Raw genomic sequence first — 95032 nt, forward strand, 5'->3', positions numbered from 1 at the left:
CCCGTCACGTTGGCGGCGTTGGTGGTGGCCATCACGGTGCTGGATTACTTTTTGCCCAACGCCCGGGTCAAGTTTTGGACGATTCTGCCCGGCGCGAGCTTTACCATCGTCGGGTGGTTGCTGTTAGCGCAGGCCTTTAGTTGGTACATGCGCTACTTCGGCACCCGGTTCAACTCCTACGGCACCATCGGCACCTTCATGATCTTGTTGTTGTGGCTGAACTTCATGGCCATGCTGCTGTTGATCGGGGCGGTGATCAACGCCCTGGTGGCCGAATACTTCACCGGTCACGTGCACCATTCGCGCGGCAAGGTGCACGACTTCGTCAAGAAACGGGCCAAGGCGCTGAACCTGCCGGCACCAAAAAATCCAGCCAAGTGATGGCTGGATTTTTGCGTTACAGGCTTTGTTGTTTCTCGACGATGGCCTTGGTGAAGGCCTCCAAGGCGGCGATGTCGTCGTCTTCTGGCGCCAGGTCGATTTTCACGCTCGGCGCGCCCTTGGTGGCTCCGGTGGCGGCAAAGGCGTGGTCGAAGTCATCCACGGAGGTGGCGAAGTCGTCGTAAAACTTATCGCCGCTGCCGCAGCAACCGTAGACCTTGCCGGTTAAGTCGAGCTCCTGCAGATCTTCATAGAAATCGACGGCTTCATCCGGCAGCACACCGTCGCCGACATCTGAGTAGGTGTAGGTGGCCACGATGCAGATGTCGACGGTTTGGAAGTCTTCGGCCATGGCCTGCGACACTTCGGTGGTCGTGACCGTCACGCCATATTTTTCTAGTTCTTCCTCGACGATGCCGGCGATTTCTTCGTTGTTGCCGGTCATGCTTGCATAGACGATGCGGGCAGTAGCCACGATAATCCCTCCAATTAGTCTGACTGTGGTAAAACATCCGAGTCATTATAGCAGAGTCCACCCAAAACTGCCACGGCAGGCGAGTTGTGCTACACTAAACAAAGACTAATGAGGGAGATCCTAGTTGTGATTACGATTAAATCAGCACGTGAAATTGAAGGCATGGCCGAGTCTGGCGCGATTCTCGCCGGCATGCACAAGGCCGTCGCCGACATCATCCGGCCCGGGGTATCGAGTTGGGAAATTGAAAAAGTGGGCCGCGAATACATCGAAAGCCACGGCGCGATTCCTGCCGAGCTGGGGTTTGAAGGCTATAAGTACGCCACTTGTGTTTCCATCAACGACGAAGTGGCCCATGCGGTGCCGCGCAAGGGGCTTGACCTCAAGGCCGGCGACATCGTGGCGGTGGATACCGTCGTCGACTACCACGGCTACTTCAGCGATTCCTGCTGGACCTATGCCGTTGGTGAAATCAGCGAAAAAAAGCAAAAGCTGATGGACATCACCAAGCAGGCGTTGTACCTCGGCATCGATGCCGCGCAGGTCGGCAATCGCATCGGGGACATTGGCTACGCGATTCAGCACTTTACCGAAGACGAACACGGCTATGGTGACGTGCGTGAGCTCATCGGGCACGGCATTCAGCCGACGATGCACGAAAGCCCGAACGTGCCGCATTATGGCGAGCCGGGGCACGGCTTACGCCTCAAGGCTGGCATGACCATCACCATCGAGCCGATGATTACCACCGGCACGTGGAAGATCAAGGCCAAGCAGGTGCCCAACGACGACTGGGAATACTACGTCACGGCCGATGGCTCCGATTGTGCCCAGTACGAGCACACCATCGTCATCACCGACGACGGGCCGAAGATTTTAACCAGTCAAGACCCAGTGGCCGATGCCAAGTACCTGTTGAAGTAACCCGAACGTGTGGCGATGAGCTGCACGTTTTTTGTGGCGTTTGCGGTTTGGCGGCGGGTCCAGTACAATGGGGCATTGTGCGAATCTTGAGAAATCGTTACGGTTGCGGGTGAGCCCGTCACCCACAGCGAAAAACCGTATAATAAATTGAGACCAAGAATTGATGGTCATTTGATGGGAAGGGTTATGATGGCGTGGTAACAGCACAGGCACCGGGCAAACTTTATATCGCAGGAGAATATGCGGTGGTGGAAACGGGATATCCCGCTATTATCGTCGCGTTAAACCAGTTCGTGACCGTGACGGTGACGCCGGCCAAGCGAATCGGCAGTATTCAAAGCAAACAATATCAAGAAAACTCGCTGATGTGGTCGCGCCAAGGCGACGAGATGGTGTTTGATAACCGGGACAACCCGTTTCACTACATCCTCTCGGCCATTAAGCTCACCGAGACTTACGCCCGGGAGCTGGGCAAGCCGCTGGCGGTGTACAACATGAGTATCGACTCCGATCTGGATTCCACCGATGGCAAAAAGTTCGGGCTGGGCTCCAGCGCGGCGGTGACCGTCGCCACGGTCAAGGCGCTTAACGCGTTTTACGCGCTGGGCATGACGCCGGATCAGGTGTACAAACTCGCCGCCATTGCGCATTTGGACATTCAAGGCAACGGCAGCCTCGGCGACATCGCCGCGTCGGTGTACGGCGGCTGGATCGCCTACCGCTCGTTTGACAAGGCGTGGTTGGCGGCGCAGCGGCGTGACCATTCGCTGCGCGAGTTGCTGGCCATGAGCTGGCCGGGGTTAAGCATTGAATTACTGCAGGCCCCGGCGGCGATGCAGCTGGTGATTGGGTGGACCGGTTCGCCGGCATCGACTTCGCAGCTCGTCGATAAAATCGCCATCGCCCAGGCGCGCGAGCGCGCAGAGTACAAGCAGTTTCTCGCCGCCAGCAAGGCGACCATCGAGCACATCATCGACGGGTTTCACGCCGGTGCCTTGGCCACGATTCAAGCCGGCGTGCGGCGCAACCGCGAATTGTTGGCGCACCTGGCCGCGTTTTCCGGGGTCGAAATCGAAACTGCCAAGCTACACACCTTGTGCGAGCTCGCCGAAGCCGCCGGTGGCGCCGCGAAGTCCTCTGGTGCCGGGGGCGGGGATTGTGGCATCGTCTTGATCGATCAAACCAAGGCAGTGGCGCAGCTCGCCGCCGACTGGGCCGAGCATGGCATCGATACCTTGGCCCTCAGCGTCCACGAAATTCCGACTCAAGCCTAATTCTGCGCCTGGCCCATTGTGGTCGGGCGTTTTTTTCGCGGAATGGCCGCCCAACTAGACCAATTTTGCGCAAATTTACCACCGTACCCCTACTATTTGGCACCGGTTTCCGGTATGATGTGAGGGTAGTCAAAAGCGAAAGGGGTACTGATTGTGAAAGTACGCAAAGCTGTGATTCCCGCCGCGGGGCTGGGCACGCGATTCCTGCCCGCCACCAAGGCGCTGGCCAAGGAAATGTTGCCGATTGTCGACAAGCCGACGATTCAATTCATCGTCGAAGAAGCCAAAGCCAGCGGGATTGAGGACATCTTAATCATCGAAGGTAAAAACAAGCGCTCCATCGAGGACCACTTCGATTCTGCGCCGGAGTTGGAACAAAACTTGGAGGCCAAGCACAAGGACAAACTGTTGGCGATGGTGCACAACACCACCGACATCGGCGTCAACTTGTTCTTCGCCCGCCAGCCGTACCCGAATGGCCTCGGCGACGCCGTGCGCATCGCGCGGTCGTTTGTCGGCGACGAGCCGTTTGTCGTGATGCTGGGCGACGACTTGATGGAAGACAAGGTGCCGCTCACCAAGCAACTCATCGACGCCTACAACCAGACGCATGCCTCGATTCTCGCGGTGAAAAAGGTGCCGCACGACGAGGTGTCCGCCTATGGGGTGATCGATCCGGAATCCGAGGTCGAACCGGGCCTGTTCAACGTGCGCAAGTTCGTTGAAAAACCAGCGGTGGCCGATGCACCATCCGACTTGGCCATCATCGGGCGCTACCTGTTGACGCCGGAGATTTTTGGCATCCTCGAGCACCAAAAGCCGGGGAAGGGCAACGAGATTCAGCTCACCGATGCGATCGACACGCTGAATCAGACCCAGCGCGTGTTCGCCCATGAATTCACCGGCGACCGTTACGATGTCGGCAACAAGTTCGGCTTCGTGCAAACCACCATCGAATACGGCCTGACCCATCCCGAAGTCAAAGACGAGTTGCGCGCCTACATCCTGAAGTTGGCCGCCCAGCTTCAGGCGCAAGACGCCAAGGCCAAGAAGTAACGCCAACCAGCCGCAGCCGCGGCTGGTTTTTTTGGCAAACGAAAAGCCTCGCCCAAGGGCGAGGCTAGTCGGTTAAATCAAGTGCCATTTCCCGGTGGCGAATGCCGGCATCGAGAAACTCTGGGCGCGCGGTGAGGTGATAGCCCAGCCGCTCGTAAAACCCGACGGCGTGCACCTGCGCGCCGAGGCGCAAGGTCTGGGCGTGGTGGGCCTTGGCGTAATCCGCCAAGGCTTGTAGCAAGGCGCTGCCGACGCCGGTGCCGCGGGCGGCTTTGACCACGGCGACGCGTTGCACGTGAAAGCCGGTGGCTTCCGGCAAGAGCCGAGCGGTGCCGACGGGCTGGTCGTTGGCGTAGGCGACAAAGTGAATGGTGCGGGCTTCGTCGGCGTCGACTTCCCGGGCCACGGGGACGTGTTGCTCGGCGACGAACACCGTCTTGCGAATCGCCAAGGCGGCTTGGTAAATGGGGCTGGTTAAATCGGTGGTGTGACGGATCTGCATTGTGGTCATGCTCCTTGATTGGTGAATATTTGGTATTATAGCACTAGAAATTCTCAGGAGGCGCGCGATGTTTGAGAAACTCCGCCATTCGCGGTTGATGTTTTGGTCGTTAGAGGCCTTGATTATAGTGGCCTTAATCATTGGCCTACAGTCGTTGTCCTTCCTGTTTGCGCCGGTGGCGACGTTTTTCTCCACGTTGCTGGTGCCAATTCTGGCTGCCGGGTTCTTGTATTATCTCTTTAACCCGCTGATCAACTTGCTGCAGCGCTGGCACATCAAGCGCGGTTGGGGGATCGGGCTGGTGTTTCTGATTGTCATCGGCTTGGTGGCGTTCATCATCGCCACCATCATTCCCAACCTGGTCAGCCAAATCACGCAGCTGGTCACCAGCCTGCCGGGGTTTTATGAGCAGCTCAAGGACCTGGTGCAGCACCTGTCGAGCTATGGGTGGTACCAGCAGTTCCACGTCGCCAAGCTCCTCGATAGCTTCGGCAGCAGCATTCAACCGGCGAAGATCTTGGCCAACGTGTTTGACGGTTTTTCCACCGGGTTGCCAAGCTTGATTGGGTCGGTGGCGGGCTTCTTCATCAACCTGATCACGATTCCGGTGTTGCTGTTTTACATGCTCAAAGACGGCGGTAAGCTGGTGCCAAGCGTGCGGCGCTTTTTCCCTGAGCGCTATGGTGAGGAAATCAGCACCGTGTTTTCGCGCATGAGCGCCACGTTGTCGCATTACATCGCCGGGCAGGCCATCGAGTGCCTGTTCGTCGGCACCTTCACTTTCATCGGCTACCTGATCATCGGCATGCCTTACGCGTTTTTGCTCGGGTTCATCGCCGGGGTGACGACAATTATTCCTTACCTCGGCCCGTACCTGGGCATCACGCCGGCGCTTTTGGTGGCCTTACCTGACGGGTGGGGCAAGCTGGCGCTGGTGGTCATCGTCGTGGTGATTGTTCAGCAAGTCGACGGCAACCTGATTTATCCCAATGTCATCGGGCGCTCTTTGGACATCCACCCGCTGACCATCATCGTGTTGTTGCTAGTGGCGGGGAACTTGTTTGGCCTCCTAGGGACGATTTTGGCAGTGCCGACTTATGCCGTGGTGAAAACGGTGGTGACCTATGCTATCGAGTTGTACCGCTTCCACCGCAATGCGCGGCGCGATGCGGCCTTGATGGCCCCTAAAGAATAGCGTCGGGCCACGGATACTGCTATACTACGATTACGACACGAAAGGTTGTGAGGAAACATGGATGGTGACGGGAATCTCCCGGCTCAGCTCATTTTGATTGTGGTGTTGACGGTGATCAACGCCTTGTTTGCCGCCGCGGAGATTTCTGTGGTGTCGCTATCGCGCACGCGCATGGAGACGCAGGCCGCGGCCGGCGACAAGAAGGCGGGCAAGCTGGTGGCCATCATGGCCAACTCCAGCAACTTCCTCGCCACCATTCAAGTGGGCATTACCTTCGCCGGGTTCTTCGCGTCGGCGTCTGCGGCCACCTCGTTGGCGGATTGCGTGGCGCCGTGGTTCGGGCAGTTCGCCTGGGCGCACGAGGCCGCCGTCGTGGTCGTGACCATCATCTTGTCCTACTTTTCCCTGGTGTTCGGCGAGCTGTACCCGAAGCAACTGGCCTTGCAACAAACCGAGGCGGTGGCCAAGGCCAGCGTCACGCCGATCACGGTGGTTGGCACGCTATTGCGGCCGTTCGTCTGGTTATTATCAGCGTCCACGCACGTGTTGATGAAGCTCACGCCAATGCACTTCACGCAGGACACCGTGCCGGTGACCCGTGACGAAATGGTCGCCATGATGCAAAAAGGGCGGCAGTCCGGGGCCATCGAAGCCGACGAATACGAAATGTTTGAAGGCGTCATTTCCCTGGATCAAAAGCTCGCCAGCTCGGTGATGGTGCCGCGCATCGATGCGTTTATGATCGATGCGGCGCAGCCGGATTCAGAGGCCATCGACGCCATTTTAAGCACCGTCTACTCGCGGATTCCCGTGTATAGCGGCGACAAGGATCACGTCATCGGCATCGTCCACATCAAGAACTTGCTGCAACGTGCCCGCGCCGTCGGGTTCGAGCGCGTGCATTTGGAAACGGTGATGACGCCGCCGCTGTTCGTGCCAGAGACCATTGCCGTCGACGACTTGTTGACGCAAATGCGCCAGCGCAAGCAGCAAATGGCCATCTTGCTGGATGAATACGGCGGGGTGGTGGGGCTGGTCACCATCGAAGACTTAATCGAAGAAATCGTCGGGGACATCAACGACGAATCCGACCAAACCACCACGGATTACACCAAGCTCAGCGACTTGGAATACCTGGTGTCCGGGCGCATGCCGCTGCACGACTTCAACGCGTTGTTCGACACGACCCTCGAGGCGCCAGACGTCGACACGCTGGCGGGTTACATCATCGCCCAACTCGGCGACATTCCCACGCGCTACAAGCAAGAGCGGCTGACGCTGGCGCCAGGCATCACCGCCGTGACCGGGCAGATTGCCGGCGCGCGGCTGGTGAACGTGCATGTGCACCTCGAAAAGCCGCTGACCGCCGGCGACTCGGCGGGTTAAGCTGGTACTCCGCGGCCGAGTTGATTATAATAATTAAGATACCGACGCCGACGGAATCCGTTCGGCGTCTTTTACCAACGGAGGGCTTATGCACAAGTATTAACGGTTCAGTGATTGGCCGTCGCAGACAAGAAAGGACAATCATGATGAACGCACAAGAATTAAAGCAAGCCGTGGCCAAACGCCGCACGTTTGCCATTATCTCGCACCCGGATGCCGGGAAAACCACGATCACCGAGCAACTGTTGCTGTACGGTGGGGTGATTCGCGAAGCCGGCACCGTCAAGGCCAAGAAGTCGGGGCATTTTGCCAAGTCCGACTGGATGGCCATCGAAAAACAACGCGGCATCTCGGTGACCAGTTCCGTGATGCAGTTCGACTACGCCGGCAAGCGCATCAACATTCTCGATACGCCTGGGCATGAGGATTTTTCCGAAGACACCTACCGCACGCTGATGGCCGTCGATGCCGCGGTGATGGTCATCGACTCGGCCAAGGGGATCGAGGCGCAAACCAAGAAGCTGTTCAAGGTCGTCAAGCAGCGTGGAATTCCCATTTTTACCTTTATGAACAAGCTCGACCGCGATGGCCGCGAGCCCCTGGACCTGATCGCCGAGTTGGAAGATTTGCTGGGCATCGAAGGCTACGCCATGAACTGGCCGATTGGCATGGGCAAGGGGCTGGTTGGCCTGTACGACCGGGTTGGCCAACAGCTCGAGTTGTACCGCGAAAACGAAGCCGGCCAAAAGCACCTGCCGCTGGTCTCGGGGAAACTCGCCGCCAGCGAGCCCTTGAGCCACGACCCGCAATACCTCGCGGCGCTGGATGATATCGACCTGCTCAACGACGCCGGCAATCAATATAACCTCAAAAAAATCATGGCCGGGGACCAGACCCCCGTCTTCTTCGGCAGTGCGTTGACGAACTTCGGCGTCGAAACCTTTCTCAAGCACTTCGTCGACATGGCGCCGGCGCCTGGGCCCCACCAGTTGGCCAACCGAGACGAAGAGTTGATGCCCACCGCGCCGGAATTTGCCGGGTTCGTCTTCAAGATTCAAGCCAACATGAATCCGAATCACCGCGATCGCATCGCCTTTGTCCGCATCGGCTCCGGTGAATTCGACCGCGGCATGGACGTGACGCTTGAGCGCACGGGTAAAACCATGCGGCTGAATAATTCCACCGAGTTCATGGCCGACAGCCGCGAGCAGGTGACCACCGCCGTGGCCGGCGACATCGTCGGGTTGTATGATACCGGGAACTTCCAAATCGGCGACACGATTTACGCCGGCAAGGACCCGGTGCGCTTTGAGCCGTTGCCACAATTTACCCCGGAGCTGTTCATGCGCGTCACGGCCAAAAACGTGATGAAGCAAAAGAGTTTCCACAAGGGGATGCAGCAGCTGGTGCAAGAAGGCGCGGTGCAGCTGTATCGCACCTATGCCACCGGCGACTACATCCTCGGTGCCGTGGGGCAGCTGCAGTTTGAAGTCTTCAAGTTTCGGATGCAAAACGAATACAACTCCGAGGTCGTGATGACCCCAATCGGCAACCGCACGGCGCGCTGGATCGAGCCGGACCAGCTCGATGAAAAAATGAGCAGTTCGCGTAATTTGCTCGTCAAAGACGTGCACGGCGACCCCTTGTTTTTATTCGAGAATCAATACGCCGAGCGCTGGTTTGCCGATAAGTATCCAAATGTCCGCCTCACCGCCAAGCTGTAAGGGAGAAATATCATGGGACTATTTGATAAGTTTAAGAAAAACTCGGATGACGACGAAACGCCAAAGACGCCGGCTACCGGCGATAATCAAAAGCAGACTAAAGCCGACGCCGATACCAACGCCCAAGACTTCGAGCAACCGGACTTCAACCCGGCCGTGATGCAGTTGACCAACGATGATTTGTTGATCAGCTGGCGGCAACACCAAAACGAGCAAACCGATGAGACGCTAAGCGCGTTTCTCGACGAGCTAATCGAACGAGCCAAGCTGATTCTCGTCGTATTCGGCGCTAAGGACCTGCCGACGGACGATGCCGGGTATCCACAGATTCCGGAAGGCACCGAGTTGCAGTTCCCGTTGTTGCAGACGCAAGACGACAATAGTTTTCAGCCGGTGTTCACCGACTGGCAAGCCGTCAACGAGCTCTTCGACCAGTGGAATGATTCGGGCAATCACGATGCCGTCATGAACAGTCAGGTCATTCCGGTGGATTTTGCCACCTTGGCCGCCATGATTGCCGACAACCAAGACGTCACCGGCGCGGTGATCAACCCGTTCAGCGACAATATCAGCCTAGACCGCGACTCGTTGGCCGACTTGAAGCGCCAAATGGACGAACGCCACCAGGCCACGGATGCGGCAAGCGGCGATGACCAAGAACAGGTGACTTTCCAAATCAGCATGCCGGAACACGTGCCGGCGGAATTGGTGGCTAGCCTGCAAGATAAGCTCGCCACGGATAGCCGCGTGCACCGCGCGTGGTTGCGCACGATGACCTACCAGGACCAAAGCAATCTGTTCCTGATTGTCGATCTCACCGAGCCGGAGGAAAGCAAGCAAGACGAATTGTTCGACGCGTTGCGGGCCATTGGGGCGGAGTTCCTCGCCGGTCCCGATGCCGAGCAGCTGATCGTTGGGCCGTATGCCCCGGAAATGGCCGACGCCTTGGACGGAACCGAAACGATTTATCCAAATTAACCCTCAAGCAGGCGCAAGCCTGCTTTTTTGTTGGGCCCAGCCGTAAGAAAAGCTTAACCCAGGTTTTATCGTTTATCGATATGGTTCGTGGTACACTACCCTTAAACGTAATGGAGGACGAGCCAATGAAGGGTCGAACGATTTTCTTACAACTGGTACTGGCCGTGGTGGGGGTGGCGACCATTGTCATCGCCGCGATTCCCGTGCCAATCATGCTGCACCGCCTGGTGACCACCGCGCCGCCGGTGGCTGTTGGGCCTACCTGGAGTTTTGTGGTGGGGATGATAATTTTGATTCTGGCGTTTTTGGTGGCAGTGGGGTTGGCGGAAGGCTTGCTGCGGGTGATTGCTCGGGGGCAGGCGTTTTCTCCTCAGGCGTTGCGCTTATTGATTGAGCTGAAGTGGGCGGTCGGCGTCATGGCGGTCGGGGCAATCTGCTGGTTGCCCTTGGTGTACTGCTTTGCGCAACTCGACGACGCGCCTGGCGTGGTGTTGATTGGTAGCGCCATCGTGGCAATTCCCGTGGTGATCAGCGTCTTCTTGGCGATTTTGCAGCAGCTGTGGGCGGCGGCCTTGGCCTACAAAACCGACAGCGACTTTACGATTTAGGAGGGGTGCCATGATCATCATTAAGCTCGATGAACTATTGGCGCGCCGCCACATGACGCTGACGGCCTTGGCAGACGCCGTTGACATCACCGTGGCCAACTTGTCGATTCTCAAAACCGGCAAGGGCAAGGCGATTCGCTTTTCCACGTTGGGGCGGTTGTGTGCGGTGTTGCAGTGTCAGCCGGGAGAATTATTGGCCTATGTGCCTGGCGACGAAAAAAGCGGCAAGCCTTAAGGCTTGCCGCTTGGTTGTTTTATAGCTCAACGTATTGGGCCATGACATAGTCGCCGCTTTTGAGTTGGTACCAGCTCGAGCCGTCATCGAGATCGGCCTTGCTGGTAATCTTGAGCCGGCTGCCGCTGCCAAGGCGCGTGCCGTTGATGTGGCCGTACGGGGCTGACCACAACGTGACGCCGTCGCTGCCGCCGGTGGCAATACCCACCGCGCGCATCGGCGTGTTGGTTTGGGCAAAATGCAGGCTCGGCAGCGCCAGTTGGTCCGGGCCGTGCAGAAACGCCATGGTGTGCCGACGCTGGGTTTGATCGGCGGTGATCCACTGGCTGCCGCCGAGGTTGAGCCAGACCTGATTGGTGACCGTTTCGCGCATCAGCGTGTATACGCGCCAAAACGTGTGCGCCGGGAGCACGTCGGCCAAGGGGCTCGTGGCGGTCGGATCCAGGTAAACGGACTTCGGCACGAGCACTTCGATGTATTCGGTTTGATCGGGTGGGGTGCCGGCTTCCAGCGCATTGAGCTGATAAGTGAAGCGAATCGTCTGACTGTGGCCGGTGAACTGACCGGTTTGCACGGCGTCGCCGACGACTTGGTCGACGTTATCGGCTAAGGCATAGGCCTCAAAGTCGGCGTTGATGTCGCCGGTGAGTACTTCCGGTGGCTCCAGCAGTCGGCCTTGCGTGTCGCGGTGGTAGACGATCACCGGGCCGGCGATTTGCGGGCTGTACTCACAATACACCGGCCCGCTTTCGGCAGGAAAAAACGCGGTGAAGCCGGTGATTTCCGTCAGCACATAGCCGGGAATCACCACCCACGGAATCGTCACGTGGTCGCCAACGGCCCCGGCGAGCACGGTGGGCTCACGCAGTTCGATGGTGCTGCCGACTTGGCGGTAGTGAATCGTCAGGTGCACCTGACTAGCCATAGTCACGGGGCGAGTCGCTGAGTCGTTGGCCGGCGTTTTGGCACCGGCATGATTTTTCGGATCGAGTAAGTTTTCAAAATGATTCAACAGACTCATGAGCACTCTCCAGCATCAGTTTATTCCGCAGCGCGCCGTTGGGTCGTGGTTAACGACACCTCGGCCAGCTTATCCCCGTGAATGACGGTGACGTCTTTAATGTTAACGCCGCTGAGTTTTTCCAACGCAAAAGCGATTTCGACGTTTTTGACATTGCGGGTTTCGTTGGTAAATAACAACTCGTCATGGGTTGGCGCTTGGGTGTAGACGACGGTGGTGCTCCCGAGCGAGTAGACCTTCACATAAGCAGTATCGGTATGGGCAAGTTGTTGTGAAACGAGGTGGGGATAACTATTGGTGACATCAATTAGCCGCATCCGGGGTCATCTCCTTCATATCCTTCTAGCTTCATTATAGGTGAACATGGCAGAAAACAAAAGAAAGCGTGAGCGGTTTCTTAAAGAATCACGGTCCATGCTGGTGGGGATAAAAAAACTGGCACGCTGCTGCGTGTCAGTTTTTAGATTATTCGGCCTTGCTTTCGGCAATTTGAATCTCGCCGTTGCTGATGCGGGCCTCCAGGTTCTTGGCGGCCGGGTGGTCGAGGTAGAAATCGGCGACGCGGTCCTCAATTTGCTCCTGAATGACGCGGCGCAGCGGCCGAGCGCCCATCGCCGGGTTGTAGCCCAAGGTGACGAGCTTCTCCTTGACCGGATCCGTGACGTGAATGGTCAGGCCTTGATCTTGGATGTTGGCGTTGGTTTGGGCAATCATCAGGCTGACGATCTTCAGCAGGGTGGCCTTGCTCAACGGCTGGAACTCGATGATGTCGTCGAAGCGATTCAGGAATTCCGGCTTGAAGTAGTTGCCCAACTGGTCGATGACGCTGTGTTGCGTGCCCTTGATCGAGGCGCCGAAGCCCACGTTGGCCTCGGCATCGGTGGAGCCGGCGTTAGAGGTCATGATGATGATCGTGTCCTTGAACGAGACGGTGCGGCCTTGACTGTCCGTTAAGCGGCCGTCGTCGAGAATCTGCAAGAACATGTTCATGACGTCGGGGTGCGCTTTTTCCATTTCGTCGAGGAGAATCAGGCTGTACGGATTGCGCCGGACTTGCTCGGTGAGCTGGCCGGCTTCTTCATAGCCGACATAGCCAGGAGGCGACCCGATGAGCTTGGACACGCTGAATTTTTCCATGTACTCCGACATGTCAAAGCGAATCATCGCCTCTTCGGAGCCAAAGAGTTGCTTGGCCAGTTGCTTGGCCAGCTCGGTTTTGCCGACGCCGGTGGGGCCGACGAACAGGAAGCTGCCGATTGGGCGACCGGTTTTGTTGAAGCCGATGCGATTGCGCCGGATAGCTCGGGCCACCTTGTCCACGGCTTCGTCTTGGCCGATGACGTGCGCCTCCAAGGCAGGGGCGAGGTTCTTCAATTGCTGCTGCTCTTGTTGCTTGAGTTCACCGACTGGAATGTTGGTTTTTTGCTCGACGATGTTTTCCATGTCTTGCTCGGTGACCGTCGGCATGTCTTTGCTGTCGACTTTTTCCGAGTTGGCCTTCATCTTTTCGAGCTTGGCCACCTGGTCGCGGTAAAAGGCGGCCTTTTCGTAGTCTTCTTGCTTCAGCGCCGCCTGCTTTTGCTGCTCGGCGTCGTCGATCTTGGTTTGGACGGTTTGCGGATCGACCACGGTAATGGTCAAATTCTTCCGCGACCCGGCCTCATCCAGCAGGTCGATGGCCTTATCGGGCAGGTAGCGGTCTTGGATGTAGCGATTCGACAAGTTCACCGCCGCGGTGATGGCGTCATCCGTGTAGTGCACGTGGTGGAAGTCCTCGTAGCGCGGCTGAATCCCCTTGAGAATCTTAATGGTTTCCTCCGGAGTTGGCTCGTCGACTTGCACGGGCTGCAGGCGCCGGGCGAGGGCGGAGTCCTTTTCGATTTGCCGGTATTCGTTGTTGGTCGTGGCGCCGACGAGTTGCATCTCGCCGCGGGCCAAGGCCGGCTTGATGACGTTGCCGGCGTCCATGCCACCTTCGGCATTACCGGCGCCGACGATTTCGTGAATTTCATCAATAAATAGGATGGTATTCGGGCTCTTCTTCAATTCGTCCAGCAATTGTTGCATGCGCTGTTCGAACTGACCGCGAATCCCGGTGCCTTGCACCAGGGAGACGACGTCGAGTTGGATGACTTGGCGATCTTGCAGCTTGGTCGGCACGTCGCCGTTGGCAATCTTTAAGGCTAAGCCTTCGACCACCGCGGTTTTGCCGACACCGGCCTCGCCGATGAGCACGGGATTGTTCTTCGTCCGGCGGTTCAAGATCTCAATCACCCGCGCGATTTCGGCATCGCGGCCGATGACGGGATCGATTTCGCCGCGCTTAGCCTTATCGGTTAAGTTCACACCGAATTGGCCGAGCACGGAATTCCCGTCGTTGCCGCGGCCACCGTTGTTGCCATTGCCACCGCGGCCACTTTGGGTCGGCGGGGTTTGGGCCTCGGGTTGACCTTGCGGCATGCCGTTGCTCATCGCCCGGAAGATGTCATCCAATGAGTTGAAGCCGAATGGGTCATTGGCGTTCATTGGGTTTTGCATATTTCCTCCTGCTTGTTGCTTGAGTTGCTGGTAACAGTTCTGGCAGAGGTTAATCTCTTGCTTTGAACCGTTCACGCTCGTGTACAGATGAATTGTGGCTGGATTCTTATGGCAGTTTTCACATAACACCGTTTGGTCACAACCTTTCTAGAATCAGCTGGGTCGCGAAAAGTTCTGACCTTTCTTGACCTATGAGGCTAGTATACACCGGGAACAGAATAATTCAAGCACTCTAGGCATGAGAGTGCTAAAAAAATCGCAATGAGGCCCATGTCATGCGTTTTGTTTGCCGTCATTGGGCTATAATGTTATCGTAATCCCATGTCGAGGAAGGAGGCAAGAATTTGACCCCGGATTATGCCAAATTAATTGCCGAGCTGAAGGCCGGCACGCGGGCGGAAATCAAGATCACACCAGCCGAGTTTGGGGCGTTTCGGGCCGTTTGGACGAATTACCCTGAGCGCAAGGAAATTGTCGGCACCGCCGGCCGCGGTGGCGAGATCATTTATCACTATCAGCCGGTCCAGTGAACCGGCGCTCGCTGTTGCGCAAACAGCCGGTAGCAGTGAACTTAGCACTTGTTCACGTCGCCGAATAATGTTAAGGTTTACACGGAGTAGAATGCCAAGTTCTACGTACCAAACATTTTATTTATGTGAAGGAGCAGATCTTATGGAAAAACGCGAATTTAATGTGATTGCAGAAACAGGCATCCACGCCCGTCCAGCGACATTGCTGGTTCAGGCCGCAAGCAAGTTCAATTCTGACATCAACTTGGAATACAAAGGTAAGAGCGTTAACTTGAAGTCCATCATGGGCGTCATGAGTCTTGGTGTTGGCCAAGGCGCGGACGTGACCATTTCTGCTGAAGGCGCCGACGAAGCCGAGGCAATCGCCGCAATTGAAGACACCATGAAAAAGGAAGGACTGTCTGACTAATATGACAAAGCAACTGAAGGGGATCGCCGCTAGTGATGGCGTCGCAACCGCGAAAGCCTACATGTTAGTGCAACCCGATTTGTCATTTTCTCAGTCCAAGATCCAAGATCCTGACCAGGAAATTCAACGTCTGCACACTGCATTAGACCAAAGTAACAGCGAACTCAAGCTCATCCGCGACAAAGCGGTTGAGACCTTGGGTGAGGATGAGGCCCAAGTTTTTGACGCCCACATGATGATCTTGTCCGACCCGGAGTTTACCGGCGCCATCGAGACCAAAATTAAAGACGACAAAGACAACGCCGAAGCGGCTTTGAAGTCGGTTTCCGACATGTTCATCGCCACCTTCGAGGCCATGACCGACAACCCGTACATGCAAGAACGGGCCGCCGATGTGCGCGACGTGTCCACGCGGGTGTTGGCTCACTTGCTGGGTCGCCCGCTGCCTAATCCAGCGCTGATCGACGAAGAGGTCATCGTGATCGCCCACGACTTGACGCCTTCCGACACGGCGCAGCTGAATAAGAAGTACGTCAAGGCGTTCGTCACTGACATCGGCGGCCGGACTGCGCATAGCGCAATCATGGCTCGCTCGCTGGAAATTCCAGCCGTCGTCGGCACGCAAACGATCACCCAAGACGTCAAAGCAGATGAGATGTTGACGGTTTCGGGTCTGACTGGTGAAGTGACCGTCGATCCAACGCCTGAACAAATCGAGCAGGCAAAAGCTGAAGAAAAGGCTTATACCGAGCAAAAAGCCGAGTGGGCCACCTTAAAGACGGCCGCCTCGGTCACCGCCGATGGCAAGCACTTTGAAGTGTCCGCCAACATCGGCACGCCTAAGGACCTGGATGGCGTCTTAGCCAACGGGGCCGAAGGGGTGGGCTTGTACCGCACCGAGTTCTTGTACATGGACTCCGCGGAACTGCCGACGGAAGACGATCAATTCAAGGCCTACAAGCAGGTCTTGGAGACGATGAATCCAAAGCCGGTTGTTGTGCGCACCATGGACATCGGTGGCGACAAGCATCTGCCGTATCTGCCACTGCCAGAAGAGCAGAATCCGTTCCTGGGTTACCGGGCGATTCGGATTTCGCTTGACCGGCAAGACATTTTCCGCACGCAATTGCGCGCGTTGCTGCGGGCCTCGGCCTTCGGTAACCTGCGCATCATGTTCCCGATGATTGCGACGATCCAAGAATTCGAGCAGGCCAAGCAGGTCTTCCTCGAAGAAAAGGACAAGCTGATCAAGGATGGCGTGAAGGTGTCCGATTCGATCCAGTTGGGGATCATGATCGAGATCCCAGCCGCAGCCGTCTTGGCGGATCAATTCGCTAAGCGCGTCGACTTCTTCTCGATTGGGACCAACGACTTGATCCAGTACTCGATGGCCGCTGACCGCGGCAACGAGCACGTGTCCTATCTGTACCAACCGTATAACCCATCCATCCTGCGCCTGGTCAAGCACGTCATTGACTCCGCGCATAAGGAAGGCAAGTGGGCTGGCATGTGTGGGGAAGCCGCTGGCGACCCGATCATGGTGCCACTGTTGGTCGGCATGGGCTTGGACGAATTCTCCATGTCCGCAACGAGTGTCTTGAAGGTGCGCAGCCTCATGAAGAAGCTGTCGACAACTGAAATGGCGAAGCTCAGCGAACGCGCCATCACCGAAAGCATCAGTAACGACGATAACAAAAAACTGGTTGAAGCCTTGAACCTGTAGGCACCAGTTGGGCCGCGCTTGCGCGGCCTTTTTTAGTGGCTAGATTTAGTAGGGAATCTCGCCAATGCCCACGACATCTAGTAGGCGGCGTGGTAAAATGGAGGCACGACGAAGTTGACGGAGGCCCAACATGACAAAGCTGCATTTATCCATTGATGACATTCACGGCGCGGCGGTGCGCCTGCCGAATAATCCCGCACCCAAGGAATGGCTGGCTAGCGACTTGTCGCTGGGCTATGTGGCCAGCTACAAGCCCTTTAACTTTGTGGATGGCGAAGGGGTGCGCTGCAGCTTGTATGTGTCGGGCTGTAAGTTTAACTGCCCGGGGTGCTACAACAAGGTGGCGCAGAATTTTCACTACGGTCAACCCTACACCCAGGAGCTGGAAGAGCGCATTATCAAGGACCTTGCCCAGCCTTACGTGCAAGGCCTGACGCTGCTGGGCGGCGAGCCGTTTTTGAACACGCAGGTATGCTTGAAGCTGTGCCGGCGCGTGCGGGCGGAGTTCGGCCACGATAAGGACATCTGGAGCTGGACGGGGTACAAGTGGGACGAGTTGATGCAGGAGTCGGCTGACAAGCTTGAGTTGCTGGACCTGCTGGATATTCTCATCGACGGCCGCTTCTTGGAGGCAGAAAAAGACCTGACCCTGCAGTTTCGCGGCAGCGCCAATCAACGGATCATTGACGTGCCGGCGTCGCTGGCTGCGGGTCAGGTGAAGATTTGGTCGAAGCTGGTGCGTTAGTCACCATTTTTCGACGCGGTGGACCGTTTCGCTGGTCCAGTTAATGCCACCGGTTTGAAGTTGGTAGACCTTGGTTTGAATCTGTAAATCATAGGTCTGCTTTTTTTGTGCCTTGGGGATGACCAGCGCCACGGTGGAATAGGCACTGGGATTGATGAAGCCCAGTGCGGCATAGCGCCGGTCGTTGAGCGTGTAGCGGTAACCCTTGAGGTAGGCGTGCGCGGTGTTGGTGTATTCGACGCGGCCGGTGTAGGCGTACAACCGGTTGTAGCGCGGAATGACGAAGTACTGGGTGCCGCTGCCTTTACCCTTGTAGGTCACCGGCCAAGTCACGGTACTGCGATCATACATCGGCAGCTTGTCGAGGTCGGGGTAATCGTTGTAGGCGGCCATGTTGCTGATTTCGCTGCCGCTTTCGGCCACCAAGCCGGAAAACTCAGCGCGTTTGACGCGCACCCGCGGCGTCACCAGCTTGTTCAAGCGCAGGTAAGGTTGAATGTACCAATACATCGCCCCGCCGGCGCCGGCCACCAGCAACAGGCTGCCGGTGAGGCCAATCAGCCCCCAACGCCGAATCCGCGGATTTTGCACGGCGGTGGCGACCATGGCCAACACGATGAGCAAAAACGCCCCGAGCACAAAGACGATGCTCATCCAGCGCGCGCTCATGGTTTCCATGCGCGCCCACAGGGGATAGGTCATGGTGAAACTAGTCATGGGTTGCCTCCAAAATATCGTGTCCAAAGTAAGTGAGTTGTGGAAAGTGGATGGTGACGGTCGTGCCTTGCCCCACCGTCGAGGCGATGGTCAAGTCGTGGCCGAGCTTGGCGGCGAGCTGCTTGGCCAAGTAGAGCCCGAGCCCAGTCGCTTGGTGGTTGGCGTTGCGGCCATTTTCCCCGGTGAAGCCCTTGTCGAAAACGCGGTGTAAGTCACCGGCGGGGATGCCGATGCCGGTGTCGGTCACACTGAGTTGGGTTTCGGTAACCGTCTCGGCGAGGGTCACGGTGATTGCGCCGCCGCTTGCCGTGTACTTCAGGGCGTTGCTGAGTAGCTGGCTCAGGATGAAGCGCAGCCACTTGGCGTCGGTCACCACGGTGTGGTCCGCACCGGTGAGGTGAAACTGCAGGCGCTTGGCGATAAACAGGTTGCGCAAGCCGACAACGGTGTCGTTCACCACGGTGGTCAACGCGGTGGGCTGCAGCAGATAATCCTTGCTGAAGCTATCCAGCCGCGAATAATACAGCACCTGGTCGACGTAGCCGCCGATTTGGTCCAAGGCTAGCGTCAAATCGTCGAGCTGCTGCGGGTCGGCGGTGTCTTCCAGCCGCTCTGCTAACAGCGTGGCCGCGGCCAGCGGCACCTTGATTTCGTGCACCCAGGTGTCGATAAACTCTCGCTGGTCTTGACTAGTGGCCACGAAGCTCGTGGCACTTTGGCGATGGGCCGTCACCAATTGGTTATAGGCGGTGGCGTACAGCGCCTGCTCGCGATTTTGGCTGGCCGGTAGGGGCCAGTCGAGCGCGGCATCGCCAGCTTTAACCCGGTCGGCGAGTTGGGTGAGCCAGCGCTTGTGGTCGAGGTATTGCCACCAGGTGAATCCCGCGGCAATCAACAGCACCAAGCTGGCCATGTACGCCACTGTCGCCATGGCGAGGCGATGCTCAGGGTCAAGCCACAACCCGAGGCAAAACAACACTAAGCCGCCGAGGAACACGCCGATGCCGCGCCGGCGGTCAAACAGATAATCGCGTAGTCGCATGCGTGCCTCCTAGGGAACGAGATAGCCTTGGCCGATTTTGGTTTGAATGTAATCCGGCAACCCGGCGGCTTCGATTTTCTTGCGCAGGCGGTTGATGTTTACCGTGAGGGTGTTGTCATCGACGAACCGCGCGTCGGTCCACAGCTCGCGCAACAGGTGATTGCGCGACACCACCGCCCCGTGATGGCGCATGAGGATCTGCAGGAGCTGATATTCGTTCTTGGATAAATCGATGGTGGTCGTGCCCACCGCGCCTTGCCCGGTGCGCAGATCCAGCGTCAAGCCGTTGTGGCTCAGCGTGGCGCTGGCCGGTTCGGCATAATGGTAGGTGCGACGCAACAAGGCGTTGATCTTGGCCAGCAACACCTCCATGGCGAAGGGCTTGCTGACGAAGTCGTCGCCGCCCATGTTCATGGCCATCACCATGTCCATGTTCGTGTTGCGACTCGAGATGAAAATCACCGGGACTTTGCTGGTGGCGCGAATCTGTTGCATCCAATAATAGCCGTCATACACCGGCAGGTTGATGTCCATTAACACCAGCTGGGGCGCGGCGGCTTCGAACTCCTGGAAGACCTGAGAAAAATTCTGGACCAGCACGGGCTGGTGTTGCCAGCGGGTCAATTCGCTGGCAATCAGGTGACTAATGGTTTGATCGTCTTCAATAATCATAATGGTGGCCATCACGCCCACCTGCCTTTCTATGTGTTAATGTAACGGTTTTAATCAAGTAGGGCAAGCTTGGTGACGGGATTGTCACCCCGCAGGCGCGTGGTTTTTGGTATGATGAAGCCAGCAAGGAGGGCCAGTCATGCGGATGGTTTCAGTGAATCACTTGACGAAAATCTACGGGCATCGCTTCAATCGCGTCGCCGCCTTAACGGATCTCAGCTTCGCTGTCGATGCCGGCGAGTTCGTCGGCATCATGGGCCCCAGCGGCGCCGGGAAGTCGACGTTGTTGAACATCTTGGCGACCATCGACCAGCCGACCACCGGTACCGTGACCGTGAACGGCACGGCCATTGGCGCGCTTAGCGACAGCGCAACGGCCAAGTTTCGCCGCGAACAATTGGGGTTTATTTTCCAAGACTTCAACTTAATCGGCGATCTCACCGTTGCCGATAACATCACCACGCCACTGACCTTGGTGCCGCCGGTGCCGGCCAACTTGGCGTCGCGGCTGGCCGCCGTGGCCAAGTTGCTGCACCTGACGGCCTTGTTGCAGCGCTACCCCGCCGAGCTATCGCGCGGGCAACAGCAGCGCGTCGCCGCCGCTCGGGCGTTGATCGCCGAGCCCAGCCTCATTCTCGCCGACGAGCCCACCGGCAGTCTGGATTCGCTGGCCGCCAGCGAACTGCTGGGCTACCTCACCCAGATCAACCTCCAGGAGGACCGCACGATTCTCATGGTGACGCATGACGCGTATACGGCCAGCTACTGCAATCGAATCATCTTTATTAAGGATGGCACGTTTTTTGCCGAGGTCACGCGCAATGGCTCGCGGGCACGGTTCCACCAGCAAATCATCGACATGGCCGCCACGCTTAGCGGGGGGATTGCCCATGCGCCGCGCCGTTAAGCAGCTGTGGCGCCACCGTCGCGGCAACACGCTGGCGGTGGTGCTGGGCGCGTTGTTGATCGCGGTCCTTTACGCGTTAGGCGCCTTAAGCGAAAATCACGCCTTGGCTGATGCCGCGGCCACGGCCATGCAGGTGACGGCGGTGGTGCCAGCGGGGCTGACGCTGGTCATGTTGTTGCTGCTAGCCTTTACCGTGACCTTTCAGTTTTACCTCGAACGGGCGTTGTGGCAGCGCCGGCGCCAAGAATTCGGCGTCGCCAGACTGCTGGGCCTCAGCGCCAACCGGCTGGGCGGGCGCTTGGTGCTGGAGGCGTTGGTGCGCCAAGCGGTGACGCTAGTGCTGGGGTTGAGCCTCGGGGTGGTGGTGTCAAAATTGATCGCCATGGCGATGGTGCGGCTGATGGGGCTACACGTCACCACCGGGCTGTTATGGTCGCCGTTGACCATGTTAGAGCTCAGCGTGACGCTCATGGTCGTCGCGGCGCTACAAGGATTACTCGATGCCTTGGCCGTGCGTGGGCGCGACTTGACGCCTTGGCTGCGCCCGCTGCCGGTCACGGCGTTGCCAACGCGGCGCGGCGGACGCTGGCGCGGGCTGCTCGGCGCCGGTTTGATGATCGCGGGCTGGGTGGTCATGTTGGGCTGGCGGCCGCTCTTAAGTCGGCTGCCGCAGCAGAATCGCCAATGGGGCGGGCTCGGTTTGCTCGTCGTCATCTTGAGCGCCTGGCTGATTGGCACGTATTGGGTGATTCGCGACGGCTTACCGTTGTGGCTGACTGCCTTGCAGCGCCGGCATCAAGGCCGCTGGTTGATCAGCACCACGATGACTTTGACGACCATTGCCTCGCGGCTGCGCGCGCATGCGCACTCGCTGTGGTTAACGACGATTCTAGCCAGTGTGACCATGACCGTGCTGGGCAGTGCCAGCATGGTGTATGGCGTGGCCACTGCAGAGATGAACCGCGCGGTGGTGGCCCCGGTCGTGGTCACGGCGCAAACCAAGCGCAGTGTTCTTGCCGCACTGCCGCAAGCGCCCACCCGTGAACTCACCACCAAGCTGGTGGTGGGGCGCCTGACCGGCGGCGCTGCCTCGCACCTGGGGTTGTATCAGGTCATGGCGGCCAGCGACTATCTGCGGTTGCGGCGCGGCCAACCAAGCCTGCCCGCCTTGCAGTTAACCGGGCGGCAGGCCATGGTCATAACCACGCGCATCGGCCAGGTGCAACGGCACTTTGGTGAGCGGCACCGACCGCACGTCATCGCATTGGCGCGCGGCCCCCAAGTGCAAGTCGCGCAGGTGACCAATCAATTTCCGCTGGGGCAGGATGTGTTTTTTGACCGCGGACTGGTCGTAACAGATGCCGCGTTTGCGCAAGTCGTGGGGACCACGGACCGGTTGTGGGGCCTGTACCCGGCGGCCACCGCAGCCACCCGGCGCGCGGTGAATCGCCTGGCGCGCGGGGATGCGCAATTGAGTTTTGTCGCCAATACGGCCGCGGTGCGCGCCGGGCGCCAGCTGCCACGGCTGGCCACCGTGGCCGGCGGGCGGACTTGGTCGCGGGCTGCGGCGGCGTATCGCGCGCCGGTGCGGGCTGCGGGCCAGACGTTGTTCGGCTTCGGGTTATTTCTTGCCTTGCTGGCGGGCACGGTGGTTGTGGTGGCCACGGCCAGCATCTTGCTGTTAAAACTAGTCATCGCGGCAGACGGCAGTCAAGCGGAACTCGCGGTGTTGCAACAGCTGGGCCTGCCGGCTACTAGCGCGCGTCGCATCACCTGGCAAACGGTGGGCGGGGTGTTCGCCTTGCCGTTAGTGATTGGCGTCGCCGATGCCGTGGTGACCTTGGTGACGCTACACAGCCAGGTGGCAGAGCCCAGCGGCGGGCTAGCCGCCGTCGTGATCACGGTGTACATCGTCGTCTTTCTGGGGTTTGCGTGGATGACCGGGCGGCTGATCGATCAGCTTTCGCTGGTGGGTCGCGCGGGGCCTGAAGACTAAATCAGCGGGGCGACGTGGTCGTCCCGCTGATTGTTAGTCCTTTTCTTCGTCGTCGTCATCGTTGTCGGTATTCGGCGCGACGGCGGTATAAATGGCTTCGTGATAGCCACCGGCGGCCGCGGCGCGGTCCATGTAGGCCATGACTGGGGTGACCAGCGGCATGTGGCGTGAGGCAAAGACGTCGAGCTTTTTCTCCCAGCTGGTCAGTAACAGATATTCAATCTCTTTTGTGTTGGCCTTGAACAAGGTGATGCTGGTGCAGCCGCGCAGCTGGGCGTGGTGGTCGATGAGCCGGCGCACCTTGGCGACGAACACCGGCTCGTCGGCGTCGGAGACCCCGAAGTACATCAGGTTAAAAAAGCCGCTGGTCGGAATCGGCTGGGCCCCGGCCACTTGGGTGTAAGCCATCGGCGCGACAAACGGAATGGCCGCGGCTAAATCCAACAACGCGTAGTTGCGGCCCTTCTCCAGTGACTTTAACAGCACCAGTGGCGTATCATAGTCCGTGAAATAGTGCCGGAGAAAATGTTTACTACCAAGTATCATTTGAAATTGTGTCAATCCTCACACCTCCAGCTCTAGTATACCGCTTACAAAACGCGGTGCGAAAGGAAGTTTACCATGAAAGTCACGATTATTGGGTATTTAGGCGGCTATCCAGCCGCCGGCGTCGCCACCAGTGCGTATCTGGTCGAAAGTGCCGGCTACCGGTTGTTGATGGATTGCGGCAGCGGGGCGTTGTTGGCCTTGGAACAAGTCGCCGATCCCTTCAGCTTGTCGGCGGTGTTGTTGACGCATTACCATCACGACCACATAGCCGATATCGGCGTCTTGCAGTATTATTATCAGCTGCATTCCGGAACCAAGCAGGTGTCGCCGCTGCCGATCTACGGCCACACCAAGGATCCGTTGAATTTTGCCAGCCTGACCTTTGGGGCCTTTACCCAAGGCGTCGGGTACACGGCCGACAGCGTGCTCGATCTCGGGCCGTTTCAGTTGACCTTTTTAGAAACGCAGCACCCGGTGCCGGCCTTTGCCGTGCGGATTCTGGAGCGCGCTTCCGGCAAGGTGTTGGTGAACACCAGCGACACCCGGGCCTTTGCGGGGTTGGCGCCGTTTGCCGCCGGCGCCGACTGGCTAATGGCGGATACGAACTTTTTGGCCGACGCCCAACCGCCGCTGTGGCACTTGACTGCGCCACAAGCCGGCGAGTTGGCCCAGGCCGCCGGCGTCAAGCACCTGTTGCTGACCCACTTGCCGCAAGAGGTGAGTCTCGCCGAGTTAAAGGCGCAGGCGCAAGCCGCCGCTGGGCCGGCCATTCCGGTGCAGTTGGCCAGCGATGTGCGTGAGATTGAATTTTAATTATCAATTATTAAACTATTAATTTTTACGGTTTCAGTTAGGCTAAGCCGGGAAACCCTTGGCATTCCCGGTCAAGCCCCGAACATTACGATCGATGCATTCCCGATAATAGTTAGGTGAACGGCAAACACAAAAATAATTTTACGAATGTGATTGTATTCGCCTGGGCCAATCCTCTATACTGGTAAAGTAGGATGACGTCGTTACCACCCAAGAAAAGGGGAGGGTGTGCTAATGGTTGTATTGATGATGTATACCGCACCAAGTTGTACGTCTTGCCGTAAGGCGCGAGAATGGCTGGTCGACCATGGCATTGCGTTTACTGAGCGCAATATCACGGCGGACCCGTTATCCGTTGATGAGATGAAGGCCATTTTACGCATGACCGAGGAAGGCACCTCCGAGTTGATTTCGACGCGGTCGCGCTCGTTTCTCGATTTAAAACTTGACCTGGAGACCATCAGCATGAGCGAGTTGATCGAGTTGATGGTTGAGAAACCGGCAATTCTGCGGCGGCCAATCATCATGGATGATAAGCGATTGCAGGTTGGCTTTAATGAAGATGAAATGCGCCGCTTCCTGCCGCGCTCGGTGCGCACGTTGGAGCTCCAGCGGGCGCAGCTGCTCGCCGGGTTTTAACCGGCACCGCCGGCAGGGAGGTGGCATCACGTGGTAATTGTTGTAGGGCGCCGATTGCGTCCTTTTTTGGTGGGCTGAGAGTTGCATTTCTTGTGGACTTAGCGTAGAATGCCGTTCGAATGAGAGTCTGGTATAATGGACTTGAGAAAAGGCGAGCGTGACTCGTCGGGAAGAGGTGCGGTCAACATGGAAATGGAACGGCTGAATGCAGATACGATTCGCGTCACGTTGGGCAATGATGACTTGGCAGAGCGCGGCATCACCGTGTTGGACTTGCTCGGCAACCATAAACAAATCGAACAGTTTTTCTATAGCATCCTCGATGAAGTCGATACCGATCACAGCTTCGCGGATAACTCGGCGGTGACGTTTCAGGTCATGCCGAGCCAAAGCGGGTTGGAACTGTTGATCAGCAAGAATATGCGCAACGACGGCGACAGCACTGACGAGCCTGCGATCACGGCGGCCAGCGACGCCTCGGAGCCAGATAGCGTGCCGGACTTCATCCGCCGGCAGCTCACGGCGTTGGATACGGATCACAATGAACCCATCGACGAAGGTGGTTACATCGATGATCACGGCGTGCCGGTGAACAAGGTGGTCGTGAAGTTTGCGGACTTTGAAGACTTCGTGCAATTGGCCCACAGCCTGCACCTCGAAGGCGCGGCCAGCGACTTGTACCGCTACCAAGACACCTACTATCTGGTGTTGACGTTTTATCCGAACCAGCTCTCCGTCGAAGAAGCGAAGGACCAGTTGGCGGTGGCGTTGGAATATGGGGACCAGGTGGCGTTGTCGGCTGACGTGTTAGCCGAATATGGCCAGTCGTTGATGGCCACCAGCGCCATCGAAACGGCGCGGTATTACTTCAAATAAGGACAAGCAAAAAAGGGCATTTTGATGTGAACCCCCAGGATTGGACAACAATCTTGGGGGTTCACATCAATTGCCTTTTTTTTCGTGCCTATTTGGCGGTGAGCCGCACCTGCGTCGTCACCGTCAGCGGCGCACCGGGGGTCACCAGGAGTGGTTCGGTACCGGCCGGCAGTGGCTGGATGATCAGGCCGACGTGCGGTTGGCCGAGAATACCGTTAAAGTTGTTGGCCTCGCCAACGGTGGCCAGCGGATCCAGCCGCAGTTGCGGCGCGTCCGTCGAGTAGGTCAGCGCCCAGTGTTGATCCGCCAGCGTGAGGCGGTTGGCGGCAAGCGTCGTGGCGGTGGTCGGCAGCTGGTGCGCAACGCCATCGACGGTGAGGGCTTCAGCGAGAATCGTCTGCGCCGGGTCGCCGGTGAGCTGCCAAGCCAGCTGATAGGCGAGACTAACCGGCACTGGATGGGTCGTTTCGACGGTGGTGGTCGTGGTCCACAAGTTGTCGGCGCTTAACGTGTGCACCACGGTGATGGTGCGCGCGCCCGGTGCGCCGTCTTGATCCGGCCCCAGCGCCAGGCGCAAGGTGAGGCGGTCAAACCCGGGGCCTTCTGCGGTGGTGGCCCGCCAGTTCCAGTTGGCCCAGCCCGCGCGGTTGGGGTGGTGACAATCCGGGCCGACCAAGGCGCCAAACGCGCCGGGCTGGGTGAGATAGTCCTGTAAGGTGATGAAGCCGAGTAACAAGTTTGGGTCCATGCCGGCGCTGGGCAGGCGGACTTGTTGCACCCGGGCGCCAAAGGTCAAGAAGCGAATGGTCATACCGGATGGATTTTGCAAGGTGTACTGGGTGATGACGTCGCCGCCAACATGGGCGAAGATTTTTGCGCTTAAGGTCAAGACAATTTTCCTCCTCAGCGGTTGTAACCGCTCTCAACCCTTAGCCTAGCCGAAAAAGTATGAAGATTCAATCAAAATCCATCATTCCCGACCCGCACCGGGGCAATGTTTGGTACGCTAGGGCTATCAATCACGGAGGCGTTGGGCACATGCGGGGATTACGGAGACGATTATATGGCTTGCTGACTGTCGGCTTTCTCGCCGCGCTGGTGTATTCATTTTGGGCGCGCGGCGTGGTACCTTTGGTGTGGAAGCCGCGGCTGGACCCCACCGCGTTTGGCGTGATCAGTTTGTGGGTGGTGGTCAACGCCATCTTGGTATACCGGCACCATTTTCGCTACCGCGACTTGCAAATGGAAAACGTTGACATCATGGACGGCGCCGAGTTCGAGGCGTTTTGCGCCTACTTGTTACGGCGCAACAGTTTCAAGCACATCGAGGTGACCCAGGCGTCGGGGGACCAAGGCATCGACGTCATCGGCACGAAAAAAGGCGAGCGCGTTGGCTTTCAGTGCAAGCGGTATACCGGGTTCGTTGGCAACAAGGCGGTGCAAGAAGTCTGGGCCGGGCAAAACTACTACAAGCTCGACGCCGCCGCGGTGATCACCAACAGCGAATTTTCCGATTCGGCCAAGGAGCTGGCGGAGCAGCTGGGGGTCATGTTGATCGACCGCACGCGGCTGCGCCGAATGATGAAGCGCCTGCCCAGCTAGTTCAACACGATGCCCCCGGCCACGGTTTGAAAGCCGAACAGCGGCCGCAAGTCTGCCGGCTCGGCCACGTAGACATAGGCCTGACGGTAGGCCGGCCGGTCCAGCAACGCCATGACCTCCCAAAGCTTCAGCGGATGGCCGCTAGTTTTAGGGTGAATCACCAACTGCGGCTGGTCGTTGGCGGTTTGCAGGGTTAGCTCGCCAATCAAGACGTTTTCGCCCGCACAACGCACGCGGACGGGGACGTTTTTTTTGTAGTCGTGCATTAATAACAATAAGTCGATCACTCGCATGCGCTTGCCTCCTCTATGAGTGTAGCACGTCGCTTGCGCACAATTAAGGTTTGGTTAGGTCGGCTGAAAAACCGCGGCGATTCCCGTATACTAGATTTCAGCGATTCATAAAGGAGGGCCAACATGGCTGGAGTAGTCATTCTCAGTGCCAAGCGCACGCCGATTGGAAAATTCGGGGGCGGCTTGGCGACACAATCCGCGGTGAGCCTAGGCACCGTGGCGGCAACCGCGGCGATCACCGCCGCGCAGGTGGCGCCGGCCACGGTGGATCAGGCCATCATCGGCAACGTCTTGCAGGCCAACAGTGGCCAAAACGTGGCGCGGCAAATCGCGCTGGGCGCCGGGCTGGCGACCAGCAGCACGGCCATGACCATCAACCAGGTGTGTGGCTCCGGCTTAAAGGCGGTGCGCCTCGGGGAAACCGCCATCGCGATGGGCGATGCCACCACGGTGCTGGTCGGCGGCACCGAAAGCATGAGCACCACGCCGTTTTACGCGCCGAATATGCGCAACGGCCACCGGCTCGGCGATGTGAGTTTTGTCGATGGCATGATGAAAGACGGGCTAGCCGACGCCTTTAGTGGCGAGCCGATGGGCACCACTGCCGAAAACGTGGCGCGGGAATACCAAGTCGACCGCGCCGCCCAAGACGCCTTTGCCTTGCGCTCCCACCAACGCGCCGTGGCCGCGCAGGCCCGCGACGCCTTTGCCGCCGAGCTGGCCCCGGTGACCATTGGCGACACGGTGATTCGGCGCGACGAGGCGCCACGGCCGGACACCGATGCGGCGAAGCTGGCGCGCCTCAAGCCCGCGTTTCGCCATGGCGGCACCGTGACGGCAGGCAACAGCAGCGGCATCAACGACGGCGCCGCGGCCTTGGTGCTGACCAGCAAGGCCCACGCCGAAGCGACCCACGCGGAATATTTAGCCGAGCTCACCGGTTACGCGGAAGGCGGCATCGATCCGGCCATCATGGGGTACGCGCCAAAGCAGGTGATTGAAAACCTGCTGGCCAAAACCGGCAGCACGGTGGCCGACATCGATTTATTTGAGCTCAACGAGGCCTTTGCCGCGCAAAGCGTCGCGGTGGCCCGGGACCTCGGGATTCCTGACGCGAAGCTCAACGTGAACGGTGGGGCATTGGCGCTGGGGCACCCGCTTGGCGCATCCGGGGCGCGAATCTTGGTCACGTTGATCCACGCCTTGCGCGCTCGCGGCTTGCATCGCGGCATCGCCGCCTTGTGTGTCGGCGGCGGCATGAGCGTGGCCGTTGCGGTGACGATTCCCGATTAAGGAGCAAGCCATGAAATTTTATCAAATGACCCCGGCAGCGCGCCGCGCGGCGTTAGTGGCAGAAGGCGCCTTGACGCCGGCAGCTGCCGCGCAGTTGGCGACCAGCGGTGCCCTGCCGGCGGCGGTGGCTGATGCGTTAAGCGAAAATCAAATTGGTCAGTTCACCTTGCCGTTTGGCGTGTGCCGAAACCTCGTGATTAATGGGCAGCTCACGCAGGTGCCCATGGTCACCGAGGAGCCTTCCGTGGTCGCGGCCGCCAGCAACGGCGCGCGCATGGTGCGCGCCAGCGGCGGCGTCCACGTCACCACCGCGCCGCACCTGGTGACCGGGGAAATCGTGTTTGACCACCTGGCTGACCTGCCGGCGGCGGCACAGTTGGTGGCCGCCCGCCAAGCCGAGCTCACGGCGGTGGCCGCGGCGGCCCACCCGTCATTAGTGGCCCGCGGCGGCGGGTTGCGCGGGATTACGCCGAGCATCGTGGCCGCCCGGTGGTTGAAACTCCAGGTCACCATCGATCCGCAGGCGGCCATGGGGGCCAACTTGGTCAACACGCTGCTTGAAGCGATGGCGGCCGTGGTGGGCGAATGGTTACACGCCGAGCCCTTGGTGGCGATTTTAAGCAACCAGGTGCCGGAGCAAACCGTGGCCACGGTGACCCTGGCGCCAGCCGCCTTGGCCACGCGCGACCACAGCGGCCAAGCCATTGCAACGCGGGTGGTGGCGTTAAGCGAGTTGGCGCAAGTCGATTCTGACCGCGCGGTGACCCACAACAAGGGCATCATGAATGGCGTCAACGCCGTGGTCTTGGCCAGTGGCAACGACACACGAGCCGTGGCCGCCGCAGTGTTTGCCTCAGCCACCAGCGCAACAGGCATGCGGCCGCTGTCGCGCTGGTGGTTGGCGGCCAATCAACTCCATGGCGAACTGCGGCTGCCGTTGCCGGTGGGCGTCGTCGGCGGGGCAATCAGTGCGCTGCCGTTGGCCCAAGTGGCCAGTGCCCTCGGCCGGTGGCACACCGTGGCCCAACTACAAGCCGGGATTGCTGCCGTCGGCTTAGTGCAAAATTTGGCGGCGTTGCGCGCCTTGGTGGGCCCGGGGATTCAAGCCGGGCACATGGCGTTGCAGGCGCATGCCTTGGCCATCGCCGCTGGCGCTACCGGATCGGAGATTCAAGCGTTGGCCGCGCGCTTACATACCAAGGATTTAGCTGCGGCGCGGCGGGCACTGGCCGCGCTGCGAAAGGAAGGACAACATGACAACCATCGGCATTGACGCACTCGGCCTGGCGACGCCGGCATTTGACTTAGATTTAACCGAATTAGCCCAGGCGCGCGGCGTGGCTCCGGCCAAGTTCACGATTGGCATTGGCCAAGACGTGCAGGCAGTGGCCCCAAGTAGCCAAGACGCCGTCACCTTAGGCGCCGCGGCGGCGCTAGAGGTGTTGACGCCGGCGAATCGCGCGGCGATCGGCTTGGTGGTGTTGGCGACGGAAACCGGCGTCGACGCCAGCAAGGCGGGGGCGTTGTATATTCAGGCCTTATTAGACCTGCCGGCTAATTTGCGGGCGGTCGAACTCAAGGAGGCCTGTTACGGCGGCACTGCAGGGCTCATGTTGGCCCGCGATTACGTCGCGGCCCACCAGCAGCGCACGGCCCTGGTGATTGCTAGCGACATTGCCCGCTACGGCTTGGCAACGCCTGGCGAGGTGACTCAAGGCGCCGGGGCCATCGCCATGTTGGTGACGGCCGCGCCGCGCCTGTTGGCCTTGGCGGATGACAGTGCCTACCGCTCGCAGTCGATCATGGACTTTTGGCGGCCGGTGTACACCGATACCGCGTTGGCGCGTGGCAAGTATTCCACCGAGCAGTATCTCAAGTTTTTTGCCGACTGCTGGGCGGATTACCAAGCCGCCACCGGCCGCACGCTGGCCGATTTTGCGGCGCTGACCTTTCATCTGCCTTACACCAAAATGGGGCTTAAGGCCTTGCGCAGCGTGTTGCCGCAAGCCGCCGCGGCGGATCAGGAACGCCTGCAGCAACGCTTTGACCTGAGCGCACGGTACAGTCGCCAAATCGGCAACTTGTACACCGGCTCGCTTTACTTGAGCCTCGTGTCGCTGTTAGAGCACGACGCGACGCTGCAAGCCGGTGATCGCATCGGGTTGTTCTCCTATGGCTCCGGGGCGGTGGGCGAGTTCTTTAGCGCCACGCTGGTGCCTGGGTTTGCCAGTCAGCTGCACCGCGCCGATCACGAGGCGCTGCTGGCGGCGCGGCGGCAATTGAGTGTTGCGGAATACGAGCGGGTCTTCACCGATAAGGTCCCTTATGCCGCCGCTGACTACCAGGCGGATCCAGCGTATTTTGCCGGGCCGTTTGTGCTCACCGGCGTCACCAATCAGGAACGCCAATATCAGGTGCGCTAAGCCACCAAAAAAACGGCCAAGTGGCCGTTTTTTTGATGGGTTAACGATGTTCGGCCATGAAGGCCAGCAGCTTGGTGTGGGTGCGCTCGGCCGCGCGGCGCAGCGCCCGCGGTTGCTCTGCCGTTGGGGCTTTCAGTAAGGCGTGAAAAGCGGTAGTTTCCAGCGGCGAGAGTTGGCCGAGAAAAGTGGAAAATTCCAGCCGCAACACCAGGCCGCTTTCCACCTGGCGGGCCACGAGGTGGGGCATCACGGCGTCGAGGTTCTCGGTGGCCGTCGCGTCGCTGGTGACATCGGCGGTGCGTTTTTGTGCGAGGTAGCGCCGCAGCAGCGAGCGCAGGTGAGAGTTCAACACCATCTTGTAATAGGGGCCGAACTGGGAGCCGCGGCTGCCATCATAGCGCTCGACGGCTTTGAGTAACGCGATGCGGGCTTCTTGGAGCCAATCGTCATACGAGTAGTCGCGCATGTGGTAGTTTTTGATGGTGTTGTTGACTAAGGGCCGGTAGCGGTCGAATAAAGTGGTAAAGGCGTCCGAATCTGTTCGCGCATTGGCGATTAATGCTAGGTCTGCAGGTGACATGACAGTTCCCCCTTAGTGGTCCTGACGCAACCGAAACGTTTTTGGTATGGGTCATTGTAACGCGGGGGAATCGGTGTGAATAGAGAACCTTGGTGCGTTGAGTTTGTGTAGTGGTACACCATATTTTTCGCGTTTTTGGCGAAAGGCTGATATGCTGGAAATAGCCGGAGAAAAAATGGCCATTTCACTTGTTTATAGTTAGCAATGTGGTAAACTACCCATAGAAACTTATTTTTTGTAACTAATGGAGGGCTCTCATGACGAAAATCAATGCAGCAGACGCAATGTTAAAGGTGATTGAAAGCTGGGGCGTGGAAAACGTCTACGGTTTACCGGGTGGCTCCTTTGATTCGACGATGAACGCGCTGTACAACCGGCGCCACACGTTGAACTACATTCAGGTGCGCCACGAAGAAGTCGGCGCGCTTGCCGCGGTCGGCGAAGCTAAGGTCAGCGGCCAAATCGGGGTCACCTTTGGCTCCGCCGGCCCCGGCGCCGTGCATTTGTTGAACGGGTTATACGATGCCCAATACGATCACGTGCCGATTTTGGCGCTGATCGGCCAAGTGCCAACTAGCAACATGAATACCAGCTACTTCCAAGAAATGAATGAGAATCCGATGTTCGCCGACGTGTCGGTGTACAACCGGACCGTGATGACCGCCGAGCAGCTGCCCGGGGTCGTCGATGAGGCGATTCGCCAGGCCTACGCGCACCAAGGCGTCGCGGTCGTCACCATTCCTAAGGACCTCGGCTGGCAAGAAATTGACGATAACTATGAATCCAGTGCCGACTTGTACCAGCCGCTGGCCTTGCCGGCGGCGCCACAGTCGCAAATCGACGCGGCGTTGAAGCTGTTGCTTGCCGCCAAGCGCCCGTTGCTTTATCTGGGCAAAGGGGCGGCCGGTGTGCGGGCAGACCTGATTGCGTTGTCCGAGCGGCTGCACCTGCCGATTTTGACCAGCGCGTTGGGCAAGGGCATCGTGCCGGATTCCTATCCGGCCAACATGGGCTCCGCCGGCCGCGTCGCCACCAAACCCGGGGTCGAAGTAGCGCGGGCCGCAGACACCGTCTTGTTCCTCGGTTCCGACATGCCGTTTCAGGCATACTTCATTAACCCGCAGGCCAAATACATTCAAGTTGACATCGACCCGACCAAGTTTGGCCGGCGGCATCACGTCGACTTGGCGATTCGCGCCGACGCCAAGCAAGTTGTCGCGCAGCTGCTCGCCGCGGCCCCGCAGGACCACGCCGAAACCGGCTGGTACCGCGCGGCGCTGAAGAACAAGGCCAACTGGGAGGACTGGAAGGCCAGCTTTGCCGCAGACGCCGAGACGCCGCTGCGCGTTGAGCCCGTGTTCAAGGCAATCAACGACATGGCGACGCCAGACGCGATTTTCCAAACCGATGTCGGCAACGTCACCATCAACGGCATGCGTTACCTCAAGGTCGACGAGCAGCAGCAGTTCACCACCTCTGGCTGGTACGCCACGATGGGCTACGCCTTGCCGGCCGCAATCGGCGCCAAGGCGAAGTACCCGAACCGCCAGGTGTGGTCGATTTCCGGTGACGGCGGGTTTGCGATGGTGATGCAAGACATCCTCACGCAGGTGAAGTACCAACAACACATCATCAACGTCGTCTTGACCAACCAGAGCCTCGGCTTCATCGAAGCGGAGCAAGACGACACCCAGCAGCCGCATTCCGGCGTCGATTTAATCGATGCCGACTACGGCACCGCGGCCGCCGCGCTTGGCGCCGTGGGCTTCGAGGTGCGGACGTTGCCAGAGCTGAAGGCCGCCTTTGCCGCGGCTGCCCAGGCCACCGGGCCGGTCGTCATCGACGTGAAGATTTCCGACTTGCGGCCACTGCCGGTGGAACAGCTAGTCTTGGATCAAGAGACGCAGGATCCCGCTGCGGTGGCGGCGTTTGTCGCCAAGTACCACGCCGAAAGCCTCGTCCCGTTCCGGGCCATGCTGGCAGCGGAAAACGCGTAAACCAACAAAGCCCGACTCACGTGAGTCGGGCTTTTTGCTTGGTCTGTTTCAGGGCAAAAAAAAACTGGTCGAATCGACGGATTCGGCCAGTTAGGTTACTTGGTTTTCTTGGTCTTGGTGGTGGCTAAGGCCGGCTGGTTGTTCAAGTCGGTGCGGACCACCAACACGTCGCATTGGGCATTGCGCGTCACGTATTCGGTGACGCTCCCAATCAACAGGCGCTCGACGGCGTTCAACCCGGTGGCGCCGATCATGATCAGGTCGATGTCTTTGGCCTTCGGGACGTCGCGGGCGATGATGGTCTTCGGGGCGCCATACTCGATGGAATAGCTGACGGCGTCGAGGCCGGCCTTGTGGGCCTGGTCGATGTAGCCGTCCATGGTTTCCTTGGCGGTGGTGGTCACTTGCTCCACCATGGCGGAATCAAAGCTTGAGACGTTTTGGAACGCTCGGGTATCAACGATGTGAATGAGGAACAGTTCAGCGTGATTGCGCTTGGAAACGGCGACGGCTTTTTGAAAAGCGAGTTCGGATTCATAAGAGCCATCGACCGCCACCAGAATGTGTTTGTACTGTTGTAACATGTTCATCACCCCTTTACTTCATTGTACCAAATCGTCACCGAAATACCACTACGCCAAGAAGTGGGGCAGCCGCGTGCCGAGCCACCCGGCGATGACGGCGCCCAGTAACAAGGCGCTGATTTGTAGCCACTGAATGGCAATGATGGCGGCTGCAACCGAGACGATTGCGGCCAGGCCAAACGCCCAGGCAAAGCCCATCAACTGGTGGGCCTGCGCCGCGGTGGTCGCGCGGCCTAAAAACTGGCGGCGGTGCGCGGCGAGGTACCAGGCCAAGGCGGCGAGAATAATGGCATAGGCAACGAATAATGCTGTAATCATAGGCTCCTCCAATATGAAAGGACGCCACATCGCTGCGACGTCCCTGGTGAAAGGCTAGTGGTGCCGTTTTCTTCCCGGTTCGTTGAAACCCGCTGTTAAGCAAGTGGGACCTGCCGACCGACACGTTAGTCGTTAAGTGAAATAACAACACGGTATCGATCCCTGCTAGTCCCAAGGTCGTGAGACTGTTCGGTCAACTGAAAGTGGGGAAGCGCGCACACCTTAGGTACTTCCATGCTTCTATCCTAGCATGCTTAGCCGCTGGGCGCAAGTTTTTCGCGCGGAGCAAAGGTTGATGCACCGCGGGTGTTAGCGGTTACTCTCGGCCTTGCCAGCGGCGCAGTTGGTGCCACTGGGCGGTTAAGGCCTGCTCGTACTTGCCGGTTTGCTTGGGCGTGTAGTAGGCGGCGTTGATCAACGTATCCGGCAGGTATTGTTGCTTGACCCAGCCGTTGGGAAAATGGTGCGGTAGCTGGTAATGAACGCCGTGCCCCAGGGACTTGGCGCCTTGATAATGGGCATCGCGCAAGTCGTCCGGGACGCTGCCGGCTTTGCCGGCAGCGACATCGGCCAGCGCCGCATCGATGGCGGTGATGGCGGAGTTGCTTTTCGGCGCGAGACACAAATCGATGACGGCGGTGGCCAGCGGGATGCGGCCCTCGGGCAGGCCGAGGCGCTCGGCGGCTTGAATCGCGGTAAGCGTGCGGGCGGCGGTTTGCGGATTGGCCAAGCCGACGTCTTCATAGGCAATCACCAGCAGCCGGCGCAAGATGCTGGGCAAATCGCCCACCGTGATCAGCCGGGCCAGATAATGCAAAGCGGCATCGACGTCAGAGCCGCGAATCGATTTTTGAAACGCGGAAATAACGTCGTAATGCGCATCACCATCGGGGTCGCCGGCAATGGCGCGCTGTTGCAGGGACTGGTGCATGACCTCCGCCGTGATGGCAATTTCACCGTCTACTTCAGGTGTCGACAACACGGCCAGCTCCAAGGCGTTCAAGGCGCTACGCAAATCGCCGTTGGTGGCGGTGGTGAGGTATGTTTTCGCCTCGGGGGCCAGGGCGACGGGGTAGTTTCCCAAGCCGCGAGTCTTGTCCGCCAAGGCGCGAGCGATGGCTGTGGCGATGTCCGCCGGGGTCAGCGGGTACACCTGAAAAATCTGCGAGCGGCTGCGAATGGCCGGTAGGATGCTCATGTAGGGGTTCTCGGTGGTGGCGCCGACCAAGACGATGCGGCCGGACTCCAGGTGCGGCAGCAAGAAATCCTGCTTGGTTTTGTCCAGCCGGTGGATTTCGTCCAGCAAGAGAATCACGGTGCCGCTCATCTTGGCTTCTTCGGCGACGATTTGCAGGTCTTTTTTGGTATCGGTGGCCGCATTCAGCGTGCGAAACGCGTACTTAGTGGCACCGGCAATCGCGCTGGCGATGCTGGTCTTGCCCGTGCCAGGCGGGCCATAGAGAATCATCGAGCTCAGCCGGTGGGCGGCGACCATGCGCCGGATGATTTGATTGGGGCCGACGAGGTGTTGTTGGCCGACGACTTCATCGAGATTTTGCGGCCGCATGCGATAAGCGAGGGGTTGTTGCATGAGGGACCTCCTTTGACGTTAGGTTCAGTATATCGCAGCAACGCCGGTCACGTTATAATGAAAGCGAGGTGAGGGAAAATGTGGCGACGGGGATTGGCAATTGGCGTGAGTCTGTTGGCGATGGCGTTATTTGCCATGGGGTTGACCACCGTGCAGCCGGCGATTAATCGCCGGCCGCTGACCGCCCAAGCGGCGCCAAGCGTGTGGGTGCTGTCGGACACGCATTTTATCGCCCCGAGCCTCCACGACGGGGGCCAGGCTTGGCGGGATATTCAAGCCACCGCCGCCGGCAAGGAGCTGCGGTATCAGCCCGTGGCGATTCGCGCGTTGGTGCACGCGGCGACGACCGCCAAGCCCAAACCCGCGGCGGTGATCATCACCGGGGATTTAACGTTTAACGGCGAGTTGGCCAGCGCCACGAGTTTGGCCAAGCGTCTGGCGCCGCTGACCAAGGCCGGGATCCGCTTGCTGGTGATTCCGGGCAACCACGACATTTATGATGGCTGGGCGCGGGCCTACCGCGGGACCAAGCAGCTGCGCGCCACGCAAATCGGGCCGGCGGATTGGCGCCGAGTGTTTGCGGGGAGTTATGCGGCGGCGTTTGCCGAGGACCCGGCGAGCCTGAGTTATGCGGTGCGCTTGAACCCGCATTACCAGCTGCTCATGCTCGACACGAATAGTTACACCATGCAGCCGGCCACCCAGGCGCCGGCCACCGGCGGACAGGTCAGCCGCGCCACGATCCAGTGGCTCACCAAGCAATTGCAGGCGGGGCGGGCTGCCGGCGTGCACAGCGTCGTGTTCATGCATCACGATTTGTACGCGCATGATCGGCGCGTGCAAGCCGGCTGGGTGGTGGATCAAGCACCGACCCTGCGTCGCTTATTCACCCGGTATCACGTGCCGGTGGTGTTTGCCGGCCATATTCACGCCCAAGACATCGCCGCGGATCCGGCCGGGCAGGCGACGCCAATTGAAGTGCTCAGCGGCAGCTTCACCACCAGCCCCGGCTATTACGGCAGCGTCCGCCTGGCGCCCCATGCGATTACTTACCAGGCGCACCCGCTTAACGTCAAGCCGGTGCTCACCGCCGCCCAGCTCGCGACGCCGGCGCTAGCGAATTACCAGCAGTTCATGAAGCAAACCTTCAAGCAGGCCAACGCCGGGTTGTTGATGCAAGACGTGTTGCTGGCCAAGGGGATGACCGATCAAAAGCTGACGGCCTTAAGCGACTTGATGACCGAAATGATGTGGCAATTTTTCGCCGGGCGAGATGATGCCGCCGGCGCCAAGCGGCTGCAACAAATGCCGGGTTATCGCTATTTGAATGAGTTTCCCAGCCTAGCGCGCCAATTTCACACCCGGGAGTTGGATCGGAACTTGCCGGATCTGCACCTGCGCCTGGCGGACTAAAAAACCGCCTGGACGGTTAGTCAAACAGGCGGTCGAACAGGCCGGGCTTCTTCTTGGGCGCCGCCGGCGGTTGCGGCAGATTAACGTCGGCTTGGTTGATGGCAGTCGGCGCCACGAGCAACAGGCCAACCGCCTGCTCACCGAGTTGCGCGGTGTCGTCGTTGACCAACGTGAAGGGGAAAGCCGCCTTCGTGGCCAACGTCAGGTAAGGCGTGGTGACATCACTAGGCAACTTGCCGTTAAGCAGCAGCTTTAAGTCTCGGTGCTGATACTGCGGCAGGGCCTTGGTGAAGGCGGGTAGGGTCGCCGCGTTTTGCAAGTCAGCATTCGTCAGCACCAACGCGCACCGCTCGCGCAAGGAGCCCAGGTAGTGCCGGCGCTCGTCCGGGTTGGTTTGCGGGGTGCCGTACAGGCCGGCGCTTAAATGTGATTGTAAATCGGATTGCTCTTCAGCCATGGTCATCATCCTTTCAACGGGGTACACTCAGTATAGCAGAAAGGAAGCGACGCGCATGCGGCTGTTTGACCGAGCCGATTTTGAGGTGTTTCAAGACCAGACGTTAACCGGGCGGCTGGGGCTGATTCAAAGCCGGCTGGACCCGAAGTTTGCCATCGCCGCCCCGCGCTTGCAGGCGGCCTTGGCCGCCAGTGGGGTGCCCGACCAGTTCGCCCAGGTGGCTAAGCACTTGCGCCGCCACAAGAATCCGCCGCCGAATACCTGGCTGGCGCTTTCGCCGCGGGCGCGCGGCTATAAGATGACCCCGCACCTCGAGCTGGGGTTTTGGAACGACCGGATGTTTTTATGGGTCGCCATGCTGGCTGAAAGCAAGCCGCGGTTAGTCGACTGGCCGCGGGTCAAAGCGGCCGTTGCGCAGTTGCCCGAGCAGTTTGAACTGTCGGTAGATCACACGAAAAAAGCGGTGATGCCGCTGGATGCGCAGACGTTGACGGCGACGACCACCCGGTTTGACCAAGTGGCCAGAAGCGAGTGGTTGATCGGCCAAACTTACCTGCGGACCAGTCCGTTGTTTGATCACCCGGATGAATTATGGGCCGATTTGCTCGAGCGGACTGAGATGTTAGCGCCGGTATATCAGGCGTTACTGACTCCAGCAAAAAGCGCCACTGCCGAATAAGCAGTGGCGCTTTTGCGTGGACCAGCTAGTGCAACTTGCCGGAGTAAAATTGGCCAACCAAGCCTTGCAGTGTCGTGGCGATATGTTGGATTAATGCGCCGGCGTCTTTGCGCGTCGAGATACCCAACCGAGGATCATAAGTCGTGCTGGGGATGGGGATTAGACGATATTCCGCCACCGGCAGCTGCAATCGAGGCAGAATAAACGGTAATGTTGCCGTGATAGCCGAACTATGCAGTGCTGTTAAGGTGGCGGCGATGACGTTGGGCACCTGGAGTTTGAGGTGTAGCGGCACGTTTTGTTCCCGAAATATCCGGTCAATGGTGTCTTGAAAAAAAGACGGACCGGCTAGACCGACATAATCAGCTCCGGCCAGGCGTGGTAACAACGCAGAAAAATCGAGTCGTGACGACACCTTGGCATAAACAGGACTCGTGTTGGGGATGAGGAGGCAGGGACGTTCATCGTGAGTGATGAGCCACGATTGTAGGCTCGGATCGGCGGCAACGCTGCCCACGTAGAGCTGAGTCTTATTTTCTTGAAGTGCTTGGCTCGCCAGATAAGTGGTGGCTTCTTTAAATTCAAAGAACACATCCGGAAAGGCCTGTTCAAGTTGCGTGAATAGTTCCGGTCCCATTAACGTAGCGAGGGGCGGATTGAAGCTAATGGTAACCGGTCCTTGATGTTTGTTGGCAAATACCGCCATTGCTGAGTTAAGGGTATTTTCATCTGCGATGAGTCGCTCCAGTTGCTTGAGCAAACTTGATCCAGCTGCGGTGAGTTGGATGGGTAAGGTATCGCGTTTGATTAGCGTCACGTGATACTGGCGTTCGGCCGCTTGCAGGACTTGAGTGACATAGGGTTGGCTCACAAATAAATGATTCGCCACCGCCGTCAGGGTCCGAGCGTGTTGGGCAGCCGCAAGAATTTGGGACAGAATTTGAATTTTAGACATTGCGACGCCTCCGTCATAATCAATCAGTTAATATAATCTGTCAAAGAGTAATTTTCATCTTCGCCGCGAGTATACCATAATAAATCATGAAGGTTGTTCCTTTTGAACAAAATGAAAGGGGATTCAGTAATTTTGGCTGATCAATTTGACACGATTTATGATGTCGTTGTTTTGGGCTTTGGTGGTGCCGGTGCCACGGCGGCGCGGTTTGCGGCCGATGCGGGTAAGCAGGTGCTGTTGGTTGATGCCGCGCCATATGGTGAGGAAGGGGGCAACACTCGCTATGCGGGCCAAGCCGCGAATTTTGCCCGCGACTACGACCAGATGATGACGTATTATAACTGGTTAACTTATCCGATGACCTTGCCTGAGGATGTTAAGGCGGCCTATGTTCACGGCCTCACTCAAAACAAAGCCTATTTCGAGAAGTACCTGGGAGTGAAGCCCATGGCGTCCAGAGAAATTGCGCCGAACTCGCCACTGACGGCTCGCGTGGTCGAGTATCCGGAATTCCCGGGTCATGACACGAATGACGCGCTGTCGGTGCACAAGGGGCACTTCGATGCCGCATTATGGAAAATTCTGCGGCAGAAAGTGGTTGATCGCGCTGATCGCATCGATGTCTGGCTGGACTCGCCGGCGAAAAAACTATTGCAGGCCGCGGATGGCACTGTCGTTGGTGTGACCATTCTACGCAATGGTGAACTGGTCCAAGTCGCAGCCCGTCATGGCGTTGTTTTGACCATGGGTGGCTTCGAAAACAATCAGGACATGATTCAAACCTACCTGGGCGAGGCAAACCTTTCGCCAATGGGGTCCTTGTACAATCGCGGTGATGGGATCAGCATGGCGGAACGGGCCGGTGCCAAAATGTGGCATATGACCAATTATGAATCGTATAGCTTGATGCATGGGTTGTACTTTGCCGTACCCGGGGCCAAGCGTAGCCATGAGACTTATTGGGAAGCTGGGCCTGAAGACGGCGGCGTTATCGTGATTGGCGACGATGGGACCCGTTACTTTAACGAAGCTGAAGTGGCTCGACATGGTCATATCTACAGTCACGGTAGTTGGCGGCACGCCCCATTAAGCGTTAAGCCCTATATGATCTTCGACCAAGCCCAATATACGCACTTCCAGGCTAAGCCGTTCAAGTATATTCAGTTAGCCGACTTGGTGATTAAGGCCGACAGTATCGCCGCGCTTGAGCAAAAGCTAGGCCTCCCTCAGGGGAACTTGACGGCGGCCATCGACACCTATGACCGTTATGCAAAAGCGGGCAAGGATGAACAGTTTGGTCGGCCTGCAGAAACCATGCGGCCATTCGGGGCTGGTCCGTATTATGCCGTGTTGATGGTGAACACCATCTTGAACACGCAAGGCGGCCCGGCACGCAACGGCAAAGCGGAAATTATCGGTCAAGATAATCAACCCATTCCGCATCTGTTCGGAGCTGGCGAATTAGGCGGAATCACCGCTAACTTGTACCAAGGCGCCGGCAACCTGGCGGAATGCCTGATCTTCGGTAAAATTGCCGGTGAAAATGTGGCCAAGACGGCGCCGTTGTCTTACCCAACGTCAGGTCAACATCAGAAGATCAACGACTTGCTGAGCGGGGATCAGCTTGGCGAGATTAAGCTGGGACCAAACGAGTACCTCGGGCAGTCGAACAGCGGCATGGGGGGTAAGTTGGTGGTGAAGGTGACCTATATCGACCATACCATCAAGCACATCGAGATTGTTCAACAACATGAAAGTGAAGATGTCGGGCTGGTTGCCTTGCAACAATTACCAGAAGAAATGGTGGCGCAAAACAACACAGAAGTCGATGCCACCACTGGTGCATCGGCAACTAGCCACGCGCTACAAGCCGCGGTCCGCGATGCCATCAGTAAGAGTCAGCAATAAATGCTTAAAGGTCTGCTTCGGCAGGCCTTTTTTGTCAAAAAAAGTCTCCCAAGCCGGGAGACAAGAAGCGTTAATCCAATTTGACAAAATCGCCAGCCGCCAGCAACAAATCCACAAAACCCGGCACGGTGTCGGTGCGGTTCCAGTCGCGTTGCCACTCGCAGGCGAGCTGGGCGTTGGTGGTTAATTCGCCACCGGCCGCCTCGATTCGCCGCAGGCCGGTTTCGTGGGCCAAAGTACTGGTGCCGCCCACCGCATCGACGACGGGGAAGACCTGATAGCCTTCCGCTAAGGCGTCGAGGGCGGGAAAGGTGAGGCAAGCCTCGGTCCACAAGGCACACATCACCAGGTGCGACCGGTCCAGCGCCCGCACGGCCTGATAGAAATCCTGGTCCTGCCAGGCGTTAATGCTGGTGCGGTCGTAGCTTGGCTGGTCGGGCAACAACGCCCGCAGCTGCGGCACGGTGTCTTGGTTGCGCCCATTTTGGACGTTGACGGTGGATAAAATAATGGGCACGTGATAAAGCTGGGCCAGGCGAATGGTCATGCTGACGTTTTGAATCAACGTATGTGGAGCGATGGAATTCGTGGCGTTAATTTGCGTCGGCTGGTAGTCGATCACCAACAACGCCGAGTTTTCCGGGGTCAATAACGCATCAGTTACGGGATCACGGCGAGCTGCACTAGTCATAAGCGGACCTCCTCAATAGATGTGACGGGAAACAATTGGCTACGTCATCCATTGTGAAAGCGGTCGGTGAAAAATGCAACAAATCTGGTGAGGCGACTAGCGCCGGGGTGCTCGGCCGTTACCGCGTGGCGCACTGCGCTGGCGCCGCGCCGCAAACCACGCCGCCATGCGCGCCTGCTGTTCCGGCGTGGCTTGGTCGAAGCGTTGCTGGAGGCGGCCACGCCGGCGCGGGTCGACATTTTGATCCAACCAATGTGCCCAGGTGTCAGGCAAGTGGGTGGCCGGCTTGGCCGCCGGGGGCGTGGCCTGAAAAGTCGTGGTTTGCGCCTCGCGGAAGGCTTTGCGGCCCGCGGTGTCCAAATCGGCATATTCTGCCTGCTGGGCCGCCGGTAACGCCGCCACGTCGTACATTTGCTGGCGGGCGTTGGCGTTGATCAAGAACATCAACACGGGATACAGCAGGTAAAAAATCAACGCAAGCGCCGGCTTGAACACGCCAACGACTAAGGCGACGACGGCTAACGCGTCTAGTAACAGGTTGGCATTACCGTAAATCTTGGCGTAGGCGCGGCGCATCGCCTGCTCGTCTTCGTACTCCAGGTGCACAATGGCGCGGGTCAGCACGCGAAACAAGAACGTGACAAGCAGCTGCAACGCGCCATACATGACCACGGTGACCCGGGTGGTGTTGACCGCCATCATGTTGGTCAACAGCGGCATCAAAGCCAGCGGCGCGAGGAAAAACATGTCGAGAATCAGAATCCGATACGTCATCGTGTCGATTTCCCCGAAGGCCGTGCTGTGTTGATACCAGATATTGGCGATAAAAATAAAGCTGATCAAATAAATCCCGACGTGTTTGCCGAGTTGAAGATAATTGTTGACGGTGTCGTGCAACACCGGCGGGATGTCCAACACCATGATCGTAATGATGATGGCGATGATGGCATCGCTGAATGCGTCGAGGCGCGTTTTTAGTTTTTCCATGGACGACTCCTTTGTTTGCCATATTGTACCGCATCCCACAAGCGCGGGCCAAGGCGGTGGTAGACTAGGGGCGGAGGCGAGGACATGACACCAATTGATGAGCTACGAGAATTGATTGCCGCACCTAGCGTGAGCACCAACCCGGCCGGCCAGGCGCAAGCGCGCGCTGTCGTGCAGCGGCTGCTGGAGCAGCTGGGGGCGCAGGTGACCACCATTGCCACCGGCGGCGCGCCGGCCTTGCTGGGCGTTTTGCCAGGCGCACAATCAGCGGGCCTCCTGTTTTACGGCCACTACGACGTGATGACCGCAGGGACGCAGGCGGAGTGGGCCAGTGCGCCGTTCACCTTGACCGAGCGCAACGGGCGATTATTCGGCCGCGGCACCGGGGACAACAAGGGCCAGTTAGTCACGACCCTGGCGGCGGTGGCGGCGTATACCGCCGAGCACCGGTTGCACCACACCTTGTACTTTTTAATTGAAGGCGAAGAAGAACAAGGCAGCGTGCACCTGGCCGCCACCGTCGGGGCGTTGCGGCAGCGGTTAGCGGCGGTGCATACCGTGTTGGTAATCGACGGGTCATACAGTGCCAGCGGGGCGCATGTGTTGCGCCTCGGCAACCGCGGCATCGTCACCGTGAAGTTGCACGTGACCACGGCCAAGCACGCGAATCATTCCGGCTATGCCGGCAATGTCATCGCCGATCCCGGTTTGTTGCTGCAGGCGATGCTTAATCGGCTGGTGGATCCGCTGACGCGTCAGGTCAAGATTCCCGGCTTTTATACTGGGGTCACGGCGCCGACGCCGCGCGACTGGGCGGCCATCGACGCCTTGCCTTTTGCGCCGGAGGGTTTGGCGGCGACGTTTGGGACGCCGATTTTGGCGAAAACCAAACGCGAGTATTATGCCAAGTTGATGTTTCAGCCGACCTTCGACATTGCGGGCGTGGCTAGCGGCGACGTCGGCCCAGGCGCCAAAACGATTATCCCCGGGACGGCGACGGCCAGCTTGAATCTGCGTCTGGTCGGCGACCAGCAGGTGGCGCCGATTCTGGCGGGACTCCGCCACCAGCTGGCGCCTTGGTTGCAGTCCGGGGAGTTAACCATTGAAGAAACCGGCAGCACGCCGCCGGCTCACACGCAGGCGACACCGGCAGAGTTGGCGCGGTTTCAGGCGGCCGCCGCAGCGGCTGGCGTGCCGTTGCTGGTGGAACCTTGCATGCCCGGCACCGTGCCGAACTATGTGTGGACGCAACTGGGCGCCCAGGTGTTCACGTTGCCGTTAGCGAATTTCGACGAGGCCAATCACGCGCCCAACGAGAATATTGACCGCTCGGCATTGACCAGTGGGCAGGCGTTACTGGAGGCGGTGCTGGCGGCCTACGATGAGGCTTTACAGCGCGGTGAAACCTTGGTACATTGAAGAAACGCTACCCCCAGTCAAAACAAGGAGTATCCGCATGAATTGGTTGATTCGCTATCTCAAAGGCATTTTTATCGGCTCTGGCTTCATTTTGCCCGGCGTTTCCGGCGGGGCGCTGGCCGCCGTGTTTGGCATTTATGAACGGCTCATCGGTTTTTTGGCCCATCCGTTCCGCGACTTCCGGCAAAACCTGCGCTATTTTCTGCCGGTGGGACTCGGCGGCATCAGCGGCGTGTTCGTCTTGTCGTTTGCCGTCAGCTTCCTGCTGGGGACATACGAGGCGCAGGTGCTGTGGCTGTTTGTCGGCTGCATCATCGGCACCGTACCGGCGCTGTGGGCGCAAGCCGGGCGCGAAGGCCGCTCCAGGCGCCATTATTGGCTGATGGCCGCCAGTTTCGTGGTGAGCCTGGCCGGGTTGTTGGTGGGCGAGCAGGCCTTTGCCGGCGGCGTGGCGCAAAACTGGGGCACGTGGATGATTGCCGGCGGCTTGATTGCGCTGGGCATGATCGTGCCGGGGTTGTCGCCGTCGAATTTCCTGGTGTACATGGGGATGTACAAGGCAATGGCCGATGGCATTAAAACCATGAACCTCAACGTGCTGGTGCCGCTGGCCATTGGGGCGCTGGTGTGCCTCGGGTTATTCGCCAAGCTGGTCGACGCGCTGTTTAAAACCGGCTATGCCGCCTTATTCCACGTGATTCTCGGCGTGGTGGCGGCATCGACGGTGATGATCATTCCCCGCGACTTCAACTATCTCAGCTTAGGCACCTTGGTGTGCGTGGTCACCTGCGGCGCAGGCATTGCGCTGGGCTGGTGGATGAGCGCCTTGGAGCGACGCTACGATGTCGATTAAGCGCAAAAAAAAGCGGCGTGAGGAAGTCGCGACACTTCCTCACACCGCCATGGTGCCCGCAACTAAGCCAGCCGGATCTCTACCACGTTGGCTATTGGCTTGGTCCGAGTTGCGGTTTGTTCACTTTTCCTGATTCCGGGCAGACTCGCCCTTCCTCAGTCCATTCACGTCATTACAGTTACTCCCGTCGCCGGCAGGTGGCAAGCCACCTTCGCGAAGCGGAGTGGCACGGGCGAGTCACGGTTCCGGCCTAGGCAACGCGCAAACGTTAGACGCGATGCAAGTACCGTGACTCCGGGTGCCTGGGGCAATAGGTCGAGCCGCGGCGCTGCACTCGCCGTGGGCCGCTTGCCCTACAAATTTGTATGCTTACAGTTTAGCAGGGGCAAGCGCTGCCGACAAGCGAACAGCTAACGAACAGTAAGTAAATTTTTTCTTAAGGGCGTCGCTTGCCGGCGATTTTATTTCGGCTTTTATCATGCGACCATAACGGTATTCCTTGAAGAGAGGCATTTTCCATGCAGTTCATCATTGCGCCAGCCAAAAAAATGCGCGTCGCCAGTGCCGATTTTGCCCCGACCGCCTGGCCGCAGTACCTCGAGGCGGCCACGCAGTTAATTGCGGCGATGCGGCAGCTGACTTACCCGGCAGCCAAGCAGTTGTGGCAGTGTAGCGACCGGCTTGCGCAAACCAATTATGCGTGGTTGCACGAGCTCGACCTCCGCCAAAATGTGTCGCCGGCGGTGATGAGCTACGTCGGCATTCAGTACCAAAGCATGGCCCCGGATCTGCTGATCGAGGCCGGCTTGCAGTACCTTGATGCCCATTTGCGCATTTTGTCGGGATTGTACGGGATCTTGCGCCCATTTGATGCCGTCGTGCCGTACCGCCTGGAGCTAGGTAGTCGCTTGGCGGTGGGAGAGGCGCGCAACCTGTATGCCTTTTGGGGCGAGCGGCTGTACGCGGCCCTAGATTTTTCCGCGCCGGTGATCAACCTGGCCTCTGCGGAATACGCCAAGGCGATTCGGCCGTACCTGACCGCTCACGACGCCTTCATCACGGTGACCTTTGCCCACCGGCAGGCCGGCCAGCTGAAGACGCGCGCCACCTACGCTAAAATGGCGCGCGGGGCCATGGTGCGCTACGCGGCCCTGCACAACGCCACCACTGTCGCCGACTTGACGCAATTTGATGATCCCAACTACGCCTATGATGCGGCGGCGTCCACCGCCAGTGAGTTGGTGTTCATCCGGCGGGAGGCGCAGTGATGGGGCAAGCCATGCCGAATCGTCGCGCCGTGGCCGCGTTACTCGACCGGTTTAACGCCGCCAATCGCGCACTCACCGATTGGCAAACGCGGGTGCAAGCCGCCACTAGCGGCCTGTTCACGAATGCCAAGCAACAGCATGATCGCGCAGTGGCGGTGGCCTTGGCCACCGTTCCCGTGCCGAACCTAGTGGCCAGCGGGTCCAAGCCGATTAACGCCGCCTTGACCAGCGCCGGCATCACGAAGGTGGCAACCTTGGCCAAGGCGCTAGCCGGCACGACCAGCGTGGCCGGTTTAAGCACGGCGACCACTGCACATTTGCGTGATTGGTGCGCGACGCAAACGGCTGCCATCGCCAAGGCGACACCGCTGACAATTGATTTTGCCGCTAGTCCGGCTACCAGCCTCGCCATCGTGCGCACGGCCATTGCCTGGCCAGCCTTGACCAAGGCTGGCACCGCGTTAGATCAGCTGCGCACCGGCCAAGCCCAAACGTTGGCGACCTTAATTGCCGGCATTTCGCTGCGGCGCTTGACGAAGGTGGGGTGGTGGCTGACGGGCCACGCGCAGCGGCAACAGCTGGTGGCGGCGGTGAGCGCACTAGCAACTGGCGTGCCAGCATTTGAGGCGGCGGTGACTGCCGCGGTGGCTGAATTAAGTCAGGCGCAACCGCTTAGTGATGACGCGGTGATGGCCCGGTTCAATGCCGATGCCGCCAGTTTTTACGCCTTATTCGAGCACTTGGGGTTGGCGGGCATGGCTCCCACAGCGCTTGCCCTAGATCCTTTCGCCGTGCCGACGAAGAGCACGGCCAGTTCCCCTGCCGAAGATGAAATCAGTCGGTTGCTGGCCAAGGTGGCCGCCATCGATTACACCAATCCCTTGCTGACGGCACAGCTGCGTGGCTGGCAGGCCTTCGGGGTCCGCTATGCGCTGGCCCAACAACGGGTGTTGATCGGCGACGAAATGGGCCTAGGCAAAACGCTGGAGGCGCTAGGGGTCATTACCGCGCGGCTCCACGGCGGGGCGACGCACGCCTTGGTGGTAGCGCCGATTGGCACATTGACCAACTGGCGACGCGAGGTGGCCAAACACACGACGTTGGTGCCGTACTTGCTGCGCGGGGAGCATAAAACTGCCCAGTTGGCGGAATGGCAGGCCAAGGGTGGCATTGCCTTTATTAATTACGAGCAGGTGTGGCGCCTGCCGCACCTGGCCCACCTCGACGTCTTGGTCGCCGACGAGGCGCAAGCCCTGTTGAATCCAGACAGCAAGCGCACGGGCGCCGTCACCGCCTTAGCCCAACAGGCGCCAACAGTGATGTACATGACCGGCACGCCGATTCAAAATTCGCTGCAGGACATGGTGACGCTGATTCAGCCGCTGCAACCGGCAATTTGTGACCGATTGACGCATGGCCCGCAACTGTTGGCTGACGTGGCCTTTAAACGCTTAGTGGCGCCAGTTTATCTGCGGCGCAACCGCGCCGCAGTGCTCAAGGAACTGCCCCCTTTGAGCCGGCAAGACGTTTGGGTCGGCGCCAGCGCGCTGGAACGGCAGGCCTATCGCACGGCAGTGGCCGCAGGGGATTTTATGGCGATGCGGCAAGCTAGTTGGCAGGCGGGCGAAACAGTTGCCGCCAGTCCCAAACGAGCCTGGCTCAGCAACTTGGTGACCGAGGCGTTGGCCAATGGGCATAAGGTGTTGATTTTCTCGTATTTCCGGCGTGCTTTGACGCAGTTGACCCTCGATCTCGAGGCGAAGCTCTTGCCGGTGGTGACGGGAGACATGCCGTTAGCCGAGCGTCAGGCCGTGGTCGACGAATTCCAAATGGCCAGCGGTGGGGCCGTCTTGGCGGCACAAATTACGACGCTGGGTCAAGGCGTCAACCTGCAAGCCGCCGATACCATCGTGTTTTGCGAGCCACAGCTGAACCCGGCGACTGAGGAACAGGCAATCAGCCGCGCCTATCGCATGGGCCAAACGCGGCCGGTGACGGTGTATCGCCTGTTGATGACTAGTTCTGTGGATCAGTTATTGGTGGCGCGCGGGGCGCAAAAGCTGGCGGTGTTTGCCAAGTACGCCAAGCCCTCCGCGGTGGCCGAAGCCACACCAGACGCCACAGCGGGCACGACCAGCGCCTTGTTGACGCAACTGGTCGGCAGTGAGCGTAAGCGGCTGGTCAGGCGCGATGATGATTGGGATGTGTATTAAGGGTGGCGCCAGCCCGGTCAGGCCAAATGGGCTAAGGTCGAGTCCAGCGACTCGGCCTTTTTGCTGGCCAAAATATTGGACGGGCGGCGGGTTTTGTGTCACCATAAAACAGCATCAACCATAGAAAGGCGGCATCATCTTGATCGAAGAACAAACCCGCACCCTCGTCCACCAGGCCCTTACCGGCATCACACAAAAGCAGGTCAACACCGTGTTGACCTTAATGCAAGATGGCAACACCGTGCCATTCATCGCGCGGTACCGCAAAGAAATGACCGGCAGCCTCGATGAGGTGCAGATTCAAGACATCGAAACCGCCTTTGCCAAAGTCACGGCGCTGCAGGAGCGCAAGGCGGCCGTCATCAATAGCATTACCGAGCAAGGGGCACTGACGCCGAAGTTAGCCCAGCAGATTCAAGCCGCCACCAAGTTGCAAGACGTCGAAGACCTGTATTTGCCCTACAAGCAAAAGCGCCAAACGAAGGCGACGATTGCCAAGGCGCACGGCTTGGCGCCGCTGGCCGACTGGGTGCTGAGCTTCCCCAAGGGGCCGGTTGCCGCTGAGGCGAAGCGCTACGTCGCCCCGGCCAAGGACTTGCCGGATGTCGCCGCGGTGTTGGCCGGGGTGCACGAAATCTTGGCGGAAACCATCAGTGAGCAGGCGCAGCTGCGCAATTGGCTGCGCCAGTTGACCTTGCGCACCGGCACGCTGCGCGTCACGGTGAAACCCAAGGCTGAAGACGAGAAGGGCGTCTACCAGCAGTTCTATGATTTTAACGAGCCGCTGCGCCACTTGTCGGCCACGCGCGTGTTGGCGATCAACCGCGGGGAAAAAGAGAAGATTCTCACCGTCAAGATTCAAGTCGACTTGGCGACGGTGCTGAACTATTTTCAATTCAAATTAATCGGGCAACACCCGGCGAGTGAAGCCACGGCGATGATTGAGGCGGCCTACACCGACGCCTACAAGCGCTTCGTTGGGCCGGCCATCGAGCGCGAGGTGCGCGCCAGCCTCACCGCCGATGCGGCCGCCAAGTCCATCAAGGTCTTCGGCGAAAACCTCTACAACCTCTTGATGCAAGCGCCAATCAAGGGCAAGGTGGTGCTCGGCTTTGATCCGGCGTACCGCACCGGTTGCAAGCTGGCGGTGGTCGACGAAAACGGCAAGTTTCTGGAAAAAGCCGTGATTTATCCCCACAAACCCGCACCGGAAGCCAAGCGCAAGGCGGCCGCCGGGGAGTTGCGGGCGCTGTTGGCGCGCTACCAAGTCGAGATGATCGCCATTGGTAACGGCACGGCGAGTCGCGAATCTGAGCAATTCGTCGCGGCAGTGCTGCGCCAGCTGGACCGGTCGGTGTATTACGTGATTGTCAACGAAGCCGGCGCCTCGGTGTATTCCGCCAGCCAAATCGCGCGCGACGAGTTCCCCGATTTGCATGTCGAACAGCGCAGTGCCATTAGCATCGCGCGGCGCCTACAGGACCCGTTAGCCGAGCTGGTGAAAATCGACCCCGCCGCCATCGGGGTGGGCCAGTATCAGCACGACTTGCCCGCCAAGGATCTCGCTGAAGCCGTCGATGCCGTGGTCGAGCGCGCCGTCAACCGCGTCGGCGTGAATCTGAATACCGCCAGCGCCCCGTTGCTGGCGCGGGTGTCGGGGATTTCTGCCACTATTGCCGCCAACGTGGTGGCGTACCGCGACGCCAACGGCCGATTCACCAGCCGCCCCGAGCTGAAAAAAGTCCCGCGGCTGGGGCCGAAAGCCTACGAGCAAGCGGTGGGGTTCTTGCGGATACCAGGCGGGAAAAATCCGCTGGATAACACCGACATTCATCCCGAAAGCTATGCCGTGGCTAAGCGCGTGTTGACCATGGCCAAGGTGGCGCCGACTGCACTGGGGGCCCCTGAGGCCAAGGCGCAACTGGCCGGGGTCGACGTGACGCCGCTGGTAGCCGAAGGCGTCGGCGCCGCCACGCTGGCCGATATCGTGGCGAGCCTGCAGGCGCCAGGGCGCGACTTGCGCGACAGCATGCCTGCGCCGCTGTTGCGCCAAGACGTGTTGACCATGGCCGATTTGCAGCCGGGGATGAAACTGGAAGGCACGGTGCGCAATGTCGTCGATTTCGGCGCCTTTGTCGATATCGGCGTCAAGCACGACGGGTTGGTGCATGCCTCGCACATGGGCCGGAAGTTTGTGCGCAACCCGACGACCGTGGTGCAGGTGGGGGACATCGTGACGGTGTGGGTGCTGAGCGTCGATTTAAAGCGCGAGCGCATCCAGTTGACGATGGTGGCCCCAAAGGCCTGACCAGAATGACCAACTTTTCGCTAAAATCACGAATACCACTTGTAATTAGTAAGTAGATGCGCTATATTACCTGTGTTCGATGAAAGAAAACGAGGTGAGTCACATGAAAAAAATTGGCTTTTTAAGTTTTGGCTTTTGGCAACCGAACAATTCGTTGGTCACCACCGCGCAACAAAGCTATCAAGAATCCGTTGAGTTGGCGGTAGAAGCCGAGAAGCTCGGCGTCGATGGCGCGTGGTTTCGGGTGCATCATTTTGCCGATCAAATCGGCACGCCGTACCCCTTGATGGCGGCGATTGCGGCCAAAACCAGCCGGATTGAAATCGGCACCGGCGTCGTGGACATGCGCTACGAGAATCCCTACATGATGGCCGAAAACGTGATGTCAACGGATGTGCTGTCGCAAAACCGGGTGCAACTCGGCGTCGGTCGCGGGTCTCCGGAGCAGGTCGAAGACGGCTGGAAGTATTGGGGCTATGATTATAGTGAAGAGGAAATTAAAGACGTCGCCCGTGAGCGCGCATTGAAGTTTCTCGATTTGATCAAGGGCCGGCCGTTCGCCAAGCCCAATGCCCAGCCGATGTTCCCGCAGGCGCCTGGGTTGCGGCGGCTTGAGCCATTTTCGCCGACGCTGCCGCAGCACATCTGGTGGGGCGCCGGCAGCCAGGCGACGGCGGTGTGGGCCGCCCAGCACGGGATGAACCTGCAGTCGTCGACCTTGGTCAACTATGAATCCAACGAGCCATTTCATGTGCAACAAGCCAAGCAATTGCGGGCGTTCAAGGCGGCGTGGGCCGAAGCCGGGCATGATTTTGCCCCGCGGACTTTGGTCACGCGCTCCATCATGCCAATCGTCAACGACTTGGACCGGCAGTATTTTGCCGAGGGCACCCAGACGCAAGACGAGGTCGGGTACCTGGCTTACCACCAAAACCCAACGATTTTCGGGAAGATGTACGTCGGTGAAGTTGATCAGCTCGTCAAGGAGTTAGGCGAAGATGAGGCGATCAAGGAAGCCGATACGATCCTGATCACCGTGCCTTCCACGTTAGGCGTCGCCTACAACGTGCACATTTTGCAAGTGATCATGCAAGACATTGCCCCGGCGTTGGGGTGGAAGTAAGCACCGGGAGGCCGCGGCCTCCTTTTTTGGTGTTCCGCGAAAAATTTGCTACAATCAAGCCAGCGGTGATTTATTTGCCGCTGGAAAGGCTGGAATTGTTATGTTGAGCATTGTGTTTGGCGTTGCCCTGTCACTGGAGGACGGCATCGCTTAGTCTTCCGCTCAATTTGGAGGACAAACCACTGAATTTAACTGAATATGGCGCCACCGCGCAACCCGTCGTCAACGGGTTGGCCTTGGCGCGCGTTGTGGCCACGAGCCACGACCATTACCTGATTATGACTGAAACTGGCCAGCTGGCCGCGACCTTAAGCGGCCGGCTGATGAACCTCGCCACCACCGCCACCGATTGGCCGACGGTGGGGGATTGGGTGCAGGTTCGCCTGCCGGACAATCCCGCAGACGGCGCCGTCATCGAGCGTTTAGCCGCCAGGCAAACGGTGTTCACGCGCAAAGTCGCCGGCCGGCGCAGCAGCGAACAGCTGGTGGCGGCCAATATCGATACACTCTTATTGTGCATGGCGCTGGATGCGAATTTTAACTTGCGCCGGCTCGAGCGTTACCTCGCCGTCGCCGCGGCGTCCGGGGCCAAGGCCGTGATCGTCTTGACCAAGGCCGATCAAACCACGACCTTGCCCGAGCAGCTGACGGCGGTGGCCAGTGTGGCCGGAACCACGCCGGTGGTGGTGTGCGACGCCACGCAACCGGCCGGCCTCAGCGAATTGACAGCGTTGATGCGGCCACGGTTGACCTATGCCTTCCTCGGGTCTTCCGGCGTGGGCAAGTCGACGTTGATCAACCGCTTGGCCGGGTCGGACGCGCTCGCGACGCAAGCCGTGCGGGCCGCTGACGCCCACGGTCGGCACACGACCACGGCGCGGCAATTGCTGCGCTTGCCCAACGGCAGTCTGGTGATCGACACGCCGGGGATGCGCGAGCTAGGCGTCATCGACGCCGATGTCGACGCCAGTTTTGCCGACATTCAGGCGCTGGCGCAACACTGCAAGTTTCGCGATTGCACGCACCACACCGAGCCGGGGTGTGCCGTGCAAGCCGCAGTGGCCAGCGGCGAATTAACTGCGGCGCGACTGGCCAGCTACCAGTCGCTGAAGGCAGAACAAGCCGTCAATTTGGCGTTGCGCGGCAAGGCCCGTGAGAACGCGAAGATTGCGCGGATGTTTGGCAGCAAGAAGCAAATGAAGACGATGATGCAAGCCGCCCGGCACCGCCGGCGGTAACGGTTAGGCGCTTTGGTGAACAACCCCAAGGCGCCTTTTTGCGTGGGCGAGATGCTTTTACGGCATTACCGCATCTTACTGGAAGCATTAGACAGTTTGGGCAAACTCGACTAAGATAATCCTTGTCGCCGGTGGCCGGCAGGGTTGCGGCTATCGGCAAACCTTTGGACCAAGCAGGAGGCACCATGACAACATATCAGGATCAATATTTTGAAGGTGAACGCGCGCTGTTTGCCGAGCACGACGCGACACTCACGAACACCACTTTTGGCCAAGGCGAATCGCCGCTGAAGGAAAGTCGCAACATCACTATGAAGGACTCGGTGTTCACCTGGAAGTACCCGTTGTGGTACAGCCAGCACGTGACGGTCGATCACACGATTTTTGAAACCATGGCCCGCTCCGGCATTTGGTACACCAAGGACATCACCATCACCAACAGCGCGTTGCAAGCGCCGAAGCTGTTCCGGCGCTGCCAGCAGGTACGCCTGGCGCACGTGCACTTCAGCGACGCGCAGGAAACTTTGTGGATGAGCGACACGGTGCGCTTGACCGACGTCCAGGCCGCGGGGGATTACTTCGGGATGAACAGTAGCAACCTCTACCTCGACCACGTCGACTTGATTGGTAATTATTGCTTCGATGGCGCCAAAAACGTTGAGGTACACAACAGTACGTTTGTGTCGAAGGACGCGTTTTGGAATTGCGACAATGTCACCATTTATGACTCGACCATTAACGGCGAATATCTCGGCTGGAACACGAAGCATTTGACGCTGATCAACTGTACCATCGAAAGCCATCAAGGGCTGTGTTACATCGAGCACCTGACCCTGGACAACTGCAAGCTGTTGCGCACCGATTTGGCCTTCGAGTACTGTTCAGACGTCAAAGCGGATGTCACCAGCGATATCATGAGCGTCAAGAATCCAATCAGCGGCACGATTCACGCCCACGGCATCGACACCTTGATCATGGATGCCAGCAAAATCGATCCGAACCAAACGCAGATCACGACCACGACGGCGATTGCCCATTCGGAGGTGGCCTAATGTATGATTTTACGCACGCGCCCAAGCGCCAAGGCACCGATTCCGTCAAGTGGCACGTTGAACCAGGCGAGTTGCCGATGTGGATCGCCGACATGGATTTTGCCACCGCGCCGGAGATTGTCGCGGCGCTCCAAGCCAAGCTCGAACTCGGCGCGTTTGGCTACGAGGAGCCGCAAGCCAGTTACTTCGCGGCGGTAGCCAGCTGGTACCAACAGGTGCATCACGCTCAGGCCGATCCGAGTTGGATGACCTTTACTACAGGCGTCGTGCCGGCGATTTCGGCGATTGTCCGCCGGGTGACCGACATCGGCGACAACGTGTTGGTGCAGGCGCCGGTGTACAACATTTTCTACAATTCGATTGAAAACAATGGCCGCCATGTCTTGGCCAGCGATTTACAGTATGCGGCCGGCCAATATGCCGTCGACTGGGCGGACCTGGAGGCCAAGCTGGCGGCGCCGTTGACGACGCTGATGATTTTATGCAATCCGCACAACCCCATCGGCAAGGTGTGGACGAAAGCCGAACTCACGCAGCTCGCGGAGCTGTGCCTGAAGCACCACGTCATTTTGCTGGCCGACGAGATTCACGGCGACTTGGTGTTGGCCGGGGCGGATTACACGCCGGTGTTTTCGCTGGAGGCGGAATTGCGGCAAAACACCATCACCCTGGTGTCGCCAAGCAAGACCTTCAACGTCGCGGCCCTGCACGCCGCCACCGCCATTGTGCCGGATCCCGCCTTGCACGCGCGGGTCGACCGCGGGTTGAACCGCGACGAGGTGGCCGAGCCGAACCTGCTGGCCATTCCCGGCACCATTGCGGCGTACACCAAAGGCGCCGCGTGGCTCACGGCGTTGAAGCAGCAGCTCTGGGCGAATCACCAACTCGCCGTCGAATTTATTCAACAGGAGCTGCCTCAGGTGCGCGTCGCCTCTGGCCCGGCCACGTACCTGATGTGGCTCGATGTCCACGCCTATGGACATTCGGCCACGGCGCTGACGCAACAAATCCGGCAACGGACCGGATTGATTGTGTCCGATGGCACGGTGTACCGCGGCAACGGTGCACAGTTCTTGCGGCTGAATTTTGCCTGCCCGGAAGCGATGCTACAAGACGGCTTGGCTCGCCTTAAGCGCGGACTGGCCGAATAATTATTTAGCAAAAACCGCCAGCGACCGGCACTTCGGTCGCTGGCGGTTTTGCGTTAGGCGTGGGGCTTGAAGCGGGCGATGAACGCCGTGGTGATTGGCGTTTGCAGCCGGTGCTTGCGCCAGGCCAACACCGTGTGGGTTTGCACGCGCGGGGCAAACGGCACAAAGCGGACGCCGGCGTGGCTGGTGGGGTCGATGACGCATTCGATGGTGAGAGCGGCGCCGACCCCATTTTGAATCAGCGGCACCACGTTGAGTGCTTGAAGTGAGACGTGGGCCCAATCCGGGGGCAACTGCTGAACAGCCGCGCGGCTCGAAATTAACAGCGGCGCGTCAGTTAAGTCTGCCGGTGTGATGGCCGGCTAGGCGGCCAACGGCTCAGATGCGTTGACCACCAGGCCCCAGTGCTCGATGTGGACAAACCAGCTATTCTTGGTGGCCCCGTGCCAGAGCTTGATGCCGTCATGGGTGACGTCGATGGCCGGGTCGTTGATTAAGGTGTTCAAATAACTTTGGCCGACAAAATATTGCGCGTAGGCGTCGTTTTTAGCGCCCATCGGGAAAATGCCGTTGGTCACGGCTTGTTCATTCGTGGTTGTCATGGCGTTGCTCCTTTAGTAGTTGGACTGATTGCGGTTAGCGTCAGTGTACGACTGCCGCCAAGCTTCGGCCAATACTTGCTTGCTGTACCGGTCATGCCCGGCAGGCATGACGACCGCGAAAAAAATACCAAGTCGACTTGGTATGGTGGTTTGCACAAGACGGGTAAACTGTAATCAGCAAAGCAAGGGGGTGGGGCAGATGGAACCGTTGGCAGCCAAATTTGGCCGCGGCTTATACCGACTGAGAATCCAGCGCGGCATGTCGCGCAAGCAAGCCGCGGCCGCCAGTGATCTGTCGCTCAACGCGTTATCCAGTATCGAAAATGGCACGGCATTGGTCAAGCTAGACACGCTGTTGCGCTTGGTGCAGGTCTATGGCGTGGCCTTTGACCAATTCGTCGCGGAACTAGAGGCCAAACCGGTTCGCGCTGCGGGAGCGGCGACTCGGGCAGTTGCGTCTGATGCCCGGTTTTTCGTGTTGGACACTAAAGGAGCGGTGCGCGAAAACCACTATGCCGACCAGGATTTTGTCGCGTATTCCTGGGATCCGAAGCGCTTCGGCAAGGTCCGGCAAGGCGATTGGTTGATCTATCGGCGGCCGCAAAAGGCCAGTGAAACGGGCTCCTGGTATTTATTCGGGGCCGGCCAGATTGGGCCAATCACCGCCTTGCCGGACGGCCGGGTGAGCGCGCAAATCGTGCACCCATTTCCGTTTCCACATTATTTATTGGCCGATCAAGACCTGGCAGATTTTGTGTGGGCATTCAAGCCTCGCACGCGGCCCGATTGGCAACGGTTCTTTAATCAGTATGGCATGACGGAAATTAAGCGGGCCGATTTTGAGCAATTGTTGGCGTTGGCTCAGGTGCCGGCCGATGCCGCGCTCTTGCAGGAAGGCGGCGCGCTGTACCGCCAAATTTCCGCGGGCCAATATCTGTTGACGGAACGTGAAGAAACGGTGCTGGGCCGAGTCGGGCAAACGGTGCTGGCCGAGCGGGTCAAGGCCAATTACGCCTATCGGTGCGCGGTCACCGGCATCAACACGCGGGCCTTACTGGTCGCCTCACACATCATTCCGTGGCGCGTCGATGCGCAAAAACGGCTGGATCCTGGCAATGTCATTTGCCTTTCGCCGTTATGGGACCGGGCCTTTGATCAAGGACTGGTGACATTTACGCCAGAGGACAAGCGGGTGGTGTTGTCGCCCGCGATTCGCCGCGACCACGCACTGACGGCGTTATTGGCTCCCTATGAGCACCGGAAGCTGAATCTGCCGGGGCAGTTTGTGCCTGAAGCGACGGCCTTGGCCTACCACAATCAGCATATCTTCCAAGCATAATCATAAACACACCCCACTCAGCCGATTAGCGCCGGCTGAGTGGGGTGTTTGCTGTTCTGAAGCACTGGGTTAGTCCGCGCTGGGCGGAGTTAAAATTGTTAACAGTTGCGTGAAGGCCGGGGTTTGCTGCAAGGTCTTGCTGGTGACCAGCGCGATATCAAACGTGGGCTGGCCGGGGTCGTCCAGCGTGAGCGTGTGCAAGTGGTCGGCGGGTTGCACCGCCATTTCGGCGAGCAACGCGATGCCGACCTTGGCCTGAACCATGTGCTTGAGCAGGCCGACATCTTGTGTGCGGTAAACGACGCTGGGCTGAATGCCGGCGGTGTGTGTGAACCAATCGAAGGCCTTCGTGTGGACGAAGCCTTCCGCCAAGGTGACGAAGGGCTCGTCTTGTAAATCGGCAAAACTGACGTGAGTCTGCGCGGCCAAGGGATGATCTGGCGCGACGACAATCGTGAAGGGTACCTGGCGTAGTGGCTGGACGGTCAGCGCCGGCGCGTTCAGCGGCCCCGTCGACCCCAGCAAGGCGCCGTCGAGATGACCGGCGCGCAAGTCCGCCAGCAAATTTTGCGAGCCGGCTTCGACGGTGTCGAGTTGGTCAATCAGCCCGGCTTGCATGAGGCGCGGCGCCAGCGTTGGAAAATAAAAATTGCCGATGATGGGTGGCAGGCCAAAGCGAATCTTACCGCTGCGGGCCCGAGCCAGTTCCGCTTCGGCGGCGGCCAACTCGGCGGTGATCACCCGCACGTGACTGGCGAGCACCACGCCGGCCGGGGTCACCGTGACTTGCCCGTGGCTTTGGTCGCGGTCGATCAGCTGAATGCCAAAATGGGCCTCCAGCCGCTTTAGCGCCATCGTGATCGTCGGTTGCGTGACGCCAAATTGGTGGGCGACTTGGGAAAAATTTTTGACTTTGGTCAAGGCGGCAAAGTAGGCGAGGTCTCTGGTGTTCATGTTGGCTGACTCCCTTCTCTCATATTAATAAAGTTTAACACACTCGCGGCAAAGTGCTGGTTGCCCCCGGATGATCGGGGATGAAGCGAAATATTTTTTTGCCTCCCAAGGGTGAACGGCGGGGCGCGAGCTGCCGCATCCGGGACCAGGCGGGCTCATATTAGCAAATCGTATCGAGCCGCCGGGGTTTGACTATATTTTTGTTCGCCGCGTAAAGTGAACCTCGTCATAAACAAGGAGGATTCAGTAATGAAATATACACCAGAACAATTAATTCACGATCCATTTTTAAATAAGGGGACTGCCTTTACCGCCGCAGAGCGAGCGCAATACGGCCTGAATGGGCTGCTGCCAAGCGCCATCCAAACCCTCGACCAACAAGTCACTCAGGCGTATGCCCAGCTCCAAAGCAAGCCGACCGACCTGGCCAAGCGGCAGTTTTTGATGCAGCTGTTCAACGTCAATCACGTATTATTCTACAAGTTATTCTCCGAGCACATCGTTGAATTCATGCCAATCGTGTATGATCCAACCATTGCTGATTTTATTGAAAACTATTCCGCCTTGTTCCTGGAACCGCAAAATGCCACGTACTTGAGCATCGATGCGCAAGCCGACATCGAATCCGCCTTGCGCAACAGCGCCAATGGCCGCGACATTCGCCTCATTGTGGTCACGGATGGCGAGGGCATTCTCGGCATCGGCGACTGGGGCACCCAAGGCGTCGATATCGCCGTGGGTAAGCTGATGGTGTACACCGCGGCCGCGGGCATCGACCCGAGCCAGGTGTTGCCGGTCGTCCTGGACGCCGGCACGAATCGCCAGGAGCTGTTAGCCGACGACTTGTACCTTGGCGTGCGGCACGAGCGCGTCTACGGCGAGGCTTACCACGCCTTTGTCGACAAGTTCGTGGCGACGGCAGAGCAGCTCTTCCCGCATTTATACCTGCACTTTGAGGACTTTGGCCGCGCCAATGCTGCCGATATTCTCAATCAGTATAAGGACCAAATCACCACGTTTAACGACGACATTCAAGGCACCGGGATCATCGTGCTGGCTGGCCTGTTCGGCGCGATGAACATCTCTAAGCAAAAGCTCACGGACCAAGTTTACATGAGCTTTGGCGCCGGGACTGCCGGCGCGGGGATTGCCCAGCGCGTCTATGACGAATTCCTGCAACAAGGCATGGCGCCAGCCGAAGCCAAGCAGCATTTCTACCTCGTCGACAAGCAAGGCTTGTTGTTTGACGATGACCCGACCTTGACGCCGGCGCAAAAGCCGTTTGCGCGCAAGCGGAGCGAATTCGCCAACGCTGATGCGTTGACCAGCCTCGAAGCTGCCGTGAAGGCCGTGCACCCAACCGTGTTGGTCGGCACGTCGACGCAACCGGGCACCTTCACCCAGCCAATCGTCGAAGAAATGGCGGCCCACACTGAGCGGCCAATTATCTTCCCGTTGTCGAACCCAACCAAGCTGGCCGAAGCCAAGGCCGAGGATCTCATCAAGTGGACCGCCGGCCGGGCGCTGGTCGCCACCGGGATTCCGGCTGCGGATGTTGACTACAATGGCGTCACCTACGCCATCGGCCAAGCCAACAACGCCTTGGTTTATCCTGGCTTAGGCCTCGGCACCATCGCCGCGACCAGCAAGCTGTTGACCGACGCGATGATTTCCGCGGCTGCGCACAGTCTGGGTGGTCTGGTCGATCCTGATCAAGCCGGTGCTGCTGTGTTGCCGCCGGTATCAAAGCTGGATCAGTTCAGCAAAACGGTGGCCATCGCCGTGGCCAAGCAAGCCGTTGCTGACGGCCTCAACGAGGCGCCGATTGCCGACGTGGCCAAGGCTGTGGCGGCTACCCAGTGGACGCCGGCCTACCGCGAACTCACCGAAATCGAAGTGGAGGGGTAATTGTGACTGCCTTATATACCAGTGTCGAAAGTGTTTTAACGATTGTCTTAATGATTGCGCTGGGCTACATTCTCCAGCACAATGGCTGGTTTGACGAAAAGTTTGGCCAGACGATTTCTAATTTGTTGATGAAAATTGCGTTGCCCGCTTCGATTTTTATCCAAGTGCTGCAGCGTCTGACCCGCGATAAGCTAATCAGTTTGTCTTCCGGGTTGGTGTATGGTTTCGGTGCCGTGGCGTTAGGCTACATCGTCGCCTTCATCCTCGTCAAGCTGCTCAAGGTGCGCCCGGGGCGGCGGGGGACCTTCATCAACATGTTCGTCAACGCCAATACCATTTTTATTGGCCTGCCGCTGAACATGGCGTTGTTCGGTGACCAAGCGACCGCGTACTTCTTGATGTACTACGTCGTGAACACCGTTTCCACCTGGACGCTCGGTGCGTTCTTAATGAGCTGGGACGACCCAACCAAAACCACCGGCGAGCTCGGCACCAAGGCCAGCTTCAACTGGAAAAAGTTACTGCCGGCCCCGCTGGTTGGCTTCCTGGTCGCCTTGGTCTTCTTGTTGTTCAACATTCCGTTCGTGAACGTCGGCTGGTTGAGCTTCGTCGTTAACGCGATGACCTATGTTGGCAGTCTGGTAACCCCGTTATCCCTGATTTATATTGGGATTATCCTCGCCAAGGCCGGGTTCAAAACCATCAAGTTCGACCGCGATTCCGTCGTTGCCTTGCTCGGTCGCTTCGTCGTGGCCCCAGTGTTGATCTTCACCTTGATCATGCTGGGCGTGAAGTTCGGCTTCAATGTGCCGAGCCTCGAAGCCAAGACCTTGATTGTGCAGGCTTCTGCCCCTGGCTTAGCGGTGTTGCCAATTCTGGCCACCGAAGGCCACGGCGACGTCGAATACGCGACCAACGTGGTGACGCTGTCGACCGTGCTGTTCGTCATCGTCGTGCCAATCATCATGTTGTTGATTCAAGGAATGTAATCTCCATACCCCTGCGTTGGGCTCACTCACGCAGGGGTTTTTCTATGCCATCAGAGAAAAGGTTGCCGGCTACGCTTATCTGTGTTAAGGTATTCGAGTAGCCGGCAACCTAAATGCCGGTAGTGAAAAGGAGAATTCGAATATGAGTCAAGTTTTAGTCATCAAAGCCCATCCATTTGGCCCCGACCGCTCCCGTAGCATGCGCGTCCTCGACCAATTTCTCACGAGTTATCAAGCCGCCCATCCGGCCGACACCATCACCGAGCGCAACCTTTACGAGGAAGACTTCCCAGAATTGGATGGGGACATGTTGGCGGCGTTTGCGCCAGACGCCAAGCCGACGCCGGCGACAGCGGCCAAGCTGGCCGTGTTCGACGCCGCGTTGAATCAGTTCAAGGTCGCGGATAAGATTGTCATCGCCAATCCAATGTGGAACCTCGGCATTCCGACCAAGCTGAAGTCCTGGATCGACGCCATCACCGTCGTCGGCCAAACCTTCCGGTACACCGCCAGCGGACACGTGGCGTTGCTGCCAGGCAAGCAGGTGCTGCACATTCAAGCCGCCGGCGGCAAATACGCCGGTCAGGACCCGGCCACCCAGTACGTGCACGCGGCGCTAGAATACCTCGGCACAGAAAAGGTGATCGATTTGCCCGTCGAGGGGATGGATCATTTTCCGGAGCAGGCGCCGGCCATCGTCGCCGCAGCGGAAAAACAGGCCACAGCGCTCGGCCAATCATTTTAAGCAAAAGAAAAGCCACCGGCAAAGTCGGTGGCTTATTTGTTCAGCGCGGCAGTCATTTTGCCTGCGAGTCGAATATATTCGGCTTGTTCTTGCGGGGTCAGCGCGGCGGCGGATTGTTTTTCCACGGCCTGGCACACGGAGCGGACGCGTTTGGCTAGCGTCAGGCCGTTCTCGGTCAAGCCAACTAGCGTGACGCGGCCGTCTGCCGGCGAGCGCCGGGTCTCGACGACGCCGGCAGTCGTCAAGCGGCGCACCGATTTGGCAATGGTGGCGTGGTTCACCGCGAGCAATTCCGCTAACTCGGCTTGAGGCTTGGCGCGGGCGTTGTCTTGAAGCAGCGCCATCAGCAGCATCTCTTGCCCGGGGTAGACGCCCAGCTCGCGCAGTCCCGCCTCGGTTTTGGCCCGGTGCGCGGCGACGACATTCAACGTCGCCGCGCCGACGGGAAATTCATTGAAGATTAACATGTGAGGTCTCCTTATCCGTTGCCGGCAACAGGTTAAGCATACCAGACTTCGACTATTTTTCAACGGTGGGGCTTGTCTTCGGCGCTGGGGGCAGGGTATGCTGAAGGCTAGCCAAACAAGACGAAGTGGAATGGACCGTTTTTTCATGATCAGCTGCCGCCTGCGAGCGCGATGGTGCACAGTTTAGGCGAAGCAAGCTACCCTTGCCAGCGCCAGTGACGATTGGCAGCAGCAATGACGTATGGTAGAATTTGCTCACAAACTTGAAAGGGGTACCAGATGAAAAACTTGCAGGCTGGCGGCTTCCTGTTTGTCGGCGGGGCCATCATCATGACCGTGACGCAATTTGGCCGAGTCATCCCGATTCTCGGTGGCGTGTGTGCGCTGCTTGGCGTGGGGATGTTGTTGTATTATCTCTTTAGCCAAGAGGGGAAATATTAGGCGCATCTTGTTTTGAGGCAAAGTTAATGAAGAACAAGCAGAAAAGCATTTGGCCAGCTGGCCAAATGCTTTTTCAATATTGCCTTGTCATTGAGATTGACCAGTTCTGCTGTCACGCCTAAACTGCGACCGTTAGCCAAGCCTGAGCGTTCGCCATCCTCCAGTAATCAGACCTTGAAGTCGATTCACTGGCTCACTTTTGAAGGCAACACCAGTTAGTCAATCAAACTGCGCCCAATAATGTGGGTGCTGAACAAGAACTGGGCAACTGTTTGAGCGAGCAGGTTACCAAGGCTGGTCGGTTGGCCCAACGGTGAATTCATTGAAGTTGGTGTCTTCCGGCATGTCGATGGCGAACGCAACGACTTTGGCAATGCGATCGGCGGTGATTTCGTAGGTGTCGTAGGTGTGCTTCATATCGGTAGCCACCCCTTGGTCAGTGATTGTGCGCAGCAGCTCCGTTTTAATGGCGGCGGGGTAAATCGTTGCGGTGCGAATGTGGCTGCCTTCTTGCGCGGCTTCCATCCGCAAGACTTCCATGAGGTCCCGAACGGCCCACTTGGTTGCGCCATAGACGGCACCACCTGGATAAGCTTTCAGCCCGGCAACGGAGCTGGTGGCGATGAAGTGGCCGGATTTTTGCGTCTTGAAGGTTGGCAAGGCGGCGGCGATGCCGTTGAGCACGCCTTTGAGGTTGACGTCCACGATGCGGTTCCATTCCTCGACTTTCAGCGCTGACAGCGGCGAATTTGGCATCAAGCCGGCGTTTAGGAACATGACGTCGATGCCGCCAAACGTGTCTTTAGCCAGTTGGACGAGGGCTTGATTATCTTCTGGCTTGGTCACATCGGTAACGCGATAGACGGCTTGACCACCCGCATTATTGATAGTAGCAGTGAGCGCTTGAAGCTTCTCCTCACGGCGGGCCCCAAGGACGACTTTGGCGCCGTGGCTGGCCAACAGCTTGGCAGTTTCGGACCCGATTCCGCTAGAAGCACCAGTGATGACAACGACTTTGTTTTCAATCATGTTAATTCCTCCTAATTTTGACGAATAGGTCGTAAGATTTTGGCGGGAACGCCGGCAACCACGGTGTTGGCTGGCACGTCCCTGGTAACGACAGCACCCGCACCGACGATTGCGTTTTCGCCGATGGTCACGCCGGGATTAACAGTTACGTTCGCGCCGAGCCAGGCCCCTGGTTTGATGCGGACCGACTTGAGGATCAGGTCGCGGCGGTGCGCGGGGTCCTCGTTGTGACCAACCGAGATCAGCATGGTCCGGGGGCCGATCAAGACATGATCTTCAATGTAGATGCCACCGAGATCGACAAAGAAACAGTCGCGGTTGATAAAGACATCTTGCCCGATCACCGTGTGCCGGCCGAAGTCTGTTTGAAACGGCGGGTTGATCACCGAGCTGCTTGGCAACGGCGTAGATAACAGGTGCGTCAAGCGGCTGCGCCGCTCACTTTCGGCGCTGGTCTGGTTAAAGGACATCAATTGCGAGCTGGTTTCGGCGACGATCGCATCGACTTGTTCAGTTAGCGGCCCGGTCCAACTGACTGGACCGGCATTGATGAGTTGGGGCAAAGGCATGGGCACGAAAAAGACTCCTTCCTGGTGACAATCATCAGCTTAAAGGCAACAGCGGCATCTGTCGAATGCCTATATTGAATGTTAAACTATAGCCAAAAGGCATGGAGGCAGGATCATGGAGCTACGTGTGTTGCGGTATTTTCTGATGGTCGTTGCGGAACGCAATATTTCACGGGCAGCGGCCAAGCTGCATGTGTCGCAGCCGACGATTTCCCGGCAGCTCAGCGACTTAGAAGATGAACTCGGCGTGAGCTTGTTTGAGCGCGGCAGTCGCAATATCGAATTGACCACCGATGGGGAATATTTTGCCCAGCAAGCGCGGCAAATCGTCGCGCTGGCGGACAAAACAGTCGCCAATGTGCACGGCAAGCACGACATTGCCGGCAGTGTGATGATTGGCAGTGCCGAGGCGCCGATGATGCAAACGGTAGCCAACGCGATTGGGCACCTGCGCCAAACTGCTTCGCAAGTCGTGGTGAATATTTACAGTACTGATGCTGAAGATGTGCACGCGCGGATGCAAAGCGGCTTCTTTGATTTTGGCGTGGTGATGGAGCCGACGGATAAAACGGGTTACCATTTCATCAATCTACCTGGCGCCACGCGCTGGGGGGTGTTGGTGAAACGCGATTCGTCGCTGGCCCAACAAGCCTCAGTCACGGCGGCGGACTTGCAACAGCGGCCGGTGATTATGACGCGCCAACGCGGTAGCATCGATCGGGTAGGCGACTGGCTGGGGACCAGTGAGCGGCAGTTTTCAGTGGTGGCGACGTATAACTTGCTATACAATGCCGCACTGATGGTCAGTGCAGGCGTTGGCGTGGCGATTTGCTTGGAGGGCATCGTCAATACCGCCAACTCTGATTTGGAATTTGTGCCGTTTTCGCCGCCATTAAGCGGGCATGCGAGTTTGATCTGGCCCAACACGGGGAAACTGTCACCGGCCGCTCATGCCTTTTTAGACGCGATGATGGCTGAACTGCCAGACACAAGCGTAAAATAATGAGGCGATGACACCTGGCGTTAAGCGTCCAACACCGGTGAAAGGAGCGGCCCTCATGAGTTTTGAACAAGTCGCGCAGAAACGGTGGTGGCGCCAAGCACAAGATCTATTACACTGCAGTTTGGGTCAATGGCGATAAGGCCATTGCCGAAATGCCGGTGATGATATTATCGCCGCGCGTCAAACTTGACGGGCAACCCGTTGATCTGTATTCCTACGCGCGCATTTTCACGCGGTTAACCAAGGAAAATGACACTTGGAAAATTCTAGACGGCGAGTGCATCTATGAGCGCGATGAGTTAATCCCAGTGGTGCCTGGCAAGCCGATCAACATCGACACGAAAGAATCGGCGTCATACCGGGAGAGTTACCAAGGGCTGTGCTACGTGCTAGCCCGCCCCGGCTTGACCAGCCGGGCCGACTTGCCTGGTGAAGACCAGCCTGAAACTGTGGAAAAAGTCTACGCAGATGCTAGCCGCTGGTTTTTCGCCTAGGATTAGAGGGTGGCTGTCGGCATCCTCGCAAAGGCGCTTCAGGATTCAGACTCGTCGCCGCGAGCAGTCATCCAGTTGCTGGCTTAACCTGATTGGTTGCTTGATGTTGAGTTGAGACTCGGCTCGGCGACCAAAGCAAACAAAAACGCATCTGACCATTTGGCCAAATGCGTTTTCGATATTGTATCGATGAAATTGTAATCGAGAATTACAGCTTCTGGTTGTAGTATTCAACGACCAGCGCTTCGTCGATTTCTGGTTCGAGCTCTTCGCGTTGTGGTAAGCGGACGAGGGAACCTTCCTTCTTGTTGTCATCGAAGGTCACGTAAGCAGGGCGGGAAACCGTTGCTTCGAGCGCATCGTTGACGATGGTCAGGTTCTGGGAGCGCTCGCGCAAGCCAATGACTTGGCCAGGTTGCACTTCGTAGGAAGGAATATCAACGCGCTTGCCATCGACGGTCACGTGACCGTGGTTGACGAGCTGGCGAGCCTGCGGGCGCGTCGTGGCTAAGCCTAAGCGGAAGACCAAGTTGTCTAAGCGTTGTTCCAGCATGATCATGAAGTTATCACCATGGGTGCCTTCACGAAGCTTGCCGGCGCGGATAAACAGGTTTTGGAATTGGCGTTCATTCAGGCCGTACATCCAACGGAGCTTTTGCTTTTCACGCAATTGCTGACCGTATTCGGACACCTTACGACGATTGTTGGCACCATGGTCACCAGGCGCGTAAGGGCGACGAGCGAGTTCTTTACCAGTGCCGGAGAGGCTCAAGCCAAGACGGCGAGACTGCTTCCAGCGAGGTCCAGTATAACGAGACATATTGAAATTCCTCCAAAGATTTTATTTGGAGTAAAATAATCGGTTGTGAATTCGGCACACGGGCAGTCGCACTGGGCGGTTCACCTTTGCAGCCGCGGTTACTACGCACGCTTGTTGCCAAGTGTGCGACTGGAGCCGACCATGCCATTCACTGCTGCATTATTTTACACAGCGACTAGTATACCTTGGCCAGCGTAGCGGCGTCAAGGGAATCTGCTAGACAGTCGGCAAACTTGCCGAGGACCTGCTCGTCAGCTTCGCTAAAGCGGTCAAAGGTGGTGGAGTCAATGTCGAGAATGCCAAACACCTGCCCGGCGTGGCGCAGGGGCAACACGATCTCGGCGTTGCTGGCGGCGTCGCAGGCGATGTGCCCGGCAAATTGGTGAACGTCTGGCACGCGCAACGCCTGATTCTTGGCGTAGGCGGTACCGACGACGCCTTTGCCTGGTTCGATGTGTGTGCAGGCCACCTCACCGTTAAACGGGCCGAGGTCCAGCGTGCCGGTGCGGGCGCTGAATAAATAGACGCCAGCCCAGTTGACGGCGTCTAAGGCGTGGAACAACAAGGCGCTGGCGTTGGCCATAATCGTGATGGGATTGGTTTCCCCTTCGCTTAATGCGGCGAGCTGCGCGGGGAGTAACGAGTCAATTGGTGTCATCTTGAGCCTACTTTCGCAATTTTTTAGCGACAATGCGCGGATTCCCGTTGAAAAGGGTTTAAAGTGACCCCCGTTTTTGCGATACTAGGAGCATAAGGTTCGTGGGCGCGGGGATTGCTAGTAGTTTAGTCGACCCTCAGGAAAAATTCAATGATGCGTCGCGAGTAGAAGGTGGATACATGACTTGGATCATCGGTTTGGTAATTGCCATTGTCGTGATCGGTTTAGCGCTGTGGTGGTGGCAGCTCCGCAACGCGCGGACGATTAAACAATTAGATGAAGAAACGGCCACGCTCGATCCTGGGGCGGTGACGAGCCTGATTCGCAGCATCGATCAGCTGGGTTTGACCGGCGCGAGTCTCAAGGACTTCACGAAGTGGCAACGCGCCTTTCAGAAGTTAAGCGAAGGCCAGCTGGCGAGTCTGCACAGTGCGCTGTTAGACGTCGAGAATCACAACGCCCAGTTCCGCTTCTTGACAGTGCGCCGCGAACTCACGACGGTCACTGACTTGAAGGCGGCGGTGGCCAAGCAGCTCGAAGAGATTCGCGCGGCGTTATTGCGCCTGCGCGACAGCGAGGCCGACAATCGCACCCGCATGGTGGCGGTGCGCGAAGCCTATCAGGAAAGTCGCAAGACCATTTTGGCCAAGAGCTTTTCTTACGACGAAGCGCTGCCGGCACTGGAAGAATCCCTGCAGGCGCTGGGCACTGAGCTGCAAACCGTTGCGGCGACCAACGAAGCCGGTGATCACGAAGCTGCCCGCGCCCAACTCGACGCCGTGACGACCAAGGTCAACGAGTTGCGCAACCAGGTCAAGGCGTTGCCGACATTGATCAACGACGTGGTCAACGAATTCCCCGCGCAACTCAAGGAGATTCGCCAAGGCTATGACAAGCTCAAGGCCCAGCAATTCGTCTTCACCGACGACGTGCCAGCCGGGGTGAAGCAGGTTACCGCGCAGCTCAAGGACGCCCATGCCGAAATTAAGGCGTTGCAGCGCAAGGAGCTCGCCGCCACCAACGCGGCAATCGCCGACAAAATTGACGCGTTGTATGCCGTCATGGAAAAAGAGTTGGTGGCCAAGAAGGCGGTGCTACAACAGGCCAACGACTTGGGTCGCTTCATCGCCCACGCCGAGCACCAAAACGCGGTGTTGACCATCGAGCTGGATCACCTCAACCAAAGCTACACGCTGAACCACGACGAAATGGCGCAGGCGGTGGCGTTGAAGCACCAAATCGAAGACATCAGCGACCGCTACGATGCCGCCGAGCAAGGCGTCAGCGAGCACACGATGGCATTTTCCACGATTCTGGCGCAGTTCAACACCGACCGCAAGGCGTTGCACGATATCGAAGCCAAGCACCAAACCATCGACCAAAGCGTCAACAACTTGCGCGAGCGCGAGCAACAAGCCGTCAAGCAAGTCGATCAATTCGAACGCGACCTGCGCGACATCAAGTACGAAATGGCCCGCCATCAGTTGCCGGGCCTGCCGCATGACTACGTGGCATTCGGCAACGTGGTGAACCAGGAGTTCACCGCGGTGCGCAAGGCGTTGAACCAGGTTAAGATCAACATGGACGACATTGCCAAACAGATTCTCAAGGTTGACGCAGACATTAGCGAGCTGAAGGACCAGTCGCGCGCGGTGCTTGATGCCGCCGGGCTCACCGAGCAGTTGCTGCAATACGCCAACCGCTACAAGACTAGCCACGAGGATATTGCCAAGGCTGTGCAGGAGAGCCGCGAGTTGTATCGCCGCTACGAGTACAAGCAGGCCGCCGATACAATCGCCACGGTGCTTGAGCAGGTAGAGCCGGGCAGTTACCACAAAATCGAAACCGATTATCTCAACCAACAAAATAATGATTTATTCTAAAGCAATCGGGTCACGTCCGTTGACGTGGCCCGATTTTTTTATTGTTGAAATAGGGTGGGATCAATCTGGCGACCCTTGGCGTATTCGGCGCGGTCCCGCGGGCCAATCTCCCGTAACACTTTGGCGGGGTTGCCCACCGCCACGACGTTAGCCGGCAGGTCGTGGGTAACGACGCTGCCGGCGCCGACGACCGTGTTGTCGCCGATGGTGATGCCGGGCAAGACGATGGCGCCGGCGCCGAACCAGACATTGTTGCCGATAGTGACCGGCAGGTTATATTGATACGCCTGCGCCCGCAGCTCAGGCACCACCGGGTGGGTGCCGGTGGCGATGACGACGTTGGGGCCGAATAGCACATAATCGCCGATGTGAATGGCGGTGTCGTCGACCAGCGTCAGGTTGAAGTTGGCGTAGACGCCGGTGCCCATGGTCACAAACTTGCCAGCCCAATTGGCGTGTAAGGGCGGTTCGATGTAGCAATCCGGCCCGATCTTGGCAAACATCTGCTGCAAAAGCGCGGCGCGTTTAGCTTTTTCACTTGGTCGGGTGTGGTTGTAGTCGTACTGTAATTCCAGCGCGGCGTCTTGAGCCGCCATGATGCCGGGATCATCGGGTAAGTAGAGTTGTCCAGAATGTTGTGCAGTGGTCATCGTGCACCTCCTTGTCACCGCTACCATAACACAACTACAAGCGCCGCTCCACGCAAAAAAACACCGGCACGAGGCCGGTGTCAGTAGGCTTAATGTTCACGTTTGCGCAGGCCCGCCAGCCCGAAGCCGGCAATGAGCGTCGCGCCGAGCATCGCCAACGTGGTGCCAGTGGTATCACCGGTGGTGGGCAGGCGATGGGCGGCAGTGGCCGCGGCAGGGGTTGCCGGCGTGGTGCTGGTTTCAGCAACGTTGCTGCTTGCAAGGCCGGCGCCTGGTTGCGCCGTCGCTGCGGTCTGGCTGGTTTCAGTATTGCCTGAAGAATGTGGCTTGGTGGTTTCGCCTTCACCTTGGGTATTCGGCAACACGGCCAGTTTGGTGTAGGTCACCGTCACGAGGCTGTCGTCTGGTAGCGTCGTGCTTGCGCCAACAGCTTGTTGCGCGACTTGCGCGGCGGTCGACTTGTAGCCGGCGATGCTTGGTGCAACATAAGCCTGATACGCGCCTTGTGGGGTGTAGATAGTTTCGCCTGTTACGGCATTGGTCACGGTCTTATAAGTAATGGTCTGGATGACCGGTTGCCGTAACGACTTGCCAGCGGCATCCGTAAACGCGATGGTGCGGGTGGTGGTCGCCGTGCCGTAAGTCAATTGCGGCGTGTAGGTTACGGTCATCGTCGTATCTGCTGGCTTTGTCGTAGTCGGCTCTGGCACAACAGAATCGATGCTGGCCACGTCAGCGGTGTAACCAGCTTTTGCTGTGGCATACGCAGGGTAGAAATCTTGCGCCGTGTAAGTCGTTTGGCCAGTCACGGCGTTCGTCACCGTCTTGTAGTTGATCGTCTGCACGATGGTCTGTGGCTTGAACGAGCCATCCACGCTGACCAGTTTGATCGTGCGGGTGGATGTGGCTGTGCCAAACGTGAGCTGCGGCGTGTAGGTTACGGTCACCGTCGAATTCTGCGGCTCAGTGGCCGATGGCGCCGGGGCCAACTGAGCGATGCTGGCGACGTCAGCGCTGTAACCCGTTTGGCTCGGGACGTATTCGGCGTAGGCCCCTTGTGGCGTGTACACCGTCTCGCCAGTCAGACTGTTGGTGACCGTCTTGTAGTTCACCGTTTGGACGACCGGCTGGGGTGCCTGCGTGCCGTCTGCGTTGACGAAATTGATCGTGCGGGTGGATTGCGCCGTGCCATAAGTTGGTTTAGCGTGAACCGTCACCGTGATGGTCTTGGTGACTGGGCCGCTAGCCAGTGGCGCGGTGTAGGTGACCGTGAAGTGACCGTCGTGATTGTAGGTGTAGGTGCCATCTGACTGCTTGGTCAAGACGCCGGTTGGATCGGTGATGGTATATGACGTGTCGCCTGGATCGCCGGCAAGGACGGTGGTGCGGCCTTCGAAGTTATCTTCAGGGCGATATGTATCAGTTTTGTCGACGGTGACGGTGCTGTTATGCGCGGCTAACACGGGAACAATCTCATAGTACAAGTAGGTAATTGCCGGCAGGCCAGATTCCCCGGCGCCAGGATTGTCATTCAGCGCCGAGCCCGTACCGTCACCGGCGGGGTTCACCAGCGACACGTCACTGTAGTTGTAGGTATATTCCGGGGCAGAAACGGTATAGCCGAGATCCTTGTAGGCTTGATAAATCGCCTCTGTTGAAATCCGCCAGGCGCCTGTGGACAACAATGGGGTATTGGCCGCAGTCTGTGTTGGCGACCACGTGACGCCATCGGTAGAAATTTGAATGTCCGATAAGGCAAATTGCGGCGCGAGCTTTTGCAATGCCGCAGGGGCGACTTGATAGGAGCCGTTCGGTTGCTTAATCGTCGCATAATCCGTGGTTGGCGCGAACGTGACCGGGGCAGCCAAGTTACTGGTTGCATGCATATCTGTATAGACGGTGTAATTGCCGCTATTAAAGTTCATGACTTCAACGGCGCCAGAATAACTGCTCGGGTTCAGATAATCTTCCGGCGTGCTTCCTAACCACTTCATCGGCAGGGTCAACGTGTACGATGTGCCTGGGGCTAGCGTGCCGTCGACCATCACGGCCTGCAGTTGATCCCAGGTGAAAGTGGGATGCTGGGCCATTAAGTTCGCATAACTTAAGTACTCGCCGTTGAAGCCATGCATCGAATAAGTCAGCTTAATTGTGTTAGGAAAGGCCGAAGTAAACGTCGCTTCCGTCACCTTGCTAGCATCAACCACCCAATCGGAATTGGGCTTGGCGAAGTTTGGTAACAGCAGAACCGGATGGACGTGGAGGTTGTTACTGGTCGGGTTGCTGACGGTCAGGGTGGTGGTGAGATGAGTTGAATCCGTGGTGTAGTTCGTGGCGTTCAGCACATCGTCCGAATTATCTTGATTGTCAGTATAATGCGTTGTGGCCTGATGGTCGCTACCGCCAAGGCTGGCGGTGACATCGGCTTCACCAGTCACGGTAGCAGTTGGCGCCGGCGCTGGCTCAGGCGCTATTGGTGCGGCAACCGGTTGCGCGTTGGTCGCATGAGTGGCTGGTGCCGATTGCGCCGCAGTACTGGTAGTCGCGTCTGGCTGAGTCGTTGCCGGCGTCGTACTTTGCGCATTGTCACTGCCAGCGGCCGTGGCTGATTCAGCCGAGCTGGTCTCTGCAGTTGGCGTCTGCGCAGCCGGACTCGTGGCAGTGGTTTCTTGAGTGCTCGGCGTTTCCGCTGCGGCGACACTGACGGTGTGGCCGGCAGAGATGCCGATGCCAATACTGGCGACGGTGATCGCCGCAAACAGCCAGCGACGACCCGCTTTATACATCTTGTAATGTGTTTTAATCGACTTCTCCATGTGAATGGCCTCCAAGCCCATGAAAAAGTTCCCCCTACAGGTTAGGGTAGTGCTTACAATTGCCGAAATCAACGGGTTCCCTCAAAATTGCTCGGCTGAATCAGCAAATCATTTTGCCGCTTTTCTTAACTAAAATATTATAGTAAAAGTTTATCGACTATTCGTAATATTCGCGTTTGACCGCGACAGTGAGGCCGAAATGTCTCTGGGTGCAATTTTGCCGGTGGTCCGCTATAATTAGGGGATATGACTTGTGCGGAGGACCCGCACCTGGAGGAGGCGCCTTGTGGCAATCATTACCCCGACCTACGCCGTCAAGGCGATTTATGGGTTGACCCCGGAGCAGTTGCGGCACCACGGCGTGCGCGCAATCTTGACGGATCTCGACAACACCTTGATCGCCTGGAATAATCCGGACGGCACGCCGGAACTGCGGCAGTGGCTGAACCGGATGCATGATGCCGGCATCATCGTGATGGTGGTATCCAATAACAATGCCGACCGCGTGTCGCGCGCGTTGGCCAAGCTCGACTTGCCCTTCGTGTCGCGCGCGTTAAAGCCGCTACCGGTGGGCATCAACCGCGCCGTGCGCAAGCTGCACTTGCCGAAAAAAGCGGTGGTGATGGTGGGCGACCAGTTGTTGACCGATGTCGTCGCCAGCAACGTCGCCGGCGTGCGCAGCATCCTAGTCCAGCCGCTGATTGAAACCGACGCGTGGAATACTCGGATCAACCGATTTTTTGAACACTTCTTATTTAAACTACTGAATCATCGTCAACCACTCACTTATCAGGAGGATTTGCATGGCAACAAGCGAAACTGAAGCACTGTATTGCATCGGCTGTGGCGCCAAGCTCCAAACGACGGACCCCAAGGCACCGGGTTATCTGCCCGCCGGGACCATGGCGAAGGCCCAGGCTGATCCGGATGGCGAGCTGTACTGCCAACGGTGTTTTCGCCTGCGCCATTACAACGACATTCAAGGCGTCTCACTCACCGATGACGATTTCTTGCGATTGTTAACGGCGCTGGGGCAAAGCGACGCCTTGATCGTCAACGTGGTCGACATCTTCGACTTTGACGGCAGCGTCATTCCCGGCTTGCACCGCTTCGTCGGCGACAATCCCGTCATTTTGGTCGGCAACAAGGCCGACGTCTTGCCGAAATCCGTCAACCAGCGCCGCTTGACCCAGTGGTTGAGCCACGCCGCCCATGAACAAGGGTTGCGGCCGGTGGCGACGCTCTTGACTAGCGCCAAGAAGGGACACGTTGAGGACTTACTGGCGACCATCGAGGAGTACCGCGAAGGGCGCGACGTGTATGTCGTGGGCGTGACCAACACAGGCAAGTCGACCTTGATCAACCAGATTATTCGCCACCTCACTGGCGAGCAAGACGTCATCACGACGTCGCGCTTCCCGGGGACGACGCTTGATCGCATCGAGATTCCACTAGCCGATGGCAAAAGCCTGATTGACACGCCCGGGATCATTCATCACCACCAAATGGCCCATTACATCAACAAGGCCGATTTGAATCTGGTGGCGCCGACCAAGCCGATTCGGCCCACGGTCTACCAGCTGAATCCGGGCCAGACGATTTTTCTGGCCGGGTTGGCGCGGTTCGACTTTCTGGCCGGCCAGCGCAGCGGCTTCACCGTGTATGCGGACAACCAACTGCTGCTCCACCGCACGAAGTTGGAAAATGCCGATGCGTTTTACGCCAAGCACGTCGGCGATTTGCTGCAGCCGCCGCGCCCGGCCGACTTGGCGGACTTTCCGCCGCTGGCCCGGTTTGAATTCACGCCGAAGCAAAAATCCGACTTGGTTTTCGCTGGCCTCGGCTGGATTGTCGTGCCGGCGGGGCAAACCGTCGCCGGCTACGCCCCAACTGGCGTGGCGGTGACGCTGCGCCCGGCGCTCATTTAAGGAGAACAACATGCTAACTGGTAAACAAAAACGATTTTTACGCGCGCAAGGCAACACCTTAAAGCCGCTGGTGATCCTCGGCAAAAATGGCCTGACGCCGACGCTGGTGCAAAGCGTGGCGGCGGCCATCGAGGCCCATGAATTGGTGAAAATCAATCTGCTGCCAACGACCGAAGACACCCCGAAGGCCGTGGGTGATTATTTGGTTGAGGCGATTGGCGGGCTACAGGTGGCGCAAACCATCGGCCACACCGTGTTGGTGTACAAGCCGGCCTTTAATCCCGACCACCGCAAGCTTTCTGTGGAGGTGGCCAAGCTGTGAGTACCACTACCGGGTTTACCGTGAAGCAAACAACGCTGACCCGGCCGGTGATCACGGCGGAGGTCAGTGAGGAGATTCTGGGGCCGCGGCGCAAGCAAGTGGCGCTATTTGGGGGCACGTTTAACCCCGTGCACATTGGCCACTTGATTATGGCTGAGGCAGTGGGGACGACGCTTGGGCTCGATCGCGTCTTGTTCATGCCCGACAACCAACCGCCGCATGTCGACCACAAGTCCGCGATTCCAGCCGCCCACCGCGTGGCGATGCTGGAAGCGGCGATTCGCCCGAATCCCATGTTTGACCTGGAGCTCACCGAGGTGCGGCGCGGCGGCGTCAGCTACACCATCGACACCATGCGGGCGTTGCGTGAGGCGCATCCCGACACCGATTACTACTTTATTATTGGCGCGGACATGGTGAATTACTTGCCGAAGTGGCGCGACATCGACGAGTTGGTGAAGCTGGTGACCTTCGTTGGCGTGCGCCGGCGCGGGTTCACGCCGGCGTCGGCGTATCCCATCGTCTGGGTCGACGCGCCATTGATTGAAATCTCGAGCTCCACCATCCGCGAGCGCGTCGCCAAGCACCAAAGCATTCGCTACCTCGTGCCCGATGCGGTCGCGGCTTATATTGAGAAAGAAGGCTTATATCTTGACTGACCTTGACTACCCAGCCAGTTTGACTGGGGGCCACACCCGCGCCGAGCTCTTGGCGCTGTTACACAACCGGCTCGATGACGCGCGGTATGCTCATTGCGTGCGGGTGGAACAAACGGCGCGGGAATTAGCCCGGCGCTTTGGCGCAGACGAAGCACGCGCCGGCTTGGCCGGATTGTTCCATGACTACGCCAAGCAGGTGCCGGTGGAAACTTACCGCACCTTGATTCAACGTCAAGGCTTTGACCGCGCGCTGCTGAACTATTCCCGCGGCGTGTGGCACGGCTTGGTGGGCACCTGGTTTATCAAAACCGAGGTGGGCATCACGGACCCGGCGGTGATTCAGGCCATTGAGCGCCACACCACCGGCGACCCGGAGATGACGGTGCTGGACCAGATCATTTTCGTCGCGGACTTCATCGAACCCGCCCGCGACTTGCCGGTGGAGGCCAAGTGCCGTGAAGCCGCGCAAACCAGCCTGACCGAAGCCACCCGCATCGAGTTGGAGAATACGTTGACGTATTTGATTGCCAAGCGCCAAATCGTGTACCCGAAGACCCTGTTGACTTATAACGCATTTTTGACAAAGGAGTAACTATGACCCCAAAGGAATTACTAGAATTAATCGTTCGCGCCGGTGACGACAAGCGCGCCAGCGACATTGTGGCGCTAGACATGGCCGGCGTGAGCCTGCTGGCGGATTATTTCGTCATCATGAGCGGCAGCTCGGAACGCCAGGTGCAAGCCATCGTCAAGGCCATCGACGACAAGGCCGCCGAAGCCCACGCCAAGGCGCCACGCATCGAAGGCAAGAAGGGTTCCAAGTGGCTGTTGATGGACTTCGGTGACGTGGTGGTGCACGTTTTTGTCCCAGAAGAGCGCGAGTTTTACAATTTGGAAAAATTGTGGTCCGACGCGCCGCTGGTTGACGTCAGCGACTGGGTCACGACCGAATGATTTACACCAGTTTCGCCCAGGTGTATGACACCTTGATGGACGACACGCTGTACACGCAGTGGCGCGATTACGTGCAGGCGCGCGTGCCGGCCGGCAGTCATGTCTTGGAGCTGGCTGGCGGCTCCGGCAGCCTGGCGGTATTGCTGGCGCAAGCCGGCTATCAGGTCACCGGACTAGATTTAAGCGCCGACATGTTGGCGTTGGCTGAGGCCAAGCTGGCCCAAGCCGACGTCACGGTGCCGCTATTGCAAGGGGACATGCGCGACTTGAGTGGGCTGGGGCCGTATGATGCGGTGACGTGCTTTGATGATTCGATTTGCTACATGCCCGATCTCGCCAACGTCACGCAGGTGTTTCAGCAAGTCGCCAGCGTCTTGCCCATCGGCGGGCGCTTCTTGTTTGACGCGCACTCGCTGTACCAAATGGATGAGCGCTTCCCGGGGTATATGTACAACTACCAAACGGCAGACTATGCGTTTTTGTGGACGAGTTACGCCGGCGACCAGCCGCATAGCGTCGAGCACGACTTGACGTTTTTCGTCTACGATGAGGCCATCGACGCCTACCACCCGCTGACGGAAACGCACCACGAGCGCACTTATCCGCTGGCGGATTACGAAGCGGAGTTGACCGCCGCCGGGTTTGACCTGACTGGCGTGACGGCCGATTTTGGCCACCACGCCGTGCGGGCTGACAGCGTGCGCTGGTTCTTTGAAGCAAAACGGGTGAGGTAACGATGCAAGCAGTCGGAATGATCGCCGAGTTTAATCCGTTACACCATGGCCATGTGTATGCCATGCAGCAAGCACGCGCCCTGGGCCACGCCGACGTGGTGGTGGTGGCCATGGCGGGCAATTACGTGCAGCGCGGCGAGCCGGCGATTGTGGACAAATGGGCACGGACGCAGGCGGCGTTGGCCGCCGGTGCGGATGTGGTGGTCGAGCTGCCCATCAGCGCAACGGTGCAAAGCGCGCCGCAGTTTGCCACCGGCGGCGTGCAGTTGCTGGCGGCGCTGGGGGTCACGCAGTTGGCCTTTGGCAGCGAGGACCCCACGGTGGATTACGCCGCCTTGGCCGCCAAGCTGGCCACGCACCAAGTTGCGCCGACCACGTTTACCGATTACACGCAAACCTACGCCACGCAGCTCAACCAAGCCGTCGCGCAGGTCACCGGGGCGCCACTCAGCGGGCCCAATTTATTGCTGGGGCTGAGTTACGCCCAGGCGAATCTGGCCGCAGGTAGCCCGTTGACGTTGTTGCCGTTTGGCCGCGTCGGCGCCGGTCACGATGCGCCGGCTGCCGGCGTGACCGCCAGCGCCAGCGCGGTGCGTCAAGCCATCGCCGCCGGTGAGCCGATTACCCAGTGGGTCCCGGCCCCCAGTGCGGCGCAGTTGGCGGCTAACCGGCACCAAACCTGGGCCGATTTTTACCCGTGGCTGCGCTATCGGCTGTTGACGGCGGACCTCGCCGAGTTGCGGACCATTGCGGGGATGAGCGAAGGCTTGGAGTATCGCCTCACGCAACACATCGCAGCCAGCCACGATTTTCCAGATTTCCTGCGGCGCATCAAGTCGAAGCGTTATACCTACGCGCGGCTGCGCCGGTTGTGCCTGGCGGTGACGCTGAATCTGACCAATGCCAGCGTGGCTGCGGCGCAGGCGCAGCCCTTCATTCACGTGCTGGGCTTCACCGCAGCCGGGCAGGCCTATCTGCACGGCGTGAAAAAAACGGTGGCTTGGCCGCTGGTTACCCGCGTCAGCGCGGCGATGTTGGCGCCAGGTGGGCTGCTGGCGCCGCAGCAACCCGGCGAGCACCTCATCGAGACGTTAACCGGGCGGTCACAAAATTACGGACGCGTGCCTGTGCGCGCAGAATCAGGAGGCTCCTCATGTTGAAATGGACCATTCAAGAACTCTTGCGGCATCAACAAGCGCCGCTGACCTTTGCGGAAACGTTAGACCTCGAAGCTGAGCTCAAGGCCCGCGACCCCGAGATCATGTCGGTTGCGCCGCTCACGGCGACCGGTGAGGTGCGGGCGGATGAAGGCGACCTGCTGGTGACGGTGACGTTGGCTGGCCAGATGGTGATTCCGTCGACGCGCAGCCTGGCACCGGTGACCTGGCCGCTGAACTTTAGCTTTAGCGAAGTGTATGCCGGCACCAACAGCGACCCGGAGAAATACGACGACGGCCAGCTGGTATTGGAGCTACCTGAAGAAGAGCTGGATCTGCAAAGTGCCATCAGCGATCACGTCTTGCTCAGCATTCCGATGCAGGTGTTGACGCCTGAAGAAGCTGCTAATGATGAGATGCCCAGCGGTGAGGACTGGCAGGTGGTCAGCGAAGAAGAGGCGGCAGCTGCCGCCAAGGCCACGCCAAACCCGGCGTTTAACAAGCTCAAGCAACTGTTTGACGACGACAAGTAGCTATATTTTCGGCAGTGATTCTGCTACCATAAGGGCGTAACTAAAAAATGGAGGCATAAACATGGAGCAACCAACAATCGGCGTCATCGGCATGGCCGTCATGGGCAAAAACCTGGCGCTGAACATCGAAAGCCGCGGCTACACCGTCGCGATTTATAACCGGACCGGCAGCAAGACTGAGGCCGTCGCCAAGGACCACGCCGACAAGCGGCTGGTGCCAAGCTACACCATCGAAGACTTCGTGGCGTCGTTGGAAAAGCCGCGCCGGATTATTTTGATGGTCAAGGCCGGCGCCGGCACCGACGCGGTGATCAAGCAGCTGCTGCCTTTGTTGGACAAGGGCGACATCTTGATCGACGGCGGGAACACGAACTTCCATGACACCCGCCGGCGCAACGCCGAGCTCGCCGATTCCGGCATCAACTTCATCGGCATGGGCGTGTCCGGCGGTGAGCTGGGCGCGTTGAAGGGCCCATCGCTGATGCCAGGTGGCCAGCGCGAAGCCTACAACTTGGTGGCCCCGATTTTGGAGCAGATTTCCGCCAAGGCCGAGGAAGACGGCGCACCGTGTGTCAGCTACATCGGCCCGGATGGTGCGGGGCATTACGTCAAAATGGTGCACAACGGCATCGAGTACGGCGATATGGAGCTGATCGCCGAAAGCTACAACTTGTTGCGCAACCTGCTGGGGCTGGACATGTCTGAAATCGCCGACATCTTCAACGACTGGAGCAAGGGTGAGCTGCATTCCTACCTGATCGACATCACCGCCGAAATCTTGACCCGCAAGGATGATTTAGGCAGTGGCAAGCCGATCGTCGACGTGATTCTCGACCGCGCCGGCAACAAGGGCACCGGGAAGTGGAGCACGCAAAGCGCCGCCGAGCTCGGCGTGCCGCAAAGTGTCATCACCGAATCGCTGTATGCGCGCTACATCAGTGCCATGAAAGACGAGCGCGTGGCCGCCAGCAAGGTGCTGCCAAAGCCGGTGGGCAAGGTGGACTTGCCTGACAAGGCCGAGGCCGTCGAATTGATTCGCAAGGCCTTGTACTTCTCCAAGGTGATGAGTTACGCCCAGGGCTTCGAGCAGATGCGCGTGGCCTCCGAGCATTACGACTGGGACTTGCAATACGGCGAAATCGCGTCGATTTGGCGCGCCGGGTGCATCATCCGCGCCGTGTTCCTGCAAAACATCACCAACGCCTACGACAAGAATCCGGCGTTGAAGAACTTGTTGATGGACGACTACTTCCAAGCCATCGCCAAGAACTACCAAGAAGCCGTGCGCGACTTGGTTGGCTTGGCCGCCAAGGCAGGGGTGCCGGTGCCAGCCTTCATGGGCGCCATCAGCTATTACGATTCCTACCGCGCAGAAGTGCTGCCGGCCAACATGATTCAGGCCCAGCGCGACTACTTCGGGGCACACACCTACGAGCGTGCCGACCGTCCCGGTATTTTCCATTACAGCTGGTACACTGAGCAGTGATGAATTCGTTCTAAGTGAATCGCCCTCGTTCCCAATCTGACGTAAATCAGGTTGTGGAGCGAGGGCGATTTTTTGATTGAATTCGACTTAATTAGAACCATTTGACGGTACATCCGGCGGTACATCGTTTTTTGTACCGCCGGCCGGTGCGACGCGCTTGGTGACTGCTTCGAATCCCTTTGCGACTTCAAGACTCGCGTGCTCTGTGCTGCGAGTATAGTCAGCGGTCATCTGGACGCTGGCGTGGCCAAGATAGTGCATGACGTCAATCTCGGGTTTCTCACTGGCAATCGCTTGCGTAGCGAAGTAGTGCCGAAACATGTGCGGGTGGATCTTAATGCCGCACTCTTTGCTTACCAGGAGGCAAAGATACCGCAGGTGGGTTGGGCTGCATGTTTCACCTGTGCGGGTCAGCCACAGCCACGGAGTGCCGTCGAATCCATGCGGGTGAGCGCGTTTTCGCCGTGTCTCGGCCGACGTCACGGCCTGCTTGAGCAAGCCTACCAGCTCGCCTGTCACCGCAATCGTTCGGTAGCTGGTGCGCGTTTTTAGTGGCGCACCGGTGGGGTAGTGGACGCTTCGCTGCATGTCGATGGTGATGGTGGCGTAATCTGTCTTGTGGATCTCGTCGCGCTTGAACTCGATGGACGAGGTGCGAAGACCGGTCACCTCGCCGCTGCGAAGGCCGGTTTGAGCCATCACCAGAACCATGGTGTAATCGTATGCTGATAGAACCTGGTGGGCTGTATCGAGCCATTTTTGTGTGTTGGCAGGGGATTCCATCTTCTTCTTGGCGGCTTTACCTGCGTACTGCACCTTGCGAACTCGATTCTTGTCGAGCAGGTCGTCCATCACCGCCTGATTCAAGACGGAGTTGATTGTGCCAAATATCGTGCCGATGGTCGCGTGCGCCAGATTCTTGTCAGTGGCGAGTGAGTTCAGGAAGGACCGCATCTGTGGCTGCCTAATATCTTTAAGGCGCATTGAGCCAAGTGGCTCCTTGATGTATAAGTTCCACCAATTCATCTGGCTTTCACGGGTTGTGACCCGCCAGGTGCCTAGATCATCCTTTGTCTTGACGTAGTGGTTCCAAGCTTGCTCCATCGTGATTCTGCCAGAGGCGAGCTCGTCAAACTTGCCGAGGGCAACCTGTGACTCAAACTGCCGAAGGGAAGCCTCGGCTTCGCGCCAGGTAGCGAATCCGGATTTTGTGAACTCGTCGCGCTTGCCTACACCATTCTTGAATCCGCGGCGGACGCCATAGCGTTTGCCCCGCTTGGTGTCATACATGAAAATATTGGGGTGTTTTGGTACCGGCTTCCAGTCTCGCATAAAGCGCCTCCTGTGAATCTTTTTTGCTTTCGTACACAAACATACGTTCGGATAAAAGGTGAAAAGAATGCCCCGCGAACGGGGCGAGTGTCTCTACAAATCAAGCAGTTCTTTCTTTTTAGCATCGAACTCGGCTTGCGTGATGATGCCGTCGTCTAGCAGACCTTTGTACTTTCTGATAGCGTCAGCCGTATCTGTTACGGGCTGTATTGGCGCAGGTTGAACGTCATCTGTTGGTTCGTCTGGGGACGTGATCGGCGTGGAAAGAAATTTAGATAGCACTTCCACGTCGTCTTGGGACATTGGTTTGGTTGTGGCCGACCAAGAACTTCCATCGCCAATGTGTCCCATGATGTTCGCAGCAGTGGGGCTGGTAACCAGATAAGTCTTAGCTTTCTTTGTGTGAACCTCATTTTTCCCGGTCCCAGCTCCGACGATGGCGCCTGCTGGGCCGGCAATGACAGCTCCAGCGACTGCACGACCGATTCCGTGCTTTTTCTTTGTGTAAGTCTTGTCCTTGCCGAGTTTTACCTCGTCGGTTTCTCCGGGCTCCCATTCGATTCTGTCTACGATGGCGTCTGCCATGATCACATCGCCCTTGACTGTCGAGAAAGTGAAACTGCCGTCCTGATTGTTTGAGGCCAATACTGCTTTCAATTCGTGCTGACCAAACCCGTCAGACAGTGGCACCTTGAAGCTGTTGTCCTTTTGGCCTTTTTTTAGTCTGTGCTGTGCCAGTAGCTCACCTGTCGTCATGGTAAAAATGCTCATGTCATCGTCCCCTATATGTCTTGATCTGTCGAAAACAAGTATACGCCAAGAATCTGGAAATCCTGCGGCTCGTCCTTGCGGAAAACATACGGCTTAAAAGTCGGGTCATAGCTCGCTGGCGCAAACATCACGGCCAACGACGTTTCTTGATACACTTTGACGGTGCCGTCCTCGTGGTCAATGAGTACCGCAACGATGTCGCCAGCTTCTGGCCGCTGGTCTTTGCAGAATACAGCCGTGTAGCCGGGAAGCAGCCGCCGGTTCATGGATTCGCCGACAATCTTCAAGCCGAACAGATTCTTGCGCCCGTACCGCATGACCATTTCTTTGGTGACTGGAATTTTCCCGATAATATTTTGCTCGGCCCATGATGCTTCGCCCGCGTGAATCTCTCCATAGACCTTGATGGAGTCATCAGCGATGACCAGCTCGGGCTGTTTGTCTTGGCTATCAAGGTAGCCGGCCATTGCCATCAATTTGCTGGGGCTAACGTCATAAAGCTTGGCCAATTCGTTTAGCGTCTCAGCAGACGGCGTGAACGGTTTGCCATGGCTGTTGATGCCTTTCTCCGCTTGAGTGATAGCGGCGTGGCTGATTCGGCCATTCGAGCGTTCGGAAGCTTCACGCAAAGACATGTTGCCGCGCAGTTGACGCAAATAGTCTCCTAGTTCTGACATAGGCAAAACCTCCATATCGGTATTGTATACCGGGCTATACAAAAATAGTTGAAATTCCCAGTATATATTGGTTGACACGATGTATATCAAGGTATATGATTAGCTCATCAAGTAAGAGGGAGGCAAAATGATGAGCAACAAATTGAGATATTACCGCCGCGAACAAGACATCTCACAGGTGGAACTTGCGAAGCGGGTAGGCGTTACGCGCTTGACCATTTCCAACATTGAAACCGGCAAGACGAAGGATCCCGCAACCTCAATCACCTTGAAGATTGCGGCGACACTTGGGCTAAGCGTTGACCAAGTTTTTGGTACCGAAAAAGTAAACCGAGATATACAGGAGGCCGCACGATGAACGAGATAACCATGGCCGAAAAGTGGCGTCTGATGAATCTGGCAGCCCAAAAGGGTATTGATTCTGGTGACTTAAAGGTCAGCAAGGTGCAAGTACAAGGCATCCAGGATACCAACGGCAATCCTGTTGCCATCATTCAGACCACGATTTTGGCCGAAACAAAGGGCACCCAGCAGGATGCCCAGCGAGATTACATGTAGACGCCTGTGACTAACCAGTCAGAATTGAAGACCGCACCTCCGCCTGACTCGACGAAGACCGTGAAGCTTTGACCACGATATTTGGAGCGGTTGTGCATGAACTCGGCAGGGCTCATGGAAATGCTGTCAGCCCCGTTACTTACACTAACGGAGATTGCATCTGGAACTTCCCGTTCCGCGCCGGTGCGGCTATTAAGGAATTCCATATCTGCCATTTAATCACCTCCTTTGAGGTGAATTATCTCACATGTCAAATAACGAAAGAAGGAGAAACATGAACGAACTAATCAAGGTCACGGTCAACGAAAAGCACCAGCAGGTTGTCTCGGCAAGAGAGCTTTACAAGGGTCTCGAGATCAAGAAACGCTTTAGTGGCTGGGTCGAGCAGAACTTCGGAGGCTTTGAGGAAGGCGTTGACTTTACGACTGTACCTCAAGGTACGGTCGTTATCAGTGGTAACGGAACGGAGCGTCGATATGACGACTACGCGCTGACCATCGACATGGCCAAGAACCTGGCGCTGATGAGCCGAACCCAGCAGGGCGCCCAGTACCGCGCTTACCTGATTGAGATCGAACGCAAGTGGAACGACCCGCAGGAAGTAATTAAGCGCGGCTACGAGTACCTCAAGGATGAGAACGTCCATCTCAAGATTGAGAACCGCTCGCTGACAGCACAGACGCAGCTCATGGCTCCCAAGGCCGCATACTTCGACGAGCTGGTGGAGCGTAATACGCTGACGAATTTCCGAGACACCGCCAAAATGCTGGGCAAGCACCAGAAACAATTCATCAATTGGCTGCTGGAGCGCCGCTTCATCTATCGAGATAGCCGCGGGGCAATCAAACCTCGGGCAGCGTATGCCAACACATACTTCACCATCAAGGACAACCGTCAAGGGTACCCGCAGACGTTAATCACGCCTAACGGCCGTAGCGCATTTCAACTGCTGCTTGGCGACGAGGAGGTGAGTGCATGAGCAAGGAATCAATCATCCAGGCATATCTAGACAAGGGCCAACGAGCCTGCATGGACTACCTAATCGACACTAATCAGGGCGACGCGCAAACCATCAACATGCAGTGCGTGGCGATGACCAAGCTGGAAATCGCTACCTGGTGCGCCGACGTAGCCGAGCGCTTCGTCGAACAACGGGCCATGGCTTAACTGTACCGCGAGAACTGCGGTACCGCCGCGCGACTTGTACACACCCATATCGAAGGGAGGTGAATTAGATGACAGAAGTAAACACAGAACAGCAATGTATCAAGAATGCCATGAGCAAGGCGATTCAACGGAGCGGCAGACAAAAGAAGGACATCGCGGCGGCAATCGGTATTACTCCGCAGAATCTGTCGAACCTTATCAACGACCCAAAGCGGGACGTTCCGCTTCCAACACTGCGCCGACTGGCCTTTGAGCTAGACGATACCGACTTCAAGTTTGAAGCAGCCGACTGGATGTTCGGCCTCGGATTCGCAAAGTCAGGCGTGAAAGTGATCCCGATTCCCATCGCGGTCAAGGAAGACGTCGACGATGAGCAGGACGACCGAGAACAGCTAGACCGCGAGGCCAAGCGAATCTTCAAGCAGGAGCCCGGCACCTGGGGAATGGCCGAAGTAAAGTTCATCCATCGCTATCGCAAGGAGCTTAACGAGGAAGTATCAGCCGAGCACCGGTTCCTAGACGCGATTGATGACGCACTCAAGAAAGTCTCGAAGGAGGTAATCGCATGGGCATGAGCCTAGACATGGATCCGGAGCTTCGGGAGATGATTGCAGAGCGGGCAGCTGAGAAAATCGCCGCTCGTGTCAAGGCCGACGCCAGAGAAATCTATGACCCCTTGGTGGATAAGAAAGCCGCCGCCGCGTTCCTCGATTGCTCGACCAAGTACATCGACGAGTTTTACATGACGCAACCGGGTTTTCCGTATCACACCAAGGGCCGCGTGCTCCAGTACCGCATCTCGGAACTTAGCAAATGGCTGGATAATCATCAGCAATACGCATAGGAGGGCAACACATGATCACATTGAACCTAGTAATCGGCCTCGTGATTGGATTTGGCGCAGGCACCTACAAGGCGCACCACGCATGGCGCGACATGCTAGACACGGACGAGGACAAAGAAAAAGCTCCAGCGGCGGCCACCGCAGGAGCTCAAGAACAGAACAATATTTTCAATGACTACAGTTTACCACGCTTAGACGTGGACGAGAAGAGGGTGGCTTAAATGCTTGAAATGAGTGACTACCAAGCAACATACGACTATGCCATGGCTGTTGCTGATGATTACATCGACCCAGAGCGGCTTAAGAAATCACGCTTTTTCTACTACGTGCCATTCGAGCTCGGCTACCAGTTTGACGGGGCATTCTTACCAGAAGACGCAGACGACTACCTCACCGAGCTGATTCACCGAGTCGGTTATGACCGCCTCATCGCCATGATGGCCACCAGCAGTCGCGACCGCAACCAGCTAGAAGACGAGATAGCAGACTGCTGGTTCGGCAGTCAAGACTACAAGTACTCGGCACTGGATCTACTTGAAGCGCTGGGGTACCAAAAATTCGACAAAGAACTCATGTGAATCTAGGAGGAGAAAAGCATGGCAAATCAAGTTATCGAGTACAAAGCAAACAATGAGGAAGTGAAGCTGTCGCCGACCATCGTCAGGCAGTTTCTGGTAAGCGGCAATGCGGAGGTCACCGACCAAGAAGTCGTGATGTTCATGCAGTTGGCCAAGTACCAGCACCTTAACCCCTTCCTCAACGAAGCCTATCTGGTCAAGTTCCAAGGCCGACCGGCGCAAATCATCACCAGCAAAGAGGCGTTCATGAAGCGGGCCAACGCGAACCCGCACTACAAGGGCATGGACGCCGGCATCATCGTGGCGCGTGGCGACGAGATGGTGCAGCTCAACGGCACCGTGAAGATGCCTAGCGACAAGCTAATCGGGGGCTGGGCGACTGTCAAGCGGGACGACCGCGAAGACACCCATGTTGAGCTGAGCATGGAGGAGTTTTCCAAAGGCCAAGCGACTTGGAAAAACATGCCGGCGACCATGATCCGCAAGAGTGCGATTGTCAACGCCTTGCGTGAGGCGTTCCCGCAAGAACTCGGCGCGTTATACACCGAGGACGACAAGCAACCGAGCGATGGCCGTGAACCAGCCCGCAACGCGAGTGAGGACGTGCCAGACCTCAAGGAGCTGGTGGACAAGCAAGATGCAGAGCCAGAAGAATCAACGGAGCCTGAGGTGAAGACAGATGCTAAAGGAAATGACAGCGAGCCAGCAGAACACAGCGAAGAGCAAAGCCTCCTCGACAGCTTCGACGCCACTCAAGCTAACGCCGGCTAACTACTACTCGGCTGAAGCAGATTGGAAGTACCAGTCCGCGACGCAGTTCAAGGGTTGGCTACAATGCGAAGCCGCCGAGCTTGCCCAGCTTAAGGGCGAGTGGGAGCCACAGCGCGACCCTACCGCCTTGCTGGTGGGAAACTACCTGCACAGCCATTTTGAGTCACCAGCGGCGCATGAGGCGTTTCTCGCAGAGCACCCGGAGATTATGGCAAGCACCGGCAAGACTAAAGGCCAGCTCAAGAAACCGTATCAAGTCGCCGACGCGATGATTGACACGCTCGAGGGTGATCCCGAAGTGATGGCATTGTACCAAGGTCAAAAGGAACTCATCGTCACCGGGCAAATCGGTGGTGTTGATTGGATGGGCAAGCTCGATTGTTTCGCTGACAATCACAAGTACTTTGCGGACTTGAAGACGACACAAGACATTTACAAGCGTATGTGGGTTGACGACAACCGGAGCTGGGGAAGTTTCATCGAGGCGTACCGCTATCCGCTGCAGATGGCCGTCTATCAAGAGCTGGTACGCCAGAACTATGGCACCCGTTCCGCACCGCTGATTGTGGCGGTGAGCAAGCAAGACCCACCAGACCATGAAATCGTCAGCATACCGCAGGACTTGCTCGACTATTGGCTGAACAAGGTGATCGAGCTTCAGCCCCGTATCGAGGCCGTCAAGAACGGCGAGGTGGAACCGAAGCGGTGTGAGCGATGCGAGTACTGTCGGGCCACCAAGCGTGTCTCCAAGATTGTCAGTCTCTATGACTTGGTGAGCTAGGAGGCGATTAGATGGCGATATATAGACAGGTCCAAACGACGATATGGCAAGACAACTGGTTCAGCGAGTTAGAGCCGACAGACAAGCTGTTTTGGTTCTACCTACTGACCAACATCAAAACAAGTCAAAGCGGCGTGTATGAGTACAGCGAGCGACAAGCCGCGTTTGACACAGGACTAAGCCGGAAAGAAGTAGCTGGCGCCCTACAGCGCTTCATAGAGGCCGGACGTGTCCTTTACGATCAAGCAACCAGTGAAATCATGATTTGCAACTGGATGAAATTCAATTCAGCGCGTTCGCCGAAAGTGGCGGCGGTGATTGACCGGGAGCTTGAGAGTATAAAGAGCCGCGAATTTGAATCAGAAGTCATCAAGGCGGCTCAACAATTTAAATATCCTATCCGGGCAAAGTTGGAAAATCTGGATACTGTATCTGACAAATCTGGATACCGTATCGATATGGTATCGCAACCAGAACCAGAACCAGAACCAGAACCAGAACCAACACACAACCAGCATGTAGCTAATGCGGCGGCGCCCGAGAACTCGGCCGGTCCAAGCATCGCGTTTTTCCAAGAAAACCTTGGGGTGATGCCGCCAATCGTGATGGAGCAGGTGATGGACTGGGTCAAGGACCTAGGTAACGACTTGGTCATCGAGGCGATTAAGCGCGCGGCTGAAAGCCAAAAAGAGTGGCGCTATGCTCAAGGCATTTTGCGCCATTGGGACAAGGACGGCATTCGCACGATTGACCAAGTCAAAGCCGATGACGTGAGCCATAACCGGCAAGCACAACAACGCGGTGGCCGCCCATCACGCGTTGAGCAACAACCGGCATGGCTGAAAGACCATGAGGACGCGACGCCAGCGCAACGGCAGCCGAAAGTCAGCCAAGAACAGTTGGCCGAGCAGATGGCGAAACTGCGTGACTTGCAGGCCAAAGGGCAAAAACAGGAGGCAACGCAATGAACGACTTACAAGAATTTGAGTTTGAGGGGCAAGACGTGCGCACCGTCGCTGACGGCGACCAAGTCTGGTTCGCGGCGCGGGACGTGACAGACGCACTTGGGTTGACCAACACCACGGTCGCCATTAGCTCATTGGATCCAGACGAAGTGACTAAGTTTAACTTAGGCAGTCGTTCTGGAGACACCAACTTCATCAGCGAGCCTGGGCTTTATCGGCTGATTGGTGCGAGTCGCAAACCGGCGGCTAAGCGGTTCAATCGTTGGGTGACGCACGATGTCCTGCCGTCTATCCGCAAGCATGGCGCATACATGACCGGCGAGACCATCGAGAACTTGCTCGCCAACCCGGAGAACGGGGCGAAGCTTCTGCTGACGCTTAGCCAAGAGCGAAAAGCACACCAGAAAGAGCGAGAAGCCCGTCAGATGGCTGAGCGGCAGGTTGAGGTGATGGCACCAAAGGCGTTGTTTGCCGACGCGGTTGCTACCAGTGACTCAACCATTCTGGTGCGAGAGCTGGCCAAGGTGCTCAAACAAAACGGCATCGACATGGGCGAAAAGCGGCTATTCGCATGGTTGCGCGACAACGGCTATCTGATCCGCCACCGGGGAGCTGATTACAATTCGCCGACTCAGCGGGCCATGGAGCTGGGGCTTTTCCGCATCAAGGAAACTGCTGTCAATCACTCAAACGGCATTGTGACCGTGACCAAAACGCCAAAGGTGACCGGCAGGGGCCAACAGTATTTCGTCGAAAAGCTACTGCCGCAAACGAACTTGGCAGTTACTAGGGGGTGAAGTGATGCGAGTAGCAAGTGAGCCGCAGGAAATGCGGTGGTCAAAGATTTTGGCATTCATGGCGTGGAAGCACGCCTCGTGGCAGTCGCCGTCAATTCGCGAGATAGGACGGTTCATGGGGTGGCGCTCACCGGCTACACCGCACAGTTGCCTCGCGAAGATGGCCGACGATGGCCTGATTGAATGGCGGGCACGCCAGCCGCAGACTTTGCGCATCACTGCTAAAGGCCGCGACTATCTGGACGACCACCGGGAACTAGTGCGGGGGCTGTTCAATGCCAATGACTAAGATTCTGATACCAGCGGAGCCAGTGTCGCAAGGCCGGCCTAAGTTCGCGCGCATCGGCGCACACGTCACGGCTTACGACCCGCCCGCCAGCAAGCAGTACAAGGCGCTGGTCGCCCAGTACGCTCGCCACCAGTGGCAGGCTTTGCCGCTAGACGGCGCCGTGAAGCTCCGGGTAGTGTTTTACCGGCCGCTACAAAAGAGCCTCACACAGGCCCAGAGGCGGCGCAGAATGGCAGGCTGGGAACGTCCGATAGTCAAGCCTGACCTAGACAATTATTTCAAGGCTGTTACAGACGCGCTCAAGGGAATCTGCTGGAAAGACGACAACCAGATCGTTGAGGTATCCATGGCTAAGCGGTATGACGACGGCAGCGGGCCGCGAGTCGAAGTAGAAGTGGAGGAAATCTAATGGACAAGTTGGAACTGATTGAGGAATGGGGCCGCGAGCGTGGCCTTGATAAAGCTGACAGCACACACCAGCTTACTAAGCTGATTTCGGTAAGGCGGTAGACTTGTTCATGGTTGGCAACATCATTAAGTACGTTGTCCGCTATCCGAAAAAGAACGGCATTGAGGACTTGCTAAAGACCCGCACGTATCTCAACCGGCTGATTGAGCGAACCGAGGCGAATGATAGTGACGATTAAAGGCGTTACCGGTCACCGTAGCAACACTGCACCAGTGTGGATGCAGAAATGGTTTTGGCCTTTGGAAGATGAATACGGAACAGTGAACAACGTTCCGGAAGATGACCCACGATTGAAGCTGTTGCGGCTCACCATGACGAACCCGAATTATTCCGATGAGCGACTGGAGGCAACGGCAATCGCCGCCAGCGCAAACGGGAAACTTAACATTGGCAACCGCAATGGCGCAATCGAGAACCACACGCCAACGGCAATCGACGAATTGATTTGGAAACTCCACGTCGAGGGTCGGGCGAATACGTATATCGCCACAGTTTCTGGTTGTGACCTGCAAGCGTTGCGGAAGAAATTAAAGCGGCTCAAATCGACACACCACGATCAAACCGATTACGTGAAGCGCCAGTTGACGAATATGGTAGCTAACGGCGACAGCGTAGCAAAGATGATGCTGGCGGTCGGGTATAAATACCGATGGGTGGCAGAACGTGCGTTGAAACGATATGGATTGGAGGACTGAAAATGTTATACGCGATTAAGAACGACGAAGGAGAGTGGCAGACGGGCGAAGCGCTATGGAGTTCGATTGGTGACGCAGAGGTGTACGGAACGCGTGAAGACGCGGAACAGGATGCACGCAATTTCGGCGGCCACGTAGTCGAGCTAGTCGAGGCCCCGGCGAAGGTCGTGGTGAGCAAAGAGGAAGCGAAGATGCTTGAGCAAGCAAAGAAGAACGGATACCCAGCAGAGGTTATTGACGCTTACAACGACATGCGACCAGATGAAGACCGCCTCATGCGCGCCTACGTCAACGGGTGGACGGTCGAGAAGCCGAAGCGGTACGTGCTGCCAATGCCTGGCACTGACTATCACAACAATCAGATGCACGGAAACGCTCAATATTACGCAGTCAAAGGAACTGGAAACTGGCGGCCTGACGCAATTGCTTTAAGCACTGACGATGCCGTCAAACATGGATACACCGTCACCCAGTCGGACATCGACGCGGCGCCTGACTGGGTTAAGGCGATCACACCTGTGGAGGTGACTGACAATGACGACTAAAGCTGACATAGACGCTGCGCAAAAGGCCATCGATGCCGCTAACAATGCAATCAACAAACTTGATCTGTGTGGCCTGTATGATTGCGCGTGGCAAGCAAACAACAACTATAAACGTATCATCGATTACAACAAGGAACAGTTGGAGGTGACTGACGATGAGCAATGAGACGAAGCGGGACGTGTTCGAAGTAGCGATGAACCACGCGACGAAAAGCGGTTGGGTTGATTATAGCGAAATGATGAGTAGATATGATGCCGCCTTGCCAGATGATCTGCCGGTGATTCCGAAAGCGGTGAGTGAATACATCAAAAATCTGTGGAAATACCATCGCGATCTTGTTGATGTGTTTGGCCTGGTACGTGACCTAGGCATCACCCGAACAGAACCCAATGGCGTTCTACTTTGGGTAGCTCACAACACTGACGCATTCGCCCGTGCATGGGTGCTAGATGCCTGGTGTGTTGAAGAAACAGGCGAAATCGTGAAATTGGAGGCGGAGAAATGAAGAACGAAATTTGGGCACTGCGTATCATTCAAAATTGGAATCAAGCCCAGTACGTTGTTGGAAAGCAGCCATTGTTTACAACACAAGGAGAATGGCCGGAAGAAAACAATCACAAAAAAGTTGTCAGTATCTACCATCTGCTCGGCGAAGCTGCTGGGTACAAAATCGTATATGATGACGGATCTGACACATTTGTTAGTGATACTACCGAAGGAATCATTATTGAAGAACGGGAGGTGGGGGAATGAGCTTATATGTTTATCTCGGAATCAAGTTCTGGTTCGAGGTCATTTCTACAATCATTGTCCTCACTGCGTTTGCTATCTGGCTAATTGGGAAAGGTCAAAATAAAAACCGCCATTGCTGGCGGCTGTAGTTAGCACACTCGATTTGAGTGCTAGCTCCATTATATCAAAAAAGCGCACCTGATTAAGGTGCGCTGGAGGTATTTGAAGTTGGGGAAGTTATAAATGAAGTTGATGAACTGAGTCATTCAATCTAGGGATATACCTCCACCGATATTATAGCAAACCAACACGCCGAAGGTTCATTTAAATACGCAGAAAGAAAGAATTAACACGGTATAAGCATCAAAAAAGCGTACCATTACGGCACGCCTTCCCCCAAAACTTTTCCGATACTCATTATAGCATAAGGGGTGGCCTAAAGATGACGTTAATTCCAGAAATAGACGAAAATGCGACACGTACAAAGGCAAGAGAGATATTGAAAGACTTCCGAACGCTATCACGTATCGGCGGCGTCTATTTGTCTGACATTAAGTCACCCGTTATAGATGGTATGCCAAAGACGCATTCAGTAAACAACTCCGTAGATGGCAAATTGGCTAAAGTCGTCAGTGCCCGTATTAGCGTTGAACTGATCGAACATGCTTTGATGGCGCTGACAACCACAAGCTTCTGGATGCTGTTTTATTCATACTGCAACAAAGAGGTGCTGACTTATGACCAGATTGCTTATCGCATGCAAGGATACTCAAGAGAATCAATCAAGAAGCTTAAGAACCGAGCACTGCTAGAATTTGCAGAAGCCTATCAAGGAGAAAATCTATTGGTTTTCAAAAGCCCCGAAAAAGCCCCGAATTAGCCCCTTTTTGGCCCCGAAAAAGCCCCCAAAAGTTCGTTTGTAGGCAGTATTATGGTATTGTGCCAAAGGTGAGAACCGGCGGTGCTTCCTTCTTTCATTGTATGACGATTTGCCTCGATTCGCGGTGATTACGCCTCCGTGGATAGGTAGCTCCGATGTGGAAGCCACGCATGGCTGCCGGTTCGATTCCGGCACGGAGCATAGCTTGCGACGATCCTGTCTGACGGGGGAGCGAGCAACACAAGAGGATAGAGCGTTTCTAGAACGCGGAGCGGTTGACATTACCCAACACCGTATGCTGCAACAATATATAGCTTACTGCGCTGGCTCACGTGGTCAGTCAAAACACATGTTCATCTGGTATGCAGTTTGAGATGACCAGCTCTTGGCGGGATCTGTGCTAGTAGAACCGTTAGTCGCGTGGGTGACGATCGCATCCATGCGCATGGCATATCGGGGCAGCGCCCTGACGTCCAACTGGATGCGTACCCAGAGGGGACTCGCCCGCCTGATGCCGCTCTTACGTAGATGTAGCTCAATCGGTAGAGCTCGCAACTTATAATTGCGTGGGTGCAGGTTCAAGCCCTGCCGTCTACATTCACTTTACTGTAGTATTCCGGTTCGTGATGGAGTACTATTTTTTTGAGGTGATAAACATGTCAAACGAAAATCCTGTACACGCTCAAATTGTTATGTCAGAGGGGGTTGAATTGGTATCTAACAACAGTC

At 57.7% G+C, this 95032-nt stretch carries 109 protein-coding genes and 1 tRNA gene; 77 read left to right on the forward strand and 33 right to left on the reverse strand.

The window, feature by feature from the left end:
- On the forward strand, window positions 1-381 hold a 381-nt coding region (locus tag FD02_RS11510; RefSeq protein ID WP_235806694.1), incomplete at its 5' end, for a YihY/virulence factor BrkB family protein.
- Window positions 382-397: 16 nt separating this feature from the next.
- Here the strand turns inward: FD02_RS11510 and FD02_RS06725 are convergent.
- Window positions 398-856 carry a flavodoxin gene (locus FD02_RS06725; RefSeq protein WP_056951335.1) on the reverse strand — a complete coding sequence of 153 codons (459 nt, stop codon included), beginning with the start codon at window positions 854-856 and terminating at the stop codon, window positions 398-400.
- A 126-nt stretch (window positions 857-982) separates the two neighbouring features.
- On the opposite strand from FD02_RS06725, the gene map reads away from it, so the two are divergent.
- From map to galU, 3 genes are all read left to right on the forward strand, one after another.
- Entirely contained in the window at window positions 983-1780 is a 798-nt protein-coding gene (map, locus tag FD02_RS06730; protein WP_056951337.1) for a type I methionyl aminopeptidase, read from the forward strand.
- A gap of 194 nt (window positions 1781-1974) precedes the next feature.
- Window positions 1975-3054, forward strand: coding sequence for a phosphomevalonate kinase (locus tag FD02_RS06735; protein ID WP_056951339.1), 1080 nt, complete (start codon window positions 1975-1977; stop codon window positions 3052-3054).
- A gap of 153 nt (window positions 3055-3207) precedes the next feature.
- Window positions 3208-4110, forward strand: a complete 903-nt coding sequence (gene galU, locus FD02_RS06740) for a UTP--glucose-1-phosphate uridylyltransferase GalU (RefSeq protein ID WP_054723055.1) — start codon at window positions 3208-3210, stop codon at window positions 4108-4110.
- A 64-nt stretch (window positions 4111-4174) separates the two neighbouring features.
- Here the strand turns inward: galU and FD02_RS06745 are convergent, their stop codons facing one another.
- Entirely contained in the window at window positions 4175-4612 is a 438-nt protein-coding gene (locus FD02_RS06745; protein ID WP_056951341.1) for a GNAT family N-acetyltransferase, read from the reverse strand.
- A 67-nt stretch (window positions 4613-4679) separates the two neighbouring features.
- On the opposite strand from FD02_RS06745, the gene FD02_RS06750 reads away from it, so the two are divergent.
- The 6 genes from FD02_RS06750 to FD02_RS06775 all read left to right on the forward strand — a co-directional run bounded on the left by FD02_RS06750 (window position 4680) and on the right by FD02_RS06775 (window position 10738).
- The gene (locus tag FD02_RS06750; protein WP_056951343.1) at window positions 4680-5807 is read left to right on the forward strand and encodes an AI-2E family transporter; all 1128 of its coding nucleotides are present in this window, start codon (window positions 4680-4682) and stop codon (window positions 5805-5807) included.
- Between the two features lie 57 nt (window positions 5808-5864).
- Window positions 5865-7193, forward strand: a complete 1329-nt coding sequence (locus tag FD02_RS06755; RefSeq protein ID WP_054723057.1) for a hemolysin family protein — start codon at window positions 5865-5867, stop codon at window positions 7191-7193.
- Window positions 7194-7339: 146 nt separating this feature from the next.
- On the forward strand, window positions 7340-8917 hold the full coding sequence (locus FD02_RS06760; RefSeq protein WP_056951454.1) for a peptide chain release factor 3: 1578 nt from the start codon (window positions 7340-7342) through the stop codon (window positions 8915-8917).
- A 12-nt stretch (window positions 8918-8929) separates the two neighbouring features.
- A complete protein-coding gene (locus FD02_RS06765; protein WP_056951345.1) occupies window positions 8930-9895 on the forward strand; it encodes an enhanced serine sensitivity protein SseB C-terminal domain-containing protein in 966 nt (321 codons plus the stop codon).
- A gap of 125 nt (window positions 9896-10020) precedes the next feature.
- Window positions 10021-10503: a DUF2975 domain-containing protein gene (locus FD02_RS06770; protein WP_056951347.1), complete on the forward strand. Its 483-nt coding sequence runs from the start codon at window positions 10021-10023 to the stop codon at window positions 10501-10503.
- A gap of 10 nt (window positions 10504-10513) precedes the next feature.
- The gene (locus FD02_RS06775; RefSeq protein WP_056951349.1) at window positions 10514-10738 is read left to right on the forward strand and encodes a helix-turn-helix domain-containing protein; all 225 of its coding nucleotides are present in this window, start codon (window positions 10514-10516) and stop codon (window positions 10736-10738) included.
- 19 nt (window positions 10739-10757) lie between these two features.
- Here the strand turns inward: FD02_RS06775 and FD02_RS06780 are convergent, their stop codons facing one another.
- From FD02_RS06780 to FD02_RS06790, 3 genes are all read right to left on the reverse strand, one after another.
- On the reverse strand, window positions 10758-11759 hold the full coding sequence (locus FD02_RS06780; protein WP_056951351.1) for a MucBP domain-containing protein: 1002 nt from the start codon (window positions 11757-11759) through the stop codon (window positions 10758-10760).
- A 20-nt stretch (window positions 11760-11779) separates the two neighbouring features.
- A complete protein-coding gene (locus FD02_RS06785; RefSeq protein ID WP_054723062.1) occupies window positions 11780-12076 on the reverse strand; it encodes a DUF1827 family protein in 297 nt (98 codons plus the stop codon).
- 148 nt (window positions 12077-12224) lie between these two features.
- Window positions 12225-14426 (reverse strand): ATP-dependent Clp protease ATP-binding subunit, encoded by a 2202-nt coding sequence (locus tag FD02_RS06790; RefSeq protein WP_056951354.1) that lies wholly within the window; start codon window positions 14424-14426, stop codon window positions 12225-12227.
- 215 nt (window positions 14427-14641) lie between these two features.
- On the opposite strand from FD02_RS06790, the gene FD02_RS06795 reads away from it, so the two are divergent.
- From FD02_RS06795 to nrdG, 4 genes are all read left to right on the forward strand, one after another.
- On the forward strand, window positions 14642-14827 hold the full coding sequence (locus tag FD02_RS06795) for a hypothetical protein (RefSeq protein ID WP_054723063.1): 186 nt from the start codon (window positions 14642-14644) through the stop codon (window positions 14825-14827).
- 142 nt (window positions 14828-14969) lie between these two features.
- Complete coding sequence (locus FD02_RS06800; protein WP_054723064.1) at window positions 14970-15236, forward strand: phosphocarrier protein HPr; 267 nt, start codon at window positions 14970-14972, stop codon at window positions 15234-15236.
- 1 nt (window position 15237) lies between these two features.
- The gene (gene ptsP, locus FD02_RS06805) at window positions 15238-16959 is read left to right on the forward strand and encodes a phosphoenolpyruvate--protein phosphotransferase (protein ID WP_056951356.1); all 1722 of its coding nucleotides are present in this window, start codon (window positions 15238-15240) and stop codon (window positions 16957-16959) included.
- Window positions 16960-17089: 130 nt separating this feature from the next.
- A complete protein-coding gene (gene nrdG / locus FD02_RS06810; RefSeq protein WP_054723066.1) occupies window positions 17090-17704 on the forward strand; it encodes an anaerobic ribonucleoside-triphosphate reductase activating protein in 615 nt (204 codons plus the stop codon).
- On the opposite strand, the gene FD02_RS06815 is transcribed toward nrdG, so the two are convergent.
- From FD02_RS06815 to FD02_RS06825, 3 genes are read right to left on the reverse strand one after another with little or no spacing between them, the layout of a single operon-like run.
- Window positions 17705-18421, reverse strand: coding sequence for a hypothetical protein (locus FD02_RS06815; RefSeq protein ID WP_056951358.1), 717 nt, complete (start codon window positions 18419-18421; stop codon window positions 17705-17707).
- Window positions 18414-19463: a sensor histidine kinase gene (locus tag FD02_RS06820; RefSeq protein WP_056951360.1), complete on the reverse strand. Its 1050-nt coding sequence runs from the start codon at window positions 19461-19463 to the stop codon at window positions 18414-18416. The genes FD02_RS06815 and FD02_RS06820 overlap by 8 nt, the downstream gene beginning before the upstream one ends.
- 9 nt (window positions 19464-19472) lie before the next feature.
- A complete protein-coding gene (locus FD02_RS06825; RefSeq protein ID WP_054723069.1) occupies window positions 19473-20147 on the reverse strand; it encodes a response regulator transcription factor in 675 nt (224 codons plus the stop codon).
- Window positions 20148-20274: 127 nt separating this feature from the next.
- Here FD02_RS06825 and FD02_RS06830 point away from each other — a divergent pair, with 127 nt between their 5' ends.
- Together FD02_RS06830 and FD02_RS06835 are read left to right on the forward strand one after the other, a co-directional pair.
- Window positions 20275-21042: an ABC transporter ATP-binding protein gene (locus FD02_RS06830; RefSeq protein WP_056951362.1), complete on the forward strand. Its 768-nt coding sequence runs from the start codon at window positions 20275-20277 to the stop codon at window positions 21040-21042.
- The gene (locus FD02_RS06835; protein ID WP_056951364.1) at window positions 21026-23038 is read left to right on the forward strand and encodes an FtsX-like permease family protein; all 2013 of its coding nucleotides are present in this window, start codon (window positions 21026-21028) and stop codon (window positions 23036-23038) included. The genes FD02_RS06830 and FD02_RS06835 overlap by 17 nt, the downstream gene beginning before the upstream one ends.
- A gap of 33 nt (window positions 23039-23071) precedes the next feature.
- Here FD02_RS06835 and FD02_RS06840 read toward each other — a convergent pair whose 3' ends face one another.
- The gene (locus tag FD02_RS06840; protein ID WP_056951366.1) at window positions 23072-23599 is read right to left on the reverse strand and encodes a hypothetical protein; all 528 of its coding nucleotides are present in this window, start codon (window positions 23597-23599) and stop codon (window positions 23072-23074) included.
- A gap of 60 nt (window positions 23600-23659) precedes the next feature.
- Here FD02_RS06840 and FD02_RS06845 point away from each other — a divergent pair, with 60 nt between their 5' ends.
- The 3 genes from FD02_RS06845 to FD02_RS06855 all read left to right on the forward strand — a co-directional run bounded on the left by FD02_RS06845 (window position 23660) and on the right by FD02_RS06855 (window position 25915).
- Entirely contained in the window at window positions 23660-24400 is a 741-nt protein-coding gene (locus FD02_RS06845; RefSeq protein ID WP_056951368.1) for an MBL fold metallo-hydrolase, read from the forward strand.
- Window positions 24401-24634: 234 nt separating this feature from the next.
- Complete coding sequence (gene spxA / locus FD02_RS06850) at window positions 24635-25039, forward strand: transcriptional regulator SpxA (RefSeq protein WP_054723627.1); 405 nt, start codon at window positions 24635-24637, stop codon at window positions 25037-25039.
- Between the two features lie 186 nt (window positions 25040-25225).
- A complete protein-coding gene (locus FD02_RS06855; protein WP_056951369.1) occupies window positions 25226-25915 on the forward strand; it encodes an adaptor protein MecA in 690 nt (229 codons plus the stop codon).
- Between the two features lie 88 nt (window positions 25916-26003).
- Here the strand turns inward: FD02_RS06855 and FD02_RS06860 are convergent, their stop codons facing one another.
- Entirely contained in the window at window positions 26004-26804 is an 801-nt protein-coding gene (locus FD02_RS06860; protein ID WP_056951371.1) for an aldose epimerase family protein, read from the reverse strand.
- A 149-nt stretch (window positions 26805-26953) separates the two neighbouring features.
- Between FD02_RS06860 and FD02_RS06865 the strand changes: the two genes are divergently transcribed.
- Window positions 26954-27517, forward strand: coding sequence for a restriction endonuclease (locus tag FD02_RS06865; protein ID WP_054723716.1), 564 nt, complete (start codon window positions 26954-26956; stop codon window positions 27515-27517).
- Here the strand turns inward: FD02_RS06865 and FD02_RS06870 are convergent.
- Window positions 27514-27810 carry a hypothetical protein gene (locus tag FD02_RS06870; protein ID WP_054723715.1) on the reverse strand — a complete coding sequence of 99 codons (297 nt, stop codon included), beginning with the start codon at window positions 27808-27810 and terminating at the stop codon, window positions 27514-27516. The two genes, FD02_RS06865 and FD02_RS06870, sit on opposite strands and share 4 nt — an antisense overlap.
- A 123-nt stretch (window positions 27811-27933) precedes the next feature.
- Here FD02_RS06870 and FD02_RS06875 point away from each other — a divergent pair, with 123 nt between their 5' ends.
- The 3 genes from FD02_RS06875 to FD02_RS06885 are packed head-to-tail and all read left to right on the forward strand — an operon-like array spanning window position 27934 to window position 31526.
- A complete protein-coding gene (locus tag FD02_RS06875; RefSeq protein ID WP_056951373.1) occupies window positions 27934-29103 on the forward strand; it encodes a thiolase family protein in 1170 nt (389 codons plus the stop codon).
- Between the two features lie 10 nt (window positions 29104-29113).
- On the forward strand, window positions 29114-30376 hold the full coding sequence (locus FD02_RS06880; protein ID WP_056951375.1) for a hypothetical protein: 1263 nt from the start codon (window positions 29114-29116) through the stop codon (window positions 30374-30376).
- A complete protein-coding gene (locus FD02_RS06885) occupies window positions 30357-31526 on the forward strand; it encodes a hydroxymethylglutaryl-CoA synthase (RefSeq protein WP_056951377.1) in 1170 nt (389 codons plus the stop codon). Before FD02_RS06880 ends, FD02_RS06885 begins: the two co-directional genes overlap by 20 nt.
- Before the next feature lie 40 nt (window positions 31527-31566).
- Here FD02_RS06885 and FD02_RS06890 read toward each other — a convergent pair whose 3' ends face one another.
- Window positions 31567-32106, reverse strand: a complete 540-nt coding sequence (locus tag FD02_RS06890) for a sigma-70 family RNA polymerase sigma factor (protein WP_054723319.1) — start codon at window positions 32104-32106, stop codon at window positions 31567-31569.
- A gap of 257 nt (window positions 32107-32363) precedes the next feature.
- On the opposite strand from FD02_RS06890, the gene spxB reads away from it, so the two are divergent.
- Window positions 32364-34103, forward strand: a complete 1740-nt coding sequence (gene spxB / locus FD02_RS06895; RefSeq protein WP_056951379.1) for a pyruvate oxidase — start codon at window positions 32364-32366, stop codon at window positions 34101-34103.
- A gap of 95 nt (window positions 34104-34198) precedes the next feature.
- Here spxB and FD02_RS06900 read toward each other — a convergent pair whose 3' ends face one another.
- The 3 genes from FD02_RS06900 to FD02_RS06910 all read right to left on the reverse strand — a co-directional run bounded on the left by FD02_RS06900 (window position 34199) and on the right by FD02_RS06910 (window position 36596).
- Entirely contained in the window at window positions 34199-34687 is a 489-nt protein-coding gene (locus tag FD02_RS06900; protein ID WP_056951381.1) for a universal stress protein, read from the reverse strand.
- 48 nt (window positions 34688-34735) lie between these two features.
- Window positions 34736-35005 (reverse strand): hypothetical protein, encoded by a 270-nt coding sequence (locus tag FD02_RS06905; RefSeq protein ID WP_054723320.1) that lies wholly within the window; start codon window positions 35003-35005, stop codon window positions 34736-34738.
- Window positions 35006-35321: 316 nt separating this feature from the next.
- Window positions 35322-36596 (reverse strand): replication-associated recombination protein A, encoded by a 1275-nt coding sequence (locus tag FD02_RS06910; RefSeq protein WP_056951385.1) that lies wholly within the window; start codon window positions 36594-36596, stop codon window positions 35322-35324.
- Window positions 36597-36674: 78 nt separating this feature from the next.
- Here FD02_RS06910 and FD02_RS06915 point away from each other — a divergent pair, with 78 nt between their 5' ends.
- The gene (locus tag FD02_RS06915; protein WP_156408268.1) at window positions 36675-38009 is read left to right on the forward strand and encodes a metallophosphoesterase; all 1335 of its coding nucleotides are present in this window, start codon (window positions 36675-36677) and stop codon (window positions 38007-38009) included.
- 16 nt (window positions 38010-38025) lie between these two features.
- On the opposite strand, the gene FD02_RS06920 is transcribed toward FD02_RS06915, so the two are convergent.
- The gene (locus tag FD02_RS06920) at window positions 38026-38466 is read right to left on the reverse strand and encodes a YueI family protein (RefSeq protein WP_056951388.1); all 441 of its coding nucleotides are present in this window, start codon (window positions 38464-38466) and stop codon (window positions 38026-38028) included.
- A 55-nt stretch (window positions 38467-38521) separates the two neighbouring features.
- On the opposite strand from FD02_RS06920, the gene FD02_RS06925 reads away from it, so the two are divergent.
- The gene (locus FD02_RS06925) at window positions 38522-39145 is read left to right on the forward strand and encodes a DUF1054 family protein (protein WP_054723321.1); all 624 of its coding nucleotides are present in this window, start codon (window positions 38522-38524) and stop codon (window positions 39143-39145) included.
- A 25-nt stretch (window positions 39146-39170) separates the two neighbouring features.
- Here the strand turns inward: FD02_RS06925 and FD02_RS06930 are convergent, their stop codons facing one another.
- Window positions 39171-40100, reverse strand: coding sequence for a LysR family transcriptional regulator (locus tag FD02_RS06930; RefSeq protein ID WP_056951394.1), 930 nt, complete (start codon window positions 40098-40100; stop codon window positions 39171-39173).
- A 132-nt stretch (window positions 40101-40232) separates the two neighbouring features.
- On the opposite strand from FD02_RS06930, the gene FD02_RS06935 reads away from it, so the two are divergent.
- On the forward strand, window positions 40233-42008 hold the full coding sequence (locus FD02_RS06935; protein ID WP_235806695.1) for an FAD-binding protein: 1776 nt from the start codon (window positions 40233-40235) through the stop codon (window positions 42006-42008).
- 70 nt (window positions 42009-42078) lie between these two features.
- On the opposite strand, the gene FD02_RS06940 is transcribed toward FD02_RS06935, so the two are convergent.
- The gene (locus FD02_RS06940; protein WP_056951396.1) at window positions 42079-42699 is read right to left on the reverse strand and encodes an isochorismatase family protein; all 621 of its coding nucleotides are present in this window, start codon (window positions 42697-42699) and stop codon (window positions 42079-42081) included.
- A gap of 96 nt (window positions 42700-42795) precedes the next feature.
- Window positions 42796-43686: a TMEM175 family protein gene (locus tag FD02_RS06945; protein WP_056951398.1), complete on the reverse strand. Its 891-nt coding sequence runs from the start codon at window positions 43684-43686 to the stop codon at window positions 42796-42798.
- 84 nt (window positions 43687-43770) lie between these two features.
- Here FD02_RS06945 and FD02_RS06950 point away from each other — a divergent pair, with 84 nt between their 5' ends.
- From FD02_RS06950 to FD02_RS06990, 9 genes are all read left to right on the forward strand, one after another.
- Window positions 43771-45105: a M20/M25/M40 family metallo-hydrolase gene (locus tag FD02_RS06950; RefSeq protein WP_054723448.1), complete on the forward strand. Its 1335-nt coding sequence runs from the start codon at window positions 43771-43773 to the stop codon at window positions 45103-45105.
- Window positions 45106-45142: 37 nt separating this feature from the next.
- Window positions 45143-45958 carry a DUF368 domain-containing protein gene (locus FD02_RS06955; RefSeq protein ID WP_056951400.1) on the forward strand — a complete coding sequence of 272 codons (816 nt, stop codon included), beginning with the start codon at window positions 45143-45145 and terminating at the stop codon, window positions 45956-45958.
- Window positions 45959-46476: 518 nt separating this feature from the next.
- Window positions 46477-47226: a peroxide stress protein YaaA gene (yaaA, locus tag FD02_RS06960; RefSeq protein WP_056951402.1), complete on the forward strand. Its 750-nt coding sequence runs from the start codon at window positions 46477-46479 to the stop codon at window positions 47224-47226.
- Entirely contained in the window at window positions 47226-49439 is a 2214-nt protein-coding gene (locus FD02_RS06965) for a DEAD/DEAH box helicase (protein ID WP_054723449.1), read from the forward strand. Before yaaA ends, FD02_RS06965 begins: the two co-directional genes overlap by 1 nt.
- A gap of 139 nt (window positions 49440-49578) precedes the next feature.
- Window positions 49579-51747: a Tex family protein gene (locus tag FD02_RS06970; protein WP_056951404.1), complete on the forward strand. Its 2169-nt coding sequence runs from the start codon at window positions 49579-49581 to the stop codon at window positions 51745-51747.
- A 103-nt stretch (window positions 51748-51850) separates the two neighbouring features.
- Entirely contained in the window at window positions 51851-52870 is a 1020-nt protein-coding gene (locus FD02_RS06975; protein WP_056951406.1) for an LLM class flavin-dependent oxidoreductase, read from the forward strand.
- Window positions 52871-53037: 167 nt separating this feature from the next.
- Window positions 53038-54108, forward strand: coding sequence for a ribosome small subunit-dependent GTPase A (gene rsgA / locus FD02_RS06980; RefSeq protein ID WP_054722744.1), 1071 nt, complete (start codon window positions 53038-53040; stop codon window positions 54106-54108).
- Window positions 54109-54293: 185 nt separating this feature from the next.
- A complete protein-coding gene (locus tag FD02_RS06985) occupies window positions 54294-55160 on the forward strand; it encodes a DUF3737 family protein (RefSeq protein ID WP_054722746.1) in 867 nt (288 codons plus the stop codon).
- Window positions 55160-56311: a MalY/PatB family protein gene (locus tag FD02_RS06990; RefSeq protein ID WP_056951408.1), complete on the forward strand. Its 1152-nt coding sequence runs from the start codon at window positions 55160-55162 to the stop codon at window positions 56309-56311. The genes FD02_RS06985 and FD02_RS06990 overlap by 1 nt, the downstream gene beginning before the upstream one ends.
- Before the next feature lie 53 nt (window positions 56312-56364).
- Here FD02_RS06990 and FD02_RS06995 read toward each other — a convergent pair whose 3' ends face one another.
- Both FD02_RS06995 and FD02_RS07000 read right to left on the reverse strand, forming a co-directional pair.
- The gene (locus FD02_RS06995; RefSeq protein WP_156408269.1) at window positions 56365-56667 is read right to left on the reverse strand and encodes a LysR substrate-binding domain-containing protein; all 303 of its coding nucleotides are present in this window, start codon (window positions 56665-56667) and stop codon (window positions 56365-56367) included.
- 6 nt (window positions 56668-56673) lie between these two features.
- Entirely contained in the window at window positions 56674-56913 is a 240-nt protein-coding gene (locus tag FD02_RS07000) for a hypothetical protein (RefSeq protein WP_054722748.1), read from the reverse strand.
- A gap of 199 nt (window positions 56914-57112) precedes the next feature.
- Here FD02_RS07000 and FD02_RS07005 point away from each other — a divergent pair, with 199 nt between their 5' ends.
- A complete protein-coding gene (locus FD02_RS07005; RefSeq protein ID WP_056951412.1) occupies window positions 57113-58252 on the forward strand; it encodes a helix-turn-helix domain-containing protein in 1140 nt (379 codons plus the stop codon).
- A 69-nt stretch (window positions 58253-58321) separates the two neighbouring features.
- On the opposite strand, the gene FD02_RS07010 is transcribed toward FD02_RS07005, so the two are convergent.
- Window positions 58322-59206, reverse strand: coding sequence for a LysR family transcriptional regulator (locus FD02_RS07010; protein ID WP_056951414.1), 885 nt, complete (start codon window positions 59204-59206; stop codon window positions 58322-58324).
- 228 nt (window positions 59207-59434) lie between these two features.
- Here FD02_RS07010 and FD02_RS07015 point away from each other — a divergent pair, with 228 nt between their 5' ends.
- From FD02_RS07015 to FD02_RS07025, 3 genes are all read left to right on the forward strand, one after another.
- The gene (locus FD02_RS07015) at window positions 59435-61114 is read left to right on the forward strand and encodes a malolactic enzyme (RefSeq protein ID WP_268871596.1); all 1680 of its coding nucleotides are present in this window, start codon (window positions 59435-59437) and stop codon (window positions 61112-61114) included.
- Window positions 61115-61116: 2 nt separating this feature from the next.
- Window positions 61117-62103 (forward strand): AEC family transporter, encoded by a 987-nt coding sequence (locus FD02_RS07020; RefSeq protein ID WP_054722752.1) that lies wholly within the window; start codon window positions 61117-61119, stop codon window positions 62101-62103.
- Window positions 62104-62245: 142 nt separating this feature from the next.
- Entirely contained in the window at window positions 62246-62848 is a 603-nt protein-coding gene (locus FD02_RS07025) for an FMN-dependent NADH-azoreductase (protein ID WP_054722754.1), read from the forward strand.
- A gap of 32 nt (window positions 62849-62880) precedes the next feature.
- Here FD02_RS07025 and FD02_RS07030 read toward each other — a convergent pair whose 3' ends face one another.
- Window positions 62881-63315 (reverse strand): MarR family winged helix-turn-helix transcriptional regulator, encoded by a 435-nt coding sequence (locus FD02_RS07030; RefSeq protein ID WP_054722756.1) that lies wholly within the window; start codon window positions 63313-63315, stop codon window positions 62881-62883.
- Between the two features lie 279 nt (window positions 63316-63594).
- On the opposite strand from FD02_RS07030, the gene FD02_RS11355 reads away from it, so the two are divergent.
- Window positions 63595-63756: a hypothetical protein gene (locus FD02_RS11355; RefSeq protein ID WP_175265170.1), complete on the forward strand. Its 162-nt coding sequence runs from the start codon at window positions 63595-63597 to the stop codon at window positions 63754-63756.
- Window positions 63757-64041: 285 nt separating this feature from the next.
- On the opposite strand, the gene FD02_RS07035 is transcribed toward FD02_RS11355, so the two are convergent.
- Both FD02_RS07035 and FD02_RS07040 read right to left on the reverse strand, forming a co-directional pair.
- Complete coding sequence (locus FD02_RS07035; RefSeq protein WP_054722758.1) at window positions 64042-64785, reverse strand: SDR family oxidoreductase; 744 nt, start codon at window positions 64783-64785, stop codon at window positions 64042-64044.
- 11 nt (window positions 64786-64796) lie between these two features.
- Window positions 64797-65348: a DapH/DapD/GlmU-related protein gene (locus FD02_RS07040; protein ID WP_235806696.1), complete on the reverse strand. Its 552-nt coding sequence runs from the start codon at window positions 65346-65348 to the stop codon at window positions 64797-64799.
- A gap of 121 nt (window positions 65349-65469) precedes the next feature.
- On the opposite strand from FD02_RS07040, the gene FD02_RS07045 reads away from it, so the two are divergent.
- Entirely contained in the window at window positions 65470-66357 is an 888-nt protein-coding gene (locus FD02_RS07045; RefSeq protein ID WP_054722760.1) for a LysR family transcriptional regulator, read from the forward strand.
- Window positions 66358-66419: 62 nt separating this feature from the next.
- Window positions 66420-66851 (forward strand): hypothetical protein, encoded by a 432-nt coding sequence (locus FD02_RS07050; RefSeq protein ID WP_056951417.1) that lies wholly within the window; start codon window positions 66420-66422, stop codon window positions 66849-66851.
- Between the two features lie 208 nt (window positions 66852-67059).
- Here the strand turns inward: FD02_RS07050 and rpsD are convergent, their stop codons facing one another.
- Window positions 67060-67671 carry a 30S ribosomal protein S4 gene (rpsD, locus tag FD02_RS07055; RefSeq protein WP_054722764.1) on the reverse strand — a complete coding sequence of 204 codons (612 nt, stop codon included), beginning with the start codon at window positions 67669-67671 and terminating at the stop codon, window positions 67060-67062.
- 175 nt (window positions 67672-67846) lie between these two features.
- The gene (locus FD02_RS07060; protein WP_056951419.1) at window positions 67847-68329 is read right to left on the reverse strand and encodes a GAF domain-containing protein; all 483 of its coding nucleotides are present in this window, start codon (window positions 68327-68329) and stop codon (window positions 67847-67849) included.
- Window positions 68330-68508: 179 nt separating this feature from the next.
- Between FD02_RS07060 and ezrA the strand changes: the two genes are divergently transcribed.
- Window positions 68509-70212, forward strand: a complete 1704-nt coding sequence (ezrA, locus tag FD02_RS07065; protein ID WP_056951421.1) for a septation ring formation regulator EzrA — start codon at window positions 68509-68511, stop codon at window positions 70210-70212.
- A gap of 38 nt (window positions 70213-70250) precedes the next feature.
- Here the strand turns inward: ezrA and FD02_RS07070 are convergent, their stop codons facing one another.
- A complete protein-coding gene (locus FD02_RS07070) occupies window positions 70251-70862 on the reverse strand; it encodes a sugar O-acetyltransferase (RefSeq protein WP_054722770.1) in 612 nt (203 codons plus the stop codon).
- Between the two features lie 89 nt (window positions 70863-70951).
- On the reverse strand, window positions 70952-73678 hold the full coding sequence (locus tag FD02_RS11310; RefSeq protein WP_162255583.1) for a KxYKxGKxW signal peptide domain-containing protein: 2727 nt from the start codon (window positions 73676-73678) through the stop codon (window positions 70952-70954).
- Between the two features lie 286 nt (window positions 73679-73964).
- Here FD02_RS11310 and FD02_RS07080 point away from each other — a divergent pair, with 286 nt between their 5' ends.
- The 10 genes from FD02_RS07080 (at window position 73965) to gndA (ending at window position 81451) form a co-directional block, all read left to right on the forward strand.
- Window positions 73965-74501, forward strand: coding sequence for a YqeG family HAD IIIA-type phosphatase (locus tag FD02_RS07080; protein ID WP_056951425.1), 537 nt, complete (start codon window positions 73965-73967; stop codon window positions 74499-74501).
- Entirely contained in the window at window positions 74482-75606 is a 1125-nt protein-coding gene (gene yqeH, locus FD02_RS07085; protein WP_056951426.1) for a ribosome biogenesis GTPase YqeH, read from the forward strand. Before FD02_RS07080 ends, yqeH begins: the two co-directional genes overlap by 20 nt.
- Window positions 75607-75616: 10 nt before the next feature.
- The gene (locus FD02_RS07090) at window positions 75617-75928 is read left to right on the forward strand and encodes a YhbY family RNA-binding protein (RefSeq protein WP_054722778.1); all 312 of its coding nucleotides are present in this window, start codon (window positions 75617-75619) and stop codon (window positions 75926-75928) included.
- Window positions 75925-76587, forward strand: coding sequence for a nicotinate-nucleotide adenylyltransferase (locus FD02_RS07095; protein WP_420805082.1), 663 nt, complete (start codon window positions 75925-75927; stop codon window positions 76585-76587). Before FD02_RS07090 ends, FD02_RS07095 begins: the two co-directional genes overlap by 4 nt.
- A complete protein-coding gene (gene yqeK / locus FD02_RS07100; RefSeq protein ID WP_054722780.1) occupies window positions 76580-77179 on the forward strand; it encodes a bis(5'-nucleosyl)-tetraphosphatase (symmetrical) YqeK in 600 nt (199 codons plus the stop codon). Before FD02_RS07095 ends, yqeK begins: the two co-directional genes overlap by 8 nt.
- A gap of 2 nt (window positions 77180-77181) precedes the next feature.
- Window positions 77182-77541 (forward strand): ribosome silencing factor, encoded by a 360-nt coding sequence (gene rsfS / locus FD02_RS07105; RefSeq protein WP_054722782.1) that lies wholly within the window; start codon window positions 77182-77184, stop codon window positions 77539-77541.
- On the forward strand, window positions 77538-78275 hold the full coding sequence (locus FD02_RS07110; RefSeq protein WP_056951428.1) for a class I SAM-dependent DNA methyltransferase: 738 nt from the start codon (window positions 77538-77540) through the stop codon (window positions 78273-78275). The genes rsfS and FD02_RS07110 overlap by 4 nt, the downstream gene beginning before the upstream one ends.
- A 2-nt stretch (window positions 78276-78277) precedes the next feature.
- On the forward strand, window positions 78278-79435 hold the full coding sequence (locus FD02_RS07115; RefSeq protein WP_056951430.1) for a nucleotidyltransferase: 1158 nt from the start codon (window positions 78278-78280) through the stop codon (window positions 79433-79435).
- The gene (locus tag FD02_RS07120; protein WP_054723223.1) at window positions 79429-79965 is read left to right on the forward strand and encodes a YceD family protein; all 537 of its coding nucleotides are present in this window, start codon (window positions 79429-79431) and stop codon (window positions 79963-79965) included. Before FD02_RS07115 ends, FD02_RS07120 begins: the two co-directional genes overlap by 7 nt.
- 61 nt (window positions 79966-80026) lie before the next feature.
- A complete protein-coding gene (gene gndA, locus FD02_RS07125) occupies window positions 80027-81451 on the forward strand; it encodes an NADP-dependent phosphogluconate dehydrogenase (protein ID WP_054723203.1) in 1425 nt (474 codons plus the stop codon).
- Window positions 81452-81538: 87 nt separating this feature from the next.
- Here the strand turns inward: gndA and FD02_RS07130 are convergent, their stop codons facing one another.
- The 3 genes from FD02_RS07130 to FD02_RS07140 form a co-directional block, all read right to left on the reverse strand.
- Window positions 81539-82783: a tyrosine-type recombinase/integrase gene (locus FD02_RS07130; RefSeq protein WP_056951432.1), complete on the reverse strand. Its 1245-nt coding sequence runs from the start codon at window positions 82781-82783 to the stop codon at window positions 81539-81541.
- A 93-nt stretch (window positions 82784-82876) separates the two neighbouring features.
- Window positions 82877-83554: an SHOCT domain-containing protein gene (locus FD02_RS07135; protein WP_056951433.1), complete on the reverse strand. Its 678-nt coding sequence runs from the start codon at window positions 83552-83554 to the stop codon at window positions 82877-82879.
- Between the two features lie 11 nt (window positions 83555-83565).
- On the reverse strand, window positions 83566-84231 hold the full coding sequence (locus tag FD02_RS07140; protein WP_054723206.1) for a helix-turn-helix domain-containing protein: 666 nt from the start codon (window positions 84229-84231) through the stop codon (window positions 83566-83568).
- 130 nt (window positions 84232-84361) lie between these two features.
- Here FD02_RS07140 and FD02_RS07145 point away from each other — a divergent pair, with 130 nt between their 5' ends.
- Window positions 84362-84589, forward strand: a complete 228-nt coding sequence (locus tag FD02_RS07145) for a helix-turn-helix transcriptional regulator (RefSeq protein WP_056951460.1) — start codon at window positions 84362-84364, stop codon at window positions 84587-84589.
- The gene (locus tag FD02_RS07150; RefSeq protein WP_056951435.1) at window positions 84586-84789 is read left to right on the forward strand and encodes a hypothetical protein; all 204 of its coding nucleotides are present in this window, start codon (window positions 84586-84588) and stop codon (window positions 84787-84789) included. Before FD02_RS07145 ends, FD02_RS07150 begins: the two co-directional genes overlap by 4 nt.
- Here the strand turns inward: FD02_RS07150 and FD02_RS07155 are convergent.
- Window positions 84780-85004 (reverse strand): hypothetical protein, encoded by a 225-nt coding sequence (locus FD02_RS07155; RefSeq protein ID WP_056951437.1) that lies wholly within the window; start codon window positions 85002-85004, stop codon window positions 84780-84782. The two genes, FD02_RS07150 and FD02_RS07155, sit on opposite strands and share 10 nt — an antisense overlap.
- A gap of 59 nt (window positions 85005-85063) precedes the next feature.
- On the opposite strand from FD02_RS07155, the gene FD02_RS07160 reads away from it, so the two are divergent.
- The 21 genes from FD02_RS07160 (at window position 85064) to FD02_RS07245 (ending at window position 94900) form a co-directional block, all read left to right on the forward strand.
- Window positions 85064-85768, forward strand: a complete 705-nt coding sequence (locus tag FD02_RS07160) for an antA/AntB antirepressor family protein (protein ID WP_056951440.1) — start codon at window positions 85064-85066, stop codon at window positions 85766-85768.
- Window positions 85765-85956 carry a hypothetical protein gene (locus FD02_RS07165; protein WP_054723210.1) on the forward strand — a complete coding sequence of 64 codons (192 nt, stop codon included), beginning with the start codon at window positions 85765-85767 and terminating at the stop codon, window positions 85954-85956. Before FD02_RS07160 ends, FD02_RS07165 begins: the two co-directional genes overlap by 4 nt.
- Before the next feature lie 68 nt (window positions 85957-86024).
- Window positions 86025-86531, forward strand: coding sequence for a helix-turn-helix domain-containing protein (locus FD02_RS07170; protein WP_054723211.1), 507 nt, complete (start codon window positions 86025-86027; stop codon window positions 86529-86531).
- Window positions 86522-86800 (forward strand): hypothetical protein, encoded by a 279-nt coding sequence (locus FD02_RS07175; protein ID WP_056951442.1) that lies wholly within the window; start codon window positions 86522-86524, stop codon window positions 86798-86800. Before FD02_RS07170 ends, FD02_RS07175 begins: the two co-directional genes overlap by 10 nt.
- Window positions 86801-86811: 11 nt before the next feature.
- Window positions 86812-87021, forward strand: coding sequence for a hypothetical protein (locus FD02_RS07180; RefSeq protein ID WP_054723212.1), 210 nt, complete (start codon window positions 86812-86814; stop codon window positions 87019-87021).
- A complete protein-coding gene (locus FD02_RS07185; protein ID WP_054723213.1) occupies window positions 87022-87378 on the forward strand; it encodes a hypothetical protein in 357 nt (118 codons plus the stop codon).
- Window positions 87379-87396: 18 nt separating this feature from the next.
- Window positions 87397-88149, forward strand: a complete 753-nt coding sequence (gene bet, locus FD02_RS07190) for a phage recombination protein Bet (protein WP_054723214.1) — start codon at window positions 87397-87399, stop codon at window positions 88147-88149.
- Window positions 88058-88930 (forward strand): PD-(D/E)XK nuclease-like domain-containing protein, encoded by an 873-nt coding sequence (locus FD02_RS07195; RefSeq protein ID WP_235806697.1) that lies wholly within the window; start codon window positions 88058-88060, stop codon window positions 88928-88930. The genes bet and FD02_RS07195 overlap by 92 nt, the downstream gene beginning before the upstream one ends.
- An 11-nt stretch (window positions 88931-88941) precedes the next feature.
- The gene (locus FD02_RS07200; RefSeq protein WP_054723216.1) at window positions 88942-89898 is read left to right on the forward strand and encodes a DnaD domain-containing protein; all 957 of its coding nucleotides are present in this window, start codon (window positions 88942-88944) and stop codon (window positions 89896-89898) included.
- On the forward strand, window positions 89895-90692 hold the full coding sequence (locus tag FD02_RS07205; RefSeq protein ID WP_054723217.1) for a phage antirepressor: 798 nt from the start codon (window positions 89895-89897) through the stop codon (window positions 90690-90692). Before FD02_RS07200 ends, FD02_RS07205 begins: the two co-directional genes overlap by 4 nt.
- Window positions 90693-90696: 4 nt before the next feature.
- The gene (locus FD02_RS07210) at window positions 90697-90981 is read left to right on the forward strand and encodes a LexA family protein (RefSeq protein ID WP_054723218.1); all 285 of its coding nucleotides are present in this window, start codon (window positions 90697-90699) and stop codon (window positions 90979-90981) included.
- On the forward strand, window positions 90968-91390 hold the full coding sequence (locus FD02_RS07215) for a RusA family crossover junction endodeoxyribonuclease (protein ID WP_338034796.1): 423 nt from the start codon (window positions 90968-90970) through the stop codon (window positions 91388-91390). Before FD02_RS07210 ends, FD02_RS07215 begins: the two co-directional genes overlap by 14 nt.
- Window positions 91390-91491 carry a nucleoside triphosphate pyrophosphohydrolase family protein gene (locus tag FD02_RS11680; RefSeq protein ID WP_476703042.1) on the forward strand — a complete coding sequence of 34 codons (102 nt, stop codon included), beginning with the start codon at window positions 91390-91392 and terminating at the stop codon, window positions 91489-91491. The genes FD02_RS07215 and FD02_RS11680 overlap by 1 nt, the downstream gene beginning before the upstream one ends.
- 8 nt (window positions 91492-91499) lie before the next feature.
- Complete coding sequence (locus FD02_RS11070; protein ID WP_082603347.1) at window positions 91500-91628, forward strand: DUF3310 domain-containing protein; 129 nt, start codon at window positions 91500-91502, stop codon at window positions 91626-91628.
- Between the two features lie 40 nt (window positions 91629-91668).
- Window positions 91669-92145, forward strand: a complete 477-nt coding sequence (locus FD02_RS07220) for a hypothetical protein (protein ID WP_156408270.1) — start codon at window positions 91669-91671, stop codon at window positions 92143-92145.
- 2 nt (window positions 92146-92147) lie between these two features.
- Window positions 92148-92690, forward strand: a complete 543-nt coding sequence (locus tag FD02_RS07225; protein WP_225352549.1) for a DUF1642 domain-containing protein — start codon at window positions 92148-92150, stop codon at window positions 92688-92690.
- Complete coding sequence (locus tag FD02_RS11360; protein ID WP_175265236.1) at window positions 92680-92856, forward strand: hypothetical protein; 177 nt, start codon at window positions 92680-92682, stop codon at window positions 92854-92856. The genes FD02_RS07225 and FD02_RS11360 overlap by 11 nt, the downstream gene beginning before the upstream one ends.
- Complete coding sequence (locus tag FD02_RS07230) at window positions 92846-93196, forward strand: hypothetical protein (RefSeq protein ID WP_054723221.1); 351 nt, start codon at window positions 92846-92848, stop codon at window positions 93194-93196. The genes FD02_RS11360 and FD02_RS07230 overlap by 11 nt, the downstream gene beginning before the upstream one ends.
- Complete coding sequence (locus tag FD02_RS07235; protein WP_056951444.1) at window positions 93193-93444, forward strand: hypothetical protein; 252 nt, start codon at window positions 93193-93195, stop codon at window positions 93442-93444. Before FD02_RS07230 ends, FD02_RS07235 begins: the two co-directional genes overlap by 4 nt.
- Window positions 93445-93865: 421 nt before the next feature.
- Window positions 93866-94303 (forward strand): ArpU family phage packaging/lysis transcriptional regulator, encoded by a 438-nt coding sequence (locus tag FD02_RS07240; RefSeq protein ID WP_054723222.1) that lies wholly within the window; start codon window positions 93866-93868, stop codon window positions 94301-94303.
- 524 nt (window positions 94304-94827) lie between these two features.
- Window positions 94828-94900: transfer RNA gene (locus tag FD02_RS07245), tRNA-Ile, on the forward strand.
- Window positions 94901-95032 lie beyond the last annotated feature (132 nt).

It is taken from the genome of Lacticaseibacillus nasuensis JCM 17158 (assembly GCF_001434705.1).
Classification (GTDB): domain Bacteria; phylum Bacillota; class Bacilli; order Lactobacillales; family Lactobacillaceae; genus Lacticaseibacillus; species Lacticaseibacillus nasuensis.

Excerpts from the sequence above, each read along its gene's own strand:
- FD02_RS07230 (WP_054723221.1), top strand. The coding sequence starts at position 92,846 with ATGAGCAATGAGACGAAGCGGGACGTGTTCGAAGTAGCGATGAACCAC.
- FD02_RS07005 (WP_056951412.1), top strand. The coding sequence starts at position 57,113 with ATGGAACCGTTGGCAGCCAAATTTGGCCGCGGCTTATACCGACTGAGA.
- FD02_RS07215 (WP_338034796.1), top strand. The coding sequence starts at position 90,968 with ATGCCAATGACTAAGATTCTGATACCAGCGGAGCCAGTGTCGCAAGGC.
- FD02_RS06920 (WP_056951388.1), bottom strand. The coding sequence starts at position 38,466 with ATGGCTGAAGAGCAATCCGATTTACAATCACATTTAAGCGCCGGCCTG.
- FD02_RS06800 (WP_054723064.1), top strand. The coding sequence starts at position 14,970 with ATGGAAAAACGCGAATTTAATGTGATTGCAGAAACAGGCATCCACGCC.
- FD02_RS07150 (WP_056951435.1), top strand. The coding sequence starts at position 84,586 with ATGAACGAGATAACCATGGCCGAAAAGTGGCGTCTGATGAATCTGGCA.
- FD02_RS06945 (WP_056951398.1), bottom strand. The coding sequence starts at position 43,686 with ATGGAAAAACTAAAAACGCGCCTCGACGCATTCAGCGATGCCATCATC.
- FD02_RS07110 (WP_056951428.1), top strand. The coding sequence starts at position 77,538 with ATGATTTACACCAGTTTCGCCCAGGTGTATGACACCTTGATGGACGAC.
- FD02_RS06820 (WP_056951360.1), bottom strand. The coding sequence starts at position 19,463 with ATGCGACTACGCGATTATCTGTTTGACCGCCGGCGCGGCATCGGCGTG.
- FD02_RS07035 (WP_054722758.1), bottom strand. The coding sequence starts at position 64,785 with ATGATTGAAAACAAAGTCGTTGTCATCACTGGTGCTTCTAGCGGAATC.
- FD02_RS06900 (WP_056951381.1), bottom strand. The coding sequence starts at position 34,687 with ATGTTACAACAGTACAAACACATTCTGGTGGCGGTCGATGGCTCTTAT.
- nrdG (WP_054723066.1), top strand. The coding sequence starts at position 17,090 with ATGACAAAGCTGCATTTATCCATTGATGACATTCACGGCGCGGCGGTG.
- FD02_RS11360 (WP_175265236.1), top strand. The coding sequence starts at position 92,680 with ATGACGACTAAAGCTGACATAGACGCTGCGCAAAAGGCCATCGATGCC.
- FD02_RS07120 (WP_054723223.1), top strand. The coding sequence starts at position 79,429 with ATGTTGAAATGGACCATTCAAGAACTCTTGCGGCATCAACAAGCGCCG.
- FD02_RS06950 (WP_054723448.1), top strand. The coding sequence starts at position 43,771 with ATGACACCAATTGATGAGCTACGAGAATTGATTGCCGCACCTAGCGTG.
- FD02_RS11680 (WP_476703042.1), top strand. The coding sequence starts at position 91,390 with ATGGACAAGTTGGAACTGATTGAGGAATGGGGCCGCGAGCGTGGCCTT.
- FD02_RS07235 (WP_056951444.1), top strand. The coding sequence starts at position 93,193 with ATGAAGAACGAAATTTGGGCACTGCGTATCATTCAAAATTGGAATCAA.
- FD02_RS06990 (WP_056951408.1), top strand. The coding sequence starts at position 55,160 with ATGTATGATTTTACGCACGCGCCCAAGCGCCAAGGCACCGATTCCGTC.
- FD02_RS06825 (WP_054723069.1), bottom strand. The coding sequence starts at position 20,147 with ATGGCCACCATTATGATTATTGAAGACGATCAAACCATTAGTCACCTG.
- FD02_RS06955 (WP_056951400.1), top strand. The coding sequence starts at position 45,143 with ATGAATTGGTTGATTCGCTATCTCAAAGGCATTTTTATCGGCTCTGGC.
- FD02_RS06865 (WP_054723716.1), top strand. The coding sequence starts at position 26,954 with ATGCGGGGATTACGGAGACGATTATATGGCTTGCTGACTGTCGGCTTT.
- FD02_RS07115 (WP_056951430.1), top strand. The coding sequence starts at position 78,278 with ATGCAAGCAGTCGGAATGATCGCCGAGTTTAATCCGTTACACCATGGC.
- FD02_RS07195 (WP_235806697.1), top strand. The coding sequence starts at position 88,058 with ATGCTAAAGGAAATGACAGCGAGCCAGCAGAACACAGCGAAGAGCAAA.
- rsfS (WP_054722782.1), top strand. The coding sequence starts at position 77,182 with ATGACCCCAAAGGAATTACTAGAATTAATCGTTCGCGCCGGTGACGAC.
- FD02_RS07205 (WP_054723217.1), top strand. The coding sequence starts at position 89,895 with ATGAACGACTTACAAGAATTTGAGTTTGAGGGGCAAGACGTGCGCACC.
- FD02_RS06870 (WP_054723715.1), bottom strand. The coding sequence starts at position 27,810 with ATGCGAGTGATCGACTTATTGTTATTAATGCACGACTACAAAAAAAAC.
- yqeH (WP_056951426.1), top strand. The coding sequence starts at position 74,482 with ATGGCAACAAGCGAAACTGAAGCACTGTATTGCATCGGCTGTGGCGCC.
- FD02_RS07030 (WP_054722756.1), bottom strand. The coding sequence starts at position 63,315 with ATGTTAATCTTCAATGAATTTCCCGTCGGCGCGGCGACGTTGAATGTC.
- FD02_RS06940 (WP_056951396.1), bottom strand. The coding sequence starts at position 42,699 with ATGACTAGTGCAGCTCGCCGTGATCCCGTAACTGATGCGTTATTGACC.
- FD02_RS07090 (WP_054722778.1), top strand. The coding sequence starts at position 75,617 with ATGCTAACTGGTAAACAAAAACGATTTTTACGCGCGCAAGGCAACACC.
- FD02_RS06775 (WP_056951349.1), top strand. The coding sequence starts at position 10,514 with ATGATCATCATTAAGCTCGATGAACTATTGGCGCGCCGCCACATGACG.
- FD02_RS06780 (WP_056951351.1), bottom strand. The coding sequence starts at position 11,759 with ATGAGTCTGTTGAATCATTTTGAAAACTTACTCGATCCGAAAAATCAT.
- FD02_RS07160 (WP_056951440.1), top strand. The coding sequence starts at position 85,064 with ATGAACGAACTAATCAAGGTCACGGTCAACGAAAAGCACCAGCAGGTT.
- bet (WP_054723214.1), top strand. The coding sequence starts at position 87,397 with ATGGCAAATCAAGTTATCGAGTACAAAGCAAACAATGAGGAAGTGAAG.
- FD02_RS07180 (WP_054723212.1), top strand. The coding sequence starts at position 86,812 with ATGATCACATTGAACCTAGTAATCGGCCTCGTGATTGGATTTGGCGCA.
- FD02_RS06930 (WP_056951394.1), bottom strand. The coding sequence starts at position 40,100 with ATGTCTAAAATTCAAATTCTGTCCCAAATTCTTGCGGCTGCCCAACAC.
- FD02_RS06755 (WP_054723057.1), top strand. The coding sequence starts at position 5,865 with ATGGATGGTGACGGGAATCTCCCGGCTCAGCTCATTTTGATTGTGGTG.
- spxB (WP_056951379.1), top strand. The coding sequence starts at position 32,364 with ATGACGAAAATCAATGCAGCAGACGCAATGTTAAAGGTGATTGAAAGC.
- FD02_RS06915 (WP_156408268.1), top strand. The coding sequence starts at position 36,675 with ATGTGGCGACGGGGATTGGCAATTGGCGTGAGTCTGTTGGCGATGGCG.
- FD02_RS06985 (WP_054722746.1), top strand. The coding sequence starts at position 54,294 with ATGACAACATATCAGGATCAATATTTTGAAGGTGAACGCGCGCTGTTT.
- FD02_RS07220 (WP_156408270.1), top strand. The coding sequence starts at position 91,669 with ATGCAGAAATGGTTTTGGCCTTTGGAAGATGAATACGGAACAGTGAAC.
- FD02_RS06975 (WP_056951406.1), top strand. The coding sequence starts at position 51,851 with ATGAAAAAAATTGGCTTTTTAAGTTTTGGCTTTTGGCAACCGAACAAT.
- FD02_RS06925 (WP_054723321.1), top strand. The coding sequence starts at position 38,522 with ATGCGGCTGTTTGACCGAGCCGATTTTGAGGTGTTTCAAGACCAGACG.
- FD02_RS07000 (WP_054722748.1), bottom strand. The coding sequence starts at position 56,913 with ATGACAACCACGAATGAACAAGCCGTGACCAACGGCATTTTCCCGATG.
- FD02_RS07165 (WP_054723210.1), top strand. The coding sequence starts at position 85,765 with ATGAGCAAGGAATCAATCATCCAGGCATATCTAGACAAGGGCCAACGA.
- FD02_RS06815 (WP_056951358.1), bottom strand. The coding sequence starts at position 18,421 with ATGACTAGTTTCACCATGACCTATCCCCTGTGGGCGCGCATGGAAACC.
- FD02_RS07135 (WP_056951433.1), bottom strand. The coding sequence starts at position 83,554 with ATGAGCATTTTTACCATGACGACAGGTGAGCTACTGGCACAGCACAGA.
- FD02_RS06875 (WP_056951373.1), top strand. The coding sequence starts at position 27,934 with ATGGCTGGAGTAGTCATTCTCAGTGCCAAGCGCACGCCGATTGGAAAA.
- ezrA (WP_056951421.1), top strand. The coding sequence starts at position 68,509 with ATGACTTGGATCATCGGTTTGGTAATTGCCATTGTCGTGATCGGTTTA.
- FD02_RS07240 (WP_054723222.1), top strand. The coding sequence starts at position 93,866 with ATGACGTTAATTCCAGAAATAGACGAAAATGCGACACGTACAAAGGCA.
- FD02_RS07155 (WP_056951437.1), bottom strand. The coding sequence starts at position 85,004 with ATGGCAGATATGGAATTCCTTAATAGCCGCACCGGCGCGGAACGGGAA.
- FD02_RS07225 (WP_225352549.1), top strand. The coding sequence starts at position 92,148 with ATGTTATACGCGATTAAGAACGACGAAGGAGAGTGGCAGACGGGCGAA.
- FD02_RS06890 (WP_054723319.1), bottom strand. The coding sequence starts at position 32,106 with ATGTCACCTGCAGACCTAGCATTAATCGCCAATGCGCGAACAGATTCG.
- FD02_RS06845 (WP_056951368.1), top strand. The coding sequence starts at position 23,660 with ATGAAAGTCACGATTATTGGGTATTTAGGCGGCTATCCAGCCGCCGGC.
- FD02_RS07175 (WP_056951442.1), top strand. The coding sequence starts at position 86,522 with ATGGGCATGAGCCTAGACATGGATCCGGAGCTTCGGGAGATGATTGCA.
- yaaA (WP_056951402.1), top strand. The coding sequence starts at position 46,477 with ATGCAGTTCATCATTGCGCCAGCCAAAAAAATGCGCGTCGCCAGTGCC.
- FD02_RS11310 (WP_162255583.1), bottom strand. The coding sequence starts at position 73,678 with ATGGAGAAGTCGATTAAAACACATTACAAGATGTATAAAGCGGGTCGT.
- FD02_RS07140 (WP_054723206.1), bottom strand. The coding sequence starts at position 84,231 with ATGTCAGAACTAGGAGACTATTTGCGTCAACTGCGCGGCAACATGTCT.
- FD02_RS06835 (WP_056951364.1), top strand. The coding sequence starts at position 21,026 with ATGCGCCGCGCCGTTAAGCAGCTGTGGCGCCACCGTCGCGGCAACACG.
- FD02_RS07200 (WP_054723216.1), top strand. The coding sequence starts at position 88,942 with ATGGCGATATATAGACAGGTCCAAACGACGATATGGCAAGACAACTGG.
- FD02_RS07170 (WP_054723211.1), top strand. The coding sequence starts at position 86,025 with ATGACAGAAGTAAACACAGAACAGCAATGTATCAAGAATGCCATGAGC.
- FD02_RS07010 (WP_056951414.1), bottom strand. The coding sequence starts at position 59,206 with ATGAACACCAGAGACCTCGCCTACTTTGCCGCCTTGACCAAAGTCAAA.
- FD02_RS06965 (WP_054723449.1), top strand. The coding sequence starts at position 47,226 with ATGGGGCAAGCCATGCCGAATCGTCGCGCCGTGGCCGCGTTACTCGAC.
- FD02_RS07045 (WP_054722760.1), top strand. The coding sequence starts at position 65,470 with ATGGAGCTACGTGTGTTGCGGTATTTTCTGATGGTCGTTGCGGAACGC.
- FD02_RS06855 (WP_056951369.1), top strand. The coding sequence starts at position 25,226 with ATGGAAATGGAACGGCTGAATGCAGATACGATTCGCGTCACGTTGGGC.
- FD02_RS06910 (WP_056951385.1), bottom strand. The coding sequence starts at position 36,596 with ATGCAACAACCCCTCGCTTATCGCATGCGGCCGCAAAATCTCGATGAA.
- FD02_RS06885 (WP_056951377.1), top strand. The coding sequence starts at position 30,357 with ATGACAACCATCGGCATTGACGCACTCGGCCTGGCGACGCCGGCATTT.
- rpsD (WP_054722764.1), bottom strand. The coding sequence starts at position 67,671 with ATGTCTCGTTATACTGGACCTCGCTGGAAGCAGTCTCGCCGTCTTGGC.
- FD02_RS07210 (WP_054723218.1), top strand. The coding sequence starts at position 90,697 with ATGCGAGTAGCAAGTGAGCCGCAGGAAATGCGGTGGTCAAAGATTTTG.
- FD02_RS07185 (WP_054723213.1), top strand. The coding sequence starts at position 87,022 with ATGCTTGAAATGAGTGACTACCAAGCAACATACGACTATGCCATGGCT.
- FD02_RS06785 (WP_054723062.1), bottom strand. The coding sequence starts at position 12,076 with ATGCGGCTAATTGATGTCACCAATAGTTATCCCCACCTCGTTTCACAA.
- FD02_RS11355 (WP_175265170.1), top strand. The coding sequence starts at position 63,595 with ATGAAAAACTTGCAGGCTGGCGGCTTCCTGTTTGTCGGCGGGGCCATC.
- FD02_RS07070 (WP_054722770.1), bottom strand. The coding sequence starts at position 70,862 with ATGACCACTGCACAACATTCTGGACAACTCTACTTACCCGATGATCCC.
- ptsP (WP_056951356.1), top strand. The coding sequence starts at position 15,238 with ATGACAAAGCAACTGAAGGGGATCGCCGCTAGTGATGGCGTCGCAACC.
- FD02_RS06880 (WP_056951375.1), top strand. The coding sequence starts at position 29,114 with ATGAAATTTTATCAAATGACCCCGGCAGCGCGCCGCGCGGCGTTAGTG.
- FD02_RS06830 (WP_056951362.1), top strand. The coding sequence starts at position 20,275 with ATGCGGATGGTTTCAGTGAATCACTTGACGAAAATCTACGGGCATCGC.
- FD02_RS06905 (WP_054723320.1), bottom strand. The coding sequence starts at position 35,005 with ATGATTACAGCATTATTCGTTGCCTATGCCATTATTCTCGCCGCCTTG.
- FD02_RS06770 (WP_056951347.1), top strand. The coding sequence starts at position 10,021 with ATGAAGGGTCGAACGATTTTCTTACAACTGGTACTGGCCGTGGTGGGG.
- FD02_RS06760 (WP_056951454.1), top strand. The coding sequence starts at position 7,340 with ATGAACGCACAAGAATTAAAGCAAGCCGTGGCCAAACGCCGCACGTTT.
- FD02_RS07060 (WP_056951419.1), bottom strand. The coding sequence starts at position 68,329 with ATGACACCAATTGACTCGTTACTCCCCGCGCAGCTCGCCGCATTAAGC.
- FD02_RS06745 (WP_056951341.1), bottom strand. The coding sequence starts at position 4,612 with ATGCAGATCCGTCACACCACCGATTTAACCAGCCCCATTTACCAAGCC.
- FD02_RS07025 (WP_054722754.1), top strand. The coding sequence starts at position 62,246 with ATGAGTCAAGTTTTAGTCATCAAAGCCCATCCATTTGGCCCCGACCGC.
- FD02_RS06765 (WP_056951345.1), top strand. The coding sequence starts at position 8,930 with ATGGGACTATTTGATAAGTTTAAGAAAAACTCGGATGACGACGAAACG.
- FD02_RS07145 (WP_056951460.1), top strand. The coding sequence starts at position 84,362 with ATGAGCAACAAATTGAGATATTACCGCCGCGAACAAGACATCTCACAG.
- FD02_RS11070 (WP_082603347.1), top strand. The coding sequence starts at position 91,500 with ATGGTTGGCAACATCATTAAGTACGTTGTCCGCTATCCGAAAAAGAAC.
- FD02_RS07130 (WP_056951432.1), bottom strand. The coding sequence starts at position 82,783 with ATGCGAGACTGGAAGCCGGTACCAAAACACCCCAATATTTTCATGTAT.
- spxA (WP_054723627.1), top strand. The coding sequence starts at position 24,635 with ATGGTTGTATTGATGATGTATACCGCACCAAGTTGTACGTCTTGCCGT.
- gndA (WP_054723203.1), top strand. The coding sequence starts at position 80,027 with ATGGAGCAACCAACAATCGGCGTCATCGGCATGGCCGTCATGGGCAAA.
- FD02_RS06750 (WP_056951343.1), top strand. The coding sequence starts at position 4,680 with ATGTTTGAGAAACTCCGCCATTCGCGGTTGATGTTTTGGTCGTTAGAG.